The 115,343-nt window shown below is 53.5% G+C and carries 109 protein-coding genes and 3 pseudogenes; 78 read left to right on the forward strand and 34 right to left on the reverse strand.

Going from position 1 to position 115,343, the window contains the following annotated elements; genetic code table 11:
* From AC6RNO_RS00005 to AC6RNO_RS00035, 7 genes and pseudogenes are all read left to right on the forward strand, one after another.
* A partial coding sequence (locus AC6RNO_RS00005; RefSeq protein ID WP_497104133.1) for a cobaltochelatase CobT-related protein occupies nt 1-890 on the forward strand: 890 nt, incomplete at its 5' end.
* A gap of 63 nt (nt 891-953) precedes the next feature.
* A complete protein-coding gene (gene purT / locus AC6RNO_RS00010) occupies nt 954-2,132 on the forward strand; it encodes a formate-dependent phosphoribosylglycinamide formyltransferase (protein WP_474687166.1) in 1,179 nt (392 codons plus the stop codon).
* A 54-nt stretch (nt 2,133-2,186) separates the two neighbouring features.
* Nucleotides 2,187-2,666 (forward strand): acyl-CoA thioesterase, encoded by a 480-nt coding sequence (locus AC6RNO_RS00015; RefSeq protein ID WP_474687165.1) that lies wholly within the window; start codon nt 2,187-2,189, stop codon nt 2,664-2,666.
* 82 nt (nt 2,667-2,748) lie between these two features.
* Nucleotides 2,749-3,542, forward strand: a pseudogene (locus AC6RNO_RS00020) (TIGR00266 family protein).
* Between the two features lie 443 nt (nt 3,543-3,985).
* Nucleotides 3,986-4,819 (forward strand): alpha/beta hydrolase family protein, encoded by an 834-nt coding sequence (locus AC6RNO_RS00025; protein WP_474687162.1) that lies wholly within the window; start codon nt 3,986-3,988, stop codon nt 4,817-4,819.
* A gap of 18 nt (nt 4,820-4,837) precedes the next feature.
* Nucleotides 4,838-5,035 carry a YezD family protein gene (locus tag AC6RNO_RS00030; protein WP_474687170.1) on the forward strand — a complete coding sequence of 66 codons (198 nt, stop codon included), beginning with the start codon at nt 4,838-4,840 and terminating at the stop codon, nt 5,033-5,035.
* A 93-nt stretch (nt 5,036-5,128) separates the two neighbouring features.
* Nucleotides 5,129-6,127, forward strand: coding sequence for an alpha/beta fold hydrolase (locus AC6RNO_RS00035; protein WP_497104134.1), 999 nt, complete (start codon nt 5,129-5,131; stop codon nt 6,125-6,127).
* 269 nt (nt 6,128-6,396) lie between these two features.
* On the opposite strand, the gene AC6RNO_RS00040 is transcribed toward AC6RNO_RS00035, so the two are convergent.
* The 3 genes from AC6RNO_RS00040 to AC6RNO_RS00050 form a co-directional block, all read right to left on the reverse strand.
* The gene (locus tag AC6RNO_RS00040) at nt 6,397-6,621 is read right to left on the reverse strand and encodes a hypothetical protein (protein WP_474687160.1); all 225 of its coding nucleotides are present in this window, start codon (nt 6,619-6,621) and stop codon (nt 6,397-6,399) included.
* Nucleotides 6,622-6,646: 25 nt separating this feature from the next.
* Entirely contained in the window at nt 6,647-7,267 is a 621-nt protein-coding gene (locus tag AC6RNO_RS00045) for a CatB-related O-acetyltransferase (RefSeq protein WP_474687158.1), read from the reverse strand.
* A 144-nt stretch (nt 7,268-7,411) separates the two neighbouring features.
* Entirely contained in the window at nt 7,412-7,744 is a 333-nt protein-coding gene (locus AC6RNO_RS00050; protein ID WP_497104135.1) for a hypothetical protein, read from the reverse strand.
* Between the two features lie 295 nt (nt 7,745-8,039).
* Here AC6RNO_RS00050 and AC6RNO_RS00055 point away from each other — a divergent pair, with 295 nt between their 5' ends.
* Together AC6RNO_RS00055 and AC6RNO_RS00060 are read left to right on the forward strand one after the other, a co-directional pair.
* Nucleotides 8,040-8,411, forward strand: a complete 372-nt coding sequence (locus tag AC6RNO_RS00055) for a methyltransferase domain-containing protein (RefSeq protein WP_497104136.1) — start codon at nt 8,040-8,042, stop codon at nt 8,409-8,411.
* A gap of 287 nt (nt 8,412-8,698) precedes the next feature.
* The gene (locus AC6RNO_RS00060) at nt 8,699-9,256 is read left to right on the forward strand and encodes a GNAT family N-acetyltransferase (protein WP_497104137.1); all 558 of its coding nucleotides are present in this window, start codon (nt 8,699-8,701) and stop codon (nt 9,254-9,256) included.
* A 415-nt stretch (nt 9,257-9,671) separates the two neighbouring features.
* On the opposite strand, the gene AC6RNO_RS00065 is transcribed toward AC6RNO_RS00060, so the two are convergent.
* The 3 genes from AC6RNO_RS00065 to fadR are packed head-to-tail and all read right to left on the reverse strand — an operon-like array spanning nt 9,672 to nt 12,117.
* A complete protein-coding gene (locus AC6RNO_RS00065; protein ID WP_497104138.1) occupies nt 9,672-10,655 on the reverse strand; it encodes an FAD-binding protein in 984 nt (327 codons plus the stop codon).
* Nucleotides 10,656-10,683: 28 nt separating this feature from the next.
* Nucleotides 10,684-11,445 carry an electron transfer flavoprotein subunit beta/FixA family protein gene (locus AC6RNO_RS00070; RefSeq protein ID WP_497104139.1) on the reverse strand — a complete coding sequence of 254 codons (762 nt, stop codon included), beginning with the start codon at nt 11,443-11,445 and terminating at the stop codon, nt 10,684-10,686.
* A 36-nt stretch (nt 11,446-11,481) separates the two neighbouring features.
* Complete coding sequence (gene fadR, locus AC6RNO_RS00075) at nt 11,482-12,117, reverse strand: fatty acid metabolism transcriptional regulator FadR (protein WP_497104140.1); 636 nt, start codon at nt 12,115-12,117, stop codon at nt 11,482-11,484.
* Between the two features lie 205 nt (nt 12,118-12,322).
* Between fadR and AC6RNO_RS00080 the strand changes: the two genes are divergently transcribed.
* From AC6RNO_RS00080 to AC6RNO_RS00105, 6 genes are all read left to right on the forward strand, one after another.
* Entirely contained in the window at nt 12,323-14,356 is a 2,034-nt protein-coding gene (locus AC6RNO_RS00080; protein ID WP_497104141.1) for a heterodisulfide reductase-related iron-sulfur binding cluster, read from the forward strand.
* A 79-nt stretch (nt 14,357-14,435) separates the two neighbouring features.
* A complete protein-coding gene (locus AC6RNO_RS00085; protein WP_497104142.1) occupies nt 14,436-16,829 on the forward strand; it encodes a 3-hydroxyacyl-CoA dehydrogenase NAD-binding domain-containing protein in 2,394 nt (797 codons plus the stop codon).
* Nucleotides 16,830-16,871: 42 nt separating this feature from the next.
* On the forward strand, nt 16,872-18,074 hold the full coding sequence (locus AC6RNO_RS00090) for an acetyl-CoA C-acyltransferase (RefSeq protein ID WP_497104143.1): 1,203 nt from the start codon (nt 16,872-16,874) through the stop codon (nt 18,072-18,074).
* Nucleotides 18,075-18,087: 13 nt separating this feature from the next.
* Entirely contained in the window at nt 18,088-19,860 is a 1,773-nt protein-coding gene (locus AC6RNO_RS00095) for an acyl-CoA dehydrogenase FadE (protein WP_497104144.1), read from the forward strand.
* A 62-nt stretch (nt 19,861-19,922) separates the two neighbouring features.
* Nucleotides 19,923-21,596: an AMP-binding protein gene (locus AC6RNO_RS00100; RefSeq protein ID WP_497104145.1), complete on the forward strand. Its 1,674-nt coding sequence runs from the start codon at nt 19,923-19,925 to the stop codon at nt 21,594-21,596.
* Nucleotides 21,597-21,638: 42 nt separating this feature from the next.
* Nucleotides 21,639-22,046, forward strand: a complete 408-nt coding sequence (locus AC6RNO_RS00105; RefSeq protein ID WP_474687139.1) for a PaaI family thioesterase — start codon at nt 21,639-21,641, stop codon at nt 22,044-22,046.
* A 1,035-nt stretch (nt 22,047-23,081) separates the two neighbouring features.
* On the opposite strand, the gene AC6RNO_RS00110 is transcribed toward AC6RNO_RS00105, so the two are convergent.
* From AC6RNO_RS00110 to AC6RNO_RS00120, 3 genes and pseudogenes are all read right to left on the reverse strand, one after another.
* Entirely contained in the window at nt 23,082-23,651 is a 570-nt protein-coding gene (locus tag AC6RNO_RS00110; RefSeq protein WP_497104146.1) for a YdeI/OmpD-associated family protein, read from the reverse strand.
* A gap of 41 nt (nt 23,652-23,692) precedes the next feature.
* Nucleotides 23,693-24,867: pseudogene (locus tag AC6RNO_RS00115) on the reverse strand (MFS transporter).
* Nucleotides 24,868-24,932: 65 nt separating this feature from the next.
* Complete coding sequence (locus tag AC6RNO_RS00120) at nt 24,933-25,397, reverse strand: VOC family protein (RefSeq protein WP_497104147.1); 465 nt, start codon at nt 25,395-25,397, stop codon at nt 24,933-24,935.
* A gap of 101 nt (nt 25,398-25,498) precedes the next feature.
* On the opposite strand from AC6RNO_RS00120, the gene AC6RNO_RS00125 reads away from it, so the two are divergent.
* The 4 genes from AC6RNO_RS00125 to AC6RNO_RS00140 all read left to right on the forward strand — a co-directional run bounded on the left by AC6RNO_RS00125 (nt 25,499) and on the right by AC6RNO_RS00140 (nt 30,119).
* A complete protein-coding gene (locus AC6RNO_RS00125) occupies nt 25,499-26,425 on the forward strand; it encodes a helix-turn-helix transcriptional regulator (RefSeq protein WP_474687226.1) in 927 nt (308 codons plus the stop codon).
* A gap of 110 nt (nt 26,426-26,535) precedes the next feature.
* Nucleotides 26,536-26,898, forward strand: coding sequence for a tyrosine-type recombinase/integrase (locus tag AC6RNO_RS00130; RefSeq protein WP_497104148.1), 363 nt, complete (start codon nt 26,536-26,538; stop codon nt 26,896-26,898).
* A 1,005-nt stretch (nt 26,899-27,903) separates the two neighbouring features.
* Entirely contained in the window at nt 27,904-29,511 is a 1,608-nt protein-coding gene (locus tag AC6RNO_RS00135) for a PucR family transcriptional regulator ligand-binding domain-containing protein (RefSeq protein WP_497104149.1), read from the forward strand.
* Nucleotides 29,512-29,573: 62 nt separating this feature from the next.
* Nucleotides 29,574-30,119: a chromate transporter gene (locus AC6RNO_RS00140; RefSeq protein ID WP_474687220.1), complete on the forward strand. Its 546-nt coding sequence runs from the start codon at nt 29,574-29,576 to the stop codon at nt 30,117-30,119.
* Between the two features lie 44 nt (nt 30,120-30,163).
* On the opposite strand, the gene AC6RNO_RS00145 is transcribed toward AC6RNO_RS00140, so the two are convergent.
* Entirely contained in the window at nt 30,164-31,033 is an 870-nt protein-coding gene (locus tag AC6RNO_RS00145) for a metallophosphoesterase (protein WP_474687218.1), read from the reverse strand.
* Nucleotides 31,034-31,144: 111 nt separating this feature from the next.
* Here AC6RNO_RS00145 and AC6RNO_RS00150 point away from each other — a divergent pair, with 111 nt between their 5' ends.
* Together AC6RNO_RS00150 and ytxJ are read left to right on the forward strand one after the other, a co-directional pair.
* The gene (locus AC6RNO_RS00150) at nt 31,145-32,482 is read left to right on the forward strand and encodes a 5'-deoxyadenosine deaminase (RefSeq protein WP_474687216.1); all 1,338 of its coding nucleotides are present in this window, start codon (nt 31,145-31,147) and stop codon (nt 32,480-32,482) included.
* An 81-nt stretch (nt 32,483-32,563) separates the two neighbouring features.
* A complete protein-coding gene (gene ytxJ, locus AC6RNO_RS00155) occupies nt 32,564-32,905 on the forward strand; it encodes a bacillithiol system redox-active protein YtxJ (protein WP_474687215.1) in 342 nt (113 codons plus the stop codon).
* A 46-nt stretch (nt 32,906-32,951) separates the two neighbouring features.
* Here the strand turns inward: ytxJ and AC6RNO_RS00160 are convergent, their stop codons facing one another.
* A complete protein-coding gene (locus AC6RNO_RS00160) occupies nt 32,952-35,036 on the reverse strand; it encodes an EAL domain-containing protein (RefSeq protein ID WP_497104150.1) in 2,085 nt (694 codons plus the stop codon).
* A 162-nt stretch (nt 35,037-35,198) separates the two neighbouring features.
* Here AC6RNO_RS00160 and AC6RNO_RS00165 point away from each other — a divergent pair, with 162 nt between their 5' ends.
* A complete protein-coding gene (locus AC6RNO_RS00165; protein ID WP_497104151.1) occupies nt 35,199-36,086 on the forward strand; it encodes an EamA family transporter in 888 nt (295 codons plus the stop codon).
* Nucleotides 36,087-36,160: 74 nt separating this feature from the next.
* Nucleotides 36,161-37,453, forward strand: a complete 1,293-nt coding sequence (locus AC6RNO_RS00170; RefSeq protein ID WP_497104152.1) for an MFS transporter — start codon at nt 36,161-36,163, stop codon at nt 37,451-37,453.
* Between the two features lie 232 nt (nt 37,454-37,685).
* Here AC6RNO_RS00170 and AC6RNO_RS00175 read toward each other — a convergent pair whose 3' ends face one another.
* On the reverse strand, nt 37,686-38,849 hold the full coding sequence (locus AC6RNO_RS00175; protein WP_488436422.1) for a M20 family metallopeptidase: 1,164 nt from the start codon (nt 38,847-38,849) through the stop codon (nt 37,686-37,688).
* A 434-nt stretch (nt 38,850-39,283) separates the two neighbouring features.
* Nucleotides 39,284-40,150 (reverse strand): hypothetical protein, encoded by an 867-nt coding sequence (locus AC6RNO_RS00180; RefSeq protein ID WP_497104153.1) that lies wholly within the window; start codon nt 40,148-40,150, stop codon nt 39,284-39,286.
* Between the two features lie 420 nt (nt 40,151-40,570).
* On the opposite strand from AC6RNO_RS00180, the gene AC6RNO_RS00185 reads away from it, so the two are divergent.
* Together AC6RNO_RS00185 and AC6RNO_RS00190 are read left to right on the forward strand one after the other, a co-directional pair.
* The gene (locus tag AC6RNO_RS00185) at nt 40,571-40,876 is read left to right on the forward strand and encodes a hypothetical protein (protein WP_497104154.1); all 306 of its coding nucleotides are present in this window, start codon (nt 40,571-40,573) and stop codon (nt 40,874-40,876) included.
* Between the two features lie 90 nt (nt 40,877-40,966).
* Nucleotides 40,967-41,620, forward strand: coding sequence for a GDSL-type esterase/lipase family protein (locus AC6RNO_RS00190; RefSeq protein ID WP_497104155.1), 654 nt, complete (start codon nt 40,967-40,969; stop codon nt 41,618-41,620).
* A gap of 36 nt (nt 41,621-41,656) precedes the next feature.
* On the opposite strand, the gene trhA is transcribed toward AC6RNO_RS00190, so the two are convergent.
* Nucleotides 41,657-42,289: a PAQR family membrane homeostasis protein TrhA gene (gene trhA, locus AC6RNO_RS00195; RefSeq protein WP_497104156.1), complete on the reverse strand. Its 633-nt coding sequence runs from the start codon at nt 42,287-42,289 to the stop codon at nt 41,657-41,659.
* 186 nt (nt 42,290-42,475) lie between these two features.
* On the reverse strand, nt 42,476-44,638 hold the full coding sequence (locus AC6RNO_RS00200; protein WP_497104157.1) for a 3'-5' exonuclease: 2,163 nt from the start codon (nt 44,636-44,638) through the stop codon (nt 42,476-42,478).
* A gap of 180 nt (nt 44,639-44,818) precedes the next feature.
* Here AC6RNO_RS00200 and AC6RNO_RS00205 point away from each other — a divergent pair, with 180 nt between their 5' ends.
* The 4 genes from AC6RNO_RS00205 to AC6RNO_RS00220 all read left to right on the forward strand — a co-directional run bounded on the left by AC6RNO_RS00205 (nt 44,819) and on the right by AC6RNO_RS00220 (nt 48,132).
* Nucleotides 44,819-45,298, forward strand: coding sequence for a redoxin domain-containing protein (locus tag AC6RNO_RS00205; protein ID WP_497104158.1), 480 nt, complete (start codon nt 44,819-44,821; stop codon nt 45,296-45,298).
* Between the two features lie 263 nt (nt 45,299-45,561).
* Entirely contained in the window at nt 45,562-46,869 is a 1,308-nt protein-coding gene (gene hisS, locus AC6RNO_RS00210; RefSeq protein ID WP_497104159.1) for a histidine--tRNA ligase, read from the forward strand.
* A 69-nt stretch (nt 46,870-46,938) separates the two neighbouring features.
* Nucleotides 46,939-47,775, forward strand: a complete 837-nt coding sequence (locus tag AC6RNO_RS00215; RefSeq protein WP_474685530.1) for a prohibitin family protein — start codon at nt 46,939-46,941, stop codon at nt 47,773-47,775.
* Nucleotides 47,776-47,934: 159 nt separating this feature from the next.
* Entirely contained in the window at nt 47,935-48,132 is a 198-nt protein-coding gene (locus AC6RNO_RS00220) for a hypothetical protein (protein WP_497104160.1), read from the forward strand.
* Nucleotides 48,133-48,742: 610 nt separating this feature from the next.
* Here AC6RNO_RS00220 and AC6RNO_RS00225 read toward each other — a convergent pair.
* Both AC6RNO_RS00225 and AC6RNO_RS00230 read right to left on the reverse strand, forming a co-directional pair.
* Nucleotides 48,743-50,452, reverse strand: coding sequence for a hypothetical protein (locus AC6RNO_RS00225; protein ID WP_497104161.1), 1,710 nt, complete (start codon nt 50,450-50,452; stop codon nt 48,743-48,745).
* Nucleotides 50,453-50,466: 14 nt separating this feature from the next.
* Nucleotides 50,467-51,768, reverse strand: a complete 1,302-nt coding sequence (locus AC6RNO_RS00230; protein ID WP_497104162.1) for an AAA family ATPase — start codon at nt 51,766-51,768, stop codon at nt 50,467-50,469.
* A gap of 236 nt (nt 51,769-52,004) precedes the next feature.
* Between AC6RNO_RS00230 and AC6RNO_RS00235 the strand changes: the two genes are divergently transcribed.
* From AC6RNO_RS00235 to AC6RNO_RS00250, 4 genes are all read left to right on the forward strand, one after another.
* Nucleotides 52,005-52,502, forward strand: coding sequence for a metallophosphoesterase family protein (locus AC6RNO_RS00235; protein ID WP_474685538.1), 498 nt, complete (start codon nt 52,005-52,007; stop codon nt 52,500-52,502).
* 98 nt (nt 52,503-52,600) lie between these two features.
* Nucleotides 52,601-54,886 carry a DNA topoisomerase 3 gene (locus tag AC6RNO_RS00240; protein WP_497104163.1) on the forward strand — a complete coding sequence of 762 codons (2,286 nt, stop codon included), beginning with the start codon at nt 52,601-52,603 and terminating at the stop codon, nt 54,884-54,886.
* A gap of 23 nt (nt 54,887-54,909) precedes the next feature.
* A complete protein-coding gene (locus AC6RNO_RS00245) occupies nt 54,910-55,587 on the forward strand; it encodes a uracil-DNA glycosylase (protein WP_497104164.1) in 678 nt (225 codons plus the stop codon).
* Nucleotides 55,588-55,738: 151 nt separating this feature from the next.
* The gene (locus tag AC6RNO_RS00250) at nt 55,739-57,433 is read left to right on the forward strand and encodes a M3 family oligoendopeptidase (RefSeq protein ID WP_497104165.1); all 1,695 of its coding nucleotides are present in this window, start codon (nt 55,739-55,741) and stop codon (nt 57,431-57,433) included.
* A gap of 57 nt (nt 57,434-57,490) precedes the next feature.
* Here the strand turns inward: AC6RNO_RS00250 and AC6RNO_RS00255 are convergent, their stop codons facing one another.
* Complete coding sequence (locus AC6RNO_RS00255) at nt 57,491-58,423, reverse strand: zinc dependent phospholipase C family protein (RefSeq protein ID WP_497104166.1); 933 nt, start codon at nt 58,421-58,423, stop codon at nt 57,491-57,493.
* 190 nt (nt 58,424-58,613) lie between these two features.
* On the opposite strand from AC6RNO_RS00255, the gene AC6RNO_RS00260 reads away from it, so the two are divergent.
* The gene (locus AC6RNO_RS00260; RefSeq protein WP_474685548.1) at nt 58,614-60,857 is read left to right on the forward strand and encodes a PAS domain-containing sensor histidine kinase; all 2,244 of its coding nucleotides are present in this window, start codon (nt 58,614-58,616) and stop codon (nt 60,855-60,857) included.
* Nucleotides 60,858-60,980: 123 nt separating this feature from the next.
* Here AC6RNO_RS00260 and AC6RNO_RS00265 read toward each other — a convergent pair whose 3' ends face one another.
* Nucleotides 60,981-61,211 (reverse strand): hypothetical protein, encoded by a 231-nt coding sequence (locus AC6RNO_RS00265; RefSeq protein ID WP_474685550.1) that lies wholly within the window; start codon nt 61,209-61,211, stop codon nt 60,981-60,983.
* 210 nt (nt 61,212-61,421) lie between these two features.
* Here AC6RNO_RS00265 and AC6RNO_RS00270 point away from each other — a divergent pair.
* Nucleotides 61,422-61,859, forward strand: a pseudogene (locus AC6RNO_RS00270) (DUF3900 domain-containing protein); the annotation flags it as partial.
* A 74-nt stretch (nt 61,860-61,933) separates the two neighbouring features.
* Here the strand turns inward: AC6RNO_RS00270 and AC6RNO_RS00275 are convergent.
* Nucleotides 61,934-62,887: an L-lactate dehydrogenase gene (locus tag AC6RNO_RS00275; protein ID WP_474685552.1), complete on the reverse strand. Its 954-nt coding sequence runs from the start codon at nt 62,885-62,887 to the stop codon at nt 61,934-61,936.
* A 210-nt stretch (nt 62,888-63,097) separates the two neighbouring features.
* On the opposite strand from AC6RNO_RS00275, the gene AC6RNO_RS00280 reads away from it, so the two are divergent.
* From AC6RNO_RS00280 to AC6RNO_RS00295, 4 genes are all read left to right on the forward strand, one after another.
* Nucleotides 63,098-63,754, forward strand: a complete 657-nt coding sequence (locus AC6RNO_RS00280) for a deoxynucleoside kinase (RefSeq protein ID WP_488436433.1) — start codon at nt 63,098-63,100, stop codon at nt 63,752-63,754.
* A 793-nt stretch (nt 63,755-64,547) separates the two neighbouring features.
* A complete protein-coding gene (locus tag AC6RNO_RS00285) occupies nt 64,548-65,726 on the forward strand; it encodes an FAD-dependent monooxygenase (RefSeq protein WP_497104167.1) in 1,179 nt (392 codons plus the stop codon).
* 174 nt (nt 65,727-65,900) lie between these two features.
* Nucleotides 65,901-66,209, forward strand: a complete 309-nt coding sequence (locus tag AC6RNO_RS00290; RefSeq protein WP_474685556.1) for a DUF4870 domain-containing protein — start codon at nt 65,901-65,903, stop codon at nt 66,207-66,209.
* 282 nt (nt 66,210-66,491) lie between these two features.
* Nucleotides 66,492-66,740 carry a hypothetical protein gene (locus AC6RNO_RS00295; protein ID WP_497104168.1) on the forward strand — a complete coding sequence of 83 codons (249 nt, stop codon included), beginning with the start codon at nt 66,492-66,494 and terminating at the stop codon, nt 66,738-66,740.
* Nucleotides 66,741-66,986: 246 nt separating this feature from the next.
* Here the strand turns inward: AC6RNO_RS00295 and AC6RNO_RS00300 are convergent, their stop codons facing one another.
* Nucleotides 66,987-67,409, reverse strand: coding sequence for a hypothetical protein (locus AC6RNO_RS00300; RefSeq protein ID WP_497104169.1), 423 nt, complete (start codon nt 67,407-67,409; stop codon nt 66,987-66,989).
* Nucleotides 67,410-68,365: 956 nt separating this feature from the next.
* On the opposite strand from AC6RNO_RS00300, the gene cyoA reads away from it, so the two are divergent.
* The 5 genes from cyoA (at nt 68,366) to AC6RNO_RS00325 (ending at nt 72,600) form a co-directional block, all read left to right on the forward strand.
* Nucleotides 68,366-69,367 (forward strand): ubiquinol oxidase subunit II, encoded by a 1,002-nt coding sequence (gene cyoA, locus AC6RNO_RS00305; RefSeq protein WP_474685560.1) that lies wholly within the window; start codon nt 68,366-68,368, stop codon nt 69,365-69,367.
* A 29-nt stretch (nt 69,368-69,396) separates the two neighbouring features.
* The gene (locus AC6RNO_RS00310; protein ID WP_488436437.1) at nt 69,397-71,370 is read left to right on the forward strand and encodes a cbb3-type cytochrome c oxidase subunit I; all 1,974 of its coding nucleotides are present in this window, start codon (nt 69,397-69,399) and stop codon (nt 71,368-71,370) included.
* Nucleotides 71,370-71,984 carry a cytochrome o ubiquinol oxidase subunit III gene (cyoC, locus tag AC6RNO_RS00315; protein WP_474685564.1) on the forward strand — a complete coding sequence of 205 codons (615 nt, stop codon included), beginning with the start codon at nt 71,370-71,372 and terminating at the stop codon, nt 71,982-71,984. Before AC6RNO_RS00310 ends, cyoC begins: the two co-directional genes overlap by 1 nt.
* 1 nt (nt 71,985) lies before the next feature.
* Nucleotides 71,986-72,312, forward strand: coding sequence for a cytochrome o ubiquinol oxidase subunit IV (cyoD, locus tag AC6RNO_RS00320; RefSeq protein WP_474685566.1), 327 nt, complete (start codon nt 71,986-71,988; stop codon nt 72,310-72,312).
* A gap of 75 nt (nt 72,313-72,387) precedes the next feature.
* Nucleotides 72,388-72,600 carry an alpha/beta-type small acid-soluble spore protein gene (locus tag AC6RNO_RS00325; RefSeq protein WP_474685568.1) on the forward strand — a complete coding sequence of 71 codons (213 nt, stop codon included), beginning with the start codon at nt 72,388-72,390 and terminating at the stop codon, nt 72,598-72,600.
* A gap of 99 nt (nt 72,601-72,699) precedes the next feature.
* Here the strand turns inward: AC6RNO_RS00325 and AC6RNO_RS00330 are convergent, their stop codons facing one another.
* On the reverse strand, nt 72,700-73,539 hold the full coding sequence (locus AC6RNO_RS00330) for an ATP-dependent DNA ligase (RefSeq protein ID WP_497104170.1): 840 nt from the start codon (nt 73,537-73,539) through the stop codon (nt 72,700-72,702).
* A gap of 162 nt (nt 73,540-73,701) precedes the next feature.
* Here AC6RNO_RS00330 and AC6RNO_RS00335 point away from each other — a divergent pair, with 162 nt between their 5' ends.
* From AC6RNO_RS00335 to AC6RNO_RS00360, 6 genes are all read left to right on the forward strand, one after another.
* Nucleotides 73,702-74,901, forward strand: a complete 1,200-nt coding sequence (locus AC6RNO_RS00335) for an ornithine--oxo-acid transaminase (protein WP_497104608.1) — start codon at nt 73,702-73,704, stop codon at nt 74,899-74,901.
* Nucleotides 74,902-74,918: 17 nt separating this feature from the next.
* Complete coding sequence (pruA, locus tag AC6RNO_RS00340) at nt 74,919-76,469, forward strand: L-glutamate gamma-semialdehyde dehydrogenase (protein WP_497104171.1); 1,551 nt, start codon at nt 74,919-74,921, stop codon at nt 76,467-76,469.
* Nucleotides 76,470-76,493: 24 nt separating this feature from the next.
* Nucleotides 76,494-77,423, forward strand: coding sequence for a proline dehydrogenase family protein (locus AC6RNO_RS00345; protein ID WP_474685573.1), 930 nt, complete (start codon nt 76,494-76,496; stop codon nt 77,421-77,423).
* A 15-nt stretch (nt 77,424-77,438) separates the two neighbouring features.
* The gene (gene rocF, locus AC6RNO_RS00350) at nt 77,439-78,389 is read left to right on the forward strand and encodes an arginase (protein ID WP_497104172.1); all 951 of its coding nucleotides are present in this window, start codon (nt 77,439-77,441) and stop codon (nt 78,387-78,389) included.
* 662 nt (nt 78,390-79,051) lie between these two features.
* Nucleotides 79,052-81,013 carry an endonuclease MutS2 gene (locus AC6RNO_RS00355; RefSeq protein ID WP_497104173.1) on the forward strand — a complete coding sequence of 654 codons (1,962 nt, stop codon included), beginning with the start codon at nt 79,052-79,054 and terminating at the stop codon, nt 81,011-81,013.
* A 392-nt stretch (nt 81,014-81,405) separates the two neighbouring features.
* Nucleotides 81,406-81,753: a hypothetical protein gene (locus AC6RNO_RS00360; protein WP_497104174.1), complete on the forward strand. Its 348-nt coding sequence runs from the start codon at nt 81,406-81,408 to the stop codon at nt 81,751-81,753.
* A gap of 386 nt (nt 81,754-82,139) precedes the next feature.
* On the opposite strand, the gene AC6RNO_RS00365 is transcribed toward AC6RNO_RS00360, so the two are convergent.
* Nucleotides 82,140-82,277, reverse strand: a complete 138-nt coding sequence (locus AC6RNO_RS00365) for a hypothetical protein (protein ID WP_497104175.1) — start codon at nt 82,275-82,277, stop codon at nt 82,140-82,142.
* Between the two features lie 180 nt (nt 82,278-82,457).
* Here AC6RNO_RS00365 and AC6RNO_RS00370 point away from each other — a divergent pair, with 180 nt between their 5' ends.
* Both AC6RNO_RS00370 and AC6RNO_RS00375 read left to right on the forward strand, forming a co-directional pair.
* Nucleotides 82,458-83,954 (forward strand): L,D-transpeptidase family protein, encoded by a 1,497-nt coding sequence (locus AC6RNO_RS00370; protein ID WP_497104176.1) that lies wholly within the window; start codon nt 82,458-82,460, stop codon nt 83,952-83,954.
* Nucleotides 83,955-84,047: 93 nt separating this feature from the next.
* Nucleotides 84,048-84,485 carry a carboxymuconolactone decarboxylase family protein gene (locus tag AC6RNO_RS00375; RefSeq protein ID WP_497104177.1) on the forward strand — a complete coding sequence of 146 codons (438 nt, stop codon included), beginning with the start codon at nt 84,048-84,050 and terminating at the stop codon, nt 84,483-84,485.
* A 75-nt stretch (nt 84,486-84,560) separates the two neighbouring features.
* On the opposite strand, the gene AC6RNO_RS00380 is transcribed toward AC6RNO_RS00375, so the two are convergent.
* Complete coding sequence (locus tag AC6RNO_RS00380; protein WP_497104178.1) at nt 84,561-85,676, reverse strand: aminopeptidase; 1,116 nt, start codon at nt 85,674-85,676, stop codon at nt 84,561-84,563.
* Nucleotides 85,677-85,848: 172 nt separating this feature from the next.
* Between AC6RNO_RS00380 and AC6RNO_RS00385 the strand changes: the two genes are divergently transcribed.
* Entirely contained in the window at nt 85,849-86,376 is a 528-nt protein-coding gene (locus tag AC6RNO_RS00385) for a hypothetical protein (RefSeq protein ID WP_474685589.1), read from the forward strand.
* 139 nt (nt 86,377-86,515) lie between these two features.
* Here the strand turns inward: AC6RNO_RS00385 and udk are convergent, their stop codons facing one another.
* Both udk and AC6RNO_RS00395 read right to left on the reverse strand, forming a co-directional pair.
* On the reverse strand, nt 86,516-87,154 hold the full coding sequence (gene udk, locus AC6RNO_RS00390) for a uridine kinase (RefSeq protein WP_474685590.1): 639 nt from the start codon (nt 87,152-87,154) through the stop codon (nt 86,516-86,518).
* Nucleotides 87,155-87,308: 154 nt separating this feature from the next.
* Complete coding sequence (locus AC6RNO_RS00395; RefSeq protein ID WP_474685592.1) at nt 87,309-87,626, reverse strand: hypothetical protein; 318 nt, start codon at nt 87,624-87,626, stop codon at nt 87,309-87,311.
* Nucleotides 87,627-87,946: 320 nt separating this feature from the next.
* Between AC6RNO_RS00395 and AC6RNO_RS00400 the strand changes: the two genes are divergently transcribed.
* The 5 genes from AC6RNO_RS00400 to AC6RNO_RS00420 all read left to right on the forward strand — a co-directional run bounded on the left by AC6RNO_RS00400 (nt 87,947) and on the right by AC6RNO_RS00420 (nt 92,876).
* A complete protein-coding gene (locus AC6RNO_RS00400) occupies nt 87,947-89,476 on the forward strand; it encodes an ATP-binding protein (protein ID WP_497104179.1) in 1,530 nt (509 codons plus the stop codon).
* Entirely contained in the window at nt 89,476-91,062 is a 1,587-nt protein-coding gene (locus AC6RNO_RS00405; protein WP_497104180.1) for a DUF3369 domain-containing protein, read from the forward strand. Before AC6RNO_RS00400 ends, AC6RNO_RS00405 begins: the two co-directional genes overlap by 1 nt.
* Before the next feature lie 76 nt (nt 91,063-91,138).
* Complete coding sequence (locus AC6RNO_RS00410) at nt 91,139-91,273, forward strand: hypothetical protein (protein ID WP_497104181.1); 135 nt, start codon at nt 91,139-91,141, stop codon at nt 91,271-91,273.
* Between the two features lie 77 nt (nt 91,274-91,350).
* Nucleotides 91,351-92,208, forward strand: a complete 858-nt coding sequence (locus AC6RNO_RS00415; protein WP_497104182.1) for a patatin-like phospholipase family protein — start codon at nt 91,351-91,353, stop codon at nt 92,206-92,208.
* Between the two features lie 101 nt (nt 92,209-92,309).
* The gene (locus tag AC6RNO_RS00420) at nt 92,310-92,876 is read left to right on the forward strand and encodes a DNA-3-methyladenine glycosylase I (protein WP_474685602.1); all 567 of its coding nucleotides are present in this window, start codon (nt 92,310-92,312) and stop codon (nt 92,874-92,876) included.
* 56 nt (nt 92,877-92,932) lie between these two features.
* Here AC6RNO_RS00420 and AC6RNO_RS00425 read toward each other — a convergent pair whose 3' ends face one another.
* The 3 genes from AC6RNO_RS00425 to AC6RNO_RS00435 all read right to left on the reverse strand — a co-directional run bounded on the left by AC6RNO_RS00425 (nt 92,933) and on the right by AC6RNO_RS00435 (nt 94,791).
* On the reverse strand, nt 92,933-93,232 hold the full coding sequence (locus tag AC6RNO_RS00425) for a hypothetical protein (protein WP_474685604.1): 300 nt from the start codon (nt 93,230-93,232) through the stop codon (nt 92,933-92,935).
* 306 nt (nt 93,233-93,538) lie between these two features.
* Nucleotides 93,539-94,516: a YpdA family putative bacillithiol disulfide reductase gene (locus AC6RNO_RS00430; RefSeq protein ID WP_488436450.1), complete on the reverse strand. Its 978-nt coding sequence runs from the start codon at nt 94,514-94,516 to the stop codon at nt 93,539-93,541.
* Between the two features lie 98 nt (nt 94,517-94,614).
* Nucleotides 94,615-94,791: a hypothetical protein gene (locus AC6RNO_RS00435; RefSeq protein ID WP_474685608.1), complete on the reverse strand. Its 177-nt coding sequence runs from the start codon at nt 94,789-94,791 to the stop codon at nt 94,615-94,617.
* 210 nt (nt 94,792-95,001) lie between these two features.
* Between AC6RNO_RS00435 and AC6RNO_RS00440 the strand changes: the two genes are divergently transcribed.
* The 5 genes from AC6RNO_RS00440 to AC6RNO_RS00460 all read left to right on the forward strand — a co-directional run bounded on the left by AC6RNO_RS00440 (nt 95,002) and on the right by AC6RNO_RS00460 (nt 97,991).
* Nucleotides 95,002-95,322 (forward strand): Dabb family protein, encoded by a 321-nt coding sequence (locus AC6RNO_RS00440; RefSeq protein WP_497104183.1) that lies wholly within the window; start codon nt 95,002-95,004, stop codon nt 95,320-95,322.
* A gap of 13 nt (nt 95,323-95,335) precedes the next feature.
* Nucleotides 95,336-96,223, forward strand: coding sequence for an aldo/keto reductase (locus AC6RNO_RS00445; protein WP_497104184.1), 888 nt, complete (start codon nt 95,336-95,338; stop codon nt 96,221-96,223).
* A 156-nt stretch (nt 96,224-96,379) separates the two neighbouring features.
* On the forward strand, nt 96,380-96,637 hold the full coding sequence (locus AC6RNO_RS00450; RefSeq protein WP_474685616.1) for a DUF2164 domain-containing protein: 258 nt from the start codon (nt 96,380-96,382) through the stop codon (nt 96,635-96,637).
* 2 nt (nt 96,638-96,639) lie between these two features.
* Nucleotides 96,640-97,323, forward strand: a complete 684-nt coding sequence (locus AC6RNO_RS00455; protein ID WP_497104185.1) for an HAD-IIIA family hydrolase — start codon at nt 96,640-96,642, stop codon at nt 97,321-97,323.
* A 29-nt stretch (nt 97,324-97,352) separates the two neighbouring features.
* Nucleotides 97,353-97,991 (forward strand): NUDIX domain-containing protein, encoded by a 639-nt coding sequence (locus AC6RNO_RS00460; protein WP_497104186.1) that lies wholly within the window; start codon nt 97,353-97,355, stop codon nt 97,989-97,991.
* A 129-nt stretch (nt 97,992-98,120) separates the two neighbouring features.
* Here AC6RNO_RS00460 and AC6RNO_RS00465 read toward each other — a convergent pair whose 3' ends face one another.
* Nucleotides 98,121-98,285 (reverse strand): hypothetical protein, encoded by a 165-nt coding sequence (locus AC6RNO_RS00465; RefSeq protein ID WP_474685621.1) that lies wholly within the window; start codon nt 98,283-98,285, stop codon nt 98,121-98,123.
* Between the two features lie 14 nt (nt 98,286-98,299).
* On the reverse strand, nt 98,300-98,554 hold the full coding sequence (locus AC6RNO_RS00470; protein ID WP_488436454.1) for a DUF2533 family protein: 255 nt from the start codon (nt 98,552-98,554) through the stop codon (nt 98,300-98,302).
* 134 nt (nt 98,555-98,688) lie between these two features.
* Between AC6RNO_RS00470 and hrpB the strand changes: the two genes are divergently transcribed.
* The 6 genes from hrpB to AC6RNO_RS00500 are packed head-to-tail and all read left to right on the forward strand — an operon-like array spanning nt 98,689 to nt 103,623.
* Nucleotides 98,689-101,196, forward strand: coding sequence for an ATP-dependent helicase HrpB (hrpB, locus tag AC6RNO_RS00475; protein WP_497104187.1), 2,508 nt, complete (start codon nt 98,689-98,691; stop codon nt 101,194-101,196).
* A complete protein-coding gene (locus AC6RNO_RS00480) occupies nt 101,193-101,915 on the forward strand; it encodes a lipase family protein (RefSeq protein ID WP_497104188.1) in 723 nt (240 codons plus the stop codon). The genes hrpB and AC6RNO_RS00480 overlap by 4 nt, the downstream gene beginning before the upstream one ends.
* A 17-nt stretch (nt 101,916-101,932) precedes the next feature.
* Entirely contained in the window at nt 101,933-102,187 is a 255-nt protein-coding gene (locus AC6RNO_RS00485; protein WP_474685630.1) for a hypothetical protein, read from the forward strand.
* Between the two features lie 17 nt (nt 102,188-102,204).
* Nucleotides 102,205-102,360, forward strand: a complete 156-nt coding sequence (locus AC6RNO_RS00490; protein WP_497104189.1) for a hypothetical protein — start codon at nt 102,205-102,207, stop codon at nt 102,358-102,360.
* Nucleotides 102,342-103,028 carry a phosphotransferase gene (locus AC6RNO_RS00495; protein ID WP_497104190.1) on the forward strand — a complete coding sequence of 229 codons (687 nt, stop codon included), beginning with the start codon at nt 102,342-102,344 and terminating at the stop codon, nt 103,026-103,028. Before AC6RNO_RS00490 ends, AC6RNO_RS00495 begins: the two co-directional genes overlap by 19 nt.
* A complete protein-coding gene (locus tag AC6RNO_RS00500) occupies nt 102,982-103,623 on the forward strand; it encodes a class I SAM-dependent methyltransferase (protein ID WP_474685634.1) in 642 nt (213 codons plus the stop codon). The genes AC6RNO_RS00495 and AC6RNO_RS00500 overlap by 47 nt, the downstream gene beginning before the upstream one ends.
* A gap of 105 nt (nt 103,624-103,728) precedes the next feature.
* Here AC6RNO_RS00500 and AC6RNO_RS00505 read toward each other — a convergent pair whose 3' ends face one another.
* Entirely contained in the window at nt 103,729-104,190 is a 462-nt protein-coding gene (locus AC6RNO_RS00505; RefSeq protein WP_488436456.1) for a CBO0543 family protein, read from the reverse strand.
* Nucleotides 104,111-105,199: a DUF2515 family protein gene (locus tag AC6RNO_RS00510; RefSeq protein WP_497104610.1), complete on the reverse strand. Its 1,089-nt coding sequence runs from the start codon at nt 105,197-105,199 to the stop codon at nt 104,111-104,113. Before AC6RNO_RS00510 ends, AC6RNO_RS00505 begins: the two co-directional genes overlap by 80 nt.
* A gap of 129 nt (nt 105,200-105,328) precedes the next feature.
* Here AC6RNO_RS00510 and shc point away from each other — a divergent pair, with 129 nt between their 5' ends.
* The 9 genes from shc (at nt 105,329) to AC6RNO_RS00555 (ending at nt 114,681) form a co-directional block, all read left to right on the forward strand.
* The gene (gene shc, locus AC6RNO_RS00515) at nt 105,329-107,191 is read left to right on the forward strand and encodes a squalene--hopene cyclase (protein WP_497104191.1); all 1,863 of its coding nucleotides are present in this window, start codon (nt 105,329-105,331) and stop codon (nt 107,189-107,191) included.
* Between the two features lie 431 nt (nt 107,192-107,622).
* The gene (locus AC6RNO_RS00520) at nt 107,623-107,934 is read left to right on the forward strand and encodes a hypothetical protein (protein ID WP_497104192.1); all 312 of its coding nucleotides are present in this window, start codon (nt 107,623-107,625) and stop codon (nt 107,932-107,934) included.
* Nucleotides 107,935-108,066: 132 nt separating this feature from the next.
* Nucleotides 108,067-109,161 carry a substrate-binding domain-containing protein gene (locus AC6RNO_RS00525; protein WP_497104193.1) on the forward strand — a complete coding sequence of 365 codons (1,095 nt, stop codon included), beginning with the start codon at nt 108,067-108,069 and terminating at the stop codon, nt 109,159-109,161.
* 92 nt (nt 109,162-109,253) lie between these two features.
* On the forward strand, nt 109,254-110,927 hold the full coding sequence (locus tag AC6RNO_RS00530; protein WP_474685642.1) for a ribulokinase: 1,674 nt from the start codon (nt 109,254-109,256) through the stop codon (nt 110,925-110,927).
* A 39-nt stretch (nt 110,928-110,966) separates the two neighbouring features.
* Nucleotides 110,967-112,457 carry an L-arabinose isomerase gene (gene araA, locus AC6RNO_RS00535; protein WP_488436460.1) on the forward strand — a complete coding sequence of 497 codons (1,491 nt, stop codon included), beginning with the start codon at nt 110,967-110,969 and terminating at the stop codon, nt 112,455-112,457.
* Nucleotides 112,458-112,577: 120 nt separating this feature from the next.
* The gene (locus AC6RNO_RS00540) at nt 112,578-113,582 is read left to right on the forward strand and encodes an aldose epimerase family protein (protein ID WP_497104194.1); all 1,005 of its coding nucleotides are present in this window, start codon (nt 112,578-112,580) and stop codon (nt 113,580-113,582) included.
* Complete coding sequence (locus AC6RNO_RS00545) at nt 113,579-113,815, forward strand: hypothetical protein (RefSeq protein WP_474685649.1); 237 nt, start codon at nt 113,579-113,581, stop codon at nt 113,813-113,815. The genes AC6RNO_RS00540 and AC6RNO_RS00545 overlap by 4 nt, the downstream gene beginning before the upstream one ends.
* A 61-nt stretch (nt 113,816-113,876) precedes the next feature.
* Complete coding sequence (locus tag AC6RNO_RS00550) at nt 113,877-114,209, forward strand: ASCH domain-containing protein (RefSeq protein ID WP_474685651.1); 333 nt, start codon at nt 113,877-113,879, stop codon at nt 114,207-114,209.
* Between the two features lie 34 nt (nt 114,210-114,243).
* Nucleotides 114,244-114,681 (forward strand): DUF2269 family protein, encoded by a 438-nt coding sequence (locus tag AC6RNO_RS00555; RefSeq protein ID WP_474685653.1) that lies wholly within the window; start codon nt 114,244-114,246, stop codon nt 114,679-114,681.
* Nucleotides 114,682-114,732: 51 nt separating this feature from the next.
* On the opposite strand, the gene AC6RNO_RS00560 is transcribed toward AC6RNO_RS00555, so the two are convergent.
* Nucleotides 114,733-115,245 (reverse strand): hypothetical protein, encoded by a 513-nt coding sequence (locus tag AC6RNO_RS00560; protein ID WP_474685655.1) that lies wholly within the window; start codon nt 115,243-115,245, stop codon nt 114,733-114,735.
* Nucleotides 115,246-115,343: the final 98 nt, after the last annotated feature.

A 115,343-nucleotide genomic window follows, 5' to 3' on the forward strand; every position in this document is an offset into this window, starting at 1 on the left:
TGCCCGCAGCCGCAGGGCACGGGAAGGTCGTCGCCGGCGTGCGCGCGACGGCGACGTGGCTGGCGCCTGGGCGGCCTACCGCGGAGCAGGAGGCCGCCTACAGGCGCATGAGCGAGCGTGTGGCGCCGCTCGCGAACAAGCTCCGGCGCGCGATACGGCGCACGCTGGAGCAGAAGCGGATCGCCCCGCGCGGCGATCGGCTGTTCGGGCGGCTCGACAAGCGCTTGACGCGAGCCGTGGTCGAGGAGGCGCCGCGCCTCTTCTACAAGAAGCGCGCGCCTGTGCCGCAGCTCGACGCAGCGTTCGCGCTGCTCGTCGACTGCTCGGCGTCCATGTACGACAAAATGGACGAAACGAAGCTCGGGCTCGTGATGTTCCACGAGACCCTGAAGTTTTTGCGAATCCCCCACGAGGTGGTGGGATTCTGGGAGGACGCGGACCGCGTCACGGAGCAGGAAGCGCCCAACCTGTTCCAGGTTGCGGTCGACTTCGGCTCCTCCTGCGCGCCCGGAAGCGGAGCGGCTCTGCTCGCGCTTGAGCCGCAGCAGGACAACCGCGACGGCTTCGCGATCCGCCGCATGGCGGAGCGGCTGCTGCGGCGGCCTGAGCGGCAGCGCGTGCTCCTGGTGTTCTCGGATGGCGAGCCTTCGGCAGCGAATTACAACGATGCGGGCATCCTCGACACCTGTGAGGCCGTTCTGCAAGCGCGCCGCCAGGGGCTGGAAGTGATCAGCGTCTTCCTTGCGAACGGCCAGGTTCATGAGACGCAGCAGTTGACGATGCGCAACATTTACGGGCGCAGCAGCATCGTCGTGCCGAACGTTGGCGAACTTCCGGAGCAGCTTGCCCCCGTTCTGCGCAAACTGCTGCTTAAATCTATCTTTTCATAAACAAATCCTTTACAATAAGACAGGTAAAAATGATCGAAAGTGCAGTCAGGAGGAACTTGATTCATGTACGGAGCACCTTTAACCCCCCGCGCGAAAAAAATGATGCTGCTCGGTTCCGGAGAGCTCGGCAAGGAGGTCGTCATTGAAGCGCAGCGGCTCGGGATCGAAACGATTGCCGTCGACCGGTATGCGAACGCGCCAGCCATGCAAGTCGCGCATCGCAGCCATGTCATCGACATGCTGGATGGCGAGCAGCTGAGAAGCTTGATTGAACAGGAGCGCCCGGATTTGATCGTGCCGGAAATCGAAGCGATTGCCACGCCTGTGCTCGTCGAGCTGGAGAAGGAGGGCTTTCGCGTCATCCCTACCGCAACGGCATCCCGTCTGACGATGGACCGCGAGGGCATTCGCCGTCTGGCGGCGGAAACGCTGCAGCTGCGCACCGCGAAATATGCGTTCGCCGATACGCTTGAGGAGTTGAAAGAAGCTGTGGTGCGCATTGGAACGCCTTGCGTGATCAAGCCGATCATGAGCTCCTCCGGCAAAGGGCAAAGCGTATGCCGGAAGCCGGAAGACGCGGAGCAGTCCTGGAACTATGCGATGGAAGGCGGGCGCGCCAAGAACGGCCGCGTCATCATCGAGGAGTTCATCCATTTTGATTCGGAAATTACGCTGCTCACGGTCCGTTCCGTATCGGGAACGACGTATTGCGAGCCGATCGGGCATATTCAAAAAGACGGCGACTACATAGAATCGTGGCAGCCTCATGCCATGAGCGAAGCGCACATTGCCGAAGCCCGGCATATCGCCAAAACGATTACGGATGCGCTCGGGGGCTACGGTATCTACGGGGTCGAGCTGTTCCTTTCGCAGGACGGCGTCTATTTCAGTGAAGTTTCCCCGCGGCCGCACGATACGGGCATGGTGACGATGGCGACCCAGGATTTGACGGAATTCGCGTTGCATGCGAGAGCTATTCTCGGACTGCCGATAACCGGCATTCGGCTCTTGACGCCGGGAGCGAGCTATACGCTGAAAGCGGACCGGGAGCAAGTGTCCTACACGATCAGCGGGCTGGAGGATGCGCTGTCCGTACCGAACACGCAAGTTCGCGTATTCGGCAAGCCCGAGACGAAAACGGGACGCCGCATGGCGGTCGCGCTCAGCAGCGCCGAGACGGTCGAAGAAGCGAGAAGCCGCGCCAAGCAGGCGGCATCCGCATTGAAGCTGAATTACGAGTAAATTCGGCTTTTTCACAAGCATGGCATGGCAAGTTATCATCAGGAGGAAATTGCATTGGAAGCCAAACCAGCCAGATTGTCCCGCACGATTATGACCGAAATTATTTTTCCGGCCGATACGAACTTTCACAATACGATGTTCGGCGGCCGCGTCATGCATTTTATCGACAAGGTGGCAACTATAGCCAGCATGCGCCATTCCCGCCGGTCCGTTGTGACGGCTTCCAGCGACAGCCTGGACTTTTTGGCCCCGGTCAAGCTTGGCGAAGCGATTCAGCTGGAAGCTTTTGTCACCTGGACGCACCGCAGCTCCATGGAAGTGTACGTGAAAGTGGAATCGGAAAATTTGCTGACAGGAGAAAAGAAAACGACGGCAACTTCGTACTTGACATTCGTCGCATTGGATGATCAAGGGCAGCCTTGCCCTGTACCCGCGGTCATCCCGGAAACCGAGGAGGAGAAGAGGCTGTTCGAAACCGCCCACTCCCGCTACGAAGCAAGGAAAAAGCGCAAAGCCGAACGAAATCCGCTGTAAGAAGTTCCGGCCTTCATGAAACTCTCGCTGCCTTAGGCCGTATACAATACTAATTTGTATACATTTTAGGTGGAGTAATTTGATGAACGCACACGAAATCGATTATCGGATTTTAGGGAACGAAATGCAGTACGTGGAAATCGAGCTTGATCCGGGGGAAAGCGTCGTTGCGGAAGCCGGTAGCATGATGATGATGGATCAAAACATACAGATGGAAACCATATTTGGCGACGGAAGCAACGATAATAAAGGCTTTATGGGCAAGCTGTTCGTGCAGGCAAGCGTCTTTTAACGGGCGAGAGCATGTTCATGACCATTTTTACGAACCGCAGCTACGATGGCAGAGAGCAGGTCGCCTTTGCGGCGCCGTATCCCGGCAAAATCATGGCTATGGACCTGCGGCAGCTGGACGGCAAGCTGATCTGTCAAAAGGATTCTTTTCTCTGCGCGGCAAAAGGAGTTTCGCTCGGCATCGCGTTCCAACGCAAGCTGGGGGCGGGTTTTTTCGGTGGCGAGGGCTTCATCATGCAAAAGATTGAGGGCGACGGCCTCGCCTTCGTCCATGCCGGCGGCACCATCTGCGAGAGAGTGCTCCGCCACGGGGAGATGATCCGCGTGGATACGGGCTGTCTCGTCGCTATGACGCAAGATTTGGATTACGACATCGAAATGGTGCGAGGCGTGAAAACGGCGCTGTTCGGCGGCGAGGGGCTGTTCTTCGCAACGCTTAGAGGTCCCGGACGCGTTTGGATCCAATCGCTGCCGTTCAGCCGTTTGGCTGATCGCATCGTAGCGGCCTCCGGCCCTTTCGGGCGCAAAGAGGAGGGCAGCGTTCTGGGAGGCTTGGGGAACCTGATTGACGGTAACGGAAAATAAGACGAGCTTCGGAAAAAGCCGCCTGACTGGCGGCTTTTTGTCGTCAAGAGGGAGCTGCGAAAAATATTCCAAAAACAGCATTGACACCTCTTCGGGGTGGTGCTAATATAAATGTAAATTAATCATAGTAAACACATCGGAATTATTAATTATTATCCACCGGACCTCCGGAGATGATGTCGGTAATTTTGTAAATTCCAGCGGCAGCTGGGCATTTTATTCAAAATTATTTTAATGGCAGCGCGAGAGGGGTTGGCTTGGATAAGAACAGCGTTTACTTTAACACTCCAAAAGCGGTGCAGCGGGCGGAAGGGCGGGGCAGGACAGGACGTTTTTGTTCGGATACCGTTTATCTGACCGGGAAACCCTAGAAGCTGGAGAAGAAGTATCCGCACCGGTTCAACATAACAGATCAACTTGACACGAAGAAAGGAAGTCTTCCCATGGAACATACGATCACGATTCAGAGCGACAATACCGAATTGGCAGCGACGCTGCATTACCCGACCCATACTGCGCAGGGGGCTCCGACAACCGATTGCGAGCGCTGGCCGCTTATTATTATTTGCCACGGTTTCATCGGCAGCCGGATTGGGGTAGATCGATTGTTCGTTAAAGCTGCTCGTGAGTTCAGCGCCAAGGGGTACCTCGTTCTTCGGTTTGATTACGGAGGCTGCGGCGAAAGCACAGGCGATTACGGAGCCGGCGGTCTTGACGTTCTGATCGATCAGACCCGCAGCGTTATCGATTATGCGCTTACGATCGATTGCGTGGATTTAAGCCGGGTTATTCTCGTGGGGCACAGCCTCGGAGGAGCTGCCGCGCTGTTGACCGCAGCCAAAGATCATCGCGTAAAAACGCTCGTGCTGTGGTCTGCCGTCGCACATCCGCACAACGATATCGTAAGAATCGTCGGCAAAAGCGAATATGAAAAACTGCCGCAGGGAGGCTCGATCGATCATCATGGCTATATGCTGACAAGCCGTTTCTTCGAGTCGTTATCCCGGCACCAGCCGTTCGAGCAGCTTCGCAAGTTCAACGGTGACGTGCTCGTCATACATGGTACGGCCGACGAGACGATTCCGGTCGACTACGCCCCGCTTTATCAAAAAATGTTCTGGCTCCGCAAAGAAGGCCAGTGCGACATCGAACTTATTTATCATGCAGATCATACGTACTCGACTGCTTCCGCCACCAAAGAGCTGTTCGAGAAAACAGCGGATTGGCTGTCTTTTGTACAGAAACGCAAAAAAGAATGGAACGATTGGACGATTTAATAGTTGGAGGGATTCATGATGGCCAAACCTTTGGAACTGGATGATATTTGGGTGGACAGAATCAAACAAATGCTTAACGGGATGGAGTACGGCTCTGTACAAATTGTAGTTCACGACGGGAAAATCGCTCAGATTGACCGGACAGAACGCAAAAGATTCGAATCTCAAGCGCAGCAGCTTCAAGCGGTAAAAGCCGTCAAGCAGAGCAAAGCCTGAACGCCTGACGCCTGCCTGTACACCTGAACCGCGATCCGTCCCGATGACGACTTGCCGCCAGCTCTCTTTCTTTGGAAAGGGGGCTGTTTTCGTATGCTTGAAGCCTTTATACTGAGAGTAACGACAATTTGGCGGGAGGAGCCTATGCGGGAGCGGAATTTCATTTGGCTGGACACGGAGGACACGGAAATTTTCGTATACGAATGGCTTCCAGAGGAAGAGTCCGGTGTTAAGGGCATCGTGCAGATCGTACACGGCATGTCGGAAACGGCAGGGCGCTACAAGCGGTTTGCCGAAGTTTTGGCAGCGCATGGTTACGCGGTTTTTGCCCATGATCAGATTGGCCATGGACGAACGGCCGGTTTGCCGGATCGGGTAGGCATTTTGGGGCAAAATAGCTTTCACAGGATGGCATGGCACACGGCGGGAATTACCGAATATGTGCGTTCCCGCTACGATAGCGATTCGCCGCTGTTCGTCATGGGACACAGCATGGGATCGTTTGTCGTGCAATTGTACATGGCAACCTACATGGCGGAGCATCCGGATCGGGTGCAAGGTGTTCTTTTGTCCGGGTCGAACGGCAAACAGGGGCCGGTTCTCGAAGCGGGTCTGGCCATCGCGGCCGTTGAAGCCTGGCTTAGAGGGGACGATCATCGCAGCGGCATCATTCATGCGCTTACTTTTGGAGCGTATAACAAAAAATTTGCGCCTAACCGCACAGCGGCGGATTGGCTCAGCCGGGACCCGCTGGAAGTCGACGCTTACATCGCCGATCCTTACTGCGGCGCCGTTTTTACAGCCGGGTTTTACCGGGATTTTTTCAAAGGGCTCAAAACCATTCATCAGCCGAAGCTGCTGGTCCAAATCCGCAAAGATTTGCCGATTTTTGTTTTTTCGGGGGATCGGGATCCGGTCGGCGATTGCGGCAAAGGGGTTCGGCGGCTGCTCGACATGTACCGCGAGCTCGGCTTGCGGCAGGTGACCGGCAGGCTGTATCCGGACGGACGCCACGAGATGCTGAACGAGATCAACCGGGATGAAGTGATGCGGGACATTTTGCAATGGCTGGAATCATATGCGCAATTGTAGGTGGCGGACGGACGCCATCTATTTTTTTGGAATGCCGGGTTTTAAACATATTGACTCTCACGCCGCGTGATCCTTTATCGTTAATTTCGGGAGGTGGACGATAGATGGCTTACACTGGAATAGGCGGGCCTATGAAAAAGACTGTCCTAAGGTCAATGATCTTGGGACAGTCTTTTATGCGGTGTCTGCCGCCGATTGGGCTTTAGCCCCGAGTTAGCCCCGAACATCGACAATTTAAAAATTTTCCATACATGACATATTCCCTCATCCTACAATATTTGTTGAGCATTCAGTTCGGCAGCTCGCCGCCGAACTTCCTCGTCCTGCGCAAGCGTGATGCTGTTTTTCTTCACTTCATACATTTCCAGCAAATAGGCAATCACATCGGTGTCCATGCTGAATCGTAGTTCTTTCCGTATCTCACGCAGCCTAGCTTTTGCACCATGGCTAATATCAATTCTTGGCCTTCTGTCTGCACTAGTTGTTCTTGCCAAAACTATCTCCTCCTCTCAGTTTCCTTCACGTTATGGAATTTCTTTTTCTTTTAAAATATTCAATACAAGCTTTTACATCATCTTTAGGCAATGTAATCAATTCATCGTTATCATATTCCCACCATTCAGACTCCAACAATTCCAAGCGAGTTTCCAAATCAAAACGATATCTAATCAATTTCGCTGGAACACCCCCGACAATCGCATAAGGCGGCACATCCTTAGTTACAACAGCACCTGCACCAATAACGGCGCCATGACCAATATTCACGCCATTCATAATAATGGCATTCAAACCAATCCAAACATCCGAACCAATAACCGTATCTTTTTCTTGTGGGCTTATCTCAACATCATCATTTTGAGCAATATTCAATATACCAGTAGTTAGATGATCCATTGGATGCTGAGAAGCACCTAAACAAACATTTCTAGCAATAGAACAGTACCGACCTATAAAAACATTGGGAGAGATTTGCCCAGCGCCACCTTGATAATACGAGTTTCGACCCATATAAAAATTCAACATAACAGATGGTTCTAACGGTAACCCCGCAGGCTCCTCAATAAAAACATTACGAGCTGCATTCGCATACACATATTTGACATCAGGTTTCGTTTCAAACATCATATAACCAACTCTCATTTTTTTTACTTTCTCATAGGCAAATTTCGGAAACCGAATTTCACCGGCTCGTGCCGATCGGGGCCAATAAGGTATACCGCAAGCGAGATCCGGAAGTGAAAAAAGTATACTCACGGGCGAGCTGCAGCCGACTTTTCGTACACCCTATTCCCCGCTGATTATTCTCCGCTGGCTTTGTAGCGCCCTAGCGTCCGCCTCTTCTTGAGACGCGCCGCGCCGAACGTAGCCTCTAACCAATATGTTTTGCTCCTTCCTATTCAGTTTTTCCGGAATAGTTTCCGCCGTCCAGCCCTCGGCAATCGCCCGGCGAAGAAAATTGACCGGTGATTTGACTTCTCTTGGAGACTGCCGAAGTATGAGCAGCAGCTCCAGCACTCGCTCGTACTCCAAGCGGGCGAGAACGTCTAGGATTTCTTCCGTAGGACGATCAAGCGTAGCGATTTGGTACGCCAGGATGATAGCATCTTCCTTTTTCACCAATATCAACCTCCCATATATAGAATACCACATTTTAGGGTCTAAATTTACGGTTTTAGGGACTTTTTGAGAATCCGAGAAAAACGTAGCTACAGCGAGAAAAACAGAGTTCGGCTCCCAGCCAAAATGCCGGCATTTTTCCATTGTTCCATGGCAGCTTAATCGGCCAAAACGGCGGAATTTGCCCGAATACGGGAAATGGGCCGCTGGACTTCCGCACAAAATACCGAATTTTTATACATATGTCTCCCAGCCGCGGCAGACCGGCCAAGCTTGCAGGCGTGGAGCGGGAGAAATGGAATCACAACTCGCACGATCACCGGTTTTTGGCGCAGTACATTCCTCGCAATTGCGGGCACGCACTGGATATCGGCTGCGGAACGCCGATATTATGGAACTGCCGTTAAAGGAACGATCGCTCGATTTCATCGCTTCGCTTGCCGTTTTCCACCACCTGGATCTCGGCCTGCTGCTGCCCAAGCTGAAAAAAGCGCTTCGCCCGGGCGGCGCGCTCGCCATTCTGGATCTGTATGAGCAGAGCAGATGGGAACAGCTCGCCAACCTGTGGGCAGCGCTGTACAGCCGATTGCATTTGTGGCGGAAAAAAGCGTGGCAGACGGAAGCCGAGAAGTTGGCCTGGCAAGAGCACCGCGCGAATGACGTGTAAATGACTTCGCATGAGCTTAAAAAGCTGTACGATGCCCATCTGCCTTCCCATCGATTCAAGCTTCACTTGTTTTGGCGCTATTCGGTCGTGTGGGTGAAAGAGTAAAATCAGCGTCGGCGATTCGGCGACGGATAGAATCGCTGCAAGGCAGCTCCCGGCTTGGTTGCGTGCTGCATCAACATCATCCAGTCCGCAGAGGGCCTGATGGATGATGCTTCATTCTACTTGATTAGCTATCTGGAATCATCTAACATAAAATTATTAAATTTATGAGAGGGGCCTAATTTATGGTTAATATTCGACCGGTTGAACTCCGCGATGTGGATACGATCTATAAGTTTAAGTTGGATGAAGAAGTGATGTTCTGGGCGGCAGGAGGGTTTGGCAATGCGATTCCTGCACGAGAGCAGTTAGTTGAAGAGGTCAGAAAACAGTCACCCCAAGATACGCAGCGCGCTTTTGTGATTGAGGTACAAGAGGATGCTCAAGAGGAGCCTATAGTAATTGGCCAGATTTCCTTCAACAATATGGATCGGTTAGCGCGAAGGGCAACAATTGGCATGCTGATCGGTGACCGCCGCTATTGGGGCAAAGGGTACGGGACGGCTGCATTGTCGGAATTTGTAAAGATTCTATTTGCGCGCTATAACCTAAACCGTATTGACATTGACACGTTTGCTGATAACAAACGAGCGATTCGGTGTTACGAAAAAGTAGGCTTCAATGTTGAGGGTGTACGGCGTAAAGCCTTGTGGACGATGAATGGCTTCAGGGATCAGGTGATCATGGGTCTTCTTCAGGAAGAGTGGCTAAACAGAAATGGAAACACGGCGTATTACTTGTGATGCGCCTCTCCCGTAGGTCGTGGAACTGCACGATTGGGCAAATATCAGCTTACTAGGGAGAAAACCTGCGAAAGTGCAGGTTTTTCTTCCTGAAATGGCTTGTTTTGGCGAAAAACCTGCAAAAGTGCAGGAATTTTCGCTGAAAGTAAGTATGAGTCTATGCGTTCGGTGAAAAGCCTATACTTTTGCAGGAATTGTTCGTGGACAGCGATCAAGGACGCAAATTCATGTATTTTTGCAGGTTTTCTTCGCACCGCCAGGCAGATCGCGGCTATCGACATTGACGTGGGGGCACAGCCTGCGCTTTGTGCAGTGAATCTGAGGTGACGTCCACGCGGTGCATGCAGCAGGAGAAAATGAGCCGCCCGGCTCCATTTTAGCATTTGCAGCAGCGGGGGAACCGGGCCGGCATCACCTACGGCAGCAGCTTGCGGAACTCCGCGGTCAGCAGCGGCACGACCTCGAACAGATCGCCGACGATGCCGTAGTCGGCGACTTTGAAGATCGGCGCCTCCGGGTCCTTGTTGATCGCGACGATGACGCGCGATCCGCTCATCCCCGCCAAATGCTGGATGGCGCCGCTGATGCCGCACGCGATGTAGAGGACCGGCGTCACGACCTTGCCGGTCTGGCCGATCTGCATCGCGTAGTCGCAGTACCCCGCGTCGCACGCTCCGCGGGAAGCCCCGACAGCGCCGCCGAGGCCGGCAGCCAGCTCTTCGAGCGGCTTGAAGCCATCTTCGCTGCGCACGCCCCGTCCGCCGGAGACGACGATTTTGGCTTCCGCCAAATCGATGGCGCCGGACGTTTTACGGACGACCTCCCTGACGACGGCGCGCAGGGAGGGAGCGGGATAGGCAACATCGATGACGGCGGCTTGACGCGAAGCGTCAGGCTCCGGGGCTGCGATGTTGTTCGGCCGGATCGTCACGATCCACGTTCCATCCGGATCGGCAAACGCTTTCTTTTCGACGGCTTTGCCTGCGTAAAGCGGGCGGGTAAAGACGACACCATCCGTGCCGCGCTCGATGGCGGTAACGTCCGAGAGCTGGCCGGCTTGCAGCTTCGCGGCCGCGAGCGGGGCCAAATCCCGGCCGACGGCCGTGTGGCCGAAGAAAACGGCTTTCGCCCCTGCGGTCCGTACGACTTCAAGCAGGGCGGCCAAATAAGCTTCCGGATTGTACGCGTCCAAATCCGGGTGCTCAACGGCGTAGACGGCATCGGCGCCGCAGGCCGCCAATTGCCCGGCATGCGCTTTGCTGCCGGGACCGCCAATGAGCGCAGCCGCTATGCGGTCGTCCGCCTCCGCGGACAGCCGGGCCGCGCGCAGCGTTTCGAGCGATACTTGGCGAAGCTTGCCACCGCGGGCTTCCGCAACAACGAGAAATGGTTGTGCCATGCAAACATCCTCCTTCGGTATCCTTTTTTCAGATAACTTTGGACTCGCTCCGCAGAGCCAGCGCGAGTTCGGCGGCCTGCTGCTGAATGTCGCCTTGCAAAATCCGGCCCGCCTTGCGCTGCGGCGGGAGCGCGAGCCCGACGCGAACCGTACGGGCGGCGGTCCCGGCAGCGCCGATATCGTCAAGAGTGAGCTGCCGGAACGGCTTTTTCTTGGCTTTCATGATGCCGGGAAGAGAAGGGTAACGAGGCTCGTTCAAGCCCTGCTGAGCAGTGAAAAGGGCGGGGAGCGGGACTTCGATCACCTCGGTGTCGCCCTCGGCGTCGCGCTGCGCGGCAGCAATGCCGCCCGCGATGTCCAGCTTCGTTACGGCTCCTGCATGCGGGAGGCCGAGCAGGGCGGCCAGCCGAACCGCCACCTGGCCGGAACCGTTGTCGACGGAAAAATTGCCGCCGAGAATCAGGTCGACAGGCTGCGTCTTCAAATAAGCGGCCAAAATTTCGGCAACTTCGTATTCATCCCCGCTAATGCGGCTGTCTGCAATCAGCACGGCCTCGTCCGCCCCCATCGCGAGCGCAGTCCGCAGCGCTTCCGCCGTCCGTTCGGGACCGACGGAGAGCAGAGTCACTTTGCCTCCGAGACCGTCGCGGATCCGTATCGCTTGCTCGACGGCATATTCGTCGTATGGGTTAATGACAAATTTAACGCCTTCCTCCACAATCGCTCCGCCTTCGACGGCGATTTTTTCCTCCGTATCGAACGTTTGCTTCAGCAGTACAAAAATGTCCATAGCCAAGCTCCTTTCCGAATATACATGTAGAGAGTGCTAGCTTTCGACGCCTTTCATGAAAAAATCGATCGTGCCCTTCACCTGCGCGGATAAACGGTACTTTTGCCCGGAGATGAGCCAGGAGGTGACGACTTCGTCCATCGCTCCGAACAGGAGGAGCCTGACGAGCTTGACGTCCAGATCGGCGCGGAAGTTGCCGTCTTGCTTGCCTTTTTCCAGTATATTTTCGATCAGAACAATATATGGCTTGACGGCGGTGCCGATTTCTTTGCGCAGCTCCAGGTCGCTTTGCCGCAGCTCAATTTGGGTAACGTAGGCGAGTGGGAGATTGGCTTCCAACTCCGAAAAGTGGATCTCGCACACTTTGTACAGCGCTTCTTTGGCGCTCATGCGCTCGTCGAGTCCGCTGTTGAACTTTTCAACAAGCTCGCCGAGCTTTTCCCGGAACAAGCCGGTCAAAATATCCTCCTTGCGCTTGAAGTACAAATAGATGGTGCCGTCCGCAACGCCAGCTTCTTTGGCTATCCGCGATACTTGCGAACGGTGGAAGCCGTGTTCAGCAAAAACCCGGAGGGCGCCTTCGAGAATCGCGTAATATTTATCAGGCTTTTTGCCGCTTGTCAATCGGATCACCCCGGTGTAGAATACAAATATTTCTGAATGAATACTCATTCATTTGGCAATTTCATCATAAAATAAGGCTGACCCCCTGTCAATGAATGGTTTACGGAAAACGCAGCAAGCCGGAGCTCACGCACAGGTCGCAGCATCTATGAAGCATTGTTCACGTATGGTTGCCATAGCGGGTGAATGTTGCTTTTTTGCGTTGTCCGATGCTGTGTTTTGAAAAAAGTTGGTTTCCGGGAGGGTGATCGATGTGAACGGTACGTTCGTTCAGTTTGCGCTGTTTGTTGCGGTGGCCGGATATGCGGTTTATTTGTTCGGCTTGGCTGTATATCGCCGCTATTTGTACATTCGTCTCGGAAAGCCGGTGAATTTGAACAGGGAGGTGAAGGAGCGGCTGCGCGAATTCGCGGTCCAGGTATTCGGGCAGACGAAGCTGCTGAAAGACCGCCGGAGCGGGGTGATGCACATCGTCATTTTTTACGGCTTTCTTATTTTGCAGCTGGGGGCGCTGGACCTGATTGTGAAAGGGCTGATCGGAAAAGGGCTGCCGATTCCCGGGTACGCATGGTTCGGTTTCGTTCAGGAGTTGACGGCGGCGCTCATCGTGCTGGCTATCGGCTATGCGGCTTACAGGCGTTACGTCGAAAAGCTGCAGCGGCTCAAAAGGGGCTGGAAACCGAGCGCCGTACTGTTTTTCATCTTCTTTTTGATGCTGTCGGTGCTCTTCACGATGGGCTTCGAACGGCTGCGGGAAGGATTGGAACCCTCTGCGCTCGCGCCGATTTCGTCGCTCCTTGCGGGCGTTTTCGGCGGGATGTCCCGATCTGCGGCAGCGGCGGCTTTTTATGCGGGCTGGTGGGTTCATTTGCTGATTCTTTTGTCTTTTCTGGTTTATGTGCCTCAGTCCAAACATTTCCATATGATAACGGCGCCGGTCAACATTTTGCTGCGCCGCACGGGGCCGACTGGGAAGCTGAGCACGCTCGATCTGGAAGATGAGCAAGCGGAATCGTTCGGCGCCGGGAAGGTCGAAGATTTTACGCAAAAGCAGATGCTCGATTTGTACGCCTGTGTGGAGTGCGGCCGCTGCACGAGCGTCTGTCCGGCTCATACGACGGGCAAAATGCTGTCGCCGATGCATCTGATCACCAAGCTGCGCGATCATTTAACGGTAAAAGGCGCAGCGGTCACCTCCAAATCGCCGTGGGTTCCGGCGTTCGCTTTTGCCGGGGGCGGCGATCCGAACCCGCTTGCGACCGAGCTGATCGGCGGCGTCATCACGGAGGAGGAGCTGTGGGCCTGCACGACATGCCGCAATTGCGAGGACCAATGCCCGGTCGGCAACGAGCACGTGGACAAAATCGTCGATATGCGCAGGCATCTCGTCCTTACGCAGGGCAGCATGCCGCACGATGGCCAGCGCGCTTTGCTTAATATCGAGAGGCAGGGCAATCCATGGGGCATCAGCAGGAGCGACCGGGCCAAGTGGGTGAAGGAGGCCGACCCGGACGGCGAGCTTCGCATCCGCACGGTCAAAGAGAACCCGGATTTCGAATACTTGCTCTTCGTGGGCTCGATGGGTTCGTACGACAACCGCAGCCGCAAGGTGATCCGCGCTTTCGTCAGGCTGATGAACGAAGCCGGCGTTTCTTTCGCGATTTTGGGCAGCGAGGAGAAAAACTCCGGCGACACGCCGCGCAGAATGGGCAATGAATTTTTGTTTCAGCAGCTGTGCGCCGACAATATCGCGGTTTTTCAAAAATACAATGTGACGAAAATCGTCACGGCCTGCCCGCACACGTATCATACGTTTAAAAACGAGTATCCGGACTTCGGTCTGCAGGCGGAAGTTTACCACCACACGGAGCTGCTTGCCTTATGGGTAAAAGAGGGACGGCTGCGGCCCCGCCACGAGGTGCGGGAGCGAATTGTGTATCACGATTCCTGCTATCTCGGACGCTATAACGAAGTGTACGAGGAACCGCGCAGCGTGCTTGGAGCGATCCCCGGCGTCCGGCTTGTCGAGCAGCCGCGCTCGCGCGCAAACAGCATGTGCTGCGGCGCCGGCGGCGGCATGATGTGGATGGAGGAGAGCGCAGGCACGCGCGTCAATCTGGCGCGAATCGAGCAACTGCTGGCCGTAAATCCGACGGTGATCGGTTCGGCGTGCCCGTACTGTTTGACGATGATGGAAGACGGAACGAAGCTGAAGGAGATCGAAGAACGGGTACAAACGCGCGATATTGCAGAAATTTTGGAAATGTCCGTATTCGGAACGGCATAAAATCATTGTGATGAGCATTCGGCTTTATGCCAAGCGCTGCAAGCGAGGCCGAAGCACAACGCCCAGGAGGTTATCCGCTATGACCAAAATCCGCACAGCCGCAGTTATCGGTTCCGGAGTGATGGGCTCCGGTATCGCCGCTCATTTAGCCAATGTCGGCATCCCCGTACTGCTGCTTGATGTCGTGCCCGCAAGCCTGCTCCCCGAGGAAGAGGCGGCAGGACTTGCGCCGGACGATCCCAAAGTAAGAAACCGGCTCGCTCTGAACGCCGTTGAAAAGCTGAAAAAGACGAACCCGGCCCCGCTTTTCAGCGAAGCGTTTGCCGCAAAAATTACGCAGGGCAATATCGAAGACGATTTGCCAAAGCTCGGCGCTGTGGATTGGATTATCGAAGCGGTCGTGGAAAGCTTGCCCATCAAGCAGCAGCTGCTCGGCCGTATCGAAGCGCTGTGGACGCCGGGGACGATCGTGAGCTCCAATACGTCCGGCATTTCCATTCGCGAAATGGCCGAACACTGCAGCGACGCGTTTAAAAAGCATTTTTTGGGCACGCATTTTTTCAATCCGCCACGCTATATGAAGCTGCTCGAAATCATTCCGGGCGAGCGCACCGACCCGGCGATCGTGGCATTCATGGCGGCATTCGGCGAAAAGAAACTGGGCAAAGGCGTCGTGCAGGCGAAAGATACGCCGAATTTTATTGCCAACCGGATCGGCACGTACGGACTGCTGGTCACACTGCGCGAAATGCTGAGCAAAGGCTATTCCGTGGAAGAAGTCGATGCGGTGAGCGGTCCCGCCATGGGCCGGCCGAAAAGCGCGTCGCTGAGGACGCTCGATCTGGTCGGGCTCGACACTTTTGTCCATGTGGCGGACAATGTGTTCCGGCATGCGGCTGACGCGGAGGAAAAAGAGGTGTTTGGCACCCCCGAAGCGATTCGCGGGATGGTCGCCAAAGGCTGGCTCGGAGAGAAGCGGGGGCAAGGCTTTTATAAAAAAGTGGCCGGCGACGGGGGCAAGGAGATTTTGGCGTTGAACCTGCAGACGATGGAATACGCTCCCAGCCGCCAAATAAGCTCGCCCTCGCTGGAAGCGGCGAAGCAGGCCAAAGGGGCCGAGGCCAAATTGCAAGCGCTGCTAAACGGGAAGGACCGGTATTCCGAGTTGGCATGGCGGCTGCTGAAGCCGGTGCTGCTGTACTCGGCGGAGAAGCTGGACGAAATCGCCGATTCGATTGCTGAGGTGGATCGGGCGCTCAAATGGGGCTTTAATTGGGAGCTCGGCCCTTTTGAAACGTGGGACGCCATCGGGCTGGCGAGTTCCGTAGAGCGTATGGAATCGGAAGGAGACGCGGTTCCGGCTTGGGTAAAGGACTGGATTGCGGCAGGATATGACAGTTTTTACCAAAAACGCAGCGGAAGCACTTTTTATTACTGGCACAACGAGTACCGGGGCCTGGAGACGAGGCCGGAAAACATTTCGCTGCAGGCGCTCAAGCGGCAAAACAAAACGGTCCGCTCGAACAGCGGAGCGAGCTTGATCGACATCGGGGACGACGTCGCGTGTCTCGAGTTCCATTCGCCGAACAATGCGATCGGCGCGGACATTTTGTCGATGATTTCGCAGAGCGTAGACGAAGTGCGCCGCAACTGGCGCGGACTGGTCATCGCGAACGAAGGCAAACATTTTTGCGTCGGGGCCAACCTCATGCTGCTTCTGATGGAGGCCCAGGATGAAGAGTGGGATGAAGTGGACGGCATTATCCGCTTGTTCCAAAACACGATGACGAAGCTCAAAGGGCTTGAAAAGCCTGTAGTGGCGGCGCCTCATAGCATGACGCTAGGAGGCGGCGTGGAGGTATGCCTGCCGGCCGATCAAATCGTCTTCTCCGCGGAGACGTATTTCGGGCTCGTTGAAACGGGCGTCGGCCTTATCCCGGCAGGCGGCGGCTGCAAAGAGATGGCGCTGTGCATCAGCCGGCTGACCGACAATCCGGAGGTCGACCTGCAGCCGTTCGTCAATAGCGTGTTTGAGACGATCGCGATGGCCAAAGTGTCGGCGAGCGGGCACGACGTGCGGCGAATCGGCTATTTGCGGCCTCAAGATACGGTCGTCGTCAACGCCGATCACCGGATTTACGAAGCGAAGCAGGCGGTACTCCGCATGGAGCAGGCCGGCTACGAGCTGCAGCAGCCGGAGCCGATCCGCGTCGTCGGCGAGAACGGTAAAGCCGTCCTGCAAGTTGCCGTGAGCGGCATGCATCAGGGAGGATACATCAGCGAGCACGACCAATTGATCGCCGGCAAGCTTGCCCATGTGCTGACAGGCGGCCACGTGCCGGCCGGGACGGCGGTCAGCGAGCAGTACATGCTCGATTTGGAACGCGAGGCGTTCCTCAGCCTCTGCGGCGAACCGAAGACGCAGCAGCGCATGCAGTATATGCTCGCTAAAGGCAAGCCGCTGCGCAATTGAAGCTATGGATTCCTATTCCTATCAAGCTGTGAGGTGAAGCCGATGAAGGAAGCAGTTATCGTATCGATCACGCGCACGGCGGTCGGCCGCGCGAAGAAAGGCAGTCTGGCCCAGACGCGGGCGGAAGATCTCGGCAAAGCCGTGCTGGAGGAAGCTGTCCGGCGGGCACCGGGGCTTGCCAAAGAGGACGTCGAAGATGTGATCATCGGGTGCGCGATGCCCGAAGGCGAGCAGGGGCTGAACTTCGCCCGCGCGATGTCGCTGTACGCGGGCTTTCCCGTGACCGTGCCGGCGATCACGGTCAACCGGTTTTGCGCCTCCGGGCTGCAGGCGATCGCCTATGCGGTGGAGCGCATTATGCTGGGCCATGCAGAGGCGATCGTCGCCGGAGGCGTTGAGAGCATGAGCCACGTCCCGATGACGGGCTTCAAGCTCTCGCCGCATCCGCGGCTTGCGACCGACATGCCCGAGGTGTATATGGGCATGGGTCATACGGCCGAAGCGGTCGCCAGCCGCTTCGGCATCTCCCGCGAAGACCAGGACTGCTTCGCGGTGCGCAGCCACCGGCGGGCCGCCGCCGCCGTGCAGGCGGGCCGCTTCAAAGACGAGATCGTGCCGGTGGGCACGAGCGTCAAAGGCATCGACGAACGCGGGCGGGCGTTCGAGCGGAAGTTCGTATTCGATACGGACGAAGGCGTCCGGCCGAACACGTCGATGGAAGGCCTCGCGAAGCTGAGGCCTGCGTTCAGCCTTGCCGGCACCGTGACGGCCGGCAATGCGTCACAGACGTCGGACGGCGCAGCCGCCGCCGTGCTGATGAGCCGCGAGCGGGCCGAAGCGCTCGGCCTGGAGCCGCTGGCGACGTTTCGCGCGTTCGCCCTCTCGGGCGTCGAGCCGGAATTGATGGGCATCGGCCCGGTCGAGGCCATTCCGAAAGCGCTGCGCATGGCCGGTCTAACGCAAGACCAAGTAAGCCTGTATGAAATCAATGAGGCGTTCGCTTCCCAATGCGTGCACATTATCCGCGAGCTGGATTTGGATGAGGAGCGGGTCAATGTGAACGGCGGGGCGATCGCGCTCGGCCATCCGCTCGGCTGCACCGGTGCGAAGCTGACGGCGAGTCTGATCTATGAGCTGCGGCGCCGGGGAGGCGGATTTGGCGTCGTATCGATGTGCATCGGCGGCGGGATGGGAGCCGCCGGCGTGTTTGAAGTTCATCCGGCCAAGGAAGCGGCCGGCAGCTGAGGAGGGAGACGGCATGGAAAACAAAGTGGTCGGCGGCAGTTTCATCATTGCGGACACGGATTTCCGCAGCATCGTGACGCCGGAGGATTTTACGGAAGAACACCGCATGATTGCGGAGACGACGAGCGATTTTGTCGACGGGGAAGTGCTGCCGCACGACGAGCAGCTGGAAAAGCTGGACTACGAGCTTACCGTCCGGCTCATGCGCAAAGCGGGCGATCTGGGGCTGCTGGGCGCGGATGTGCCGGAAGTGTACGGCGGCCTGGGGCTGGATAAAGTCAGTACGACCGCGATCACCGAAAACCTGGCCCGCGCTTCTTCCTTCGCTTTGTCGATCGGAGCGCACGTCGGAATCGGCACGCTGCCGATCGTCTTCTTCGGCACGCCGGAGCAGAAGCGGAAATATTTGCCCGGGCTTGCGACAGGGGCGTTAATCGCCGCTTATTGTTTGACGGAGCCGGCTTCAGGTTCCGACGCGCTCGGCGCCAAAACGACGGCCCGCCTGTCCGCGGACGGCAAGCATTACATTTTGAACGGATCGAAGCTGTATATTACGAATGCGGGTTTTGCCGATATTTTTATCGTCTACGCCAAAATCAACGGAACGGATTTCAGCGCCTTTATCGTGGAAAAAGGTCTTCCGGGCTTCACGCTGGGGCCGGAGGAGAAAAAAATGGGCATCAAAGGCTCCTCGACGCGCCCGCTGTTTTTCGAGGATGTTCACGTTCCCGTGGAAAACCTGCTCGGTGAAGCCGGCCGGGGCCATGTGATCGCCTTCAACATTTTGAACATCGGCCGGTTCAAGCTGGCCGCAGGCTGTCTTGGCGCGGCCAAGGAAACGATCCGCTTGTCCAGCCGCTACGCCAATACGCGCGAGCAGTTCGGCACGCCGATTTCGCGCTTCCCGCTGATCGCGGGCAAATTGGCCGAAATGAATATTCAAACCTATGCGATGGAAAGTATGGTATATAGAACGGCAGGACTGTTCGACGGCTTGCTGGGGGATATGGATTTGGCGAGCGGGGATGCGGGCAAGCAATCCGCCAAAGCAATCGCCGAATACGCGCTGGAATGTTCGATCAACAAGGTGTTCGCGTCCGAAGCGCTGGACCGAATCGCCGACGAAGGGGTGCAAATTCACGGAGGCTGCGGCTACATCCAGGAGTACAACATTGAGCGTATTTATCGGGATTCGCGGATTAACCGGATTTTTGAAGGTACGAACGAAATCAACCGCCTGCTCATTCCCGGCACGCTCATCAAAAAAGCAATGAAAGGCGAGCTGCCGCTGCTGCAAAAAGCGCAGGCGCTGCAAGCCGAGCTGCTTTCGCTCGTGCCCGGTCAATCGTTCGAAGGGACGCTTGCGGAGGAGGCGCATCTCGTCTCGGCAGCGAAAAACATATTTTTGATGACGGGGGCTTTGGCCGTGCAAAAGTACGGGCCGGCGCTGGAGCAGCAGCAGGAAGTGCTCGGCGGTTTGGCCGATATGATGATTCAAATTTTTGCTGCCGAAAGCGTGCTGCTGCGCACCCGCAAGCTGATCGACCGGGCGGGGGAAGAGAAGGCGGAGCATGCGGTCCGGATGACGGCCGTGTTTGTGCACGATGCGTTTGGCACGGTGGAGAGCTTGGCGAGAACGTGTTTGAGCGCGATGGAGGAAGGCGATATGCTGCGCACGCAGCTGTCGATTCTGAAAAAGCTGTCCCGCCGCTCCCCGGTCAATACCGTAAGCTTGAAGCGCGAAATCGCAGCGCGTGTCGTACAAGGGGAGAAATATATCGTATAGTCGCCCTTTAATTGCGAAGACAGGCAAGCTCCACTCCAGGAAGCTGAAGGGGATGGTTTTGTATGAATTCCGCAAAGCCTTGGCTGCGCCATTATCCCGGCGAAGTGGCGCCGACGTACGACTACCCGAAGCATAATCTTGCGCTCTTTCTTGTTGAATCGGCCAGGAAATTTCCGGCTCGCCCGGCGCTTTATTTTATGGGGAAGACGCTGAATTACGAAGAAGTTCAGGAGTCTTCCTTCCGTTTTGCCGGCTCTTTGCAGCGTCTGGGCATCGGCAGGGGCGACCGCGTCGCCATCATGCTGCCGAATTGTCCGTCGGCGGTTATCGCCTATTTCGGCATCCTGATGCTCGGCGCGGTCGTCGTCCAGACGAATCCGCTGTATAAGGAACGCGAGCTGGCTTACCAGCTTTCCGATTCCGGCGCGGTTGCGATCGTTACGCTGGACCTGCTTTTCGAACGTGTGCACAAAATCAAGGAAAAGACCGCTCTCAAGCACGTGATCGTCACATCGATCAAAGATTATTTGCCTTTTCCGAAAAGCGCGCTGTACCCGGTCAAAGTGCGAAAAGACGGCATCCGGCTGCGCATTCCTTACGGCAAGGGCGTGTACAGCTACAAAAAGCTGCTGCGCGCCTCCCGGTCCGATCCGATTTGCGCGGAGGTCGATGCGGTGGACGATCTGGCCCTGCTGCAGTATACGGGCGGGACGACAGGCGTGTCCAAAGGGGTAATGCTGACGCATTTCAATCTGATTGCGAATACGTATCAGAGCCGGAACTGGTGCTACCGGATCAAGGACGGAGAGGAACGCTTTTTGGGGGCTTTGCCCTGTTTTCACGTATTTGGGCTCACGGTGCTGCTCAACCAGTCCGCGCTTACGGCCGGCATGCTGATCCTGATACCCAAGTTTGAAGCGGAGCCGATTTTGAGCGCTATTTCGCAGTTGAAGCCGACTATTTTCCCGGGAGCGCCGACGATGTACATCGCCTTGATCAACCATCCGCGGATTCGCCAATACAATTTGTCGTCCGTTAATGTATGCATCAGCGGTTCCGCGCCGCTGCCGCTTGAGGTGCAGGAGCGGTTCGAGGATCTGACGGGCGGCAGACTGATCGAAGGTTACGGACTTACCGAGGCTTCCCCGGTGACCCATGCCAACCCCCTGTGGGGCTACCGCAAAATCGGCACGATCGGCATTCCGTTTCCCGATACGGATGTGAAAGTCGTCGATTCTGCCACAGGCGCAGAATTGCCTTATGGGCAAATCGGCGAACTTATCGTAAAAGGGCCGCAGGTGATGAAAGGCTACTGGGGACGGCCGCAAGAAACGGAAACAACGCTGATTGACGGCTGGCTGTACACGGGAGATATGGCGACGATGGATGAGGACGGGTATTTTGCGATTGTCGACCGGAAAAAGGATATGATCATCGCAGGAGGCTACAATATATATCCGCGGGAAATCGAAGAAGTGCTTTACGAGCACCCGGCCATACTGGAAGCCGCGGTTGCAGGGATTCCCGACGCTTACCGGGGAGAAACGGTGAAAGCGTTCGTAGTCGTAAAAGCAGGAATGAAGCTCGATGAGCGAGAATTGGAAACGTGGTGCCGCGAGCGGCTGGCTGCCTACAAGGTGCCGCGACAAGTAGAGTTTCTCCAGTCGCTGCCGAAAACGATGGTCGGCAAAGTGCTGCGCCGCCAACTGCTGGAGGAAGAGCGGGAAGCCAAATAAAGAGAGCGGCGGATACGGAAAAGAGCGGAGGGAGGGAGCTGCATGGATCAAAATCAAGAATTACAGCGAATGGCGGAGCTCGCCGAGCCGACGTTCTGGGGCTACCTTGGCTGCGAGTTTGTCGGCATGGACGAAGGCAAGGTGACGATAGCCATCGATGCCAAGGCGCATCATCTAAACCCGATCGGCATCGTACACGGAGGCGTGCTTTCCTCGCTGCTTGACAATGCGATGGGCATCGCCGCGATGGCGCAGCGGCCGCAGGAAAAAGTGGTGACGACGAATTTGAATGTAACGTTCGTGTCGCCGCTCCATGCCGGGCGGCTGCTCGTTACGGCGGAGGTTGTCCACCAGTCCCGCAAAATGATAACCGCGCAAGGCCGGGTTACGGATGCTGACGGGAATTTGGGAACGATCGGCATCGGCTCGTTCCGCGTCACATCCAAGTGAGGCGGGCAAAAGAGGCGCGTCAGATTGCTGAAATGCCTCGCGCCCGCTCGTGTGATACCGGCTTAGCCAATGTAGAAAACCTTGCAATGCGGCGCTTTCGAAAAACTCGCTGACCGGGCTATCACCGACTGCTCAGCGGTCGGAAAACCTGTGAAAGTACATTCTTTTGCTTCACGGTGCGCTTGTTTCGAACGATTGGTCGACCGACCGACTACATGCAGCAGGGCACCGCGTGCTGGGAGCTGCGCGCGGTGCCCTGCTGTGGAGAAACCCTCACGCCAGAGACGGTCGTACAATCTGCCCGGTTGCGCGAAGAAAACCTGCAAAAGTACAGTTTTTGCCCGATGGAAACGCTGACCACGACAAATTCCTGCAATTGTGCAGGCTTTTCACCGCGAACATGGGCTCAGACTCATTTTCACCGAAAATTCCTGCACTATCGCAGGCTTTTCACCAAAATGAACCATTTTTACAGAAAAAGCCTGCACTATCGCAGGTTTTTTCACTGCCAAGCCGCCTAGTCCCCTCCCGCTTCAGCCCCGCAACCCGGGCAGGAGGAGGGACGGCCCGCTTCAGCCCCGCTACTCGTGAAGGAAGAGACGTGGCTCACTTCAACACCGCAACCTGTGCAGGAAGAGTCGTGGGCCTATTTCAGCACTGCAACTCATGAAGGAGAGGTTTCGTACCGCTCACAGCTACCAGCGTGCGATATTGCGTTGCATGAAGGGGTAGTACCAGCGTAGCTGACACTACCCGCTAACACATGGATAAAAATGTAAGAACCCTCCACTTTTGAGAGTTCTCTTTATGAATGATAAATGTACCAATTGTAGCCTGTTCGTTAAACTACGTACCCATAGTAACGGGGATGTCCTTTCATAGGCATACAGGCAACCTCCTCGACCGGATTGCCTCTATATGTGAACGCGCGGTTGAAGACGGGTTGGATGTGACGTTTACTGTTAAAGTGTTGGCGAGATCTCTTTCTGCTATAATCTGGCTGGCTTAAAGGTTTGAAAATTGCCACAGAGCAACTTAAATATCTAGTAGACGTCCATTATCATTCCATTGGCCGTACATTTTGTTTTCTCTCGTGTTTGCTATGAATTTGTCTAATCTGCTATCAAATAATTCCGGTTGATTTTTTATGCTTTGTATCGTGTCGATCCGAACTCTTTTATACAGATCCGGAAATGCCTTGAAGTTCTCATATACATGCTTTTCCTCTTTCAGCCTTTGCTCTATAACCGAATCGATTCGAAAAGAATCGTAATCCATATCAGGAAGAACCTTTCTTCCTTCGTCTGTCATCAAACCCAACTTTTCGAGGCGGCGGACACGTTCTTTATTCAATTCAGTCCATGAGCTTTTTTTGCTTCGAGGGGACAGTCTCTGAGCCAGCCCCGTTTCAGATATTTTCTTCTTGACTCCATCAATCCATCCAAAGCACAAAGCTTCCTCGACCGCGTCCAAATATAAGAGCGTATCCGATTTGGGCGCCATACTAACCAAGACCCAACAATATTTTTTAATTTTACTATTTTCCTGTAGCCAAAACCTCAACTCTTCTCTCGATTTTACGGGAATTAAATGATCCAGTTCCATATTTGAAAAAGAATTTCCTTTCTACATTTATCATATATCCGTTAATTCATGCTTGCTTTCTCAACATGTGATTTGGAAATTGCTGATTTTATCATGATCAGTAAGAAAGTAAGCGACAAAAGCATAATACCGCTCCAGATAAGCTGATGCGCGCCCAACTGGGAAATAAACAAGCCGCCGATCCATGTCCCTACCGTAATGCCAACATTAGAAAAGGAAACAAATAAGCTGTTACCGAATTCGGAAGCTTCTTTCGCATCAGTCATCAACAAGGCTTGACTTAGAATAAGTCCCCCGGAATGCACAGCTCCCCACACAAATACGATGACCGCCATCGGCCAAAAATGAGAACCCCAATAATAAGTAAATAAGTAAATGACCGCATATACGAGAGGAAACAGGATAACCGTTTTTGTCATGCTTTTGTTCAGAAAGAACCCGAACAAGAAGTTCCCTGCAATCATGGTGACGCCAAAGATCATCAACATCGCGCTGATCCAGGTACCGTTCATATGGGTGACTTCTCCGAGATATTCGGCAAAGTAGCTATAAACCGAACTCATCGCTGTAAAGATCATCACCACGATCAAGATCGTTAACCACAATTGAGGTTTGCGCAATATGCCGAGCTGCTTGCCGAAAGACATTCTTTCCTTAACAGGCATTGAAGGAAGCCAGACCAGTATGCCTATAAAGGCAATGACGCTCACAATAGCTCCAAACAGGAAAGCAGCTTCCAGCGAAATTTTTGTGGAGAGATAGGATGTAATCGGCACGCCAAAAGCGAATCCAACGGTTACTCCGGCCATAACCTGGGTGACCGCTTTGCCGCTCTTTTCGGGAGGAACAAGGCTGGCAGCGGTCGCGAGCGCAATCGAAAAAAAGACAGGATGAAAAACGCAGGAACAATCCGGAAAGCCAGCATAACTTCGAACCTGGTCGTATAAGCATACACCAAATTAGCGATGGCAAACATCAGGATAGCGGATAGTAAGATCGCTTTTCGATTCATTCCGGAAGCGAGTAATGTTAGGAATGGGCCTGAAATGGCAACGATGAAAGCAAATGCACTCACAAGGTACCCGGCCTCCGAGGGTGCTATGTGAAACTTTTGAGTGACTTGGGGAAGAACTCCGATCATGCCCATTTCAGTTGTTATGATGCCAAATATACCTAAAGCCAGAAAAAAGATCAGCGAAAAATAGCTATTTTTCATAAATCGTGCCTCCATCGGTATATAAAAAAATGGCCTTCAGTTGGAAGACCATTTTTCAGAATAAGTTACTGTTTGTTGGAGATTACGTTATCAAGAAACTGATCTGCGTCGCTATTAAATTTCCAGTTAACCCCAAACTTATCAACTAGCATTCCGAAGCACGAAGACCAAGGATAATTGGATAACGGCATGATGACATGGCCGCCAAGGGACAATTGACCAAAGTATTCTTCCAGTTTTTGCTTATCATCGATGACCAGGCTAATCAGAACATTATTCCCTTTCACCAGCTCGCCTGTTACCGCCTTCATTGAAGGCAAAATGTCCGACATCATGATTTTCCCGCCTGCGAATTCTATGGAAGATTCCATAATCATATTTAACTCATTTTCCGGCATCGGGTAGTTTGGATCTTGCGGGATATCCCCAAATTTCGCTTTTTTTACTTCAATTGCACTTAAAGCCTCCGAATAAAATTCAATCACTTGTTCTGCATTTCCATCAAAGTTTAAATATACAATAGCTGCCATAAAGCAATACCTCCTTCTTGTTATAAATGTAGTATACTTTATAAGAGGTGACAGCAGTATGTCACCGTTTCATACTAAAGTAGAAAAAAAGAGGGGAACCGATGGAAAAAGTTGAGAGATTAATCTCTATCATTATGATCTTGCTGAAAAAAGAGGTTGTTTCCACCAAAGAATTCGCGCAATTATTTAACGTTTCCAAAAGAACGATTCTTCGCGATATGGAAACCTTGAGTTTATCAAACATCCCTATCTATTCGGTCATTGGAGTTCATGGCGGCTACGGCATTATGGATGAATACAAGGTTGATAAACGTCTTTTAAGCAGCTCCGACTTAGAGAATATATTGACTGCGCTCGGCGGATTGGAACAAATTCTAATTAGCGAAGAAGTTGAAGTAACAATCAGAAAAATAGAAGCCATGGTTAGTCCATTGGCTCCGAAAGGTTCAATTCAACTGTCTTTTTATGATTGGGAGGGTCGGTCTGAGATTCGTCAAACCTTGAAGACATGTCAGGAAGCCATATTAAAGAGAAGATTAGTTTCATTTGATTATATAGATAAAAATGGCACTGCGACGAAAAGAACTGTCGAGCCCTATCAGCTTCATTTTAGCGAAACGAGTTGGTATTTGAAAGGATTCTGTTTACATCGCATGAGATATAGAACGTTCAAATTATCTCGGATCGATCATCTTAAAATGAATGAACAAACGTTTAGCCCTAGAGATGATTTGTTGGAACAAGAGCAGGAAGCAAGTTATCAACCGGAACTAGTCACAGTCAAGGCGTTGATTTCGCCTGGCATAAAAGATCAATTCATTGAAAGGTACGGTCGAAAGAGTATTGAAAACTACAGTTCTGAATATTTCTTAGCCACCATCTATGTTCCTCAAAACAGTATTGGCTTTCAGTTTTTAGCGAGTTTCGGGACAAATCTGGAAATAGTAGAGCCGAAGACCTATGTTGAAGAATATCGAGATTATTTGAATAAAATGGTGGAGAAGTATACTTCAAAAGGCTCCCATTAACATCAAAATGTTGGCGGCGCATATTCTTGAAAAACTATGCTGCCTGTTAGCTTAGTCCCCTATGAATAATATAAGTTCCGGTACTCACTCTTTTAGGAACTTTTCAGGATATGATGATCGTGAAAACGCTCCCGAAGACCTTTGAAGAGTTGCTGGCCATGCACGCAGATTCGATGAAAAAGAAGAAGGCGGTGTATTTATTTGAATCCTCCTGTAAGAAAAAATACACCGAGCGAGGAATCCGCAAAATTTTGGCCAAATACTCCGTGGAAGCTGAACTGGCTCAAAATCTGTCACCACACATGCTCCGCCACTTTCTGCTGACCTGGCTGAAAAAGCAAGGAATCGATGATGCACTGGTTCAGCCTTATTCCGGGCATGAAAGCCGAAAATCGCTGGAAGTATATTCGAAACTAGCTATCACCGATGCACAGTTTGAATATAACGAGGTCATCAATAAGTTTCCCGTATAATTTCTGCTACTTTGCGGGTGGTGTCAGCGACGCTGTTACTACCCCATGAAGGCGGCCGACCCACATAGGTTGGGGCAGAGTGGCTGCTGCGGCCTCAACGCTTTCTCTAACCCGTCACTTGATCAACAATCTGATTTTTTATATCAGTTTTTTGCGATAAAACGTAGGGTTAGGCCCCTTCTGAACGATAATTCCTGTACAATCGCAGGTTTTTCGCAAAATGAATCGATTCCAGCGAAAAAGCCTGCAAAAATACATGAATTTACGTCTTTGATCGCCATCCATGAAGAATTCCTGCAAAAGTGCAGGCTTTTCGCCGAACATATGGACCCGGATTCACTTTCAGCGAAAATTCCTGCACATTTGCAGGTTTTTCGAGAAAATAGACCAATTTAAGAGGGAAAACCTGCACTTTCGCAGGTTTTTTCGTTACCAAGCTGCTTCATGGCCTGTTGTGCAGTTTTACGACCAATATGTCGCTACTTTCTTGGGCAACCTGCATTTTGCAGGTTTTCATGCTGCTGCTCAACCACATCAGACTCGCGAAGAAGGGTCATTTGTGCAAACCAGCCCAAGGCGGTGGGATGGTTACCTGCGGAGGCTGCGCACGCGGTTCCCGGTGCGCGGTGCGGAGGTTACGCACGTAGCTCCCGATGCGCGGTGTGGAAGCTACGCGTGCGGCTCCCGGCGTGCGATGTGGAAACCTGCGCACGCGGTTCCCGGTGCGTGGTGTGGAGGCTGCGCACGCGGCCCCCGGTTTTGCGCCGTGTGACGGCGGTCGATCGGCCACATGCGGCACGCTGTTGGGCGGTTTACACCGACAAGCCGATCAATTTGTCTTTTCTACAAATGACATATTTATGTCATTTAACATAACATATAATTGAAAAAATTTCATGAAAAATTCATCATTCCCGCATTTATGTAATAAAATATAACATAAATTCATTGACTGAACGGTGGCGGCATCCTATAATCGATAAAAAGACGTAAGGGGGAATCGTTATGCATCTTACCATTCGAGAGGCGTTAACCATTTATCCTTTATCTGAAGCGAAGTTGGTAGCGGGCAAACAGGGAGACTCACGCATTGTCAAGTCCGTGAATGTTATGGATGCGCCGGATATAGCGGATTGGACAAAATCGGGAGAAATGCTGTTTACGACGGCTTTTGCCATGAAGGATAACCCTCAAGAGACGGTCAATTTGCTGCGCAAATTAAATGACCGGGGGGCTGCGGGGCTGGGCATCAAATTGGGGCGGTTTTGGTCGGAACTGCCGAAGGTCGTCGTCGAAGAGGCGGATCGGCTGCATTTTCCCATTATTGAAATGCCGTTTCAATTTACTTTTTCCGATCAGATGAACGCACTCTTTAACGCGGAATACCGCCGCAATACGCAGGTGCTGCAAAGTGTGCTCGATAAGCAAAAAAAGCTGCTGCAATTCGGCTTGAAGCAGGATGACATGGCCTCGATGTTTCAATGGATCAGAGATATTGTCGGGTATCCGATGGCGATTGTGGGAGCCAAAAATCAGGTGATGTACAACACAAGCGCATGGAGCACCGAGCAGCTGCAGTTCAATTGGCCCTGGAAGCGCAAAGCGGGCTGGGTGCACGCGGGAAAAGAACGCGCATACCGCGTCGCTCTGATGCAGCAGGACGATGAGCATCTGGGCAGTCTGCTGGTCATGCCTGATGCCGTGCTGCTGGCGAACGTGGAGGAAGGGCTGTTTCAGCAGGCGGCGGATATTTTGTCGTTTCACATGGGTTTCACGTTCAGGTCTCATGTGGAAGCGTCGATGCAGAGGGATCTTCAGAACAGCCTCGTCCGCTATCTGGAGAAAGGAGCTCCCCTTGAAGAGTTTTTGGAGCAGGCGCGCGCCAGAGGCGTCAACCTGTTTACGGGAGCTTACCAATGCGTCGTTGCCAAAATTACCGGCATGCCGCCGCTCGCCGAAGACGGGCAATTCCGCAAGCTGAAGGAGCTTAAGCAGTATTTGGAATCCCAACCCAAATCTTCGAGTCTGCGCGCGCATCATTTTGCGATGAAGGATCAGCTGTTTTCGATTTATTCGACCTCGCTTTCCGACGGCTTTCCTGAAGAGGAGCTGACTCAACTGCTGTCCAAATATGCGGCGGATGCCGTCAATGTGGAGGACGACGGGGAGGTGGCCTTCTATGTGAGCCCGGTGAAGCTGAAGCCGCCGGCGCTCCGGGAAGCGTACATGGAATGCCAGGAGACGCACAGGCTTGCGGGGCGGTTGAAGCTGCACGACCGGGTGCTCCATTTTGAGACGATTGAGTTCGCGCATCTTTTTCAAACGGTTCCTTCCGCCGTCATGGAGGATTATTGCACGAAAATTTTGCGGCCGCTGCTGGAGAAGGATGCGGAGTATTCGCAGGAGATGATCCGCACGCTGGAAGTGTTCATCCGCAACGACGGGCAGGTCAGCGAAGCGGCGAAACAGCTGTTTATTCACCGGAATACGGTGACTTACCGGCTGGAGAAAATCAGCGATTTGCTGCAGGTCGATTTTAAAAAAGTGAACGATTTGTTGAAACTTAAAGCAGTGTTTTTGTTCCGGCAATTTCTTCACGTTAGACAAGATTAGTTGAGATCGGAATGCCATTCGTGTATTCTTGATTCAAATGCTGCAGGAGAGAGTGGAGAAATATGTGGTTGAAATTGTGGGAATTATTTATCGGTTTTGGAAGATCTACGATGCTTGGTTACGGCGGAGGGCCTTCGATTATTCCTCTGTACGAGCATGAGGCGGTAGGCAGATTCGCCTGGATGAACAAGGAGGAGTTCGGTCAGGCGCTCGCTTTCGGCAACGCGCTTCCCGGGCCGATTGCGACGAAATTGGCCGCCTACATCGGCTTTAAGGTCGCAGGCTGGCTTGGCGCGACTGTGGCCGTGTTGGCCGTCGTGATGCCGACTGCGCTGCTGATGGTGCTGCTTGTGGGCGTGATGAGCAAGCTGTCGGGCAATTCCGTCATTCGCGGCATGATCAAAGGCATTCAGCCGGTCATCTTCGTTATGCTCGCGATGCTTGCTTACGATTTTATCAAATTCGCTTTTGCGCCGATGGACGGTCCGGTCAAATTTTTGCCTTTTCTGATAGCGGCCGCTTACTTTATTATGGTGCAATATTTAGGTTTGAGCTCTGTGTGGGGAATTATCGGCGGTTTGGTGGTGGGAGCGTTATTCATGAGATGACGCAAGAGGTGGAGTCGTAAGCCCTGGGCAGCTTCTACGGAAGCTCAGGGCTTTTGCTTTTCAAGCGTAAGGACGGTGATTTCCGGCCGGCACAAAAAGCGCATCGGCATCAGTGTCGTGCCGATCCCGCGGGTCGTGTACACTTGCATCTCGGACCCGGCTGCGGTATAATGCCCCATTACATATTTATCGCCGAGGGGTGGGGTGACCAGGGCGCCGATGAACGGGAGCCGGATTTGGCCTCCGTGCGTATGCCCGGACAGCTGCAGATCGATCGCTTGCTTGGAAGCCTTGTCGGCAAAATTGGGCGAATGCGACATCAGCAGGGTGAAAGCTCCGGAATCCGCACCTTTGAGGGTTTGGGAGATGTCCGGATTGCCTGTCAGCATATCCGCTACGCCGGCGATTTGGATGAAGCCGTCTTTGTGGCGTATCGTCTGGTGCCGGTTGACCAAGGTGGTGAAGCCGCCTCCTGCGAGCATGTCTTCGGTTTTTTTGACGCCGGAATATTTATCGTGGTTGCCCAGCACGGCCCATTTGCCCAACGGCGCTTCTAGCTGCGACAGGATTTCGCTTGTTGCTGCGGGATCTTCCGTTACGGACGTATCGAACAAGTCTCCTGTAAAACAAAGCAAATCCGCCTGCTCGCGCGCAATCAGGTCGACTACTTTTTGCAAATGACCGAGATTAAAATGGTGGCCGATATGAGTGTCGCTGAATTGCAGCAGTTTGATGCCGTGAAAAGCTTCGGGAAGCCTTTTGAAACGGAGCGTATGGCGCATAATTTCGTAGCGGCGCGGCTCCACAAAGGCTGAGTAGCCAGCTGTCAGACCGCCTGCAGCGAACAAGGAGCCGGCAAGAGCAAGCCCTTTTTTAAAAAAAGAACGTCTAGTCATAAGCTGAGGATTTGGCATGTATACTCTTCCTCTTTTGGATAAGTTTTGCTTTCATTATAGCAGCATCCGAGCGGAAGATGCGAATTATGGGATGCAGTCATCCCCAATTGGAAACCGGAGGTATGTACAATGGCAGGAATAGTGATTCAAGGAGCGCAAATCGTCACGATGAACGGGCAGGAGGAAGTATTTGTCGGCGACGTCAGGGTCGAACGGGACCGGATTGTCGAAATCGGGTCGTCCATTGCGCCGGAAGCCGGCGATGAAGTGATCGACGCAGCGGGAAAAGTGCTGATTCCCGGTTTGATTCAAACGCACATTCATTTGTGCCAAACATTGTTCCGCGGCCAGGCGGACGATCTCGAGCTGCTCGATTGGCTGCGCAAGCGGATTTGGCCGCTTGAAGCTGCGCATGACGAGGAATCCGTCTATTATTCGGCGATGCTGGGACTCGGCGAGCTGATTCGCAGCGGGACGACTTCGATCGTTGATATGGAGACGGTCAATCATACGGATTCGGCGTTCCGCGCCATGTCGGAGAGCGGCATTCGCGCGTTGTCCGGCAAGGTGATGATGGATTACGGCTCGGAAGTACCGAGCATGCTGATCGAGAAGACGGACGACTCGGTTCGGGAAAGCGTGAAGCTTTTGGAGAAGTGGCACAACCACGACGGCGGCAGGCTGCAGTATGCGTTCTGCCCGCGGTTCGTCGTCTCCTGCACGGAGGAGCTGCTCATCCAGGTCAGAGATTTGTCCGCTAAATATGGGGTCAAAGTCCATACGCACGCCTCGGAAAATCAAAAGGAAATCGAACTGGTCGAAGCTCAGCGCGGCATGCGCAATATCGTCTATCTGGAGCATATCGGGCTTGCGAATCCGAATTTGATCCTCGCTCATTGCATTTGGCTCGACGAACAGGAGAAGGAAATTCTTCGCAAACACCGTGTCAAAGTGAGCCATTGCCCGGGCTCCAATCTCAAGCTGGCCTCGGGTGTGGCCGAAGTGCCCGATCTGCTCTCCAGGGAGATCATTCTCAGCCTGGGCGCGGACGGTGCGCCGTGCAACAACAATCTCGATATGTTCCACGAAATGAGGCTGTCCTCGCACCTGCAAAAGGTGCAGCATGGACCGACGGCCATGGACGCGAAAACCGTATTTCGCATGGCGACGATGGGCGGCGCTCGCGTCATGGGGATGGAAGAGGAAATCGGCAGCATCGAGAAAGGGAAAAAAGCCGACCTTGTGCTGGTTGATCTCAACGATTTCCACACGTATCCTTCTTCCGAAGTCGACGTTTACGGCAGACTGGTGTATTCGGCGACCCGCGCCGATGTGGAAATGACGATGATCGACGGCAAAATCGTCATGAGGGACCGCATCATCCGGACGATTGACAAGCCTACGGTGCTGAAGGAAGCGAACCGGTCCATCGAGCGGCTTTTGAGAAGATTGCCTGACATTCATTGATTCCGTCGGCATCACCATTTGCATATGCCGCTCCCTTAAATTATAATAATTCTCAAGTACGAGAGGGAGGGAGTTATTCATATGTCTACATGGAAAGAATTGACTACGCTAGAACAATGGCAGCAAGTTTTGGAGCAATCCTCCGGTAAGCCTACCGTTGTCCTGAAGCACAGTACGGCATGTCCGGTAAGCGCGAGCGCGCTTGAAGAGTACGATGAGTACCTGGCTGGCAGCCCGAACGAAGACGTCGACTATTATTTGGTTAAAGTGATCGAAACCCGCCCGGTATCCAATCAAATCGCCGAGGATTTGGGGGTCAAGCACGCTTCGCCGCAAATTCTTTATTTCAAAAATAAAGAGTCGATCTGGAACACTTCACACTGGTCGGTCACGACGAAACATATAACAGCCGTGCTGAATTAATGAAGAAAAAGCCTTGAGGACAGTTTGACGTCCCCGAGGCTTTTTTTTAATTGAAATTTCCGTCCAGCAGCGTGGAAAACAGCGAGGCCGGCATCGGCTTGCAGAACAGATAGCCCTGCATTTCGTAACATCCGAGCCGCGGCAGCGCATCTTTTTGCAGCTCGGTTTCGACCCCTTCGACGATGACGCCGAGGTTCAAATTTTGCGCGAGTCCGACGATAGATGCAACGATTGCGGATTCCGAACGGTTCGTTATGTTGGTGATAAAAGAACGGTCAATTTTGAGCCGGTGAATCGGGAACTTGCTTAAATAACTGAGCGATGAAAAGCCTGTTCCGAAGTCGTCGATCGAGATTTGGATGCCCAGGGACACAAGTTCGTTCAAACGCTCAATGATCGGCTCGGTGTTGTGCATTGCGATGCTTTCGGTAATTTCCAGCTCCAGCGAAGCGGGAGGGAGGCCGGTTTGATCGAGCACCTGCTTCACGGAGCGGACGAGTTCCTCGTCTCTGAGCTGAATTTGCGAAAGGTTGACGGCGATGCGCAGGTCCCCGTGGCCCTGTTCCTGCCATCTTTTGCACTGCTTGCAGGCAATTTCCAGGACGCGCGAGCCGATCGGAACGATCAGGCCGGTTTCTTCGGCAATGGCGATAAAATCGCCCGGGTACAGAAGATCGCGCGTCGGATGATCCCAGCGTACAAGCGCTTCCATTCCGACGACGGCATTCGTGTTCACATCGATTTGCGGCTGGTAGTGGACGACAAATTCATCGTGCTGCAGCGCTTTGTGCAGCTCGTTTTCCAGCTGGCGGCGGTGAATGGCTTCCTCGTGCATCGCTTTGGAATATATTTTCACATGGTTTTTGCCCTGTTCTTTCACTTTGTACAGAGCGGTGTCGGCGTTATGGATCAAATCTTCCGCATGACAGCCATGCTCCGGGTAGAACGCCATGCCGATGCTGACCGACAAGTAAAAATCTTGACCCTGCAAGGCAAAAGGCTTGCGAATTTCGTGCAAAATCCGCTCCGCAACCGGCGCGGCGTCGTCCTGACCGCTGATCAGCGGCAGACAGACCGTAAACTCGTCGCCGCCCATGCGCCCGACCGTATCCTGCTCGCGGACGCTGCTTTTCAGCCGCTTGGCGACCTCTTTCAAAACCTGATCGCCGACTCCGTGTCCGAGCGAATCGTTAATGAATTTGAATCCGTCCAGGTCGAGATACAAAATGGCGATTTGGCTGCGCTGGCTGTCGGCTTCGCCCAGATGCGACATCACTTTCCGCTCGAACATTCTGCGGTTGGGCAAGTCTGTCAAGGCATCGTAGTAAGCCATGTATTGAATTAAATCTTCGGCTTCCTTTTGCTGCGTGATGTTTTTGGCTATGAAGTAGACGCCGCTGATGGCGCCGTTGATCGAAATGGGCACGAGAATGACGTTAAGCTCGATGCGGGAGCCGTTTTTATGAACAATTGCGGTTTCAAAATTTTGCGGCCGCCCGAGCAGCGTGCGCTCCAGCCGTCCGATGATTTTGTCCAAATGTTCCGGCACGCAAAGCTCCCTTAGCGAATGCTGACCAAATTCCGCCTGCGAATAGCCGGTCAGCTTGCAGGTTGCGGGATTGAAGCCGATCAGATTGCCTGACGAATCAAGCGAGACGACCGCATCCGGATTGTTGTCAAACAAAGACTGGAACTGCTGTCTGCTTTCCTGGAGGCTCCGTTCGGTCTTTTTATACTCTCCCACATCCCAAATCATGCTGGCGTAAGCGACGATGCTCCCTTCCTGATTGCGGATCGGGGCGACCGTCTCATTCACCTGAATATTCGTGCGGTTTTTATGCTTGCGGCGATGCTCCATTTTGTCGTATTCCCATCTGTGGGCAAGAAGCAGCTTTTCATACGCGTCCAGTTCCTCTTCAGGAATGGTCGGCAGGGGGAGGCCAAGCAGCTCTTCTTGATGCCAGCCGAACATTTGCTCGAAATTATGATTGATATACTTCACATGATGCTGAAGATCGCAAACGGCAAAAGCTACTGCAGCGTGCTCCATTAAAGCTTCGACCACTTCCTGGATGTAATGTGGATCATATTCCAGTTTGTTCCATTGTTCTATGCTATTGGATGACGTCAACAGTGCAACCCCCATTATCACAAATCCGAATTGTATCGATTAAATTATATATGAAAATGTTGGAATTGAAAAAGTTTTTTGTCAAGTGGTTGGCAAGCCGCCCGTCCTTCGATATACTAATACGGCAACTTATGCCAGATGAAGACACCGGGGAGTTTACGTATGCCAATCAACAGTAAAATCAAAGTACCGCTTATTTTATTTCTTGCCGTTGGAATTATTGCCATTTCTTTTTCTGCGATTTTTGTAAAATGGTCGGATGCGCCCGCCTCGGTGCTGGCCATGTACAGGCTGCTTTTGACCAATGTGCTGATGCTGCCTTTTGTCTGGCGGTATATGGCCGAAATGTCGCGCATCTCTGTGCGGAACTGGATTCGGATCGCGGCTTCCGGCGCCGCCTTGGGCCTGCATTTTTTATGGTGGATGGATTCGCTGAATTACACGACCGTAGCAAGTTCCACCGCGATTCTTACACTTGAGCCGATCTTTGTCATGCTGGGATCTTTTCTGCTGTTCAGTCACCGGACAAGCCGTACGGCGGTGCTGAGCATGATTATGGCCATTGCCGGAGCGATCTTCATCGGGTGGGGAGATTTCCGCTTTTCCGGCGAGGGGCTTAAGGGAGACTTGCTTTCTTTGCTGGGGACAGTTGCAGTTGCGGTTCATATGCTGCTGGGCAAAAGCTTGCGCGAACACATCTCCGCCTTTGTCTACAGTTTTTTTGTCTTTTTGAGCGCAGGACTCGTTCTTGCGGTGTACAACGTTTGCATGCACAAGTCTTTTACGGGATATTCGCTTGACGACTGGGGCGTGTTTCTGCTTTTGGCCGTCGTGCCGACCGTGTTCGGCCACTACATATTTAACTGGCTGCTGAAATATATGAACGCCGCATCGGTATCCATGACCGTGTTGGGGGAACCGCTCGGAGCCTCGCTGCTCGCTTACTTCCTGCTGGGAGAATCCATTACGGGAATGCAGATGTGGGCCGGGTGTCTGCTGCTGCTTGGTGTCGCTATGTTTCTGCGCAGCAGCGAAGGGAAGGGGTCATAAATTTTTTTGAGCATTTATTGAACTTTGGTCAATTGAGGTAAGGACAGAGGCTTGTCTAATAACGGAGGTGGCTCGTGAAATTTCGGGATTTTCATCGCAATGTTAAGATTCGTTTTTATCTTTCGTTTTTGTCTGGAACCGCCAACAATATGGTGCTGCCGTTCATGTCCATTTACTTTTCCGGAAAGCTGGGAGATACGACTGCGGGTTTGGCCGTTATTGCGGGCATCCTGGCCGGTTTGGCCGCCGGCATTTGGGGAGGCTACTATGCGGACCGGATCGGCCGCAAAAAGCTGATGCTCACAGCCGAAGCCGGGTGCACGGCGGCATTTGCCGCGATGGCGATGTCCAACTCGCCCTGGTTCGAATCGCCCGTCGTCACTTTCGCGATGATGATTCTCGTCAGCATGCTGTGGGGGCTGCACGCCCCGGCGAACGATGCGATGCTGCTCGACGTCACGGAGCCCGAATCGCGCAAATACATGTACGCGTTCAAATATTGGATCAACAACTTGTCGCTTGCAGTTGCCGGCATTGCAGGGGCGTTTTTATTCAAATCGTATTTGTTCGAACTGTTTGTTTTGCTGACTTGCATCGGTCTGATCACTTTGCTCGTGACTTATTTTTTCATCGAAGAAGTGTACGTGCCCTTCAAAGAGGCGGATGCGCAGGGCGGCGAACGCCCGAAAGCGATGTCCCTGTGGGCGAACTACGCGCAGGTAATGAAAGATTCGACGTTTATGGTATTTACCGTGGCGTGTCTTTTGCTCGTTTCGGTAGAGTTCCACACGGGGAATTATGTTGCCGTCCGACTGGGCAAAGAGATGATGGACGCGCCGTTCATCGATTGGGGCACCATTTCCTTGCACGTCGATGGCCTACAGATGGTCGGCTTTTTGCGGACGGAAAATACGGTGCTTGTCGTGCTGCTTTCCGCAGCTGCGAGATTCGTTATCGGACGGTTCCCGGACAAAAAGGTGCTGTTCGTCGGATATACGCTGTATATTGCCGGTTACAGCTATGTGGTATACAGCAATCAGCCATGGCTTCTGCTGCTGTCCATGCTCATCGCAACGTGCGGCGAGTTGATGTATGTTCCCGTCAACCAGGCGTATTTGGGAAATATGGCGCCGGAGCACGCAAGAAGCTCTTACATGGCGGTAAACGGCATGCTGTACAAAATCGCTCTGCTGATCGGCGGGGGCGGCGTCATCCTTGGGAGCATCCTGCCTTCGTGGACGATGGCCGTATTGATCGGCTTGACCGGAGTTGCAGGCATGCTGCTGTTTTACTCCATCGTGCACCGCCTCGACCGGCGCAAAGAGGACGGCCGCTCCCCGCGGAATGCCGCTGCCGCTTCGACATGAGGCAGGTGTCCGCGATTGCTCCATCGCGCACCGCCTCGACCGGCGCAAAGAGGACGGCCGCTCTCCGCGGAATGCCATTGCCGCTTCGACTTGAAGCAGGTGTCCGCGACTGCTCCATCGTGCACCGCCTCGACCGGCGCAAAGAGGACGGCTGCTCCCCGCGGAATGCCGCTGCCGCTTCGACTTGAAGCAGGTGTCCGCGAAGGCGGCGGCCGCAAGTTTTTGAAGGGGCTTACTGGCCGGCTGCAAACTCGGCTTTGATTTTGTCGAGCAGCTCCTTGTCGGCTATGGCGTCGTAAGCGGTGAAGGCCAAAGCTTTGGCGGTGAAAATCATGCCTTCCAAAGCTCTGTCCTGCATCGCCAAATCGCGGAACTCTTTGGTGTGAAGCATATGTTTCTCGTCCACGACTTTGACGAACGGATGAATGGTCGGGCAATGCGTCGAAACGTTGCCGAGATCGAGCGATCCGTGATCTTTGCCGGTTTCAATCTCGTCCTCCGCGATGCCCATTTCCGCAAGGTTGCGCGTAAAAACCGCCGACAGCGTCTCATTCGTTCGCAGCTCGTCGTACGAATACTCGTAGTTGGACGTTTGCAGCGTGCAGCCCGTTTGGAGAGCGGCGCCTTCCGCGCAGCGCAGCACTTTTTGCACGAGTTCGTCCGTATAGCTGCGGGAGGCGGACCTTACGTAGAACTGCGCGGCGGCGTAGTCCGGAATGATGTTCGGCGCTTTGCCGCCCTCGCTGATAATGCCGTGAATTCTCGCGTCCGATTTGACCTGCTGCCGCATCGCGTTGATGGAGTTGAACAGCTGGAGCACCGCATCCAGCGCGTTAATGCCTTCGTAAGGCTGCGCAGCGGCATGGGCGGAACGGCCGAAATATTCGAACTGTATCGCGTCCATCGCGAGCGATTCGCCGGATTTCTCATACGTATAGTAGGGATGGGCCATAAGCGCAATGTCGACGTCGTCGAACAGCCCGGCTTCGGACATCGGCACTTTGGCGCCTTTCGTCTCTTCGGCGGGGGTTCCGTATACGCGAATGCTGCCGCCTGTTTCCGCGAGGACGGACTGCAGGCCTACGGCCGCCCCGATACTCATCATGCAAATCAAATGGTGCCCGCAGGCATGGCCCAGCTCGGGAAGCGCGTCGTACTCGGCCAGAAAAGCGACGACAGGTCCCGGCTTGCCGGAATCGTAGGTGGCGAGAAACGAGGTGGGTATGTCCAGAATCCCGCGCTCAACCTGAAAGCCATGGGATGCCAACTGTTCGGTAAGCTTGACGGCGGCCAAAAATTCCTGATGGCCCAACTCGGGATTCGCCCCGATAAAGCCGGATATTTCTTTGAATTTGCCGGCGTGCCGGTCTATAGTTTGCGCGATCATCGTTTTCATTTTGCAAAAACTCCTCGTTTGAAATAGTGATTGAAAAACATCGTTTCGCGGAGACTTCCACGCAACGATGAAAAACCATCGTCCCCAGCAGCGTCAGCGGCGATAGGCGCCTCCACCGGCGTTGAGCCGAAAGCATCGTTCCGCATCGGAACGTGAAGCGTTGGCTGCGTGGAAAAAGATACGCCGGTATACTTGCTAGCGAGTTAAGCATGGCGGCTAGTGAATTGCTTGCTGGCAGGGCCCATATGGCGGCGAACGAGATACTTGCTAGCGAGGTTGTACGTCGGCGAGCGAAAAACATGCTCGTCTCAAATCACTAGCCCGCGTGCAAAAAACCTGCAAAAGTACATCTTTTTTGCGTCGAGAAGCGCTGTCCGCGAAATATTCCTGCAAAACTGCAGGCTTTTCGCTGGAATTCTGGGCCCGGCCGCCTCTTAGCCGGAAATTCCTGCACAATTGCAGGAATTTCCCGAAATCGGCCCGCTTCCCCCGAAAAAGCCTGCACTTTCGCAGGCTTTTTGGGCTGGCAAGCCGCCATGCCATCCTTGCAGGCGAGGCCTACAGAGTGGTGAGCGGAAAAACATGCTCACCAGGGAATCACTAGCCGCGCGCAGAAAGCCTGCAAAAGTACATCTTTTTTGCGTCGAGAAGCGCTGTCCGCGAAATATTCCTGCAAAACTGCAGGCTTTTCGCTGGAATTCTGGGCCCGGCCGCCTCTTAGCCGGAAATTCCTGCACAATTGCAGGAATTTCCCGAAATCGGCCCGCTTCCCCCGAAAAAGCCTGCACTTTCGCAGGCTTTTCGGGCTGGCAAGCCGCCACGCCATCCTTGTGGCGAGGCCTACACAGCAGTGAGCGGAAAAACATGCTCACCAGGGAATCACTAGCCGCGCGCAGAAAGCCTGCAAAAGTACATCTTTTTTGCGTCGAGAAGCGCTGTCCGCGAAATATTCCTGCAAAACTGCAGGCTTTTCGCTGGAATTCTGGGCCCGGCCGCCTCTTAGCCGGAAATTCCTGCACAATTGCAGGAATTTCCCGAAATCGGCCCGCTTCCCCCGAAAAAGCCTGCACTTTCGCAGGCTTTTCGGGCTGGCAAGCCGCCACGCCATCCTTGTGGCGAGGCCTACACAGCAGTGAGCGGAAAAACATGCTCACCAGGGAATCACTAGCCGCGCGCAGAAAGCCTGCAAAAGTACATCTTTTTTGCGTCGAGAAGCGCTGTCCGCGAAATATTCCTGCAAAACTGCAGGCTTTTCGCTGGAATTCTGGGCCCGGCCGCCTCTTAGCCGGAAATTCCTGCACAATTGCAGGAATTTCCCGAAACCGGCCCGCTCCCCCGAAAAAGCCTGCACTTTATACGAAAATAGACACAGTAGACCTGAATTATTTTCATTCTGTGGGGTGACGTCCACGGCGTCATGGGGGTTTTCGCAGGCTTTTTCGGGCTGCCAAGCCGTCAGGTTCAACCGGCTGCGCCGTGCCACCCATCGTGGGTTTTCACACAAACGAATGTGCAAGCCCGAAAATTAATTACTGCGGAACCGCTCGACGGTCGCTAAAAACGCCGTTCCGCGCAGCATGGACGACTGTTTTTATCCCCCGCTCGAACACGATGAAAAAATATTCTTGGTTTCATTGTAGTACATTTGAGGGGGAACTACCACAAACGCGGAGGCTGGGTTACAATAAGTGGACGACACGTGCAAGAAGGAGGCAATGGGTATGATGAAATACGGTGCGGATCCGGTAGAGCACGATTTTGCGCTATTTTGCAGGGAAGTGGAAGCTCGGGGGCAATGGGTTGATGTGTACCTCGACCTGAATTTGAAGGAAGGGCAGTATTTGCCCAACGGCCTGCAGGAGCCGGGGGTTCTCGTCATATGCAATCATGGCGGCGAGCCCGTGCAAATCGTGCTGCAGGACGAGGGCTGCGACTGCGAATATCAGTTTACTTTGACGGAAAAGGCGCAAATCGAAAGGTTTGTCGAGGAGCAGTGCAAGCCGCAGATGCTGCTCGCGAGCGAATAAAAACTTCCCGCCGGCGCGTCGTCCGGCCTTCCCAATCTGGGCGCACCCGCATACATTGGTAGTACGTCGGGATTTGGGGAGAGGGTTGTGATGAAGAGGGCGATCCATTATCTGGCATTCGGTGATTCCTTGACTGTAGGCTATGGGGCGAAGGCCGGGCAAGGCTTCGTGCCGCTGTACCGGAAAAAAGTGGAGAAGGCGCTGAATGTGCCCGTCCATTTGACTCAGGCAGGCACGAACGGCGCGACTACCTGGGAACTGCTCGCCAAGCTCGAAAAGGAGCCCGAACTGCGAGCTCATGTCAAACAGGCGAACTTGATCACGATTACAGCCGGTGGCAACGATTTAATTCAAGCTGCCATTCCTTATTTTTACCAGGGTAATGCGAACCTTCTGAAGTCGGCGCTGCAAAAATATGAAGCGAATTATAAAAAGCTGCTCGCGCAGCTGGAAGAATTGAAAAAAGGCGCTGGGGCGCCTTATCTCATCGTTTTGATCGGATTGTACAATCCGCTGCCGCAAGTGCCCAATTCCGCTTACTGGATCAGGCGGTTTAACCGGTTTTTGCGCAAGCAGGCGAAGGAGGACGTCCGCGTCGTGCAAATTTATGATGCTTTTGTCGGCAAAGAAAGCAAGCATTTGGCCGAAGACCACGTCCACCCGAACGCCAAAGGCTACGGGCTGATTGCCGCCGCGCTCGAACACGCCGTCTCCGTCGGTCAACTGCAGCATTTGCTGGCTTAACGGGAGCCATGCGGCCGGTCAGCGGTGCCAAAAGCTTTACAGCGGTGCGACATAAAGGAATATGGAGAAAAAGTGGCAAGCGCTGCCTGCCAGCACGAATGTATGCCATATGGCGTGGTGGTAGCGGACGCCGCGCCATACATAAAAGATTGTGCCGAACGTATACAGCAGTCCGCCGGCAATAAGCAGGACGATCCCGCCGGTCGGCAAATGGTCATAGAGCGGCTTGAAGGCGAACACGATGAGCCAGCCCATCAATATGTAACAGATCGTGGACAGTACGATGAATCGTTTGACATAAAAGATTTTGAGCACGATGCCGACGAGTGCCAAGCTCCATATGACGGCAAAATACGTCCAACCGAGCGTCCCGCGCAGCGTAACGAGGAGATAAGGCGTGTACGTTCCGGCAATGAGCAAATAAATTGCGGAATGATCCAGAATTTCGAACAGATCTTTGATTTTCGGTTCGCTGACGCTGTGCAGCAAAGTGGAGCACGTATACAGAAGCACCAGGGTGACTCCGAAAATGCTGAAGCTTACAATATGCCAGGCGTCTCCGTAGCGGCTGGCTTGAACGACCAGCAAAATCAAGGCGGCGATGCTGAGCGCGGCTCCTATGCCATGACTGATGGCGTTGGCCCGTTCCTCTCGAAGTGAGTAGTCCATATGCTTCCCTTCTTTCTTCCCAATTTCATTCGTCGTTTTTTGGCGCTTGGTTTAGCCACTACTAGTTTGGACGTTCGCGGAACGCGTATACCTTCATTCGTTTTGAACAAAATGCAAATCGAAAAAAAGACACACAGCTTGTGCGGCCGCCGCGTTTGCGGTCACCGGGGCTATGTGTCTTATTGGTTATTGTGGAAAATCGGCGGTTACGTAGGCCTCATCCCGAATATCGATCAGCGGCGACAGCTCGCCGGGGGCGATCAGCCAAAGCTCGTGAAGGGCGCGGGTACAGCCGACATACAGCAGCTTGGCGTCCAGCAGGTTCGCTTCGTACTGACCAGTGATTGCGTCCATAAGCAGGACGGCGTCGAACTCGAGTCCTTTGGCGATATAGACCGGAAGGACGGAAAGGCCGCCGCGGTATTCCCTTTGCCCAGCCGTAATCAAATTCGCCTCAATGCCTGACGCAGTCAGCGCTTCGTGCAGCTCCAGAGCCTGCTTCTCCGTCCGCGCGATGACAGCGATCGTGTTTGCATCGCCTTGTTTGAGCTTCGTCACGGCTTTTACCAGCATAGGCAGCCGGTTTGCGGGGGCGGTCTGCAGCACGCGCACCTTGTCTCCGCTGCGGAATACAGGGACGGCGAGCAGCGGATTGGGCACGCCCCGGGTGAGCACCTGATTCGCAAAATGGATGATTTCCATCGTAGAGCGGTAGCTTCGCTCAAGCTCGAAATAAGCCGTTTCGTTTTCTTGGAACAAACTGGAAAATTCCTTCCATTCGACGATGCCTTGATAGGCATGGATACCTTGCGACAGATCGCCCAAAATCGTAAAGGAGCCGCTGCGTGTATAAGAATCCAGCACGGCAACCTGGAACGGCGAGAAGTCCTGCGCTTCGTCGATAACGACATGATCGAACATCCGGTCTGAAGCGATGCCGTGCAGACGGGTATGAATGTACAACAGCGGCGCCAGATCTTCCGGCTGCACTTCTTTTTTCTTGAACGGCTTCACCGTGGAGCTGACGATCGAGTCGGGAATTTGCCGCAGCAGCTCAAGCGGCAGGCTTGAGGGTCTGCCCGTCTCCGAAAAAATCAGCTTATACAGCGAGAATGCCGTATGCTCCGGCCATCCGGTCAAATACGTGCGCAGCTTCTGGGACGATTTTTTCTTCAAATCTTTTTTGCGGTTTGCTTCCCAAATTTTTTCCAGCTGCATCTCCGTCCACCGCTTAATCCGCGCGACGACGCGCTCACGGCGTTTGGCTAACGGGTAGTGCTTGTTTTCGACGAAAAACCATTCGCGGATCGTGGCGATCGGTAGCTTGGCGCCTTCCCACGGAATGAAATCCGCAGCCGGAACGTACGATTGCTCGAACCGGCTCAGGCAATCGTCCAAATAGCGGAGGAAGGCGGTGGAGCCTTTGAAGCGCCCCGGCGCGGAATCGTCGATAACCGGCCGTTTGCTGCCGACGGCGAACCAGGTTTGCAGGGCGAGGGAAGGGTCGGCCATTTTGACTTCCTGATCCAAAATATCGAGCGTCCAGTCGGTGAACGTGCTTTGCTGAATATTGCCGACGCCGAGCTCGGGGAGCACGCCGGAGATGTAGTCGAGAAACATGCTGTTCGGCGCGAAAATAATCATCCGTTCCGCACGGATTTGCTCTCTGTATTGATAGAGCAAGAACGCGAGGCGGTGGAGCGCGACGGTCGTTTTACCGCTTCCGGCGACTCCTTGAATGATCAGCGCCGTGTTCTTGGCGGCGCGAATGATGCGGTCCTGCTCGGCTTGAATCGTGGACACGATGTCGCGCAGCTTATTGTCCTTGTTCTCGCCGAGCCTGTAAAGCAGGAACTCGTCGCCTACGGCGAGCGAATCCTGATCGCGGTCATAAGTATCGACGACCCGCTGCAAAATTTGCTTGCGGATGACGAGGTTGCGTTTCAAATAGACGAGGCCTTCGATCAGCCCGTCCGGGGAATCGTAGGCTGCGGCGTCCAAACCGCCTGTAAACGAGTAGAACAGGCTGGCTACCGGCGCGCGCCAGTCAATGACAAGCAGCTGCCCGGTGTGATCGTCTTCTACGCCGACTTTGCCGATGTACAGCGGAACGGGGCTGCCTGACGCATTTTCTTGAAAGTCAAGACGCCCGAAATACGGCTCCTCTACGGCTTTGGACAAGCTGCGCCGGCTTTGATCGCGAATCCCTTCGAGCGCCTGCTCGGTTAAGTCAGGGCCGTAATAAACCGGGGTCGCGCGCAGCCTTTCCAACTGCCGGTCGATTTCTTCGCCGGTTTGTTCCAGACGCTGCAGTTCTTCTTGATAGGCACTTTGAGTCTTTGTGTCCAAGATCAGTTACCTCCTAAGAGTTAATGTGTTGGTAAATAAAAACAGAGTAATCAACTATATCACATGAAAGGTTGGCTGGCAACTTTAGCTTCAAGGTCGCCCGAAAGCATTGGTAAAATGCTGGAAAGCAATGTTATAATGGACAAGTCGGGACATTCCAAATTAAAGGAGAGAGCATTTATGTCGATCTATGATATACAAGTGCAAACGATTAAAGGTGAGGAAATTTCGCTTTCCGCGTTTAAAGGCAAGGTGCTGCTCATCGTCAATACGGCCAGCGCCTGCGGACTGACTCCGCATTATAAAGGGCTGCAAGAGCTTTACGAAGCATACAAAGAGCGGGGTTTTACGGTTCTCGGGTTTCCCTGCAACCAGTTTGCCAATCAGGAGCCGGGAACGAACGAAGAAATTCAAAGCTTCTGCGAGCTGAACTATAACGTCACATTCCCGATGTTCGCCAAGGTGGACGTCAAAGGCGAGCATGCTCATCCGCTGTTTGCTTATTTGGTGAACAACACGCCGGAGCCTTACCGGACCGGCGATATCGAATGGAACTTCGTGAAATTCCTCGTCGATGCCAGCGGTCAAATCGTGAAGCAGTACAGCGCCCGCACGGAGCCTGCCGATATCGCTGCCGATATTGAATCCTTGCTGGCATAACCGGCAAAAAAACCAGTTGCACAGCGGACAACGTGCCGTTATAATCATTGTAATTATGTTGAAGGAGACGATCGCCATGATTCGTTCTTGCATCGTACAATTTCATCATTATTTTGAAAGGCGTTAGCACACACCTGTAACTTTTTCGGGGTGGGCTAACGCTGTTCGCGTTGGCCTCCCTGCGGAATAACGATTCGCGCGGGACCAGAGGTCCGGCGCGTTTTTTATTTTCGCCAATAAACGGAGAAGGGAATGGGAAATGTATGCAAAACGTGAAAGGAACTAACGATTATTGGGGAAAAGAGCAGGCGCTGAGGAAAGAGGTGCAGTCCGTGCTGGAAACGGTGTTTGCATTGTACGATTTTGAGCCGATGGAAACGCCGATTTTGAATGAAGAGGCGCTGCTGGCATCCAAGTATGCGGGCGGGGAAGAGGTTTTGAAAGAAATGTACCGCCTGCATGACCAGGGCGGCCGGAATTTGGCGCTTCGATATGACCTGACGCTGCCGCTTGCCAAAGTGGTTGCCAATAACCCCGGGCTGGAGCTTCCGTTCAAACGTTACGAGATCGGCAAAGTATTCCGGGACGGCCCCGTGAAGCGCGGACGAATGCGTGAATTCATCCAATGCGACGCCGATGCGGTCGGAATCGCGGGTCCGGTCGGAGAGGCGGAGCTGATGCAGCTTGCGGCCGATGTGTTCGGGAAGCTCGGCATTCCGGTTGTAATCAAATGGAATAACCGCAAATTGCTCGGCGAGCTGCTTGACTGTCTTGGCGTGCCGTCAGCTATGCACCTTACCGTCATGCTTACACTGGACAAATTGGCGAAAATCGGTGCCGAAGGCGTTGGCGCCGAGCTTGCCGCGAAAGGATTATCGGACGCAGTAATAACCCGCACGCTGGCCCTTAACGGCGAGGAGCCGCTGCGACTCGCTCATCTGCTGGACCGTTTTCAGTTGGAGGCTAAGGGAGGTGCGCAGGAGGCACGGGCCTTGCAGCTGCTTTTGCAGCAAACCGGTTTGGACGGCTGCTGCACTTTTGACCCGTTTCTCTCGAGGGGATTGTCTTTTTATACAGGTACGGTTTACGAGATTGCCGATGCGGCGGGCGTGTATACATCGAGTCTGGGCGGAGGGGGGAGATACGACCGGATGATCGGGCTTTTGGCGGAGGGACGGGAAGACAGCGTTCCGGCAGTCGGCCTTTCCTTTGGGTTGGAGGCGATTATGGAGATGCTGCGTCGCGGAGAACATGCGGATCAAACGCCCCGGCCCCAGGTGCTGGTCGTTCCGATAGGGGAGGAAGCTTCCGCCGAAGCTCTGCGGACAGCGTTCGAGCTGCGCCAGGCAAACATACGGACCCGCGTCGCAAGCGGCGACCGCAAATTAAAAAAGCTGCTGTCATCCGCATCCGCCCAGGGCATCCGATTCGTCGTTCTGATCGGTTCGGAGGAAATTTCGGCAGCCCGAGTCAGGCTGAAAGATATGGTCGAGCAGACCGAGCAGGTCGTTCCTCTGCAACAAGCGATCCGCTGCATGGAAGTGTGCTGCCCGCCAAGAAACTTTACATAATTTTGAAACAAATTCCCGCTCGCCGCCGTACAATTATTGAGGTTCTTAAAAAAGAGAGGGAGAGATGCGATGGAAACCAATCTGAACCCGAAGAGTCGGGCTGCGAATGTGAAATGGATCATAACCACGGCTTTGCTGGTCGTTGTCGTTCTCATTATTTTGTTGAACGGCTTTTCGACCGTGCAGTACGGGAATGTAGGTTTGTACAAAACATTCGGAAAGCTGAGCGACTCCGTATTGGGCCCGGGCGTGCATATGAAAGTGCCGTTCGTGCAGACGATTATTCAAGTGAACACCCAGGTGACCAAAGCGGAAGCCGACACGACTGCATCGTCGAAAGACCTTCAGCCGGTGTCCACGCACGTCGCCGTCAACTATTCGGTGGATAAAGCATCGGCGTACAACTTGATGAACAATATCGGCGGCTCGTACGATACGGTGATCATCGCGCCGGCCATTCAGGAAATCGTGAAAGAAGTGACAGCCAAATATGCGGCTGAAGATTTAATCGCCAAACGCGATGCGGTCGCTGTGGAAATTCAGGAACTGCTGACCAAACGTTTGGGCAGATACAATCTGTTCGTCAATGACATCAATATTGTCAATTTCAAATTTTCCGATGCGTTCAATCAATCGATTGAAGCGAAGCAAGTCGCACAGCAGCAAGCTTTGAAAGCGGAGAACGACTTGAAACGGATTCAAATCGAAGCCCAGCAAAAGGTTGCGCAAGCGCAGGCGGAGGCGGAATCGCTCAAGCTCAAGAAGCAGGAAGTGACGCCGGAGCTTGTGCAATTGAAGCAAATCGAAGTGCAGGAGAAGGCGCTGGAAAAATGGGACGGCCGTTTACCTTCCGTTACCGGCGGGGCGGCACCATTTATCGACATCGATTCTTTGACGAAAAAGTAAACAGGATCGGTACTGGCGGCATTGTCAAAACCTGGGGTATAATGTCTAGTAGAATGCAAGTGCGATCACGATAACGGTGGAATTTTATTCCAGAGTTACCCCCAAATTCGGGAAGCGGCTTGCGAAAGATATAGGGAGACTAACGTGGAGGGAGAGCCAATGCCGCTTTGCAACTGCGTCGATTGCGGGCAATTGCTGCTCGCCGACTATGAGAATCGCTGTAAAACGTGCGTAGAAGAGCTTATGGCGGAAACACGCAAAGTGAAAGAGTTTGTTCGTTCGAACCCGGGAGCTTCAATACTGGAAGTATACCGCGAAACGGGCGTAGCCCTGCACGTTATTAAAGAGTTGCTGTGATGATCGGCAAATAAAGGACCCACAAAGCTTCCAAGCGAAGATTGCGGGTCTTTTTTGGGTCGTCCAATGACGGTGCACCCGGCAAAACAGCGACCTTCCAGCCCGCCACCCGCCCGCCCGAGCCGTTCGCAACAATTTGCCCAGAAACCTACACGGTAGAGCCGATCGCATCCTCTGCCTGGTTGCGCGAAGAAAACCTGCAGAAGTACAGTTTTTGTTCGATAGATGCGCTGTCCACGACAAATTCCTGCAAATGTACAGGCTTTTCGCTGCGAACATGGGCTCAGGTTCATTTTCGTCGAAAATTCCTGCACTATCGCAGGCTTTTCGCCAAAATGGACCATTTTTACGGAAAAAACCTGCACTTTTGTAGGCTTTCTCCCTGCCAATCCGGCTCCCCACCATTTCAGCACCGCAACCCGAACGGAAAGGGGTGGCTTACTGAAGCAACGCAACCCGACAGGAGCATACTTCAGCCCAAAGGCCAAGCTCATGCACCAGATCTAGCAGGCGAGCTGCCCGCCAGTCGGTTCTACGCATAGCCAATTCGGATGTCTTTTTAAATGGCGACTATTTCCATCCATCCGCAAGGCGATCTTATTCCGTGCCGTCAATGTTTGGCAAAAACGTCAAGCAGCAGCTCGTCTTTAACCGGGTCCTGCATCTCCCAGGTCGTTGCAAAGCGGATTTGGTGCGAGACGCCCAAAATCTCGTATTTTTGCATCAGATGCTGGCGCGCGGTTCCGATGATCAGGGAGTGGAGGCGCAGCCGCTTGGTTTGGCCGAGCGCGCCGAGCTTTTGCAGCGTCGGCGGGGACAATTGGCCTACGCCGTCCGTCACCATGACGAAATCGGCGCCGTGAAAATGCGGATTGCTCTGCACCGCTTCCATTCCTTTCAGCAGCGGCGCGTCGAAGTTCGTGCCTCCGCCAAAAGCCATCTGCGCCAGCGCGTAGAAGCGGTCCCAATCCGGGCGCTTATAGTACAGCGTGTGCTCGATCAGCTCGCCTTTGGCGCCGAACAGCAGCAGCATGAAGTCGCGCCCCTCCAGCAGGGCGAAGGAGGCGAACGTTGCGGTGAACAGCTGAGCGAGCTTCAGCTTGGCGCCACGCATGGAGTGCGACGTGTCCAGCATGCAGATGACGGGACCTTTTTGCGGTTCGTCGAGCGCGCCAGTGTAGTTGTAAGTCATGAGCTTGTTTTCGATCCATTTGACGAGAAAATAAGGCTCGAAATCTTCATCCGCGAGCAGGCTGGCTTCGCTGGGCAGCATGTGGGAAAGCTCCCCGGAATGCCGCAAATCGTCGTAGGCTTCGGGAATGAAGGGGGAGCGCATCTTTTTGCGCTGCACGCGCAGGTGATGGACGTTCCGGCCGACTTCCTGCAAGAAGGCGATCAAATCTTTGCTGCGCCGCAGCTTTTCGATCCACTGCGTGTAGCGTTCGAACGTCTGCCGCCGCAGTTTGCCGAGCTCGCTGCCCCAGCGCCTGTTGGCCAGCCGCTGGCTGGCCTGCATCAGCGCGTGCACATCGAAGCTGTCTTCCTCTTCCTGCGACAGCGTCTCCTTGAGCGCGCGGTTCAGCCAATCGCCGAGCTCGTCCTCGATTTCTTTCATCGCGGCGGCATCTCTTGCGGTCATCCGCTCCATTTGCCGCTCGCGGCTCGCGAGCTCGTCCTCCGCCTTGCGCAGCTTGGTTTTCAGCTTGTCCCGCTTCATGAACTCGGTACGCATCGCTTCCTTCAACTCGGCGATGCGCTGGCGCAAAGCCTGGATCTCCTCGGCGACGAGCGGTTTCGTATCCGCGGCAGCCTGCTTCTCCTCGACCGTGCGCTTGCCCTGCTGGAGCGTATAGCCGACAAGGCGCAGCTTCTCGATCTGTTTGTCCGTTAGCCGCTCGCTGACCCTGGCGTCTTCCTGGCCGCTGCGCTCCTGCTTTTTCTCGATGCCGGCGGCAAGCTGCTGCTGTTCCTTTTGCCTGCGCGTCACTTCTTTCTCGTAAGACTCCGTCAGCCACATCAACGCTTTCAGCGCCGTTTTGAAGGACGCATTGACATGGCCGATCGTCCGCGGATGTATCGAGACGTAAAAATACTGCTTGCGCAAAGTGAGCACAAGCCAGCGGTGAAAGGGCGTGTCTTCCGCCGCGCCGTCGATTTCCGGTTTCGCCAAATAAAAACACATGAAAAAATCGGCGAACAGCTCCAGTTGAAACCACGGGGCTTGCCGGACAGCCTCGCGCATCCATTCGCTAGCGGCCCGCGATGAGCGGACATAGCCTTCGAAGACGTATCTGTCGACCCTTGTGCAGCGTATGATCATAGGGCGGTACCTCTTTAAAGGGTATAGTCGTAGACAATGCCGGGAATTTCCCGGTCAAACAAGGTGCGGTACAGGCCTTGAACGGACTGCAGGATGCGCTCGCCCTGTATGCGGAGATGGGTGAACTTTACGGCATATTGATCAGGATGCAGCAGGAAAATGGACTGGGAAGCGATCCATTCGGCCAGCTTTTTCTCCTTTTCCTGCCAGCCGATGAGCCGGCCCCGCAAGCTTCTAGCCGTTTCCTCCAGCTCGGAGCGGCACAGCTCCAGCTCCGCTTTCAGCCGTTCGGACGCCTCTTTGGAAAGCGCACCGCCGACTTCCTTTTTAAATTGGAACGAATGCAGCTCGTCCTCCTTGTCCAGCCACTTGCGGACGGATTGATTGTAGGTCTGGAGCGGCAGTTCCTGCTCCATTTCCTTTTTCAGCATCTCCTGAAAAACTTGATCGAACAGCTCTTTCAGCTCGCTCAAGTCCTCCGGGAAGTCCCACAGCATATGCGGTGTGAGCACCGTATCCCATACGCTTACCGAGCTGCGGCCGTGGATGGCGGCGGAGCATTTCCAGACCCGGCCGATTTTGTGCCAGCGGCGGTCGGATATGACGTATTCTTTTTCCTCCATGGCGGTTTTCAGCTGGAACATCATATAGATGATCGGCTCCGGCAAAATAATGTCTTGCGCCGCCGCTTTCAATTGGTTGACCAACTCCGTCGACAGCAGTACGGGCAGCGGTGCGGAAGGGGCGCCGAACATCAGCTCAAAGCTCGATATTTGCTTCACATACTCGACTTCGAAGCGGAAAAGGAAGCGGTCGTACAGCGCGGCAAGCTGTTCGTTGTCTTCGGGCAGCTCATTGGAAGCCGCCATCAAAAAATGAAGCGGAACCTGCTGCTTCCCGCGGCCGTTGAAAAAGATGCGCTCGTTCAGAATAGAGAGCAGGGAGTTGAGAATCGCGCTGTTCGCCTTGAAAATTTCGTCGAGAAAAGCGAAGCGCGCCGCCGGCAAATATCCGTCCGTCAACCGGACGTATTCGTCCTGTTTCAGCTTTTGCAAAGAAACGGGACCGAACAGCTCATCGGGAGTTGTAAACCTGGTGAGCAAATAATCGAAGCCGGGCTCGCTGCCGAACAGTCCGGCAACGGCCCGCGCCAGCTGCGACTTGGCGGAGCCGGGAGGGCCGACGAGCAGAACGTGCTCGCCGCTCATTACGGCCAGCAGCAGCACGCGAATCAGTTCTTCGCGTTCCATGAAGCGTTTTTCGAGATGGCTCATCGCTTCTTTGAGTTTATTTTGAATGACCACAGGTTCTTTCATATGATGGAAGTGCTTCCGGTTTGCAGGGCCGGGCGCACGCGATCCCCCTTTATCGGTTGAAGTATGGTTTCTATTGTAACAAACTGGCACGCAAACAGCGAGTGAGTGAGCGGAAGAAGTATAGAATCGTTTTGCTTACATCAGATGGAAGGAATGTCCTTTTCTGGACGATTACGTGCAAATGTAAGCGTTTTCTGTTACAATGGCAGGACAGAGAGCGATTGGAGTGATAGTACTTGAGAATTGGTGTGATTTCGGATACTCATTTATCGGATCGTGCGGAAAAGCTGCCGAATGCACTCGTTCGGGGGCTTCAGGGTGTGGATCTGATCGTGCACGCCGGCGATTGGGTAGGCATGCGGATCGTAGATCTTGTAGAGCAAATAGCTCCTTGCGAGGCTGTGGCCGGGAATAACGACGGCATGGACATCATCGAGCGCTTCGGGCGCAAAAAACTGCTCACGCTTGGCCGCCGCCGGATCGGGCTGATCCATGGCGACGGCTACCGCAAGACGACCGAGGAGCGGGCGCGGGAAGCATTTGCTGCCGAACGGCCGGACATCGTCATTTTCGGGCATTCCCACGTTCCTTACCGGCAAACGATTGACGGCATGCTGCTGTTCAATCCGGGTTCGCCGACCGACAAGCGGAGACAACCCCGGTATTCATACGGCATCATCGAGCTGGGGGCCGGTATTGACGCGCAGCTGTATTTTTACGACGAAAAGATATAAGACGGGCGATAGAAAGAGGATTTTTGACTGCGTAGGACGAATATTGTTAAGCTGACGAGAAATACCGACAGCAATAATCGACAAGAGGTAGTAGACGCGTGAAAACTTTGATTATCGCCGAAAAGCCTGACATGGGCCGCAATATCGCCTCGGCTATCGAGCCGAAAGCGCAAAACAAACGGTCCTATTTGGAAGGCGAGACGTACATTATTACTTGGGCGATCGGTCATTTGATCGAACTGGCGGAGCCCGACAAATACGATGAGAAATATAAAAAATGGAGCATAGATCATCTGCCGATTATTCCCGAGCAGTTCAAGCTCGTGCCGAATCCGCGCACCAAAGATCAGCTTAAGGTCATTGCCGAACTGGCGGGGAAATGCAACCTTCTGGTCAACGCGTGCGACGCCGGGCGGGAAGGCCAGCATATTTTTTCGCTCATACAGCGGCATTTGAAGTTGAAGCATCCGGTGAAGCGGCTGTGGATTTCGGACTTGACGGCGGAGACGATTCGCAAAGGGTTCGCGACGCTGAAGGACGGCAGCGAGTACGATAACTTGACCAAGGCAGCCAGATCGCGGAGCGAAGCGGACTGGCTGATTGGCATGAACGGCTCGCGCGCTTTTACGACGAAGCATAATGTGCTGCTTTCCGTCGGCCGGGTGCAGACGCCTGTGCTCGCATTGATTTATGACCGGCAAAAGCAGATCGAGGCGTTTTCGTCGCTCAAGTTTTTCGAGCTGGAGGGCCATTTTACGCAAGGGGATACGGCCTACAAAGGCATGTGGCAGGGAGAGCGCATGACGGACAAGGCCAAAGCCGAAGCGCTTGCGGCGAAAGTAAAAGGCAAGCCTGCGCGCATCGTTTCGTACGAGGTCAAAGAGACGAAGGAGTATCCTTTCAAACTGTACGATTTGACGCTGCTGCAGCGGGATGCGAACGGCAAGTTCGGATTTTCCGCGAAAAAAACGCTGGACACGGCGCAGTCGCTGTATGAGAAGCATAAAGTGATCTCGTACCCGCGGACGAATTCCAACTATGTGACGGAGCAAAACATTCCGGAAATGCATAAGGCGCTTTCCGCGCTCCAGGGTACGGCTTACCAGGATTTGGCGCAGGGAGCCGACCGCAATCTCGTTCATAAAAACAACAAATTTATTTGCAATCCAGCTAAAGTGGAAGACCACCATGCGATACTGCCTACGAACCGCAAGGCGTCGGGCCTGAATCCGGACGAACAGAAGCTGTACGACCTGATCGTCAGGCGTTTTCTTTCGCAGTTTTATCCGCCGGCCGAGTACAAGGTGCACACGGTGATGACGGAAGCGGAAAAGGAAATGTTCAAGACGACCGTCAAAGAGCTGCTGCATTTGGGTTGGAAAATCATTTACGCCGATCAGAAGAAGGACAAGCCCAGAGGCGGCAAAGGCAAGGACAAGGAAGAGGAAGACGAGGAAGAAATCGAAGTTAATGAGCCGTTCTCCGTCAATCCGTCGGACGGTGTCATCTGCAGCGACACCGTCGTCAAGGAGAAAGAAACGCAGCCGCCCAAAACGTTTACCGAAGGCACGCTGCTGAAGGCGATGGAAAGCGCCGGCAAGCAGATCGAGGACGAGGAGCTGCGCGATGCAATGAAAGATTCGGGGCTCGGCACTCCGGCCACGCGCGCCGCGACGATCGAGCGGCTGAAAAAAGTCGGCTACATCGATATGCAGGGCAAAAAAATCGTCATCACGCAAAAGGGCCGAACAGCCGTCGAGCTGATCCGCGGCGCCGGGATCGAGCTGCTGACCTCCCCCGAAATGACCGGACAGTGGGAGCGCAGGCTGAACGAAATATCGCGGGGCACGGCTTCGGACGAGCAGTTCATGCATAACGTGAAAAAGTTTGCCGGCCTGATCGTGGACAAAGTCCGCATGCAGGCGAGAGCGTCCCGCACGGCTTTCGAAGGGGAGACCCCGGTCGCAGGCAAGCGCGGCGCGGCCCGCTCCCAGGCGGCGGGTTCCCGCCGGGAGAACGGCGAAGCGGCGCAAGGAACCGCTGCGGGAGCGAAAGCCCCGGCCGCTGCGCGCAAAACGGCCGCAGTCCAGCCGCCGGACGGCGCTCCCGCGATCGTGGCCGCGTGCCCGCGGCCCGGCTGCGGCGGCTCTTTGTTCATGGGACGGAAAGGCTACGGCTGTTCCCGTTACAAGGAAGGCTGCAAGTTCGTCATCTGGAAGGAAAGCTTCGGCCGCAGTTTGACCGATACGCAGGTGCAGGCGCTGGTGCAAAAAGGAAAAACCGCCAAGCTGAAACTGACGCTGCCGGACGGCGCGCCCGTTGAAGGCCGGATTGTGCTGAAAGACCCGCATACGGGGGAACTGGCCGTAGAAACGCTGGCATAAAAACATGGTGGAGGAAATAAAGAATGGCTATCTTGAATAACGATTGGTCGGAGCTGTTGGCCGAGCAATTCGAAACGCCTTACTATATGGAGCTGCGCAAATTTCTTGTGGACGAGTACAACTCGCGGCGAATTTACCCGGACAAGCACGATATTTTCAACGCGCTTCATCTTACAGGCTACGCGGACACGAAAGTCGTGATTCTCGGCCAGGACCCGTATCATGGGCACGGACAGGCGCACGGACTCAGTTTTTCCGTCAAACCCGGCATAGCGACTCCGCCGTCGCTGCAAAACATGTATAAAGAGCTGCAAACCGATATAGGCTGTCACATCCCGGATAACGGCTATTTGGTCAAATGGGCGGAGCAGGGAGTCCTGCTGCTCAACACGGTGCTGACCGTGCGGGCCGACACGCCGAATTCGCACAAGGACAAAGGCTGGGAGCGTTTCACGGATCAGGTGATCCGATGCTTGAACGAGAGGGAGAAGCCGGTCGTGTTTCTGTTGTGGGGGAGCCATGCGCAGGCCAAGATGAGCCTGATCGATGCGAAGCGGCACCGGATCATCCGATCGCCGCATCCGAGCCCGCTCTCGGCTTACCGGGGATTTTTCGGCAGCAGGCCTTTCTCGCAGGCGAACGCGTACTTGCTTGAAATCGGCAGTGAGGAAATCGATTGGCAAATCCCGAATTTGAGCTAATGATGCAAGGGGGCGGCTGCGTGAAGCCGTCCTCTTCGGTTTTATGATTGCTCCTATTTGCTTATTTAAAACGAGTCTCATCTGGTGTAAAGTGAATATATACCATTGGTTAAATAATCCTGCCGAGCAGGGAGAAAAGAGTGATCCAGCGTTGAAATTTCAAGAGTATGTGTATGAAAGACCGGATTTTGCAGCGTTTGAACTGCAGTTCAACGGCCTGCTTGAGAAGTTTTCAAGCGCGGCGGATTTTGGCGAGCAGGATGCGTGCATGGAATCGATCGTCGCTTTGCGCGGCGAACTGGAGTCGCTGATGCAGATCGCGCATATTCGCCATACGATTGATACGGCGGACGAGTTTTACAAGGCGGAGCAGGATTTCGTCGATGAGGTTGATCCGCAGTATCAGGGGCTCGTGACAAAATTTTATGAAGCGCTTACAAACTCGGCTTTCCGGGCGGATCTGGAGGCGAAATGGGGCAGGCAGCTATTCACCATTGCGGAGCTGTCGCAGCGCACGTTTGCGCCGGAAATCGTGGAAGATCTCGTGCGCGAAAATAAGCTGGCGAGCGAATATTCCAAGCTGGTCGCCTCTGCGAAGCTGATGTTTGAAGGCGAAGAGCGCAATCTGGCGCAGCTGGCCCCGTTCCAGCAATCGACGGACAGGGCGATGCGGAAGCGGGCGACGGATGCCAGGTACGGCTTCTTTGAAGAAAATGAAGCGCGGCTCGACGAGATTTACGATCAATTGGTCAAGGTTCGCGCCCAAATTGCCGCAAAGCTGGGCTTCGGCAGCTTTGTCGAGCTTGCCTATGCCCGGCTGAACCGGTCCGATTACGACGCGAACGATGTTGCCGCATTCCGCAAGCAGGTACTGGAGCAGATCGTGCCGGTGGCCACGAAGCTGAAAGAGCGGCAGGCGGCGAGAATCGGGGTCGATACGCTCCGCTATTACGACGACAAGTTCAGCTTTCCGTCCGGAAATCCGCTGCCGCAAGGGGATGCGGAATGGATCGTCTGGCAGGGAGCCGAGATGTATGCGGAACTGTCGCCGGAAACCGATGAGTTCTACACGTTCATGCAGGAAAACGGCTTGTTCGACCTCGTCGCCAAAAAAGGGAAGCGCGTCGGCGGATACTGCACGTTTATAAGCAAATATAAAGCGCCTTTTATTTTTTCCAACTTTAACGGCACGTCCGGGGATATCGACGTGTTGACGCACGAGGCCGGCCATGCTTTTCAAGCTTATTGCAGCAGACATTTCGAGGTGCCTGAGTATATTTTTCCGACGCTTGAGGCGTGCGAGATTCATTCGATGAGCATGGAGTTTATCGTGTGGCCATGGATGGAGCTGTTTTTCGGGGAGGATACGGACAAGTACAAGTTCAAGCATTTGAGCGAGGCGCTGCTCTTCATTCCGTACGGGGTAGCTGTCGATGAATTTCAACACCGCGTGTACGAACAGCCGGACATGACGCCTGCGGCCAGAAAGCAAGTATGGCGCGAGATCGAGCTCAAATATTTGCCTCACCGCGTGTACGACGACCAGGCGTATTTGGAAAGGGGTGGCTTCTGGCATCAGCAGGCGCATATATTCAAAAGCCCGTTTTACTACATCGATTACACGCTGGCGCAAATTTGCGCGCTGCAATTTTGGAAACGGGCCGGCGAAGCGCCTGCAGCGGCGTGGCAGGATTACTTGAGGCTGTGCCGGCTGGGCGGAAGCCGCTCCTTCACGGAGCTTGTGCAGGCGGCCGGGCTGTTCTCGCCTTTTGCAGACGGATGCGTCGCCTCCGTGATCGGGCAGATCGGGAAATGGCTGGAGCAGGCTCCGGACGACAAGCTCTAGAAATCTGACGGCGGAGCTGTTTGGGCGCAGACAGCTTCCGTACACCGGATCGGCCGCCTAGATAATCGGCTGCACGTGAACGATTTCCAGGCCGCTTTCGCACGGCTTGCCCGTTTCGTAAGATCGGTTGCTGAGAACGGTGCGCAGCGCTTCCCAATCGGCGGCCGAGTCTGTCTGCAGCGCGCGGATCGCAGCGGGCATGACTTTCAGGCCGTCCTCCACGGCTTGATCCCACAGCTCCCAGGCGCTGTGCGTGTACGTTTCGTCCGGCGAAGTCGGACAGTTCCAAACCGTTCCGGCTTCATTCATGTAATCGAGCGGAGCCGGGTTTTTGGCATATACGAACGGGCTGATTTGGCCGAGCGTAAATACGCGTTTAATCCCTTTCGGATCGTGAAACAGCCGCTGCGCCCGAATCATATCCCGATACGCGTCGTTCCAGTCCTGTTCGCTCAGGCCGGCGGCAAGCTCCGGATAATGCCGCTCTGCGGAGGCGGCAAGCGCCGGTACGACGCCGAGCGGGAACGTCCGGCCGACATCGATCTGTTTCCACACGGGCGTCTTCCACGTCTCCAGCCCAAGCATGCGCCGCACGACCAATGTGTCCATAATGACCTCGAAGCGCTGGTGATTCCACTTTTTAAAGCCGGATTTATAAAAAATGTACGGATGCATGTTGCGGTCCAAAATATGATGGGTGACAAAGCCGAGAGCGTACAGGACGGCGGGATTGTATATGCCTCTGCCCTGCATCCGGCCCAGCAAATCCAGCAAAAAGGGCCCGCATTCCCGCCGGTGCATCGCGCTCCCGAGCCGCTGAAGCCGCTTATCTTTTTGCCAGGGCAGGAAATGATGATACAGCAAAAAATCGGGCCCCTGGCAGCCGAGGGAGAACGTGCGACAGGCCTGTTTATCGTTCAAAATATGGCTGTGCCCAAGCCGTTTCATCAATTCCTGGCCGAATATAAGATGAGCCCAAATATTGGGCATAGCACATACCTCCACTCGCATGCTTGATACTCGATTCATTCTAGCATACAGACTATTGGTTTGGGCACATTTTGAGCATAATTTCAGCACGGCATGCAACTTGGGCAGGAAAATATTTCTAGTCGTCGAATTCAAACAAGCGAACAACGTGAGCTTTGAACGCTTGTAAGGGATAGGAGATAGAACGAAAATGATTAATAAGCCGCTGGAAATGGGAAAAGGCGTGGATCCGGACAATGTGCAGGAGCTGCTGAGAGGCAACGAGCCGTCTTTTGGCGCGGCCTTCGAGTATGCGGCGATCGGCATGGCCTTGATATCAGTCAACGGCCTCTGGATCAAAATCAATAATTGTTTCAGCTCTATTACAGGATATTCGCGACAAGAACTTCTTTGCACCGATGTTCACGCCATTTTTTTGCCGGAAGATATGAGCCATCACAAGGCGTTAATGGAACAATTGCTTCAAGGGCAGTTTACTTCATACCAAATCGACAAAAGACTTAAGCATAAATCGGGAAGCATCCTTTGGGTGGAGTGCAGCATATCGCTAGTTCGGGACTTGATCGGCAATCCGCTCTATTTTGTTACGCAAATCCGCGATATTACGCGCAGGTCGGAGATGGAAAGAAAGCTGGCCGAAAGCGAGCAGCGCTACAAGTCGCTGATCGAGCACAATCCGGCCGGCATTCTGACGTGCGATTTATCCGGCATCATCAAGAACGTAAATCCTGCGATGGAACGCATTATGGGCTACCTGGAGATTGAGATGGCCGGTCAGCCGATCAGCCGTTTTTTTGGCGGCAAAGAGAAGGAGAACATTTTCGCTCACAGCCTGCTTTTTCAGGAATCCGATAATTACATGCTGTCCGTCAAGCATAAAACCGGCGAAACGATCGTGCTCGGCTTGAAAAATGTGCCGATTATCGTCAACGATGTGATCGAAGGCATGTACATTATCGCCAGGGACATTACCCAACACAATAAAGACCGGGAGTCGCTGCGCATCGCCCAGCAGGATTTGCACGAGACGGTCCGCAGACAGCAGGGCATGACGATGAAGTTCCGGCAAATGAAAGGCCGGTTTATCCATACGCTGTGCGACGGCGAGCTGCTGTACCGGTTAGGATACAAACCGTCGCATATTATCGGCAACGGCTTGTATGAAATATGGCCGGCCTACATGGCCAAAAATTTGGAAACTTATTACCGCAGAGCGTGGAACGGCGAGGAAAACGTCATTTACGAGGCGACTTTTCGCGGCATCACGTATTTGAGCTCCTTGCGGCCTATTTTGGAAAACGGCAAAGTGATCGAGGTCATCGGCTCCTGCGTAGATATTACCGAGCGCAAGCTGATGGAGACGGAGCTCCGGGAGACGAAAGAGCTGCTGGAATCGTTCATCAATAATACGACGGACGCCATCTGCGTGCTGGACCCGAGAGCCAAAGTGATGTCTGTAAATGCGGCATACGAGCATGTGTTCGGTTGGCGGCTGGAAGAGCTCAAAGGGAACAGGCTGCCGATTTATCCGGAATTTCTGGAAGAGCAGCGCCAGGAAATATTTGAAGCGCTGCAAGCGGGCAAGCAAATTTCCGGCTTGGAGACGGTGCGCCAGCGCAAAGACGGCCAACTCGTCCATGTAAGTGTGACGAAAACGCCGATCAAAAACGAGCGGGGCGATATTATCGGATTCGCCGGCATCACGAGGGACATCACGGAGCGGAAAAGAACGGAGGAGCTGCTGCGCAAGTCCGACAAGCTCTCTGTCGCGGGCCAGCTGGCCGCCGGTCTGGCGCATGAAATCCGCAACCCGCTTACTTCCTTGCGGGGGTTTTTGCAGCTGCTGCAAAGCGATATGAAAGGAAAGCAGCACTATTTCGACATTATGCTGTCGGAGCTTGACCGCATCAATTTCATCGTCAGCGAATTTCTCGTCATTGCCAAGCCGGAAGCGATTCAATACAAAAGAGGCGATTTAAAGGAAATATTGCTCAGGGTCCAGGCGCTGCTGGACACGCAGGCGGTGCTGCGCAGCGTGCAGCTCGTGCTGGAATTTGAATCCGAATTAACGGAAATCGTTTGCTCGGAGATGCATTTGAAGCAGCTTTTTATTAATTTGGTGAAAAATGCGATCGAAGCGATCCCCAAGGAAGGCTTGATCCGCATCAACGTGTCTATGCCGGACCCCGGCCACATTCGGGTGCGCACGCAGGACAACGGCTGCGGCATCCCGGAGGAACGGCTCAAAAAGCTGGGAGAGCCTTTTTATACGACGAAGGAAAAAGGCACCGGGCTCGGGCTGATGATGTGCTTCAAAATCGTAGAAGCCCACAAAGGCACGATGCATGTGCGCAGCACGATCGGCAAAGGTACGACCATCGACGTCATTTTGCCGACACGGCTCGACGACAGCGGGCCGCTGGAGCTTGCCTAGAAATCCGGCGGGCGCCGCCAAAACAGAAAACCGCCGTCCTGCTCACTTCCGCAAAGGAGGCAGAACGGCGGTTTTCTCCTTGTCGAATCGAAATGTTTAATTTCTTCAAGGTAAAGGTTTATCTCATGGTTTGATGCTGAATTCATTCGTTTCCCGCGAATACCGGATCGTCCGCTGCTCGTTTCCGTAACTGCGCACCCGGACTTCGTCGGGCGTATACTTCACAATAATTCCTGAATCCACCTGGTAAAATACGCCCAAGTGATCCATGGACCAGACCAGGATAGGCGTCTGAGTCAGCGCGGCGGCGAATAGTTCGGTATCTGTATCGATCAGCTTAGTTCCGTAAATCATCTAACGCACCTCTGTCGTTTATTTTAGAAGAAAGGCTCATTTTGTAAGACAGTGCGAGAAAGGCAATCATCACGCGCAAACGAAAAATATCTTTACAACCCGCTCAGGTGAAGTACAATCATAGTTGTGCCTATGGTTAAGCGGACGTGTCATCTACGAATCGGTAAGGAGCGGCAGCATGAAATTTACTATCCTGTTCATCTCATTTTTCGTATCGCCCGGATTACAGACGAGAAAAGTTTGCTGAATCAAGTCGAAATGGCGATTAACGCCAAAAACATGAAGTCCATTCAGTATCCGTTCATGCCGGAGGAAGGGATGCTGGAGGAGGCGGAGCTGAAAATTCACCAGGCTTCGCACGCCCGCTATTTTGAGGATTTCCTAAAATATGTAGAATATGAGCAATCGATGCCGGAAATTTTGCATGTTCAAGTGATGGGGCTTGTTCGGCAGCAGTTGGAGAGCCAGTACGAGCATTTGCCCGAGGAGCGCGAGGAGCGAGACATTGAGCTTTGGGCCGCCGGCGAAAAAAGGGAGCTTCAGGAAAAATGGACGCCCGTCCAGGTCATGGAAGCGGCGTCTTATTGGGTCGAACAAAAGCCCATTCTCGAAATGCGCATCAAGCTTGATCATATTCAGGTAAAGGCAGCTGAAGCCCGACGATCTTCATGAGGTGATCGAGCGAATAACCCGGGAAGAGGATGAACGGTAAGCTGCCCGTTTTACGGAGCTGCCAGCTGTCCGATATGTTGACGAATGATGGAGCAGGAGTAATCGAACTGCTCTTTTTCTTTTGCCGACAGGTTTAGCTCCAAAATTTCCTTGATTCCTTGCCGGGTGACGATGGCCGGCACGCCTGCGCATACGCCCGACTGCCCGTACTCGCCATCGAGAATGGCGGAGACGGCAATGATTTTATGATCGTCATTAAATACGGACCGGACGATATAGGCGATGGCGCTGCCGATGCCGTAGTGCGTCGAGCCTTTGCGGTTGAAGATTTCCCAGCCGGCATTTTTCGTCCGCAGGGCGATCTCTTCCAAATCCATATGCCCGAACCGGCCGGGATGCTGGGCGATAATGTCCAGAATCGGTTTGCCGCCGACGGTGACGTGCGACCAGCAGGGAAATTGGGACTCGCCGTGCTCGCCGAGCACATAGCCGTGAACGCTGCGGGGGTCGACGGGCAAATACTCCGACAGCAGCGTTTTCAGACGTGCCGAATCGATGGAAGTCCCTGTGCCGAGCACCCGGCTGCGCGGGAGCCCCGACAGCTTCCACACCAAGTAGGTCACGAGATCTACCGGATTGGAAGCCGCGACAAAAATGCCGTTAAACCCGCTTGCCATAATTTGGCGAATCATGGGCTCGTGAATTTCGGCCGCCGTATCCAGATGATCCAGACGGTTGCGGCTGTTCGGGGGATTGGAGCCGGCGCACAGCACGATAATATCGCTGTCCGCGCACTGCTCATAGGCGCCGGTATAAACTTTCGTGCGCGTATGGGTAAAGTCCATGCAGTGCGACAAATCGAGCGCCTGAGCGTAGGCGCGGTCAGGCGTGCGGCCGATCAGCATGATTTCGTCGCAGACCGATTGATGGATCAAGGAGTAGGCGCAGCTTGAGCCTACATAGCCTGTTCCGACAATCGCGACTTTGCGAGGTTTGTTTCCCATGGCGATTCTCCTCCCGGCATATGTGGTTGCTATAATATATGTGTAGGAGTCAGGTTAGTGTGATGAAAAAGTTAATTTTTATTACACAATGAGTGACGAAATTCCAACATCGGTTTTTCACTGTTCACAGTAGCTGTTCTCCTTGCTATAATTGAAAAGCTCTTATTAACATTTGGTAAATTAAAGTTTGGCAAAAGGGGAAAGGGGACAATGTCAGTGATTGTGGTTGGGGGAATGATCGGGCTGGGCAAAACGTCGGTAGCCACTTTGCTCGGAAAAGAATTGAATTCGGACGTTTTTTTCGAAAGTGTGGACGACAATCCGATTTTACCGCTGTTTTATACATCTTCGCCGGAAGAAATCGAGCGGAAACGGTATCCGTTTCTGCTGCAGCTGCATTTTTTGAATACGCGATTCAGAGCGATCAAAGCGGCGCTTGTACACAACCGGAACGTAATTGACCGAAGCATATACGAGGACTGGTATTTTGCAAAAGTTAACCATGATCTGGGGCGGATCAGCCAGTTGGAGTTTGATATTTATGAAGACTTGGCCGACAACATGATGATGGAATTGGCCGAGCTTCCGAAAAAAGCTCCGGATCTGATGGTCTACCTGAAGGCATCCTTCGAAACGGTCATACACCGGATCGGGCTGCGCGGCAGAAGCTTCGAACAGGATCAGTCGCTGGTGGATTATTACCGTCTGCTGTGGTCCGGATATGACGATTGGGTGATGAACTACTACAAAGCCTCCGACGTGCTGACGGTCGATATGGATAGATTCGATGTCGTCAACCGTCCGGAAGACGCTGCGAAGCTGGTAGCGGATGTAAAAGAGAAGCTCAAGGAATTGGGCATTGAATAAAAGCAATCAGGGCTGCCGGCGAGGGCAGCCCTTTCTCATGATTGGAGTGTATCCGATAAGGTGCTGGAAGCAATGCGGTAAAACGCTTTATTTATATAAAGTAGAAAAACCAGCTGAGTGTAAACAAGGCAAGCCATAAAAATGAACTGATCATGAGACCGTTAATTAAACCCCAAGCTGTGTTCGGATAATCGTTCATTTTATCATCACCCTTCGAAAAACTATTACCTATATAGTATGGAAGCCCTTACAAAAAGTCTATGGTTAAATATATTCAGAATAATTAGAAAAATGATGCGAAAATAGTAGGAGCCGGCGACTAAATTCGTCTAGTTATAAAGTCCTGCAACAAAATGCGGCCCGCTATCGTTTTATGACTGGAAACCTCTTTTTTTGTTGCAATTGCGAGCGAAATGATTTATGATACATTATGTATCAGTCGCAATCGGCGGCTGAAGATAACACAAAGAATAGGGTGATCGATTATGCTGTACATTGTTTGCTATAAAGGTAAACCTCTGTGCTCACCGATATCCAAGTTAGAAGCAGCCGAGAAGTTGATGAAGTGGAGCCGTTCTTTTTCCAACCTCGAAATTATAGAAGTAAAACAGGAACTCGCGTCCGCATCCAAATAAGAACAGTGCAGTGGTCGCATACCTTGAACGAGAGTTGACCGTTGAACCTCCTGAACGCCACCCGCGCGGGCCAGGGGGTTTTTGTCATGGCGGCACTATGCTACAGTGTAAACAGTACACTCGATATGCAAGCCGTGCAGCCGTTTAGGAGGAGCATCATGGGGAATGAAGGGAAAGCGTTAAGGAAAGCGGTCATTATCGGATCGGGGATCGGCGGCCTGTGCGCAGCTATCTGTTTGCGGAGAGCAGGCTTTGCGGCGGCGGTTTTTGACCGGCAGGAAGCTTTGTCCGAAATGGGCGCGGGGATTGTTTTGGGCGCGAACGCGATGAACGTTTTGCAAAAGCTCGGCCTGGACGGGCAGGTTCGATCGGAGGGGGCGAAGGTCGGGAAGGCCGAGATCCGGACATGGGACGGCAAGCTTTTGACGGAGCTGCCCGTGTCGAAGCAAGCTGAAGCGTACGGAACGTACAGCTATCTCATTCACCGGGCGCGGCTTCAGTCCATTTTGTATCAGCAGGCGGTGCGGGAAGGTGTGGTATGGGCGAACAAAAAGCTTGTCGCGCTCGGGCAGGGAGCGGATTATGTGACAGTCCGGTTCGCGGATGGGAGTGAAGAAACCGGGGATGTGCTCATAGGGGCAGACGGGCTGTATTCTTCCGTCAGACAGCAGCTCTTCGGCGCATCCGATCTTCGATATTCGGGATACACCGCGTTTAGAGGCATTGCCGCTTTCGGCGACCCGCGGTACGAGATGGAGCGAGGCGGCGGTTTTGAAGCTTGGGGCCGGGGCAAGCGGTTCGGGTATTCTCATTTGGGCGACGGCCGCATTTTTTGGTTCGCCGCGATTAATTCGGCGCCGGGCAGCCGCGTGCCCTCCGGTGAGCGAAGAGACGCCGTCCTGCAGCATATGATAGGATGGTACGGTCCGATTGAAGCGGTCATAGCGGCGACGGACGAGACGGCCATCCTCGCGCACGATATTTTTGACCGCAAGCCATTGAATCGGTGGAGCCGCGGCCGCGCAACTTTGCTTGGGGACGCCGCGCATCCGATGCTGCCCAATTTGGGGCAGGGCGGCGCGCAGGCGATGGAGGACGCCTGGGTGCTGGCGCAGTGCCTGCAGGCGGAACATAAGGACGCCGCGCGGGCGCTCATCGCCTATGAAAGGCTGCGCATTCCGCGAACGGCCCGGGTCGTTCGGCAGTCGCGCCGAATGGGGCGGCTCGTGCAGCTGGAAAACCGGGCTGCGCTGTACATGCGCAATTTGCTGCTGCGGACGATGCCCGCCCGCGTGCAGATGCGCCAGCTCGACTGGCTGCTTGGCTATAAGCTTTAATGCGAGATTTCGGACACGCTCGGAGGATGTCGGGTAAACGACTTGTAGGAGTGATCCCGGTACGGACAAATTTGTACAAAATTAAAATATTTAATTTATGAGAAAACATACAGAATAGCCGGGCGGTTTCGAATATAATAGAAGTAATAAATATGAATCGAAGAGGTGCTGCGCATGTACGAATCATCGGACATTCAAAATAACAAAGGCATGGCGATTGTGGCCTACATTTTGTTTTTCATACCGCTGCTGGCCGCCAAAGAATCGCGGTTTGCGATGTATCATGCCAATCAGGGGCTGACTTTATTTCTGGCCGCTGCCGCATCGAACATTGTGCTGGGTTTTATCCCGATCATTGGCTGGTTCTTGCTGCCAATCGCCAATTTGATCGTTGTCGCTCTGGCGATATTGGGAATTGTGGCCGCAGCGCAGGGGCAGGTCAAGCCGCTTCCGCTCATCGGTTCGTTTACATTGCTAAAATAGCCGGAAGCCGTTTGCGAGGACATACATACGAATTGAATAGAAGAGCCTTCTTTGAATCGCTATGACTCAAGGACGGCTCTTTTTTGCTTATTTTCTAACCCAGTCTCGATAGCTGGGCGACCGTTCGTTCAATATATAGCTATATTTTTTACGTTTTGTGAATTTCCAATAAAAAACTTGTCTATTTTTTGATGAAACTGTGAATAAATAATGAACAAAATCAAAAAGTTGTGGTATACTATAAATATAAAGCACTTACATTTCTCGTTTGGAGTGATTATAATGACGACAAGAACAGTAACTGAAAGTATGGATAAAGACGTAGCGCGCCTGGTGAGATTGATGACCGTAGCCTCTTGGGTACTGCTTGGCATCGGGGTACTGCTTAGCCTTTTCAGTCTCAATCAATTCAATGATTTCAACACCCCACTGATGGTCGGCATCGGGTTCATGGTCGGCAGCGTATTTGTTTATGTGATTCGTACGGCTATTCATTTGGTTCATTCGCAAAAAACTTCCCAATCGGAATGAGACGGAATCAAAGTCAAGTTTCCGGCATATTTAAAGCCCTTTAGGTGAAAACTTAAAGGGCCTTTTCCGTTTTTATATCATTAAATTGACACATTTTCGTGCAGGTGGTACTTTCTCTTTGATTCGATTCCACATTTTGGGAGGAAGCTGTGCGAAAGAAAGTGATGATAGTTTCTGCGCGCGGTAAATATAAGGGCGAGACTCATTATGAATTTAATTGTTCAAATCATGATCATAGCAAATCCGTTACTCGTTCTCAGATAAAACAAAAAAGGTATACAATTCAAAATATACTTTAATAGCCAGGTTGTAAGCGAAGACCACACCGGCAAAGAGAACAACTTCTTGTTGGAAAAAACGTTTAGTCCGCAGAATCAAAGAGATTATAAAATCTCGTTTGTGTCGGACGATGGCGATGGAGGAACGAATTATCCAATTAGCGTATTGGTTGAAACGGTACCGAATTGATTGTTCATCAATTCGGTCGGGCTGTTGAGAAAGGGGAACGACCCGGTGCTCGGTGAAAGACAAGCAATCGGTCGACAGGCGGTCAAGGCGCGGCAGCAGGGGCGGTCCCCCGTCGTGTGGCGCAACAAATGCGCCGGAAGAGAGCTTGATTGGGAAAGGGCGGCTGCGCTCCCAATTAGTACCCCGGCAAAAGCAATGCACCGGTTGAACTCTTGGTTGCAAAACCTAGGTACTGGCGTGCAGGCAACCTGCAATAGTCAGGCTGTTGAGAACCCTCACAAGCCCGAACCGTTAATACGATCTGGCTGGCCGGGCAGGGAAAGCCTGCAAACATACATCTTTTTACTTATTGATACTCCGACCACCTCTTTTCGCAGAAAAAACTATATTAATCCAGGCTGTTGAGAAACCCCGGGTCACTGTCGATGGCCACAAACTGCCTGGTTGCATGAAGAAAACCTGCAAAAGTACATGAATTTATACCCTTGAGACGCTTGCCTCGAAGAATTCCTGCAATTGTGCAGGCTTTTCGCCGCGATCATGGACGCAGCTTCACTTTCAGAGGAAATTCCTGCACAATCGCAGGTTTTTCATCAAAATAGACCAATTCCACAGAGAAAACCTGCACTTTTGCAGGTTTTCACCTGCTGGGCCACCTTGTCCCACCCACTTCAGTTTCGCAACCGTGCAGGAGAGGCGCGGCCCACTCCAGTTTCGCGACCGTGCAGGAGAGGGCGTGGTCCACTCCAGCTCCGCAACCGAACAGGAGAGGCGCGGCCCACTCCAGTTTCGCGACCGTGCAGGAGAGGGCGTGGTCCACTCCAGCTCCGCAACCGTGCAGGAGAGGCGTGGTTCACTCCAACTCCGCAAATCGTCGTTGTTCTTGACCTCCCCGGTCTACATTGTAATACTCCTCAATAATTCAACAAATCCTAAGTTTATATGAAGTCTGAAGAGGCCGTTTAAAATTCATAAGCACTTTAATAAAGTCAACGAACGTTTTGTGACATTTGTTTTACATTAAAACGTCTATCCTTTGACGTATTTGTTAAGTAGGATGTACTTTATGTTGTAATTTGATATCTTTGGAATAGTAAAAGTGAAGAAAGGGCATATTATTTCATTGCTTTCGGACATGCGGATAGGGAGGATCACGAATGGAAAAAACGAAAAAATGGATAAGGACAGCATTGCCGCTTGCAATCATATTGATGATTGTCTTGCTGACAGGCTGCAGCAGTCAAGCGATGGTGCTGGATCCGAAAGGGCCGGTCGGCGCGAACCAAAGAGATTTGATCTATATCTCGACCTTGCTCTGCGCCATCATATTGGTGCCGGTGCTCGTGTTGACGGCATGGATCGTGTGGCGGTACCGCGACAAAGAGGGGAACAAAGCCGCATACCAACCGAACTGGTCGCATAGTACTGCGCTGGAGACGATATGGTGGTCCATTCCGATCGTCATTATTTTGGCGTTGGGCGTAGTCACTGTCAAATACACGCATGCGCTTGAGCCGTCTAAACCGTTAGCATCCGCCAAAAAGCCGATTACGGTTCAGGTGACTTCGTTAGACTGGAAATGGCTGTTCATGTATCCGGAGCAAGGCATCGCGACAGTCAATTACTTGCAAATTCCGGAAGGAACGCCGGTCAAATTCGAGCTTACTTCCGATGCACCCATGAACTCGTTCTGGATTCCGCAGTTGGGCGGACAAATCTATACGATGTCAGGCATGGCGATGACGCTGTACCTGCAGGCTGACGAGCCCGGCCATTATTTCGGCACAGGGGCCAACTTCAGCGGCGAGCATTTTGCGGATATGACTTTCGATGTGAATGCAACCTCCCAGCAGGATTTCGACACTTGGGTGGCGGAAGTCAAGAAAACGAACCCGGGTCTTTCGAAGGAACAATACGAGGCGCTGGCCAAGCCGGCAAAATCGACGCAGCAATTCTTCTCTTCGTTCCCCGACGGTTTGTTCCAGTACATCGTAACGAAATATACGCCTAACGGTGAGGGTGGACACAGCATGCACGGGGGTTCGGAGGCTTCCAATGCAGCGAAGGATAAAGTTGTCGACGAAGTGAAAAAGCCTCAAAAGGCTGATTACGAGATGCACAACGATCAATCCGAACATAAGGGCCATACGGGTCATTAAAGTTGACTTAAACGAAAGGAAGTCTGCACATGCTGGATAATATCAAACAGTTTGCCTCAACGTTTTTCGTGACCGGCGACCCCATGATTCTCGGGGCGCAGGTCAGCATCGCGCTGGCGATGGTGGCCATCGTCTTCGTGCTCACGTATTTCAAAAAATGGGTCTGGCTATGGAAAGAATGGCTGACGAGCGTCGATCATAAAAAAATCGGGATCATGTACGTGATCTGCTCGATTATGATGCTGTTCCGCGGCGGCGTCGACGCCCTGCTGATGCGTCTCCAATTGGCAATGCCGAACAATCAGTTCCTCCAGGCTGAGCACTACAACCAGATTTTTACGACGCACGGCGTCATCATGATTTTGTTCATGGCCATGCCGCTCATGTTCGGTTTGTTCAACATCGTAGTGCCGCTGCAAATCGGCGCGCGCGACGTTGCTTATCCGTTCCTGAACTCGCTGAGCTTCTGGATGTTTTTCTGGGGCGCCATGCTCTTCAATGTATCGTTCGTCATCGGCGGTTCGCCGGATGCCGGATGGCTGTCTTATCCGCCGTTGTCCGAAATGTCGCACAGTCCCGGCGTAGGGGAGAACTTCTACATCTGGGGCATCCAGATTTCCGGTATCGGCAGTTTGGCGACGGGGATCAACTTTATCGTTACCATCATCAAAATGCGTGCGCCGGGCATGGGCCTTATGAAAATGCCGATGTTTACCTGGTCTGTGTTTTCAAGCTGTATCACGATCATCTTCGCCTTCCCGATTTTGACGGTGACGCTTGCGCTGTTGTTCCTAGACCGCTTCCTTGGCGCGCATTTCTTTACGCTGGACGGCGGGGGCAACCCGATGATGTATATCAACTTGATCTGGATGTGGGGACACCCCGAAGTTTATATCGTCGTCTTGCCGGCTTTCGGTATATTCTCCGATGTCGTGGCGACTTTCGCCAAGAAAAAGCTGTTCGGATATTTGTCCATGGTTTTCGCGATGTTGGTGATCAGCTTGCTTTCCTTCTTTACTTGGGCGCATCACTTCTTTACGATGGGCTCGGGCGCAGATGTCAATGCCTTCTTCGCCATAACGACGATGGCGATCGCCATACCGACCGGGGTCAAAGTATTCAACTGGCTGTTTACGATGTTCCGCGGCCGCATTCGCTTTACAACGCCGATGATGTGGACGATTTCATTTATTCCATGTTTCGTGATCGGTGGGATGACCGGGGTGCTGCTGTCCGTAGCTCCCGCAGACTTCCAGTTCCACAACAGCTACTTTCTGATCGCTCACTTTCACCAGGTTCTTATCGGCGGCGTAGCTTTCGGTTATTTTGCAGGGCTGTCTTACTGGTGGCCTAAAATGTTCGGCTTCAAGCTTAACGAGCGCCTTGGCAAATGGGCGGTCTGGCTGTGGAATATCGGCTTCTATGTTTGTTTTATGCCGCAGTACTTCTTAGGTTTGGACGGCATGACACGCCGTACGTATACGTACGATTTCGATATGGGCTGGGGACCGCTGAATCTGGTTTCGACCGTCGGCGGCTTCCTGATGGGGATGGGCTTCCTGTTCCAAGTATGGCAAATCGCGCACAGTATCAAATTCCAGGAACGCGACACGACAGGCGATCCTTGGGACGGACGGACGCTGGAATGGTCGATTCCTTCGCCTGCGCCTCTCTATAACTTTGCAGAGCTGCCGCAAGTTCAGCACGTGGACGATTGGTGGGAACGCAAGCAAAAAGCTGGCGGCACTATAAAGCGCACTGTGGCCGCGCATTACGAACCGATTCATATGCCGAAAAATTCGGGCATTCCTTTTATCAAATCGGCGCTTTGGTTTTTTGCCGGCTTCGGTTTCGTATGGGATTGGATGTGGCTGTCCATTCCGGCCTTGATCGGCATTGCCATTTGTATGATAGCGCGCTCGTTCTCTTATGACACCGATTATTACATTCCGGCTGACGAAGTAAAACGTACGGAAGCCGCGTTGAAAGGAGCGAACGTTTAATGGCACAGACAGCTGCGCATTCCGCACACGGTCACGGTCATGACCACGAGCATCACGATCATGAATCGCTGAAGACGTTCGGATTCTGGATCTTTCTGATTACGGACTGTATTTTGTTCGGATCTTTATTTGCAACGTACGTAGTTTTGCACGCTAACACCAACGGCGGACCGACAGCCAAAGAGCTGTTCGAAATGCCGGGCGTTATCGCCGAAACGTTCATCCTGCTTACAAGCAGCTTCACGAGCGGCCTCGCCGTTCTGGCGATGCATAAAGGCAACACCAAGCAGTTGATCGGCTGGCTTGCCGTAACTGTGCTGCTAGGGGCTTCGTTTATCGGGCTGGAGCTTACCGAGTTCGTGAAAATGGTGGGCGAGGGCGCTACGATCAAGACGAGCGCATTTTTATCGGGCTTTTTCGTACTCGTCGGTACGCACGGTCTTCACGTTTCGGTCGGTTTGATCTGGATGATCGGGTTGATGATTCAATTGAGCAAAAGAGGCATTACGTCTGTCACCAAGCGTAAGGTCGAAGTTATCAGCTTGTACTGGCACTTTCTCGACGTCGTGTGGATTTTCGTATTCACGGTCGTTTACTTGATGGGGGTGATGTAGGATGAGTCAAAAAGCAGGTTCGCACGATCATCATGCATCCCATGGGTCCATAAAATCGTATACTACAGGTTTTATTCTTTCCATCGTGTTGACCATCATTCCGCTCGTCGTCGTGATGAATCACATGCTTTCCAAATCCGCCACCGTGGCGCTTATTATGGCGATGGGCGTGCTTCAGTTCGTGGTTCAGCTGTACTTCTTTATGCACATTAAAGAAGGCGAGAATGCGCGCTGGAATATAATGGCGCTCCTGTTCGGCGTCATCATTCTGTTAACGGTCGTTGCCGGTTCGATCTGGATCATGACCTACAATCAGGTTGCGCATTAAAATTGATCTGCTCATGCATAAAGATTCCATTTGCTCGGCACATTAAAGTTATTCACCTAGAAGGAGTGATATTTAATGGCGAGCAACAGCAACACACTGGTCGTTCAACAAGCAAAAGCGGCATTGGAACAACTGAAGTATGAAGTCGCACAAGAGCTGGGTATCCAAATTCCTCAAGACGGGTACTATGGATACATGGCTTCGCGCGATACTGGCGCAATCGGCGGACACATTACCCGCCGGCTTGTTCAAATCGCCGAACAGCAATTATCGAGCTTCAGACGCTAGACGTCTGAAAGCAATACAAAAAAGACTGAATCACCGTCCGAGGTGATTTCAGTCTTTTTTTGTATTTGCAGCGGAAGCGCGCGGCATCAGTCCCGTGTTCTAACGGACGAATCCGATAAATTCCGGGGACCGCAATTTGCCGCTCCTCGTCCAGCCGCGCGTTTTGATGCTGGCCATCAGGACCGGTTCCATATAAGCGAAATGCTGATCCTCTTTGTAAGCGAACCGCTTTTTCAAACTGTCGAGCGCCTTCTTTTGTTCCGGAGCGAGTCCGGTCTCGATCAAGCCGACGGGCGTCGGATAGCCGGAGGCAGTGTCTATGGATGCCTGCAAAGCAAATTCCCCTTTGCGGACCCCCGTAATATAGACGTCGGCATACGTCCAGTTAATGACCTTTTGCCACGCTTTCGATCGTTTGCCTGCCGTATATTTCGTTCTTTTCGATTTGATGACGATGCCTTCAAGGCCGCTGTTTTTAATTTGCTCGAAGTATTCCGCCGCATTCCCTTCGTGATATTGAACTTTTTTATAAGCTTCGTTGTCGGTAAAAGACTTTTCCAACAGCTCCTTGCGCTTCAGCAAAGAAAGCGGAGTGACGTCGACTCCGTTGTACCGGAGCACATCGAACGCGTAAAAGATAGCCGGAGTGCGGTCTTTTCGCGATAAGAGCCGGGCCGACATCGCTTCGTAGTCAGGCTTGCCTTGATGGTCTTTCATAATCAGCTCGCCATCAAGCACAGTTCCCTCGGGAATCGGGCAATTATGTAGTTCGGGGAACTTATGCGTAATATTGATGCCTGTCTTCGTGTAAGCCCGGAGTCCGTCGACGCGCGAAACGATGCAGCGAATCCCGTCCAGCATCGCTTCCGCAATATGGTAATTACTGCCCAGCGGTTCACGATGAACAGCGGTTTCAACCAACATCGGAGAAATGAACATAGTATCCTCACCCATATTCATGGTACAACGGGAAGCGCGGTTTGGGTAATGGGAGTTGAAGGGAAGTCTGCGTCCGGCGGGCGATCTTTTTCGTGCTTTTGCCTCGAACGTAACATAGATCACCGCCTGCAATCGTACTATATATCAGCGGGGTGATCTATGATGAAGCGTACCGACGAAGTCATCAGTTTGTCAGAGCGCTTTGGCGCGCGTAATTATCGGCCTCTTCCCATTGCCGTCGCATCGGCTTTTGGCGTGTGGGTGGAGGATGTAACCGGCCGCAAATATTTGGATATGCTGAGCGCCTATTCGGCTCACAATCAAGGCCACCGCCATCCGGCGGTCATACAGGCGCTGAAGGATCAAGCCGACAAGTTAACCCTTACTTCCAGAGCATTCCATAGCGAGGTGCTGGCAGATTGGCTCGAACATTTGGCTTCTTTGTCTGGCAAAGAGCGGGTACTTCCGATGAACACGGGCGCGGAAGCTGTCGAAACCGCGGTGAAAATCGCCCGCAGATGGGCCTACGACGTCAAGGGAGTACCGCTCGACCAGGCGGAAATAATCGTGTGCGAGGGCAATTTTCACGGGCGTACGCTATCTGTGACTTCTTTTTCCACGACGGCCGAGTATATGCGGGGTTTCGGTCCTTTTACACCGGGTTTCCGCGTCGTTCCTTACGGAGATGCAGCTGCGCTGGCCGGGGCAATTACCCCGAATACGGCCGCTTTTTTGGTTGAGCCGATTCAGGGCGAAGCGGGTATTCGCATACCGCCGGCAGGTTATTTGCGGCAGGCGGCGGAGCTGTGCAGGCAGCACAATGTGCTGCTGCTGGCGGACGAAATCCAAACCGGATTCGGCCGGACGGGCAAACTGTTCGCCTGCGAGTGGGAAAATGTGCAGCCGGACATGTATATGTTCGGAAAAGCGCTGGGCGGAGGGGTATTGCCGATTTCCGCGGTATGCGGAGATGCGGCCGTTCTCGATGTGCTCGATCCGGGCTCGCACGGTTCCACTTTCGGCGGCAATCCGCTCGCTTGCGCGGTGTCCATCGCCGCGATGAACGTTATCATTGACGAGAAGCTGCCCGAAAGATCGCTGCAATTGGGCGATTATTTGCAGGAGCAGCTGCACAAAAAGCTGGCGCATTCGCGCATCCGCGAAATACGCGGCAAAGGGCTTTTTATCGGGATCGAATTATCCGAGGAAGCGCGGCCCTATTGCGAAAAGCTGCTTGACGCCGGCATCTTGACCAAGGATACGCACGTAAATACGCTGCGGCTGGCGCCGCCGCTCATCATTACGCAGGATGAAATCGATTGGGGCGTCGAACGCGTCGCGCAAGTGTTGAATGCGAATTAGGAGGAGGCGGTGCGGCAATGATTCCATATCGTCCGGAGCCATTGACGAATTTTCAGGAAAGCTCCAGCGAGCAGGCGTTTCAGCTTGCTTTGGATCAAGTGAGCGGGGAGCTGGGGCTCGAGGTCCCGCTCATTATCGGCGGCGAGCGGATCGCGACGCAGCGGCAAATCCGCTCGATCAACCCTTCCGACCGGCGGGAAACGGTCGGTTTGGCCGCGCAGGCGGATGAGCCGTTGGCCGACCGGGCGATCCGCGCGGCCGCGGATGCTTTTGCGTCATGGTCGCGGGTAGCGCCGGAGGCAAGAGCGGCCGCGCTGCTCAAAGCCGCGGCGCTGCTCAGGCGGCGCAAGCACGAATTTTCGGCCTGGCTGCTGCTCGAAGCCGGCAAGAGCCGTGCGGAAGCGGACGCGGATACCGCCGAAGCGATTGATTTTATCGAATACTATGCAAGGCAAGTAGAGAAGCTGGAGCAGCGGGCCGCCGGGGAACTCGTATCGGCGCCGGGCGAGATCAACCGGCTGACATACGTTCCGCTCGGCGTCGGAGTTATTTTGTCTCCATGGAATTTCCCGCTCGCCATATTGGCGGGCATGACGACAGCCGCGATTGCTGCAGGCAACACGGTCGTCGTCAAACCGTCCAGCCTGACGCCGATCGTCGCTTACAAGTTCGCGGAACTGCTTGAGGAAGCCGGGATTCCCGACGGCGTCGTGAACTATTTGCCCGGCAGCGGCGAGGAAATCGGCGATTTCCTCGTTTTGCATCCGCTGACGCGCTTTATTTCCTTCACCGGCTCCAAGGAGGTCGGCCTGCGGATAACGGAACTGGCCGCCAAAGTGACGCCCGGGCAAAAATGGATCAAGCGCTACGCGGCTGAAATGGGCGGAAAAGACGCGATCATCGTCGATGCGGATGCCGATTTGCAGCTCGCGGCCGCAGGCATCGTCAGCTCGGCGTTCGGCTTTTCCGGGCAAAAATGCTCGGCTTGCTCCCGTGCCATCGTGCACAAAGACGTATACGACGAGGTGCTGGAAAAATGCGTCGCCCTGACCCGGCAGCTGGCGGTTGGAGACGTGCGCAGCGCGGCTCATTTTACCGGTCCGGTTATCGATGAACGTAGCCAGCGCAAAATCGCGCAGTATCTCGACATCGCGAAGCAGGAGGGGAGGATCGTGTCCGGCGGCTCGGTCATTGCGGGGGACGGTTTTTTTGTCGAACCGACGATTGTCGCCGACGTGCTTCCCGAAGCGAGAATTATGCAGGAGGAAATATTCGGGCCCGTGCTCGCTTTTGCCAGGGCGGAGGATTTGACCGAGGCGCTGCGCATCGCTAACAGCACGGAATACGGGCTGACCGGAAGCATTTATGCGCGGAACAGAGCATCTATTGAAAGAGCGAAAGCCGAGTTTCATGTGGGCAATTTATATATTAACCGCAAATGCACCGGCGCTGCGGTAGGGGTGCACCCTTTTGGCGGCTTTAATATGTCGGGTACGGATTCCAAGGCCGGCGGTCCGGATTATTTGCTGCTTTTCACGCAGCTTAAGCTCGTTTCCGAGTTGCTCTGACCGGCGGGGAAAGGAGGGCTGCGCATGGTCATGGACGCTTTCCTTCGCCGCAGCGTGCTCGGCATCGCCAACAACCGTTTCGTCCGCTCGTGGTTCCGAAAGTATGGGCTTTCCTACGGCGTAAGCCGGTTCGTCGCCGGAGAAACGCTGGAGGCGACTGTGGGGCAGGTGAAAAGGCTGAACGAAGCGGGGTTGTGCGCCACGCTGGATCTGCTCGGAGAAAGCGTCTATGACGCACGCCTTGCGGAGGAAGCCGCGGCGGGCATTTTGTCGACGCTGCAAGCCATAAACACGGAGAGGCTGCAATCCCATATTTCCGTTAAACTTTCGCAACTCGGCATTGGCATGGATTACGGCACCTGCCTGAATCATATGCGCGCCATTTGCCGGCAGGCGCAGCAATACGGCATTTTCGTGCGGATCGACATGGAAGATTCGACGCTTACCCAAACGACCGTCGACCTGTTCCGGGAACTTGCCGCGGAATTCGGCTGCAAAGCGGTCGGTCTGGTCATTCAGGCGTATTTGTACCGTTCCGAAGCCGACGTGAGGGAGCTGGGCAAAATGGGCGCCAATCTGCGGATCGTGAAGGGTGCCTACAAAGAGCCTCCCGGGCTCGCTTTTCCCCGTAAAAAAGACGTCGATGCCAACTATTTGCGATTGACCAAAAAGCATATGCTTAACGGCTGCTACACGGCCATTGCCACGCACGACGAACGGATGATTGAGCCGCTCAAAGCTTTTGCCGCCGCCGAGGGCATAGAGAAAGATCAATTCGAATTTCAAATGCTTTACGGCATATGCCCGGGGCTGCAGCGCCGGCTTGCCGGAGAGGGCTACAAAGTAAGAGTGTATACCCCTTACGGCGGTCAATGGTACCCGTATTTTACCCGGCGCATAGCGGAACGACCGGCCAACCTGTGGTTTGTGCTGAAAGGAATGCTCAGAAAATAGCGGAGGTGCTGCTCCATGAATCCGGGATTGCACCCGAATGTTGCGATCATCGGCGTCCCGATGGATTTGGGCGCGGACCGCAGAGGGGTCGATATGGGACCGAGCGCGATCCGCTGCGCGGGACTCGAAGCGAAATTGGCAAGCATCGGCTATCAGATGCAAGATTGCGGGGATCTTATCGTACGGAGGCACGCTGCGGCGCAACCGGCCGTTGCGGCTGCGGGAGCAGGCCCCGGCCCTAGTCCTGGTCCGGGCAATCTCAAATATTTGGATGAGATTGCGAGAGTGAATGATGAGCTGCATCGGCTCGTAGCGGATGTGATCGGGCAGGGTAAGTTCCCGCTCGTTCTTGGCGGGGATCACAGCATTGCCATCGGCACGCTGGCCGGCGTCAGGCGGCATCATGAGGAGATTGGCGTCATCTGGTTCGATTCCCATGGCGACGTGAATACCGCTGCAACTTCTCCTTCGGGCAACATTCACGGGATGTCGCTAGCTGTTGCGCTCGGATTCGGACATTCCAAACTGGTCTCTATCGGCGGTTCCTTCCCGAAAGCAAAGCCCGAGCACGTCGCCATCGTCGGCGCCAGATCGCTCGATCCGGGCGAGCGCGCTTTTTTGCGGCAGCACGGCATTCTCGTGCATACGATGCACGAAATCGACCGGCTGGGCATGTCCCGCGTGATGGAACAGGCGATCGAGCATGTATCGCGGGGGACGACCGGCGTGCACCTCAGCCTCGATCTGGACGGACTCGATCCGGGCTATGCTCCGGGAGTCGGCACTCCCGTGCCGGGAGGCATTACTGTGCGCGAAAGCTTTTTGGCGATGGAGCTGCTATCGGACGCCGGCGTGCTCGTCAGCGCCGAGTTCGTGGAGGTGAATCCCATTTTGGACCACCGGAACCAGACGGCCAAATTGGCGGTCTCGCTCATCGCCTCTTTGTTCGGCGAACGTATTTTGTGAGATAAACCTCTATCAAGGTCTTTCGAAGATGAGCGACCGCGTTTAGAGGTAGGTTTATTCGCCAATAAGAATGCAGTTCTTCACCCTTTAGCGCTGTAAAGAACTTTAACATTTTTATGTGGTAAAATATGGTTATAATGATTCTTTCCTTTGATTTTTTGGAGTGAGTTGACTATGATGGTCGTAGTACAAATTTAGGTTACGCAGATTGATATGATGAAGCTTGGGAGACGTGATTGTATGTCGAAGGTTGTTCTTAACTAATCAATTTCATAGGAGGCACCATGCGTTTGGCCCTGCCGCGCTACCCGTCTGCCCATTTTGGCAGTGTGAAAGTGCGAAGCGTCAACCATCGCCCTCTTGGAACTAGTTAAGAACATCGGGATCATATCGTCTGCAAAAGCTTTTTGCGCCGAAACGGACCGTGCTCTTGTGAGCACGTTTTTTTTCGCCTTGGCGGAAGGACTCTTTTCGGAGGCCGTGCGCAAAAAGTTCCGAACCGGGAGCGGAAGATGAACGCGATTCGTTCATTTTCCGCTCTTTTTTTGTACCTGTTTTTGTGCATACCCCCGAAACCAAGGGGTCTATCCGATAAACCACGGATTGGGCATGCGCAAAAGTAACTGTGTCGGAGAGAATCCTAGAAGGAGGCAAACGGAAATATGAATTTTGATGCAACGAACCGGCTTGAATACGAAAAAGTGAAGGAGCATTTGGCGGAATATGCCCGCACTTATTTGGGACGCGGACACATAAGCAGGCTGCGGCCGCTCACGGACATAGCCGTCATCCGCAGGCTGCTTAGTGAAGCGGAGGAAGCGCTCAAGCTGATCGAGCACGGGGCCAGCGTTCCGCTCCCGTCGCTTGAGGGCATCGAATCGATCGCTGACGGGTTCGGTAAAGGGTTCCTGCTGTCGGTCGGCGAGCTCGGCCTGATCGGCAGATTGCTCGAAAGCACCGACCAGCTCAAACGGTTTATGAGCAGGAAAACGGAAATTGCGCCGAATGTCGCTTCTTATGCGCTTTCCTTGCACGAGCTTCGGGAAGTGCGCGAAGAGCTTGAGCGCTGCATCCGCCACGGCCAACTGCTTGATCAAGCGAGTCCTGAGCTGGCCAAAGTCCGTAAAAAAATCGTCATCGCCGAGCAGCGGCTGAAGAAAAAGCTGGAGGGCGCTCTGCAGCGCTATCGCGCCAGTCTGCAGGAGCATGTCGTCAGCATGCGCGGCGACAAATATGTCCTTCCGGTCAAAAAGGAGCACCGGAAGCTGGTTCCCGGCTCTGTCCTGGACGAATCGGCCAGCGGGCAAACCGTCTTCGTGGAGCCTGCCGACGTCGCCGCGCTGACATTCGATCTCAGCGCGCTCCGCGCCGAGGAGAGCCGGGAGGAAATGAAAATTTTCGGCTCCCTGACGGACTTGGTCGAGAGCCGCAGCTACGAGCTGGGAATCAACCTGGAGACGATCGGTCATTATGATTTTTTGTTCGCCAAAGCGCGGTACGCCTTGGTGACGGATGCGCGTTCCGTCGGCTTGAATGAAGACGGTTATGTCCGGATTTGCCAAGGTCGCCACCCTTTGCTGGGGAAGCGGTCGGTGCCCCTGGACTTCGAGATCGGTACGGCGTACCGATCCTTGATCATTACCGGGCCCAATACGGGCGGAAAGACGGTTTCGCTCAAAACCGTCGGACTGCTTGCGATGATGGTGCAATCGGGATTGCCGGCGCCTGCGGCTGAAGGCAGCTGTTTCCCGATTTTTGATCGCGTGTTGGCCGATATCGGCGACGGGCAGAGCCTGGAGCAATCGCTGAGCACGTTCTCGTCGCACGTCAAGAACTTGATCCGCATTTTGCGGGAGGCGGGTCCTTCCACGCTGATCCTGCTCGATGAGCTGGCGACCGGGACGGATCCCGGGGAAGGCATCGGCCTTTCCATTGCCGTGCTTGAGGAGCTGCACCGCAAAGGCGCCACGATCGTGGCCACGACGCATTTTAACGAAATCAAGCAGTATGCGGAAGCTGCGGACGGCTTTGAAAATGCCAGAATGGAATTCGACCTGGACACGCTGCAGCCGTTATATCGGTTGAAAATCGGCGAGGCGGGGCACAGCTACGCTTTTCAGATCGCCGCGAAGCTGGGCATGCCGCAAGCGATTATCGACCGATCGGCTGCCATCACATACAGCGGCGGAAAGGGGAGCGGGACGGGGCTCATATCGCTGGAAGCCGCGCTGCAGCGGAGTGCCGACGATCAAAGCGGCGCTGAACGGAGCGGCCGGCAGAGCCCGGCAAGCGGTTCAGCGCCGGGAAAGCATAAGCATGCCGGCAAGCCTGGGGTGTCCCCGTTCGAAATCGGGGACTGCGTCTGGATCCGTTCGTTGAAGCGCACGGGCATCGTATGCGAACTGCCTGATGAAAGAGGAAACGTCGTGGTGATGATACAAAAAGAGAAGGTGAAAATCAATGTGAAACGATTGTCGCTTTATATCGAAAAAGAACAGCTGTATCCGGCCGACTACGACATGGATATCGTCTTTGAATCCAAAGAAGTGCGGAAAAAACGCAAAATCATGAGTAAACGCCACGATGAGACGGCAACCATTATCCATCCGCCCCAGACGGATTGACACGTCCTCCCCTGGCAAGGGGCCGCGCATCGTGTTTGGAGGCGGCCCCGCATCGGCGTGGCGCGGGGGCAGCCCGCCCGAGAACCTGCGGGAAATCCTCACATCCGAGAACCTGCGAGCGTCAGTCTGCCCGTGAATCTTCGTGAAATCACTTCGTCTGAGAACCTGAGGAGGTTAGCCCGCTCGAAAACCTGCGAGAGTGTCAATCCGTTTGAGAATTTACGGGAGATCACCAAGCCCGAGAATCTGCAGGAAAATACCTCTTCCGAAAACCTGTGGTGCTTAAGCCCGCCCGAGAACCTGCGAGAGTCAGCCCGCCCCCGAGATCTGCGGGAAATCCTCGCGTCCGCCTGTTTCCACCCAAAAAGCCTGCGAAAATACAGGCTTTTTTGATGGAAACGGCTCGTTTTGGGGAAAAGCCTGCGATTGTGCAGGAATTTCCGCTGTGGAGTGGGCTATGCCTCAAATTTCAACAAAAAACCTGCAGATTTGCAGGAATTTTTCGTGGCAAGCGTGCTAACGAGCAAAAAACTGTATTTTTGCAGGTTTTCCCCCAACGCTGCCAAGTAGATGTGATGCTTTCTTGGAGTCTTTCCGATGAACTCAGCAGAATGTATGTGTATGTGTATGTGTATGTGTATGTGTATGCGAGATGGGGCTGTCCCGAAAGTCAATTGATGATTTTCTATTTCCCACTTGAAATTTCATCAAAAGAGAGGGCTTCATCCTCCACTTGGTAGTGGAATTTGAAGTCCTTTTGCTCGATTTTCGGGCTTTTCCGGTATTGGCAACCCGATGATTCCGGTGAGCAAAAAAGCAGCTCCGCCCGCCAGACCCCTGGCGTGAGGGTGCCGCCTCCCCGCAGCGTATTGGCTGTGCACAAGCCGTCTCCCCGCAGCGCGTTGTGCGCAGCCCCCCGCGGCGCGTAGCCAGTGCGCGGCCCCCGCGGCGCACAGCGCCGGCTCCGGCCCGGGCGAGCACGCTAGGCCCGCGGTCCCTCGCGCATCGTTCCGCAGCCCTCAACCGCCGCGTTAAAAAGACGCCTCCCCGCTTGCAAAAGAAAGCGGGCGGAGGCGTCTTTTCGCACCACTCGGGGCGGCTCACGCGGGTGGGCGGCTCCTTCGACTTAGCAGCCGCCTTCGTTATTTTTGCGCTGCTTCGTTTCTTGCTTGGCGTCTTGCGCGGCTTTTTCGCCGAATTGATCCAGCCGGGAAGGGCTGCTTGCAGGGCCGTTGTTTTTTGGCGAATTGTTTCTTCCGCTCATCGTTTATCACCTCCAATGGTACAGGTTTTGCAAATGGCCAGCGATTCATGCAGGACTTTGCATAAAACTGTTGTCAACCCGGCATACGATATGATACATTATGTATCAATGGTACAAAATGTATCGTAACGCACATCGCAGTTTGGACATGCCTACAATAGGAGAACGGGGAGGAGCCGAATGATCCGCCGAAGCCAACGATTTCGCAACCATCTCGATGATAATCTTGTTCACCTCCACAAAAATTTGTACATCAGTCCGTCGGATCCGCTCTATTATGAGAAAGTTATCCGCTACCTGGACGCCAATTCGCCGGAAGCTCATTACAAGCTGGGACAGAAGTTCCAAATCAACGGGAACCGGAGGAGGGCGATTTTCCATTACAAACAAGTGTTGAGAACGTATCCGTCGCCGTTTTACTCAGCCGCCAACCGGGCTCTGCATGAGCTGGATCAAGCGCAGCCCGCCCACCTTGCGCCGGAAGATGTAGGGGAGGAGACGCCAAAACGCGGTATGTCGTTCTTGCCTTCCTTTATGAAAACGCTTCTGATCGTGCTTCTTGTGCTGAATTTGCTGCTTATCGCTTTATTTTTCGGGGACCGCCCGGTCACCAAAACCGTATCCGCGATGATGCATTGGGGCGTCGGCAGCGAAGTTACGTATGAGACGGTTGACGTTCCTTATGTGATTTATCTTGCTCCGGCAACCGACCTCAAGGAGATTGAAACGATTTTGCACAAAAACGCGTTGAAACTCGGCAACGAACATCCTAATCAAAACGTGCTTCTTTACGGAATTGCCTCATCCGATGCGAACGATCTCGGAAAGACACGCCTCCTGTCGAACGGCGAGCTCGCCAAAAGCGCCTTCGTCATAGCGGAATACCACCCTGCAACGGATCAATCGGTCAAAATCCGGTTTCTGAATGCGGAATATGAAAAGCACCAGCCGCTTAGCGCGATTGGTGCTAATTTAGTTCGGACGGCTTTGCAAAATTATAAGGCGGATTACGGCAAAAGCCCTGACACGGTCACCCGGCTGCTGCAGGATTATCCGAATAATTATTTGAGCTTTATTCCGTTGGAAACGTATTCAGGAAGCAATGCAGTCCAAGGAACGTATGACGGGCATGGAGGCTGGGTGTACGATCCTTCGGCAGAGCAGGCGGAAGCTATGTTTTTTGCGAATGTACCTGCCGGCAGAACTGTTCCTTACGAGCCGATGCTTATCGAAGTCAGCAAGGACGATCACCGTCTCAGGCTGTTAAGCGGAGCAGTGCTGCTATGGGACACTGCCATCGGCCTGGGAGCGGGCGGTAGTACGCCGGAAGGCAGCTTTCGGGTGAAGGATCGCGTGCTGGAGCCGCTTGGAACGAAACAGCATGTTTACGGCGCAGCGGGCCTCGGGCTCGGTCAAATCGCTTTGCACGGCACTTATGACGAAAGCTCGATCGGCAGCGATAAATCGTTAGGCTGTGTCCGGCTGTCCAACGGGGATATGGTGCAAATATATAATTTTGTGCCGAAAGGAACCGAGGTGCGCATAACGGCAAAATCAAGCGCCGAACGATCCGGCGGCGGCGCCCGGAATACCGTCGACCCCGCTTCGCTTGTTCCAACGGGATTGACCCGGCCGGATGAAACGCCCGAGCATATCGTTTTTCATTGGCTGGGCTAGCGCGTACCCGTCGTAACCCTTTTTTGTCACAAAAGAAAGAGCGGCTTCGTCTTGTAAATGAAATCGAATATTTCCGTACAGGAGGAATCGCGGATGAAGGAAAGAATGGACTACAAAGAAGAGTATCCGGAAGCGTTTCAAGCTATGCTCGGGCTGGAGCAGTTCGTCAGGAAGAGCGGTCTGGACCCATTGCTGCTGGAATTGATCAAGCTGCGGGCTTCGCAGATCAACGGCTGCGCCTTTTGCCTGAACATGCACGCCAAAGATGCAAGAGCATACGGGGAGACCGAGCAGCGCATTTATTTGCTGAACGCCTGGAGGGAAGCGCCGTATTATACGGCATCCGAAAAGGCGGCTCTGGCATTGACCGAGGCTGTCACCCGAATTTCCGAAGCCGGCGTGCCGCAGGCGGTTTACGATGAAGCGAGAAAGCATTTTGACGGCAAGCAGTTTACTGCGATTTTGATGGCCATTAATGTCATTAATAGTTGGAATCGTTTGGCGATTGCGACAGGCATGATGCCTGAATAAACGGGCAAGAAAAGTAAAGCAGCCGACGTCCTTAGCATGAAACTTGCAGAGGGCGTCCGGCTGTTTTTTAGTTTACTATATTAAATTTTCCGGATTAAGCTTCTCCAGTTCCGGAATGACGAACCGGCCGTCTTTGCGGATAAGCACGTCATCGAAATAAATTTCGCCGCCGCCGTATTCCGCACGCTGGATGAGCACCATGTCCCAATGCACGGAAGAACGGTTCGTGTTATCGGCTTGTTCATAGGCTTGGCCGGGGGTAAAATGGATGCTGCCGTCGATTTTTTCGTCGAACAAAATATCTTTCATCGGATGCTGAATATGCGGGTTGACGCCGATTGCGAATTCGCCGATATAGCGCGCGCCGTCGTCGGTATCCAAGATTTCGTTCAGCCTCTTCGTGTTGTTGCTCGTCGCTTCGACGATCCGGCCGTTCTCGAAACGGAGCACAATGTTTTCGAACGAGGACCCGGAATAAATCGTCGGCGTGTTGTAGCTGATAACGCCGTTAACCGAATCCTTCACAGGCGCCGTGTACACTTCTCCGTCCGGAATGTTTCTACGGCCCGAGCAGGGAACGGCGGGGATATCCTTGATCGAGAACGAAAGATCCGTGCCCGGAGAAACGAGCCTCACCCGATCCGTGCGGTTCATCAGTTCAACGAGCGATTCCATGGCATCGGCCATTTTGCCGTAGTCCAGATTGCACACCTTGAAGTAGAAATCTTCGAACGCTTCCGTACTCGTGCTCGCGAGCTGCGCCATCGACGCGTTCGGGTAGCGCATCACGCACCACTTCGTGTTGTTGATGCGTTCATCGAAGATCGGACGCTGAAAATGTTTTAAATACAGCTTCATTTGCTCTTCCGGCACATCTGACGATTCGGTGATGTTGTCCCCGCTGCGGACGGCAACGTAAGCGTCCATGGCCCGCATCCGGACGAGCTCGAATTCCGACCACTGCCCGAACTGCTCGGCGGTTCCTTGCATTTGCAGACTCCGCGTGACGGCGGGATCGCGCAGCTCGATGAACGGTTTTCCGCCTGCGGCGTACACTTCCTCAATTAAGCATTTTGCCAATTCGGGGTCTTTGACACCGATCATTTCGATCAAAATGTTCTCTCCTGGCTGAAGGTCTACCGAATAACGAATAATGTTTTTGGAAAAAGTTTGCAGTCTCGGATCTCTCATACGAAAACTCTCCTCTGGTTCAATTGCGTTTTCTCAAATTATACCTTATTCCTGCGAAGGATGCGAATTGACCATTGGATATTTATCGCAAAGTGTCTGGGTATGCTACAATATAAGGAAGCTTGCAGGATGCTTAGGGGAGCTTCGTGAATAGGGAGGGAGCAAAAGCAGCATGGCGAGAGAACAGATCAAAGTGCCGTACGGCTATGAGCCGCCGGTTCAAACGCGAAGAGGCACAGTGCTCGTTATGGAAACTTTCGAGGATTGGCTCGAGGAGGATATGCGGTCCATTACCGCGTGGGCGGAGGAGCGGAAGTTTGCCAGAGTTATTTTATATCCGCAGCATGAAGAAACGCTTCGCAGAATGGGCATTCCATGCGAGGTGCCGTATTTCGCCAGGGTCAAACAGCTGGAGGCGCTGCTTGAGCATGTGCCGGCGAACATCCGGGCGGAGGTGGACCGCTGGGAAGGGAAGAGGAAGAAGTATACGCCGATCGACACATCGCTTCACTTTTTAACGGATAAATACGTGGGCCCCTTTTTCGTCGCGATGAGCGACCGGTACGCCAATGTGTTTGTCACCTATGCGTCTTTTGCGGAATGGATCAAGAAGGTGCGGCTCGTCGTCCAGCTTAAGTATCGCGTTCCCTTGAACGGGAAGCTGGAGCAGTACGCCTCAAGATGGGAAGCGGTGGAGTGACCCGAGGAATTTGTCCGCTTCGCCGGATAAATAGACTCGATAGACTCGCAGACAGGCAAAAAGACACTCGAACCGCAACAACGATGCTGCGGCTCCAGTGTTTTTTTATTGGCGATAAACGCGGCCGCTCATCACCTGCTTAGTTGAATGATTGCGCTGCTCGCGAATGATCCGTCATGTACCGCTCCGTCAAAATCGTCAGCATATGAATGCCGATCTCGTTCTCGCCGCCCTCCGGAATGATGATATCCGCGTATTTTTTGGAAGGCTCGATGAAAGCGTCGTGTATCGGCTTCACGGTCGTTAAATATTGATCGAATACGGACTGCAGCGTCCGGCCTCTTTCGTTAATGTCGCGGGATAACCGCCTCAAAATGCGGACATCGGGGTCGGTATCGACGAATACTTTAATATCCAGAGCCCCCCGCAGCTCCTCGTCCGTCAGGACATGAATGCCTTCGATCAATACGATCGGTTTCGCTTCAATGTGGAGCGTCTGCCCGCTTCTGTTATGCTCCGTAAAATCGTACACCGGAATATCGACCGCATGACCGCTTTTAAGCTCACCAAGATGCTGGAGCAGCAAGCGGTTCTCGAAAGCGTTCGGATGATCGTAGTTCAACCGTTCGCGCTCTGCAAAAGTAAGATCACTATAATGACGATAATAATTATCCTGTGAGATAAGCGCAACGTTTGCGCCGCCCAATTTGTTCATAATCGAACGGGCAACCGTCGTTTTTCCCGACCCGGTGCCTCCGGCAATTCCGATAACCAGCATGAAATGTATTGCCTCCCCAAGTGACTTAAGCTCTTCTGCGAATAGTTTAACATAATGATTGCATTTTGAAAAAGAAAGTCACCCTATATTGGCAAAACCGATGCACAGGAAAAAAGCGATCGTTAGCCGATCACTTTGTCCGTCTCGCACGTATTTATCTGACTTGCCGCGGCGTGTGGGACTTCTCCTGGTTCGCTTCCAGGTCTTGACCCGCCTGATGGAGCTGCTCCAGCGTCTGCTGAATTTGCGGGCCGAACTGCTCGTTGTCAAACGCTCGCAGCTGCCCCTGGGCATCCACGACCTGCTGTCTGGCTTGAACGACCGCCGCCTGAGCGGACTGGATCGCCTGCGGATCGGCCTGCAGGATAGCGGTATGCAAATTGTACTCCGCTTTTTGGGCGAGCAGAATTGCTTTTTCCGCGGCCTCCTGGGCGTGGCGAATCGGTTCCTGCTGATGATTGGTGTTGGTCACCGGTATAAGCCTCCTCACATGTACACATTGAATTGTCGTTTTGCAAAAACTCCCATTACTACATTGCTCCAAACCCCGGGAAATCATTCCCGTACGGGGAAATTGTTTTTATTTCCTGGGCAAGCGCAAAAAATGATAGCACTTCTACTTTTTCGACATCATTTGTCTGAAAATTCCGAACAGACGAATTATTCAACTGTTTTTCCTTTACATGCGCGGTAAATAAAAGTGGACAAACGGATTGCTAGTTTTATAAGCTAGAGGCATGCGCTTTTTAAGAATGGTATTTTGTGGCAAGCAAAAACAGAGGAGTCTGAACGATGTCGACAGAAAAAAAACGGCTCAGCCTGCAGAAAAGAATTGTGTTCATGCTTACTGGAGTCACGGTAGTCATGCTTTCGTTAATGATGGCCGTCGACACCGTCAGCCTGAACAAATCGATCAGGGAGGCTTACGTCAGCCAAATTAACGGAATCGCCATTGCAATCAACGCGAGGTATGAAGAAGGGCGTTCGATCGGCGATGTCCAGCAAATGATTGATTACATACAGATCAAGAACAATCGCGTTTTGGAGCTGAAGCTTTACAACATGGAAGGCCTTATTTTGGCCTCTTCCCAGCACGAAGAAATCGGCAAACAATTTTCACCTTCCCAAATGAAGTATCCGCTGAGCCATTCGATTATCGACCGCGCGCCTATGGAAGAGAACGATAAGCCCGTCGTACGGTTGACAGCTCCCTTGGAGGAAGGCGGGACGATGGTCGGCGCCGTGGAAGTTATTTTCGATTCGACGGAAGAAACTGCGCTGCTGAATACCCGTACAAGGCTTATTTTGGTTGTCGGCGCCAGCATCGCCTTGCTGCTTTCGGTGATTTTATGGCTGATTTTACGGAAAATGGTTATTATCCCGCTCATCAAGCTGCGCGAAGCCGCCAACTGGGTCAAACAGGGGGGCAAGCTGCCGAAGCTGGAGTTTCAGGCTTCTCCCGAAATCGAGGATGTCTCGGACGCGTTCAATGAGATGGTGAACATTCTCGATGAGCGGTATCAGGAGCTGCAGCAAGCGCTCCACAGACTCAAACAGACACAGGATAAGCTCGTTCAATCGGAAAAAATGAGCGCTCTCGGCGGCCTCGTTGCCGGCGTTTCCCATGAAATCAACACGCCGGTCGGCATAGGGGTGACGGCGGTCTCCTATTTGGATGAAAAAACGAAGCATTTTCAGCAGTTGTATCAAACAGGCAAAATGAAGAAATCGGATCTCGAACAATTTTTGACGGTTGTCGAAGAAACGAACGGCATGGTGCAGTCCAATCTGGATCGCGCGTCTGCGCTGATTCGGAGTTTCAAGCAAATATCCGTGGATCAAAGTGTGGAAGTCAAACGCTCGTTCCATCTTCGCGAGTATTTGGAGGGTGTCGTAGTCAGCCTGAAGCCTTCTTTGAAAAAAACGCGGCTGCGCGTCCATATCGAGTGCGACGAACAGCTTGTCCTGTACAGCTATCCCGGAGCTTTGTCGCAAATTATGACCAATCTGGTCATGAATTCTTTGAACCACGCGTTTGCCCCGGAGGAGGAAGGCAACTTGCATTTTCGCGTTATGACGAGCGAAGATAGCGTCCATCTGGTTTATACGGACGATGGCAAAGGCATGACGCAGGAGGTGCTTGCGCACATTTTCGATCCGTTTTTTACGACGAGCCGCGGGAAGGGCGGGACAGGCCTCGGCATGAACATTGTGTATAATTTGGTTACCCAAACGTTAGGCGGAACGATGAGCTGTTCCAGTACGCTGGGACAAGGAAGCTTGTTCCATATCGAAATTCCGAAAGAGGAGGAATCCCTATAATGAAGCCGAAAGATCCAATTATTCAGACGGATGAAGCGCTGTTTGCGGACGATCAAGACGACCAGCTCTTATTCGCAGCGGAAGAAGACATGGATTCCAATACGAAAGAAAACCACGACAAAGAAGCGTGGGTCGTCCTGATCGTCGATGATGAGCAGCAAATTCACCAGGTCACCAAGATGGTGCTGCAGGATTTTGAGTTTGACGGCAAAAAGCTGGAATTCCACTGCGCCTACTCGGGTTCCGAGGCCAGGCAGCTTCTGCGCGAACAGCCGAACGCCGCATTGATTTTATTGGATGTGGTCATGGAACATGACGAAGCCGGACTGCAAATCGTCAAATTTATTCGCGAGGAGCTCAAGAACAGCTCGATCCGCATTATTTTACGGACGGGGCAGCCGGGCCAGGCGCCGGAAAAAACCGTCATTACGGAATACGACATCAATGATTACAAGGAGAAAACGGAACTTACGGCACAAAAGCTGTTCACGACGGTCATAGCCTCGCTGCGTTCCTACCGCGATATTAAAACGATTGAAAAAAGCCGAAACGGCCTGGAGGAAATTATCAAATCCGCCTCTACGCTGTTCGAGCTGCAATCGATGAAAAAGTTCGCCTCCGGCGTGCTGACTCAATTGACTTCCATCGTCAATTTGCATAAAAATGCGATTCACTGCAGCTTCGCCGTGACGAGGGGCGTCGAGGACATTTATGTTTTGGCTGCCAGCGGAGATTACGCATCCAGCAGCGACAAGAGAGCCAGGGACGTCGTTCCGGCCGATGTGATGCGGGAAATCGAAGAGGCGTTTCGCTCGAAAAAAAGCCGGTTTGCCTCCGAACATTTCGTCATTTACTTTCAAAGCAAGATGGGGATGGAAAACGTTATTTTTATGAACGGATTCAAGTCGCTCAGCGAATGGGAACATTACCTGATCGATATTTACTGCGCGAATGTTTCGGTCGCCTTTGAAAATATATATTTGAACGAGGAATTGGAGAGCACGCAGCAGGAAATCATTTACACGATGGGCGAGATTACGGAGACGCGGTCGCAGGAAACAGGCTATCATGTGAAGCGCGTTGCCGAATATTCGCACCTGCTGGCGCTGAAGTACGGGCTTTCCGAGCAGGAAGCCGAAATCATCCGGCTCGCTTCGCCCATGCACGACGTCGGGAAGGTCGGAATTCCCGATGCGATTTTGAATAAGCCGGGCCGCTTGACAGAGGAAGAGTTCAGCGTCATGAAAACGCACTCCGACCTCGGGTACGAAATGCTCAAGCATTCGAACAAGCAGGTGCTGCATGCGGCTGCGGTCATCGCCAAAGAGCATCACGAGAAGTACGACGGAACGGGCTATCCGCAGGGATTGCGGGGGGAAGAGATCCATATTTACGGCAGGATTACCGCCCTGGCCGACGTATTTGACGCTTTGTGCAGCGACCGCGTGTACAAGAAAGCGTGGGAGCTCGACCGGGTGCTGGAACTGCTGCAGCAGGAGCGCGGCAGGCATTTTGATCCGGTTATTGTAGATTTGTTTTTGGACAATCTCGATGAGTTTTTGGCGATCAAGGAGTCTTACGCATAAGCCTGAAGGAGCCCGACCGGGCATAAAAAGCGGCGCGAACCCCCATACTAAGCAAAACGTGCGGGAGGTGAGCAGGGTGTCCAAACGGGCGGATAAGAAGGAAAATCAGCAAAATAAAGCTAATTTCACGGAAGAAATGACGAACTTGACGGTAAAAAAGGCGGACGATTATGTGCCGAGCTTGAATAACATCAGCAAGAACGAACAATAAGTCCCGCACAATGTGCCCCTTGATCTTAGCGAAGATCAGGGGGCATTTTTAAAAAGGGATTGAAAGAAGGTGCCGTTTTGGAAGGAATCGGACTCGTACTGGAGGGCGGCGGGATGAGAGGCGTCTACACCGCGGGAGTCTTGGAATATTTTATGAAGCAAGATTGGTATTTCCCATACATTGCAGGCGTATCGGCGGGCGCATGCAACGCCGTTTCATACATCTCCCGGCAGCGCGGTCGCAATAAAAAAGTGACGATCGGATATATCGCCGATCCCCGATATTTGAGTTACCGCAATTTATTCCGGCATAAAAGCATATTCGGCATGGATTTTATTTTCAAAGAATTGCCTAACCGTTTGGAGCCGTTCGATTACGATGCGTTCTACGCGTCGCCGCAGCAGCTGGTCATCGGGACGACGGACGCACATACGGGCAAGCCCGTGTATTATACGAAGCATGAGCTGATGAAGGATACGATGCCTATCGTTCAAGCATCCAGCAGTCTCCCCTTCGTGTCCACGCCGATTCATTATAACGGGAAAGTTTTGTTTGACGGCGGGCTTGTCGATCCGATTCCGATTCAAAAGTCGCTGGCCGATGGCAACAGCAAGCATATTATCGTTTTAACGAAGGAGCAGGGTTACCGCAAAAGTCCGTTCAAGCAAAAATGGCTCGCCAAAAGCTTCTATCCGCGCTACCGCGGTCTCATAGACGTCCTCGTGAACCGAAGCGAGATTTATAACCGCACCCTGGATACGATTGAACGCTTGGAGCGGGAGGGACATGCCATCGTGATTCGCCCATCTTCGATCGTCCGGGTTGGCCGCATGGAGAAAGATGAAGGCAAGCTGGAAGAACTCTACGAGCTGGGCTACGCGGATGCCCAAAGAGAAAGCGGACGGATCAAGGCTTGGATCGAATCGGAAAAATAAAAATATAAACGGAGCCAAACTGGACTTTTTGCCAAGCTGCCGATATAATGGTTTAAGAACTAATGTTCGTATTTTTTTTGAAAAGGGAGCTGGCGGCAGCGATGGTGATAAGATGCGGTTGGGTAAATGAAGATCCGTTGTATATCGATTACCACGATCACGAGTGGGGAGTCCCTGTTCATGACGATCGCAAGCTGTTCGAAATGTTGAATCTGGAAGGCGCTCAGGCCGGGTTAAGCTGGTATACGATTTTGAAAAAGCGCGGGCATTACCTCGAAGCTTTCGATCAATTCGATGCGGAACGCATTGCCGGGTATGACGACGCAAAGCTCGAATCGCTGATGCAGAACGCCGGAATCGTGCGCAATCGGCTGAAAATTGCGGCGGTGGTGCAGAATGCGAAATCGTTCCTGAAGGTGCAGCAGGAGTTCGGAAGCTTCGACCGCTACATATGGGGGTTCGTAGGCGGAGAACCGGTCATCCATCACTGGGACGACCTGCGCAGCGTTCCTGCCTCGACGGCTCAATCCGATGCCATGAGCAAGGATTTGAAAAAGCGAGGCTTCAAATTTGTAGGCTCCACGATTTGTTATGCATTCATGCAAGCGACAGGAATGGTTAACGATCATACGAGAGCTTGTTTCCGGTACAACGGCAATCGGGCATGACAGAAGCGTGCTGCTTCCATCTGACATTCGTCAATGGGCAGCACGCTTTTATTGTATTATGCATACTGGAGCTGTTTTTCCAAAAGGTTGGCTTTGATGAGATGGATTCGTTTGCGGATATAAAAATCGTACACCGCTCCGGTTAATTCGCGCGGCTTGACCAATGTGTTCGTATCGTTGTCAATGATCGTAACGGAGCCGTCATCATAAAACTTGAATGTGTAATCGCAGTAGTAATGGCTGTCTTCGTCCAGCATTTCATCGATTTGAGCGGGCAGAAGGCTATCGCTGTTACACAATGCCTTATGGTACCAATAGTCTCGCTCAATAAAACGGAAATTGTGACTTGTATTCATCGTGTAAACAACCTCCTTCACTCAAATAGAACATTTGTTTGTATATCTATAATATACCAAACATTCGTTCGTAATGGAAGAGTTTTGCATGAAAATTTTAATAAAAATTCATACTATTTTCGCGGGCAACAATGAAAGCGGGAGGGAAGCGCACTATGGCCAATAAAAAAGCTGACGGCACGCAAGAGGCGGAGGCTGTTTCAGGGCAAAACGTGAAGCAGGGCAGATCGGCGGCAAAAAAGAAATCCAAATAAAACAAAAGAACAAGCAAGCTCCGGGCGGGGCTTGCTTGTTCTTTGGCGGGCATCAAACCGGCTGCGACTTGATGTGTTCGGTAATGGCAATTCCGTGCATTCTGCCGGTTTCAATGAAGATTTCGTTGGCATCGTACTTGGAGGAAGCGACGACCCCGGCTACGTATAAGCCTTGGATGTTCGTCTGCATCGTTTCCGGGTCGATCAGCGGGGCGCCCGTTTCTTCATGGAAACGGACGCCAAGTCCGGTGAGAAGCTTACGGTCCGGACGGAAGCCGGTCAGCGCCAGAACGAAGTCGTTGTCCAGTTGGACGAGCTCGCCGCCGCGCCGGACATGAACGAGCTGTTCCTCAATCCGCTCTACCTGGGAATCGAACCACATGTTGACGCGCCCTTTATTCACCATGCTTTCGAAAATCGGTCTGACCCACGGCTTAATGTTGGCCGAAAACTGGCTTCCGCGGTAAACGACGGTTACTTCCGCTCCGACGCGCAGCAGGTCCATGGCCGCGTCCACGGCGGAGTTGTTCCCGCCGATGATAGCCACTTTTGCCCCCGTATAGGGGTGCGCTTCTTTGTAGTAATGCGTCACTTTCCAAAGCTCCTCGCCGGGGATGCCAAGCATGTTCGGAGCGTCGAAGTAGCCTGTCGCGACAACGACGAAGCGGGCCGTGTAGGACGATTTTTGGCCTGCGCGGTTTTCCGTATGTACGCTGAATCCGCTCTCCGACCGTTCGATGGAGACGACCTCTTCATAGGACCGGATGCGCAGCTGCTCGCGCCGGGCGACTTCCCTGTAATAGACGAGAGCTTCCTGGCGGTAAGGCTTCTCGTGAGGCGTGACAAACGGATAGCCGCCGATCTCGAGCAGCTCGGGAGTGCTGAAAAATTGCAAATAGGTCGGGTATAAATAAATGGAGTGCACGATCGAACTTTTTTCTATGAGTAATGGAGAGAGGCCTGCGCGCTGTAAGGCAACAGCTGCCGACAACCCGCACGGACCCGCTCCGATGACAATAACTTGTTCCACGACAAAATCCTCCTTGGTTCATTTTCTCTTCTCATACTACCGCAAGTAGAGGAAAGATGCCAAGGTTGATTCGCAATCGCACGGCCTCCGGGCCGAAATCAGGACTGGTTTAAGGTCCTGTCTTCCCGCTCTTCGCTGATATCGTCTTTGGCGATATTGACCGGCGTCGTGTTTTTGGCGTTTTCCAAAGTGTCGTTGACGAATTCCAGATCCTGATTTTCCGCCTTCATGTTCGCTGTGCCGGTATAGTTGCCCGTATGTATTTTGTTTTCCATGATCGAATTTCCTTTCCATGCAAAATATGGTACAAAATTAACGTGCGCCGGGAAGGCGAATTTTATGCAAAAGGATGAAACTTCGCCGGGCTGCCGCACCGGGGCAGTTACCTCCGGGTAAGTTAATGAAGCTTTTTATAGCTCTTATGTACGATTCGGGTATGCGCTATAATAAACAATATCGTGAATTTTGGAAGGAGAAGATGTAGCATGAGCCGTACGAGCATTAAACATATGGTGACTTTTAGTTTGCATGTGGGCAAAGACAACCCTGAAGCCGAAGCGTTCCTCAAAGAGAGCGCAGCGCAGTTGGCGCCGATTCCGGGAGTGGAGCAGTTCGAAGTTTTCCGCCAGGTGAGCGCAAAAAACGATTACGACTACGGATTTTCGATGGTATTCGCCGATCAGGCCGCTTATGACGCCTACAATGTCCACCCTGTGCATCAAACTTATGTGGCGGAACGCTGGCTGAAGGAAGTTAGCCGTTTTCAGGAAATCGATTTTCAATATTATGAAAAATTAAACGGTTGAGGAGTGGGGCGCGATGCTCAATCGAACTATCGGACGGCTCGGAATCGAAAGCTCCGTATTGATGTTCGGGGCAGCGAAACTCGGTCAAGTGACGCAGGAAGAAGCGGATTCGTCGATCTCGCATGCGCTGGAGCATGGGGTGAATCATTTCGATACGGCGGCGAGCTACGGGGATGCGGAGCTGCGTCTGGGCCCCTGGATGCCCCGCATTCGCGGCGATATTTTTCTGGCCACAAAAACCGGCGAACGGACGAAAGAGAAGGCGAAAGCGGAAATTTACCGCTCGCTGGAAAGATTGCAGACGGATACGATAGATTTGATCCAACTGCACGCGGTCGGCGATTTAAAAGAACTGGATGCCTGCACACAAAAAGGCGGCGCATTGGAAGCGCTCATCGAAGCCAAAGAAGCCGGGATCGTCAAAGCGATCGGCATTACCGGCCACGGTCATCAGGCGCCTGCGACGCATACCGAAGCGCTTAAGCGCTTTCCGTTCGATACGGTGCTGCTTCCGCTCAACTATCATTTGTATTCCCGCGAGGCGTACAGGAACGATTTTGAGCGGTTTCTGGAACAAGCGAATGCGTCCGGCGCTGCCGTCAGAGCGATCAAGGCGATAGCCAAAGGTCCGTGGGCCGAAGAGCAGAGCCGCTCCTATTCGACTTGGTACGAACCTTTCGATCAGCAGGAAATGATCGATGCGTGCGTGCATTTCGTCCTGTCTTTTCCGGCGATTGCAGGTTTCGCGAGCGCAGGAGATATCCACCTGTTCCCCAAAATCGTCGCAGCCGTCGAACGGTTTGATTCGGACCGGGCGATGAGCTCCGGCGAGGCCGAGCAAATTTTGAGTGCGATTCCCGACTACGCTTCGCCTTTCGGGGCTCCGACGTCGATCGCATAAACCTCGCGGATCTTCCCTGAAAAGGGCTGATTCCCAGGCAGTACATGCTGCTTCGGGGCAGCCCGTTTTTTTTCGTCAAAAACAAGGTGAGGTGCGCGTGGATAATCATGGTATACTATAAATTATGAAATAGCGGAGGGAGAATCCATATCCATTATGATACCGATCAAGCTGCCAAAAGAAGAAAAAGAAGTTCTTATCGATGCCCTGCAAGCTCACCTGGAGATGGATCATGGCATCACTCTCGGCCGAATGGGCTCCGAACAATTGGTGGATACGATGCTGCAGCAGCTTGCCGTGCCGGTTTATAATCTGGCATTGGAAGACGCAAGAAAAACGCTGCTGGAAAAAATGGCTTCGTTGGAAGACGAGCTTTACGCGATGCGCAAAGCTTCGCCGCAGCGCAGAAGCTGAACATGAGGGTACCGGCGGGAATCAAAGCGGTGCTGTTCGATCTGGACGGAACGCTGCTCGATCGCGATACCTCTTTGCGGTATTTCGTCAGCGACCAGTATGACCGTTGGCGGCCGCAAATGCCTCATGTCCCCAAAGATCCGTTTGCGGATGCATTTATCGAACTGGACGAACACGGCTACGTGTGGAAAGATACGGTGTATCAAAAGCTCATAGCGCGCTTCGTCATCGGCGGCGTCGGCTGGGAAGCGCTGCTTCAAGATTATTTGGATCATTTCAGCCTCCACGCCAGACCGTATAAGGGAGCGCTGGAAGTTTTGCACCAATTTAAGGAGCAGGGCATCAAACTGGGCATCGTCACCAACGGCAAGGAACTGCTGCAAAGCCGGGGAATCCGCGCGCTTGGACTCGACCGTCTGATGGATGTTATATTGATTTCGGAATCCGAGGGCGTGCGCAAGCCGGATGTTGACATATTTTCCAGAGCGCTCGGCCGGCTCGGCGTATCGCCGGAGGAAGCCTGTTTTGTCGGCGATCATCTGGAGAACGATGTAGCGGCCAGCCGGCGTGCCGGTATGAAAGCGGCCTGGAAACGAAATGGGCATGAGCCGGAGGCATCCGCCCGTACGTGGGATGCATGTTTCAGCCATTATGAAGAACTGCCGGAATTGCTGTCGGAGCTGTAACATACAGGAGAGGGGAGACGTACCTAGCCGTGGGTAAAGCAGAGGAACTATTCGACATCTACGATGAAAAAATGAATTGGCTCGGCGTTGCGCCGCGCTCCGAGGCGCATGCCAAAGGATTGTGGCACCGCACATTTCAATGCTGGATCGTCAGCTGCGAGACGGATACGCCGGAACTGCTGCTGCAGCTTCGCCATCCGGATAAAGACTTGTTCCCGGATCTGCTGGACATTTCGTGCGCAGGGCATTTGGCCGCAGGAGAAACGGTGCAGGACGGAATCCGGGAGCTGGAGGAAGAATTGGGGCTGCAGGCCGAATTTGACGAGCTGCTCGCCTGCGGTATTTTTGCCGAGGAAGATCATATTTCCGATAAGCTGACGGATCGGGAGTTTTGCCATGTGTTCGTTCACAGGTGCGACCGGCCTTTGAACAGCTACACACTGCAGCCGGAGGAAGTAAGCGGCCTGTTCGCGGTTTCCATCGCGGAGCTCGAAGCGCTGATTCATCGCCGGTCCGATTCCATTGCTGCCAGAGGCGTAGTGCCGGCGGAAAGCGGCGAATTGAAGCCGGTCAGCCGTACCGTCGAGCGCGAGCTTCTGGTGCCGCATCCGGCGGCGTACTATGAGATGGTTTTTCGCGCGATCAAGGAAATGAATCTGGCCGGATAGAGCAAAAAAAGAACCGGAGCAGCCGGGCGATATGACGCGGAAAACAAGCGGCCGAATCGGTTCGGCGCGCCGTTGATTGCGTCTCTCGCAAACGGCAGTCGGTTCTTTTTGGATGACGGAGAGTTGTCCCTAGACAAAGTAAGCATGCGCGATGTAAACATAAGCGACATAGCATACGACGGAAAGCAGCATGACGGCTGCTCCGGCAGCTTTCTTTTGTTTGAACATCAGCAGCAGTCCGGCACTGAATACAGATCCGATAATAATCATGGAAATAAAAGTTAGTACGCCCACCCGAAAATTCCTCCTTACAGTTTGCTCGCGTAATCGCGCACCATTTGCTCGGTTACATATGAGCGCAGAGGGGAAATGCCCTGCTTGGCGTGCGCAGCGATGGCCGCCGTAATGGCGTTGATGCGATCTACCGTAAAAGGGAGCCCGTTCCTGCACAGCTCGACGCACTCGTCGATAGCCTGCTCGCGCTGCTCGTCCAATGCGGCGAATTGGACCAAATGCATATGCTGATTCGTGGAATGTCTGGTTATCGCTTCATGTACACTCATGTTCTGTTTCTCCTTTAACGAACGGATATGTCTAATCCAGTATACACGATGACCGGCGCATGGAACAATGAAAACGGTGAAAGCGGTAAAAATAAGGCGACAAGTACGAACTTAAGTAAAGCGGAGTGAAACGAATGCAAGCGTTACCCATCGAATCGGCACTGCCGGAATTAAGACAAGCGCTGCGCTCCTCCTCATGCGCCGTGCTGATCGCGGCCCCGGGAGCCGGGAAGACTACGCAAGTCCCTATCGCCCTTCTGAACGAGCCTTGGCTCGGAGAGCAAAAAATCGTCATGCTGGAGCCGCGCCGGCTCGCCGCGCGGGCGGCAGCCCGGTATATGGCCGGCAAGTTGGGCGAACAAGTCGGACAAACCGTCGGATTCCGCGTAAAAATGGAAACGAAAGTAGGGCCGCAGACCCGCATTGAAGTCATCACGGAAGGCGTGCTTACGCGGATGCTGCAAGCCGATCCGGCGCTGGAAGGGATCGGAGCGGTCATTTTCGACGAGTTCCACGAACGAAGCCTGCATGCGGATCTGGGACTCGCGCTGAGCCGGCAGTCGCAAAGCTTGCTGCGCGAAGATTTGCGCATCCTGGTCATGTCTGCGACGCTCGAGGCCGAGCCTGTGGCGGATATGCTGGATCATGCGCCCATCATTCACAGCGAGGGCAGGGCGTTTCCCGTGGAAACCCATTATGCAAGCGGCAAAGTCGGAGGCAGCATCGAACCGCACGTCGTTCGCTGCGTCATCCATGCTTTGCAGGCTCATGAAGGAAGCATCCTTGTGTTTTTGCCGGGAGCGGCGGAAATACGCCGCGTGCAAGCGGGTCTGGCCGCGCAAATGGCGGACAAAACCGTAGACGTTGCGCCGCTTTACGGCAATATGCCCTTGGAGGCGCAGGATAAGGCGCTCGCCCCGTGCCGGCCGGGCCGCAGAAAAGTGGTGCTGGCGACCGCGATCGCGGAGACCAGCTTGACGGTCGAGGGCGTCGCCGTCGTGATCGACTCCGGCCTCATGCGCGTGCCGCGCTTCTCGCCGCGCACCGGCATGACCCGGCTCGCGACGGTGCCGGTGTCGCAAGCCTCGGCGGACCAGCGCAGAGGCCGCGCAGGCAGGCTCGGTCCGGGCGTGTGCTACCGCCTGTGGACCGAGCACGAGCAGCGCCAGCTGCCTCCGAGCGGCACGCCCGAGATCCGCGAAGCGGACCTCGCGCCGCTGGCGCTCGAGCTGGCGGCCTGGGGCGCGCCCGAGCCGGCCGAGCTGCGCTGGCTCGACCCGCCGCCCGCCGCCGCGTACCGGCAGGCGCGGGAACTGCTCGCGCAGCTGGGCGCGCTGCACGAGGGCGGCAGCCTGACGCCGCACGGCCGACACCTCGCGGAGCTGGGGCTGCACCCCAGGCTTGCGCACATGGTGCTGCAAGCCGTGCCGCTCGGGCTCGGCGCAATGGCGTGCGAGCTCGCGGCCATCCTCGGCGAGCGCGACTTCCTGCGCGCCGCCGGCGGCGATGCGGATGTGCGCACCCGCATCGAGGCGCTTTGGAGCGCTGCCCGGAGGGAGCAGCGCACGGACGCCGAAGCCGAAGCAAGCGGCTTCGATTTGGCCCTGGCCCGCCGCATCCTGGTGGAGGCCAGGGCGCTGCAGCGCCAGCTCGGTATTCGCCCGAGCGGCGCGGAAAGGGCCGATGCGAGCGGGCTGCTGCTCGCATTCGCCTATCCCGACCGGATCGCGCAGCTCCGGTCGACCGGGCGCTTTTTGCTCAGCAGCGGCCGCGGGGCCGTGCTGACCGAGCTTCAAGCGCTCTCGAACGAGCGCTATCTCGCCTGTGCGGAGCTTGACGATCAGGGCGCGGAGAGCCGCATCTATATGGCGGCTCCGCTGGCGGAAGAGGAGCTGACCGGCGCATTCGCCGACCGCTTGGAGAAGGAACAGGAAGTGTTCTGGGACTCCGCTTCCCAGTCTGTCAAAGCCAGGCAGCGCATCAGGCTCGGCGCGCTGACGATCAAAGAAGCTCCTGTCCACGAGCCGGAACCGGAACAGCGGCTCAAAGCGCTGCTTCACGGAATCAGAAGCGAAAAAACGGATATGCTTCCCTGGACCCGCGCAGCGAGGCAGTTTCAGCAGCGCGTCATGTTTTTGCACCGGTTTGACGCCGAGTGGCCCGATCTGAGCGACCCCGCACTGATGGAATCGCTGGAAGACTGGCTCGGCCCGCATCTGTACGGGCTGAAAAGCCGCAGCGATCTTCAGCGCCTGCAGCTTATTTCCATCTGGGAGGACATGCTGTCTTGGGAACGGCGCAGGCGGCTTGACGAATGGGCGCCTACGCATATTACGGTACCCAGCGGCTCCCGTATCCCGGTCGATTATAGCGATCTCGGCGCTCCGTCCTTGTCGGTCAGGCTCCAGGAGCTGTTCGGACTGGAGCAGTCGCCGCGCATTGCCCGCGGGCAAGTGGCGCTGACGCTGCATCTGCTTTCGCCGGCCCAGCGGCCCGTGCAGGTGACTAAGGATTTGTCCAGTTTCTGGAAAAACGCTTATTTTGAAGTGAAAAAAGATTTGAAAGGACGCTATCCGAAGCATTATTGGCCGGACGACCCGCTTGCCGCGCAGCCGACGAACAGGGCGAAACCCCGCTCATGATATTCCGGTCTGCGACGAAACGGATCTCGATTTATTTGTCGGCCGGTTATGCGACCGCTCCGGACTTCCTGCATGGATGCGCCGAGGAGCTTGCCGGCCGTTTTCATCAGTCGGGCTGGAGCTGCCGGGTGCGCGTCTTTTTTCCTTACGGGGACTGGTCCCGCAAAGGGCGTCTGCAGCTGCACGAAATCGCCAGCGATCTTTGGAATGGCGCCCGGCAAAAAAACGCCGCCTACGGAGGCAAAAGCTTGAGCGATTTCGTAAGCGAGCACTCGGCGCCCGATGAGCCGCTGCTTCTGATCGGACACAGCGGCGGCGGGGTCGCCTCCGTTCACGCCGCCTCCCGCCTGGAGCGGGCGGGCCGGGGCATAGCCGGGGTGATCCAGATCGGATCGCCCAAATGCGCCGTCCCCGCGGACTTGCGGCAGCGCGTTCTTTATATATACGCGGCCGGCGACCGCGCGGCTGGCCGGGCCGCCGATCCGGTGACCCGGATCGGCACGTGGGGCGGGTGGGTCCCGGCCCGCGCCATCGGCTGGCGCTGGGCTCCCCGGAAGCACGCGCCGGCTTTCGTCAAGCCGCTTCGGCTTGCCGGCGGCCATGCCGATTATTTTCGCGACCATCCGCTTTTCGTCCTGGACGGGGAAAGCAATTTGCAGCAGACGGTACATACGATTTGGTCATGGCTTTGCGAAACATATCTGCATCAATTTACATAGAGGAAGGGATGTTGTCCATGTTTGAAATTTTGCGGGCAAGTATGCGTCACAGCAAGGAGGAAGGGTACGTCGGCCAAGTTGCCTTTCGGGTGGAAGGCCATCCGCTGCCTTACGAGATTACGCTGTACAGCACCAATCGAAAAGAATGGGGCTACGGGCTGCATTTTCAGGGCGAATCCGGCAGTGAAGAACATATTTCGGCCGTGGAAGAAATGCTCGAAGACGATGAGTGGTTCGATCAGCTTGTTGACGCTGCCAATGCATCTTCTTAGCTTGGAATCTCGACTACTTGAAGAGAGGACTGACGGCAGTTATGGCGGGGGAAACGCGTAAACGCTTAGGCGTTGGCAGAACGGCGGAAGTGTTTGAAGAGAGCGAGCGGACGGTGTTTAAGCTTTTCGGCTCGGGCTGCCTGTCCCGGAACCGTTGGAGCGGATACATGTAGATGGGCGGCAGGGCATCCGCTATGAGCGCGCCTCCGGGAGGACGATGCTGGAAACGATCGGCCGCACGCCGTGGAACTGCTCCAAACTGGCGCGCCGGTTAGCTTCGCTGCATGTTGAGATTCATCGGCATCAAGCTGCGGATTTTCCCAAACTGAGCGAAGTGTGGGAGCATCGGATTCGCCATGCGCCTTTGTTGAACGACGCGGATAAATCGGAAATCGTGGAGCGGCTGCATGCGCTTGGCGGCGGGGAAGGACTGTGCCACGGCGACCTGCATCCCGACAATGTCATGATCGGAACGCGCACATGGGTGATGGACTGGATGACCGGAATGAGCGGAAACACGATGGCGGACGCCGCGCGGACGGCTCTCATTTTGCGCACGGGCCAAGTGCCCGAGGGCGTCTCGAAGCCGATGGCCGCATTGGTCGCGTTTATTCAGAAGCGGTTTTATGCTTCGTACATCCACGAATATCTCAAGCTGTCCGGACGGAGCATGGAGGAGATTGAAGCGTGGATTTTGCCTGCCGCCGCGGCCAGATTGGTTGAGCATTTGAGCGATAACGAGAAACGGGTTTTATTTCAATTGATTCAATTCAAACTAAAGGGAGCTGCGGGCCGTGGATTTGGAAGTCAAACAGCTACTGAAAGAAACTTACGACAATAACGCCAGGTACAGGGATACGAATGACATGCAGGCTTGGAAAACGGAGGAGATGGACGAGTTTGCCGCCACACTCCGGACGGAAGGCCGCGGTATGAAGCTGCTGGATTTGGGGAGCGGTCCCGGGCAGCAGGCGGTTTATTTGCGCGAGCGGGGCTGTGAGGTCGTTTGCGTCGATTTATCGGAGGAAATGGTGCGCATTTGCCGGGAAAAAGAGCTCGAAGCGTATGCGATGGATTTTTACCGGCTTGATCTGCCTGCCGCTTCGTTCGATGCGGTTTGGACGATGAACGCCCTGCTGCATGTGCCGAAGGCGAGTCTGGTTGAAGTGCTGAGGAATATCGAACGGGTGCTGAAACCGGACGGTATTTTGTACATGGGCTTGTACGGAGGCTGCGAAAGCGAAGGCATTTGGGAAGAGGACAGCTACCGGCCGCAGCGCTTTTTTGCTTTTTATGAGGATGAGCATATTCAAAAGAAAGTACGCGAAGTTTTCGACATCGTCCGGTTTCGAGTGCTGTCCATGGGGGATGACATGAAACTCGATTACCAATCCATTTTAGCCAGGAAAAAAGGGGCTGCCCCACAAGTCAATTGATTTTCTGCCCCGCTTTGCCCGGATTTTTACCTGAAGAAAGGACCTCGTTCTCCGCTTGGCAGTGGAATTTGAGGTCCTTTTGCGTCGGGTGCTTCAATCTGCTTGCTATCCGCGCTTATCCGCTTCCTTTTTTAACCCAAAATAAACCCCTGAAATTAACGTTAGAAACAGTAAATAACCGAAGAAGCTGTATACATGCATCCACTTAACTGAATGAAGAAACAACCCTAGCCGCTCTGCTATCATTTCCAAAAATGGCATTAGCAAGCTGACAAACAGGACCATACCTGCCCTCGTCCATCGATCCATGTTGGAAAGAGAGTACAAAAAAACCATCGTCCATATAGGCAATCCGATTAGAGTGAAGATGATATTAATCGAAAAAATTTCCGGCAGCAGCCTGTGAGGAAACTGATACAGCCCTTTGCCGACAAAATAGAGATCGGAGTACGTACCAAGCATTGATGCGAGCATTGCGCATGTTAAACTATCTTGATTCCAAAAAGCTAATCGTTTTTTTGGCGAGCGCAGCAACTTCAAGCCGTTCCAATGTTTTACAGTATTCACCCTTAATCTCTCCGTCCGTCATTTCAATATCATCCTTTAAATAATCCGCCACGCCTATATCTTGAAACCAATCCCCCGGTTCCGCTTCCGGCTGGCTGACATTTTTCCAGGCATACTCAAGTCTTGGACTGTATATTTTCCTTGCTCCCTCGCGGAGACGGCACGATTTTAACCTAAATGGATAAGTAATTCCCGGTGCGCCTTCATTTACATCATTGAATAAATGCGGCCAGTAATCCTTCCTTGATCCGGTATGCGGATGCCGTTTCGCCCAATCCAGGGCCTGCCTATTAAAATCCTTATTTGCAAACAAAACGGCATATAGCCTTTTCCCAAGCAAAATTCGCTCATGAAGAGACTGGAAATGGTGAAGTGTCCGCCCCTTTACATTCTCACCTTCCGAAGGAAACAGAATTTGATTAAATGACAGCCAATCCTGAAGATGAAATTTGATTTTGTCTAATATTTCATTTTGATAATAGGGATTTTGAATGACCCTCTGTTCCAAGTAGCTTTGTTCATTGATAACTAACGCTATAGAAACAATATATGTATCTCGGGCTCTCCAAAAATAGTTCCAAATCGTTTCCATAAAAATAGAAACATTCAGTTGAGGCAGCAGATAAAACAATGGTTTATTTTGCTTTAAACTTTCATCGTAAAGTAGAAATTGCGGGTATACATCTTGGAAAATCAGCCAATTGCCTCGTTCTAAAAAATGGAAAAACGATTCCTGCTCCTTTTTTGTGAGCAATTTGGTTAAATATTCACCCTTGAGATCGGTCATATTCCATCCGCCGTTCCGCGATACCATATGGCCTAAAAATGCCCAATGGATTTCAGGATGCCGGAGATAAAACTCGAGATAGGCTTTTGTTCTAGTCACATTATTAAGGTTGTGGCTTTGGGTAATCAATCTAACATTGTTCAAAAGTTTGTTCTCTGAAAGCGATAACTCATTTGAAATGGCATGGGAATGTTTCTCTCTTTTCTTTAATTCCTCGCGAATCGTTTCAAGAGGTGTTTTGGGGCGGTTTCTTGTGAAAAAGAAAGCAGCTTCCCTCCCTTACGAATTCTCTAGAGCAGAACCGAATATGTATAGCCTAAAGATGCTTTTACGGGAGGAAGGAGGGCTGGAATGATTGATACTGTGAAAGGGATGGAGTGGATTATTCAAACACTTCGAAAAGACCAATCTCCCGATGGTTCGTGGGCTTATCCGTTTGACACGGGGATTTCTACCGATGCTTTTACGATTATTTTATTGCGGACTTTAGAGATTAATGATAATGAATTAATTGCAGGGCTTTGCCAAAGGATTTTAAGTAAACAGCAGAAAAATGGGGCATGGAAGCTTTTTTATGATGAGGGAGAAGGGAATGTAACCACCACTGTAGAGGCCTATTATGCGCTGCTTTTTTCCGGATTCTACAGCAAAGATGACGAGCGTCTTAGCGCTGCCAGAAAGTTTATTCTCGCCAATGGCGGTTTATCGGAAGTGAGTATGTTTACGAAAATAATGCTGGCGCTGACCGGGCAATATAAATGGCCGTCCGCTACCCCTCTGCCAATTGAAATGATTTTGCTCCCGCTCAGCTTCCCGATCAATTTCTTTTCTTTGTCTGTTTTCGGCAGGGCCAATCTGACTCCGATTATGATCCTGGCTGATCGTAAATTTTCCGTTCAAACAGCAAATGCTCCCGACCTGTCTGATTTGAAATTGATTCGCGATGATGAGGACCAATGGATTCGCTCAAGCGAATGGCGTTCGCTGCTCAACTTTATTCAGGACGGAGTCAAAAGATTGCTCGGCATCCCGAGTGAACTGCATCAGTTAGCCCTTGAGCGAGCCAAAACATATATGCTGGACCATTTGGAAAATGACGGAACTTTTTATAGTTATTACAGCAGTACCTTTCTGATGATTTTTGCCCTGCTTTCCATGGGGTATAAAAGAACGGATCCGGTCATTACCAAGGCCGTCCGGGGGATTCGGGCAATGAAATGCGAAATTAAGGGCCATCCTCATATGCAATATACAACGGCTAATGTGTGGAATACTTCGTTAATCGGTTATACGCTTCAGGCAGCGGGAGTTTCGCCCAAAGATCCTATGGTGACGAGGGCAAACAACTATTTACTGAGCCGCCAGCAGACCCGTTTTGGCGACTGGGCCGTACATAATCCCAACAGCTTGCCGGGCGGCTGGGGTTTTTCCGATGTGAATACGATGAATCCGGATGTGGATGACACGACTGCCTCGCTAAGGTCCATAAACAGAATTTCGCAGCAAAATCCAACTGCCTGGGAAAGAGGCGTCCGCTGGCTGTTGTCGATGCAAAACGATAATGGCGGATGGCCTGCTTTTGAAAAAAATACCGATTCCAAGCTGCTGGAATTTCTCCCGCTTGAAAAGGGCCGGTTTTTGCTGGCGGATCCCTCTTGTGCGGATTTGACCGGAAGGACGCTTGAATTTTTCGGGAACTATACGAACCATCCCGCCAACCATCGAATTATCCGGAATGCTGTAAATTGGCTGTTCAACAATCAGCGGAAGGATGGTTCGTGGTACGGGCGTTGGGGAATTTGTTATATATACGGTACATGGGGTGCGCTTACAGGTTTAAAAGCGGTGGGTATATCGAAAAACCATCCAAGCATGCAAAGGGCGGCGGCATGGCTGACGAGTATTCAGAATTCGGACGGTGGCTGGGGCGAGTCGTGCCAAAGCGACATTCAAACGACCTACGTTCCGTTAAAGACAAGCACGCTGACGGATACGGCTTGGGCACTGGATGCCTTGATAACAATTGCCGACCGGCCCACTGCAGCCATCCGCAAAGGAATAGCATATCTGCTGGATTCCCTTAAGAAAGAGGATTGGAGCACCGACTATCCAAAAGGCCAAGGTATGGGAGGAACGTTTTATATCCATTATCATAGTTACCGGTATATATTTCCACTGCTTGCTTTATCGCATTATCGAAGGAAGTTTGAATAATGAAGGACTGCCGACAGTCTGAGGCTTTTTCCGACTATGGCTGTTGCTGTTAACGAGCCGTTTCGATGGAAAAGGCTGTTGAAAACCCACCCCCCGCGTCAGAGGCGATAACCCCAATCTGTCTGGCTGCACGAAGAAAACCTGCAAAAATGCATGAATTCGCGTCCTTGATCGCTGGCCACGAAGAAAACCTAGTTGTACAGGCGTATCGACGAGCAAAAACCTGCGTTTTTGCGGGCTTTTCGCTCGCCGCGCCAGCGAAGCGCTTGCGTTCTTGGAATTTGCTGCGTCGAGTGGAGCGGGTGGTTTCGCCGCCATGAGCCTGCGCGGGTGCAAGCGGTTTGGCGGACGCTGGAAAAAGCCTGCGAAAGCGCAGGCTTTTTCGATGGAAACGGCCTGAGCCCTGCGTATCGGCAGAAAAGCCTGCACATTTGCAGGAATATTTCGCTGCAGGCGGTAGCGGCGAGCAAAAACCTGCACTTTCGCAGGTTTTTTCGCTCGCCGTGCCAGCGAAGCGCTTGCGTTCTTGGAATTTGCTGCGCCGAGTGGAGCGGGTGCACTTCACCGCCATGAGTCCGCGCGGGTGCAAGCGGTTTGGCGGCCGCTGGCAAAAGCCTGCGAAAGTGCAGGCTTTTTTGATGGAAACGGCCCGTTTGGCGGAAAAGCCTGCATTTTTTTCCAGCGGGCATTGGAGCTCACGGCTCTCGGTTCTCGGTTCTCTTCTTGGGACGATGCCCGGATAAAGTGGCCGCGGACATGATTTCCATCCATCCCGACAATGCGCAGCGGCTTAAGGGGCTCTTTTGCCGAGAATATGTACATACAAGTTGGGCGAATGCTATAATACGTTCAGAACGATACTCCCGAGGTGAAACATGAAAGAAAAACAGATGCCCAAGTATTTGCAGCTGAAGCAGGAAATTTTGTCCTGGCTGCATGCCGGCAAGCTCAAACCGAACGACCAGATGCCTTCCGAGAATGAAATTGCCGAGCAATTTCAAATGAGCAGGCAGACGGTGCGGCAAACATTCGGCGAACTGGAGCAGGAGGGCTGGCTGTACCGCGTGCAGGGAAAGGGCACGTTCGTTTCCACTCCGCAAACGCAAAAAGGCCGCGATGTGCAGACGATCGGCATCGTGACGACATATATATCCGACTACATTTTTCCGCACATCGTGCGCGGAGCCGAAGCCGCTTTGCGCAGCAAAGGGTACAGGCTGCTCCTGTCCAGCACGGACAACGACAAGGAGAAGGAAAAAGAGAGCTTGAACATGATGATGAGCCAGCCGCTCAGCGGGCTGATCATCGAGCCGACGAAGAGCGCGGAAGGCAATCCGAATCTGAGCTATTATTTGTCTCTCGATTATCATGAAATTCCGTATTTGATGATCAACGAGCGGTACGCCGAAATGAACTGCCCGTGCATGAAGGTGGACGACGAAGAGGGCGGCTTCCTGGCCGCGCAGCATTTGATCGAGCTGGGGCACCGGCGTATCGCCGGTTTTTTCAAAACCGATGATTTGCAAGGAGCCAACCGGCTGAAAGGGTTCATACGCGCCCACAACAGCTACGGCCTCGCGCTTTCGCCGGATCTGGTCGTGCACTACACGACCGAAGAGAAGAAGCACAAGCCTTACGAGCAGGCGGTCGCGATGCTGGCTCAGGGGGAAGGGAAGCCGACGGCTTTTGTATGCTATAACGATGAGCTGGCCGTGCATTTGCTTGAAGCTGTACGTACATCCGGGTTTCAAGTTCCGCAGGACATTTCCCTGGTCGGTTTTGACGATTCGACGCTGGCTACCGCTACCGAAGTTAAGCTTACGACGCTCACGCATCCCAAGACGGACCTGGGCGCCGACGCGGCGGAGCTGCTGATCGGCATGATCGAGGATAAGCAGGAAAGAGGCAGAACCACGGGCAAAATTTATAAGCCGGAGCTCATTGTCAGAGAGTCGACGGCAAAAATTTGATTTTGCATCTAGTCAACTTGTACGTACAAGTGCTATACTGGATATAGAAAAATTCAGCTTGTATGAACATGTACGCTAAGGAGGATCTAACCATGTCTACGAAGTATGCAATCGGTGTCGACTACGGTACGGAGTCAGGCCGCGCTGTGCTGGTCAATCTGTCCGACGGAACCGAGGTTGCGGACCATGTAACGCCTTACCCGCACAATGTGATCGACGAGCAGCTTCCGGAGTCCGGCGTCAAGCTGGAGTACGATTGGGCGCTGCAGCATCCGGCGGACTATATTGAAGTGCTCAAGCGGTCCGTTCCGGCCGTGATGAAAGCGTCCGGCGTCGATCCTGCCGACGTGATCGGTCTTGGCATCGATTTTACGGCATGCACGATGCTGCCTGTTGACGAGCAGGGAGTTCCGCTTTGCTTGAAGCCGGAGCTGAAGAACAATCCGCATGCATGGGTGAAGCTGTGGAAGCATCACGCTGCACAGGATGAAGCCAATTTGATCAACGAAATTGCCGAAGCCAGGGGAGAGGCTTTTCTTCCGCGCTACGGCGGTAAAATTTCATCCGAGTGGATGATTGCCAAAGTATGGCAAATTCTTAACGAAGCCCCCGACATTTACGAACAGACCGACCGCTTCCTGGAAGCTACCGATTGGGTCGTCTCCCAGATGACAGGCCAAATTATGCGCAACAGCTGCACGGCCGGTTACAAATCCATTTGGCACAAACAGGAAGGATATCCGAGCAAAGAATTTTTTAAAGCGCTGGACCCCCGTTTGGAAAATGTGACCGAAACGAAGCTGCGCGGCGATGTGGTGGCGCTGGGCACGAAAGCCGGAGAGCTTACGGAAACGATGGCCGTGCTGATGGGGCTGAAGCCGGGAACCGCGATCGCGGTCGGCAACGTGGACGCGCATGCGGCCGTTCCGGGCGTGGGCGTAGTGACGCCGGGCAAACTGGTCATGGCGATGGGCACTTCGATCTGCCATATGCTGCTCGGCACGGAAGAGAAGCAGGTCGAAGGCATGTGCGGCGTCGTGGAAGACGGTATCATTCCAGGCTATCTCGGGTATGAGGCCGGCCAATCGGCGGTAGGCGACATTTTTGCCTGGTACGTGGAACAGGGTGTGCCCGCTTACGTACAGGAGGCGGCCAACGGGGAAGGCATCAACGTACACGAATGGCTGGAGCGCCGTGCATCCGCTTACAAGCCGGGCGAGACCGGGCTGCTGGCGCTGGACTGGTGGAACGGCAACCGTTCGGTGCTCGTCGACACGGAGCTCAACGGTCTGATCCTGGGCTATACGCTGCTGACGAAGCCGGAGGAGATTTACCGCACGCTGCTCGAGGCAACCGCTTTCGGCACGCGCAAAATCGTCGACGCTTTCCATAATAACGGCGTCGAAGTTCAAGAGCTGTACGCCTGCGGCGGTCTGCCGCAAAAAAACCGTCTGCTTATGCAAATTTATGCGGACGTGACGAACCGCGAGATCAAAATCGCCGACTCCAAGCAAACGCCTGCACTGGGCGCAGCGATGTTCGGCGCCGTAGCGGCGGGCTCCGCCAAAGGCGGCTACGACAGCATCGTCGACGCAGCGCAAAAGATGGCCCGCGTGCGCAAGGAAACGTTCAAGCCGATTCCGGAGAACGTAGCTGTCTATGAGCGGCTGTATCAGGAGTACAGCCAGCTTCACGACTATTTCGGCCGTGGCGAGAACGACGTGATGAAGCGTCTGCGCGCCATCCGGGAAGAAGCCCGCAGTTAATTTTTCATACACTTTTATAACCATTTAGGAGGCGTAACTATGCTGCAAGTTTCGGAAAAAGTGTTCTGGTTTGTGACAGGCAGTCAACATTTGTACGGGCCGGAAACGTTAAAAGAAGTAGATGCTCATTCTCAACAAATTACTCAAGGCATCGATCAAAATCCTTCTATTCCTAACAAGCTCGTTTTCAAGCCTGTGCTGACGACTCCCGATGCGATCCGCAGACTTTGCATCGAAGCGAATTCGGACGATACATGCGCGGGGATCATTACCTGGATGCATACGTTTTCCCCGGCTAAAATGTGGATCGCGGGCCTAACGGAGCTGCGCAAACCGCTGCTTCACCTGCATACCCAATTTAACCGCGACATTCCTTGGGAAACGATCGACATGGACTTCATGAACCTGAACCAGGCGGCCCACGGCGACCGTGAGTACGGATTTATCGGCGCGCGGCTCGGCATTGCCCGCAAAGTCGTTGTCGGCTACTGGGAAGACCCGGCCGTCATCAGCCGGATTGCCGGATGGATGCGTACGGCTGCGGCTTTCATCGCAGGCCGCAACCTGAAAGTGGCCCGCTTCGGCGACAACATGCGTGAAGTGGCTGTAACCGAAGGCGACAAGGTGGAAGCGCAAATCAAGTTCGGCTGGTCGATTAACGGCTACGGCGTCGGAGATCTCGTGCAGCGCGTCAATGACATTTCCGAGGCTGAAATCGATCGGCTGATGGATGAGTACAACGAGCTGTACGACATTACGCCGGAAGGCCGCTCCGCCGGACCTGTGCGCGACGCGATTCGCGAGCAGGCACGGATCGAGCTGGGGATGAAAGCATTTTTGCAAGAGGGCGGCTTCGGCGCGTTTACGACCAGCTTCGAAGACCTGCACGGTCTGAAGCAGCTGCCAGGACTTGCCGTACAGCGCCTGATGGAGCAGGGCTACGGCTTCGGCGGCGAGGGCGACTGGAAGACGTCCGCTTTGACGCGCATTATGAAAATCATCGCCGACAACAAAGGCACTTCCTTCATGGAAGACTACACCTACCATATGGAACCGGGCAATGAGCTTGTGCTTGGCGCTCACATGTTGGAGATTTGTCCGACGATCGCGGATAATCGTCCTTCGATCCAAGTGCATCCGCTCGGCATCGGCGGCAAAGCCGATCCGGCGCGTCTCGTTTTTAACGGCAGAAGCGGAGCTGCGCTGAATGCCTCGATCATCGACATGGGTAACCGATTCCGCCTGCTGATCAACGAAGTGGACGCGGTGAATGTGACAAAATCGATGCCGAAGCTTCCTGTAGCCCGCGTGCTCTGGAAACCGCAGCCTTCGCTAAGCGAATCGGCGGAAGCATGGATTTACGCAGGCGGAGCGCATCATACCGTGTTCTCCTACACGGTAACGACCGAACAGCTTGTGGATTGGGCGGAAATGGCCGGAATCGAGGTCGTGATCATCAACAAAAACACGTCGCCTCTAACATTCCGCAACGAACTGCGCTGGAACGACATCGCGTGGAAGCATAAATAAGAACGAAAGCCCAGAGATGCAGAAGCACTTTGGGCTTTTCTTCCACTTTAACATTGACTTGCATAATGAAATCGGTAAACTTATATTAGTTTAAGAGTCAGTACTAGTCAGGAGGAGAATATGAATATCCAACCGCAAGCTTACGAAGGGACTTATCAAGGCGAACAGGCTATCTGGTTAAAAGCGGGACGTTACGAGGCGGCGGTGCTGCCGCAAATCGGAGCCAATCTGATTGCTTTTAGAGATACGGAAAAGCAGTACCGTTTTTTGCATGAGCCGGCTTTGGAGGAAATGGAAGCTTTTAAGGCAAGACCAGGCATTCACGGCATTCCGGTGCTGTTTCCGCCGAACCGCTACGAAGACGGCAAGTTTCCCTGGAATGGCAAAGTGTACGAGTTCCCGGTCAACGAAGCGGCGACAGGCAATCATTTGCACGGGTTCGTGCACTACATTCCATGGGAAGTCGAAAAATATGCGGCAGATCATAATGAAAGCCGCGTTACGCTGTTCTTAAAAGTCAGAGAAGGGCATTTCGTATACCGTTATTTGCCTCATGAATTTACAATCCGGCTTACTTATACGCTGGGTGAAAACGGGCTTCATCAGCACGTCATGGTGCGCAACGACGGCAACGATGCGATGCCTTGCTTGCTCGCTTTTCATACGGCGATCAATGCGCCTTTTGCGCCGGACAGCAGCGCAGCGGACTACACGTTCAAGCTGACGATCGGCAAACGCTGGCAGTTGAACGAAAGAATGCTGCCTACCGGCGAATTCCAGGCCTTGACGGCCGAGGAAGAACGGATGAAGCAGGGCGGCCTATCGCCATTTTACGCGCCTATGGACAATCACTACACGACGGAAGCCCAAAATGGCAGCAACCGTATGGAGCTGACGGATCACCGCGCTAACGTGAAGCTTGTTTACGATGTCGGCACGACCTACAAGCAGTGGATGATTTGGAACAACGGAGCGACGGAAGGCTTTTTCTGTCCAGAGCCGCAATTGAACCTTGTAAATGCACCTAATGTGAAGCTGCCTGCGGAGCAGATCGGACTCGTTTCGTTGCAGCCTGGCGAAATTTGGGAAGAATCGGGCCGCCTGTACTGCATCGGTACGGCATGACGGAGCCGGCATTAACCCTGTACGGCCGTCTTCGGACCGCGATGAGCCTGCTGCATGACGGAGCGGAGCTGGATGAGCCGATGAGACGTGCGCTGATCGAGGATATCCGGCAGTTGATGGATGAGCACACCAAGCTGAAACAAGAGGCTGCCAGACTGCGCAGCGGCAAGCGGACCCAGGCCGGGTCCATGGACAGCATGTCGACGAAATTGAAGGAAGCGCTGCGGGAATAGAAGCGAAGCGCGGCGCAGCGCAGAAAGTAAGGAATAATCGATCAAAAAGGAGCAAACAGCAATGAACGAAACTTTACCGCCAAAAACATGCTCAGTCGACCGTCTGGTTACCAAAGAAGAGGAAGTCGCCAAAGTGTTGGCCGGAGAAAAAACAGCGTGCAGACGGAACGGACGCTATGCGGATATCGGCGAAGAGATGGAGCTGCAGGGGAAAACTTTTGTCGTGACGGGCGTATACCGGCAATCGCTCGGCGAGCTGACGGACACGGATGCGCAAGCGGAAGGGTATCCGACCGTCGATGCCTATAAAGAAAGCATTCTTTCCATTCACCCGGGGATGCCTTGGCTGCCGCATATGAAGGTTTGGGTACATGAATTTCAAGCCGCGCAATAACTTGCCGGATATCACTTGGATTGGATGATGGCTGATGTCCTGGTATGTGTTACTGTTATATGTACATATTTTCAGCGCCATTTTGAGCATCGGCCCTTACTTTGTACTGTTTCCGCTATTGGCAAAAATCGAAAAAGCGCCGTTTGAGAGGCTGGACGACTTTCTGGAGCCTTTCCGCATTACCGTTCGATTGACCAAGCATGCGGGTCATGCGCTTGTCGGCAGCGGCATTCTGCTGACCTGGATTACGTCCTGGACCTGGAATACGTCGTGGATCGTGATGACGGTGCTTATTATGGTAGCTTCCCTGTATTTTATAGCCCGGGCGTTCTCGCCGATCATCCGGCAGCTGAAAGCTCCGCACGAGAACCGGACCGCTCTGGTATCCAAGCTGCGGCGGTCGCTGATCGTGTACGTCATCATTACTTTAACGATGATGTGGTTTATGGTCGCCAAACCGGCGCTCTGGTAAACAAAAGAAACCCGCATTTCTGCATTCGGCAGAGGTGCGGGTTTTTGTTTTTCAAGCGGATTCGCTTTGCGATTCAGTCGAGAATTTAAGTTTGCTCCACAATGTAACGAATAGTGGGTGAGCGCTTGCGTACTGCACGATCCGGTCCGAAATGCCTAGCGTAAGGAAAAGGCCGCTTAGCGAAACTAGCGTAAAAACCGGCGAAATCCAGGGATTGGACGGATGGCTGAAAAAAGGAATCAAGCTGATCGCGATAATCGGCGGTGCGTTAAGCTTGAAAAACAAAATCATCCTCATCACCAGCAGAGCGGCAATGAATATCGTTACGGGGCCGTCGTAAATTTCGTACATCCCGACGCCGATTGCGGAGGCGGCTGTGGCGCCTGCGAGCATGGAGAGCGCCTCTTTGCGCGTGAGCTTGCGCGAAGAAAACAAGAAGCTGAATGCGCCCAGCGTAGGATAGAAGAGCATATGCAGGATGGAAAATTTCGCGGAGATCAAATAAACCGCCATTAAAAAAAGACTGCTGATTACAATTTTGACATTCAAGTTCATGCTGTTCATGCCGAGCGTTCACATACTTTCTATTTATGTAAGGAGTTCCATCCATGATCTTACACTATTTTATGCGAATGCGGCAATACCGGATTGAGCCGCTTGCG

It is taken from the genome of Paenibacillus sp. sgz302190 (genome assembly GCF_059820445.1).

Bases quoted from the DNA above. Each gene is read 5' to 3' on its own strand.
- purT (WP_474687166.1), top strand. From the start codon at position 954: ATGTACGGAGCACCTTTAACCCCCCGCGCGAAAAAAATGATGCTGCTC.
- AC6RNO_RS00025 (WP_474687162.1), top strand. From the start codon at position 3,986: ATGGAACATACGATCACGATTCAGAGCGACAATACCGAATTGGCAGCG.
- AC6RNO_RS00030 (WP_474687170.1), top strand. From the start codon at position 4,838: ATGGCCAAACCTTTGGAACTGGATGATATTTGGGTGGACAGAATCAAA.
- AC6RNO_RS00035 (WP_497104134.1), top strand. From the start codon at position 5,129: ATGCTTGAAGCCTTTATACTGAGAGTAACGACAATTTGGCGGGAGGAG.
- AC6RNO_RS00045 (WP_474687158.1), bottom strand. From the start codon at position 7,267: ATGAGAGTTGGTTATATGATGTTTGAAACGAAACCTGATGTCAAATAT.
- AC6RNO_RS00055 (WP_497104136.1), top strand. From the start codon at position 8,040: ATGGAATCACAACTCGCACGATCACCGGTTTTTGGCGCAGTACATTCC.
- AC6RNO_RS00060 (WP_497104137.1), top strand. From the start codon at position 8,699: ATGGTTAATATTCGACCGGTTGAACTCCGCGATGTGGATACGATCTAT.
- AC6RNO_RS00065 (WP_497104138.1), bottom strand. From the start codon at position 10,655: ATGGCACAACCATTTCTCGTTGTTGCGGAAGCCCGCGGTGGCAAGCTT.
- AC6RNO_RS00070 (WP_497104139.1), bottom strand. From the start codon at position 11,445: ATGGACATTTTTGTACTGCTGAAGCAAACGTTCGATACGGAGGAAAAA.
- fadR (WP_497104140.1), bottom strand. From the start codon at position 12,117: ATGAGTATTCATTCAGAAATATTTGTATTCTACACCGGGGTGATCCGA.
- AC6RNO_RS00085 (WP_497104142.1), top strand. From the start codon at position 14,436: ATGACCAAAATCCGCACAGCCGCAGTTATCGGTTCCGGAGTGATGGGC.
- AC6RNO_RS00090 (WP_497104143.1), top strand. From the start codon at position 16,872: ATGAAGGAAGCAGTTATCGTATCGATCACGCGCACGGCGGTCGGCCGC.
- AC6RNO_RS00095 (WP_497104144.1), top strand. From the start codon at position 18,088: ATGGAAAACAAAGTGGTCGGCGGCAGTTTCATCATTGCGGACACGGAT.
- AC6RNO_RS00100 (WP_497104145.1), top strand. From the start codon at position 19,923: ATGAATTCCGCAAAGCCTTGGCTGCGCCATTATCCCGGCGAAGTGGCG.
- AC6RNO_RS00105 (WP_474687139.1), top strand. From the start codon at position 21,639: ATGGATCAAAATCAAGAATTACAGCGAATGGCGGAGCTCGCCGAGCCG.
- AC6RNO_RS00110 (WP_497104146.1), bottom strand. From the start codon at position 23,651: ATGGAACTGGATCATTTAATTCCCGTAAAATCGAGAGAAGAGTTGAGG.
- AC6RNO_RS00120 (WP_497104147.1), bottom strand. From the start codon at position 25,397: ATGGCAGCTATTGTATATTTAAACTTTGATGGAAATGCAGAACAAGTG.
- AC6RNO_RS00125 (WP_474687226.1), top strand. From the start codon at position 25,499: ATGGAAAAAGTTGAGAGATTAATCTCTATCATTATGATCTTGCTGAAA.
- AC6RNO_RS00130 (WP_497104148.1), top strand. From the start codon at position 26,536: ATGATGATCGTGAAAACGCTCCCGAAGACCTTTGAAGAGTTGCTGGCC.
- AC6RNO_RS00135 (WP_497104149.1), top strand. From the start codon at position 27,904: ATGCATCTTACCATTCGAGAGGCGTTAACCATTTATCCTTTATCTGAA.
- AC6RNO_RS00140 (WP_474687220.1), top strand. From the start codon at position 29,574: ATGTGGTTGAAATTGTGGGAATTATTTATCGGTTTTGGAAGATCTACG.
- AC6RNO_RS00145 (WP_474687218.1), bottom strand. From the start codon at position 31,033: ATGCCAAATCCTCAGCTTATGACTAGACGTTCTTTTTTTAAAAAAGGG.
- AC6RNO_RS00150 (WP_474687216.1), top strand. From the start codon at position 31,145: ATGGCAGGAATAGTGATTCAAGGAGCGCAAATCGTCACGATGAACGGG.
- ytxJ (WP_474687215.1), top strand. From the start codon at position 32,564: ATGTCTACATGGAAAGAATTGACTACGCTAGAACAATGGCAGCAAGTT.
- AC6RNO_RS00165 (WP_497104151.1), top strand. From the start codon at position 35,199: ATGCCAATCAACAGTAAAATCAAAGTACCGCTTATTTTATTTCTTGCC.
- AC6RNO_RS00175 (WP_488436422.1), bottom strand. From the start codon at position 38,849: ATGAAAACGATGATCGCGCAAACTATAGACCGGCACGCCGGCAAATTC.
- AC6RNO_RS00185 (WP_497104154.1), top strand. From the start codon at position 40,571: ATGATGAAATACGGTGCGGATCCGGTAGAGCACGATTTTGCGCTATTT.
- AC6RNO_RS00190 (WP_497104155.1), top strand. From the start codon at position 40,967: ATGAAGAGGGCGATCCATTATCTGGCATTCGGTGATTCCTTGACTGTA.
- trhA (WP_497104156.1), bottom strand. From the start codon at position 42,289: ATGGACTACTCACTTCGAGAGGAACGGGCCAACGCCATCAGTCATGGC.
- AC6RNO_RS00205 (WP_497104158.1), top strand. From the start codon at position 44,819: ATGTCGATCTATGATATACAAGTGCAAACGATTAAAGGTGAGGAAATT.
- hisS (WP_497104159.1), top strand. From the start codon at position 45,562: ATGCAAAACGTGAAAGGAACTAACGATTATTGGGGAAAAGAGCAGGCG.
- AC6RNO_RS00215 (WP_474685530.1), top strand. From the start codon at position 46,939: ATGGAAACCAATCTGAACCCGAAGAGTCGGGCTGCGAATGTGAAATGG.
- AC6RNO_RS00220 (WP_497104160.1), top strand. From the start codon at position 47,935: ATGCCGCTTTGCAACTGCGTCGATTGCGGGCAATTGCTGCTCGCCGAC.
- AC6RNO_RS00225 (WP_497104161.1), bottom strand. From the start codon at position 50,452: ATGATCATACGCTGCACAAGGGTCGACAGATACGTCTTCGAAGGCTAT.
- AC6RNO_RS00230 (WP_497104162.1), bottom strand. From the start codon at position 51,768: ATGAAAGAACCTGTGGTCATTCAAAATAAACTCAAAGAAGCGATGAGC.
- AC6RNO_RS00245 (WP_497104164.1), top strand. From the start codon at position 54,910: ATGGCTATCTTGAATAACGATTGGTCGGAGCTGTTGGCCGAGCAATTC.
- AC6RNO_RS00255 (WP_497104166.1), bottom strand. From the start codon at position 58,423: ATGCCCAATATTTGGGCTCATCTTATATTCGGCCAGGAATTGATGAAA.
- AC6RNO_RS00260 (WP_474685548.1), top strand. From the start codon at position 58,614: ATGATTAATAAGCCGCTGGAAATGGGAAAAGGCGTGGATCCGGACAAT.
- AC6RNO_RS00265 (WP_474685550.1), bottom strand. From the start codon at position 61,211: ATGATTTACGGAACTAAGCTGATCGATACAGATACCGAACTATTCGCC.
- AC6RNO_RS00275 (WP_474685552.1), bottom strand. From the start codon at position 62,887: ATGGGAAACAAACCTCGCAAAGTCGCGATTGTCGGAACAGGCTATGTA.
- AC6RNO_RS00280 (WP_488436433.1), top strand. From the start codon at position 63,098: ATGTCAGTGATTGTGGTTGGGGGAATGATCGGGCTGGGCAAAACGTCG.
- AC6RNO_RS00285 (WP_497104167.1), top strand. From the start codon at position 64,548: ATGGGGAATGAAGGGAAAGCGTTAAGGAAAGCGGTCATTATCGGATCG.
- AC6RNO_RS00290 (WP_474685556.1), top strand. From the start codon at position 65,901: ATGTACGAATCATCGGACATTCAAAATAACAAAGGCATGGCGATTGTG.
- AC6RNO_RS00295 (WP_497104168.1), top strand. From the start codon at position 66,492: ATGACGACAAGAACAGTAACTGAAAGTATGGATAAAGACGTAGCGCGC.
- cyoA (WP_474685560.1), top strand. From the start codon at position 68,366: ATGGAAAAAACGAAAAAATGGATAAGGACAGCATTGCCGCTTGCAATC.
- AC6RNO_RS00310 (WP_488436437.1), top strand. From the start codon at position 69,397: ATGCTGGATAATATCAAACAGTTTGCCTCAACGTTTTTCGTGACCGGC.
- cyoC (WP_474685564.1), top strand. From the start codon at position 71,370: ATGGCACAGACAGCTGCGCATTCCGCACACGGTCACGGTCATGACCAC.
- cyoD (WP_474685566.1), top strand. From the start codon at position 71,986: ATGAGTCAAAAAGCAGGTTCGCACGATCATCATGCATCCCATGGGTCC.
- AC6RNO_RS00325 (WP_474685568.1), top strand. From the start codon at position 72,388: ATGGCGAGCAACAGCAACACACTGGTCGTTCAACAAGCAAAAGCGGCA.
- AC6RNO_RS00330 (WP_497104170.1), bottom strand. From the start codon at position 73,539: ATGTTCATTTCTCCGATGTTGGTTGAAACCGCTGTTCATCGTGAACCG.
- AC6RNO_RS00335 (WP_497104608.1), top strand. From the start codon at position 73,702: ATGAAGCGTACCGACGAAGTCATCAGTTTGTCAGAGCGCTTTGGCGCG.
- pruA (WP_497104171.1), top strand. From the start codon at position 74,919: ATGATTCCATATCGTCCGGAGCCATTGACGAATTTTCAGGAAAGCTCC.
- AC6RNO_RS00345 (WP_474685573.1), top strand. From the start codon at position 76,494: ATGGTCATGGACGCTTTCCTTCGCCGCAGCGTGCTCGGCATCGCCAAC.
- rocF (WP_497104172.1), top strand. From the start codon at position 77,439: ATGAATCCGGGATTGCACCCGAATGTTGCGATCATCGGCGTCCCGATG.
- AC6RNO_RS00355 (WP_497104173.1), top strand. From the start codon at position 79,052: ATGAATTTTGATGCAACGAACCGGCTTGAATACGAAAAAGTGAAGGAG.
- AC6RNO_RS00360 (WP_497104174.1), top strand. From the start codon at position 81,406: ATGGAAACGGCTCGTTTTGGGGAAAAGCCTGCGATTGTGCAGGAATTT.
- AC6RNO_RS00365 (WP_497104175.1), bottom strand. From the start codon at position 82,277: ATGAGCGGAAGAAACAATTCGCCAAAAAACAACGGCCCTGCAAGCAGC.
- AC6RNO_RS00370 (WP_497104176.1), top strand. From the start codon at position 82,458: ATGATCCGCCGAAGCCAACGATTTCGCAACCATCTCGATGATAATCTT.
- AC6RNO_RS00375 (WP_497104177.1), top strand. From the start codon at position 84,048: ATGAAGGAAAGAATGGACTACAAAGAAGAGTATCCGGAAGCGTTTCAA.
- AC6RNO_RS00380 (WP_497104178.1), bottom strand. From the start codon at position 85,676: ATGAGAGATCCGAGACTGCAAACTTTTTCCAAAAACATTATTCGTTAT.
- AC6RNO_RS00385 (WP_474685589.1), top strand. From the start codon at position 85,849: ATGGCGAGAGAACAGATCAAAGTGCCGTACGGCTATGAGCCGCCGGTT.
- udk (WP_474685590.1), bottom strand. From the start codon at position 87,154: ATGCTGGTTATCGGAATTGCCGGAGGCACCGGGTCGGGAAAAACGACG.
- AC6RNO_RS00400 (WP_497104179.1), top strand. From the start codon at position 87,947: ATGTCGACAGAAAAAAAACGGCTCAGCCTGCAGAAAAGAATTGTGTTC.
- AC6RNO_RS00405 (WP_497104180.1), top strand. From the start codon at position 89,476: ATGAAGCCGAAAGATCCAATTATTCAGACGGATGAAGCGCTGTTTGCG.
- AC6RNO_RS00420 (WP_474685602.1), top strand. From the start codon at position 92,310: ATGGTGATAAGATGCGGTTGGGTAAATGAAGATCCGTTGTATATCGAT.
- AC6RNO_RS00425 (WP_474685604.1), bottom strand. From the start codon at position 93,232: ATGAATACAAGTCACAATTTCCGTTTTATTGAGCGAGACTATTGGTAC.
- AC6RNO_RS00435 (WP_474685608.1), bottom strand. From the start codon at position 94,791: ATGGAAAACAAAATACATACGGGCAACTATACCGGCACAGCGAACATG.
- AC6RNO_RS00440 (WP_497104183.1), top strand. From the start codon at position 95,002: ATGAGCCGTACGAGCATTAAACATATGGTGACTTTTAGTTTGCATGTG.
- AC6RNO_RS00445 (WP_497104184.1), top strand. From the start codon at position 95,336: ATGCTCAATCGAACTATCGGACGGCTCGGAATCGAAAGCTCCGTATTG.
- AC6RNO_RS00450 (WP_474685616.1), top strand. From the start codon at position 96,380: ATGATACCGATCAAGCTGCCAAAAGAAGAAAAAGAAGTTCTTATCGAT.
- AC6RNO_RS00455 (WP_497104185.1), top strand. From the start codon at position 96,640: ATGAGGGTACCGGCGGGAATCAAAGCGGTGCTGTTCGATCTGGACGGA.
- AC6RNO_RS00470 (WP_488436454.1), bottom strand. From the start codon at position 98,554: ATGAGTGTACATGAAGCGATAACCAGACATTCCACGAATCAGCATATG.
- hrpB (WP_497104187.1), top strand. From the start codon at position 98,689: ATGCAAGCGTTACCCATCGAATCGGCACTGCCGGAATTAAGACAAGCG.
- AC6RNO_RS00480 (WP_497104188.1), top strand. From the start codon at position 101,193: ATGATATTCCGGTCTGCGACGAAACGGATCTCGATTTATTTGTCGGCC.
- AC6RNO_RS00485 (WP_474685630.1), top strand. From the start codon at position 101,933: ATGTTTGAAATTTTGCGGGCAAGTATGCGTCACAGCAAGGAGGAAGGG.
- shc (WP_497104191.1), top strand. From the start codon at position 105,329: ATGATTGATACTGTGAAAGGGATGGAGTGGATTATTCAAACACTTCGA.
- AC6RNO_RS00525 (WP_497104193.1), top strand. From the start codon at position 108,067: ATGAAAGAAAAACAGATGCCCAAGTATTTGCAGCTGAAGCAGGAAATT.
- AC6RNO_RS00530 (WP_474685642.1), top strand. From the start codon at position 109,254: ATGTCTACGAAGTATGCAATCGGTGTCGACTACGGTACGGAGTCAGGC.
- araA (WP_488436460.1), top strand. From the start codon at position 110,967: ATGCTGCAAGTTTCGGAAAAAGTGTTCTGGTTTGTGACAGGCAGTCAA.
- AC6RNO_RS00540 (WP_497104194.1), top strand. From the start codon at position 112,578: ATGAATATCCAACCGCAAGCTTACGAAGGGACTTATCAAGGCGAACAG.
- AC6RNO_RS00545 (WP_474685649.1), top strand. From the start codon at position 113,579: ATGACGGAGCCGGCATTAACCCTGTACGGCCGTCTTCGGACCGCGATG.
- AC6RNO_RS00550 (WP_474685651.1), top strand. From the start codon at position 113,877: ATGAACGAAACTTTACCGCCAAAAACATGCTCAGTCGACCGTCTGGTT.
- AC6RNO_RS00555 (WP_474685653.1), top strand. From the start codon at position 114,244: ATGTCCTGGTATGTGTTACTGTTATATGTACATATTTTCAGCGCCATT.
- AC6RNO_RS00560 (WP_474685655.1), bottom strand. From the start codon at position 115,245: ATGAACAGCATGAACTTGAATGTCAAAATTGTAATCAGCAGTCTTTTT.